Source organism: Tenacibaculum aquaeponti, assembly GCF_057221555.1.
Genome location: NZ_CM170147.1, coordinates 1,689,899 through 1,805,241, shown reverse-complemented (window position 1 = coordinate 1,805,241; position 115,343 = coordinate 1,689,899). Strand labels below are relative to the sequence as shown.

98 protein-coding genes and 2 tRNA genes (2 of these 100 running past the window's edge) are annotated in these 115,343 nt (G+C 30.2%); 67 read left to right on the top strand and 33 right to left on the bottom strand.

Annotated features, from left to right (window positions below):
- The 9 genes in view from AC2TEO_RS07975 to AC2TEO_RS07935 are tightly spaced (at most 20 nt apart) and all read left to right on the top strand, a layout consistent with a single transcriptional unit that may run on beyond the window.
- Nucleotides 1–1,164, top strand: partial view of an MFS transporter gene (locus AC2TEO_RS07975; RefSeq protein ID WP_442267597.1) — the 3' portion only. 12 nt of this gene lie to the left of the window's left edge; only the last 1,164 of its 1,176 coding nucleotides appear in the window; its start codon lies off the left edge, out of view; it ends in the stop codon at nt 1,162–1,164.
- 3 nt (nt 1,165–1,167) lie between these two features.
- Nucleotides 1,168–3,582: a GNAT family N-acetyltransferase gene (locus AC2TEO_RS07970; protein ID WP_442267596.1), complete on the top strand. Its 2,415-nt coding sequence runs from the start codon at nt 1,168–1,170 to the stop codon at nt 3,580–3,582.
- A gap of 2 nt (nt 3,583–3,584) precedes the next feature.
- Nucleotides 3,585–4,160: a GNAT family N-acetyltransferase gene (locus AC2TEO_RS07965; protein WP_442267595.1), complete on the top strand. Its 576-nt coding sequence runs from the start codon at nt 3,585–3,587 to the stop codon at nt 4,158–4,160.
- Between the two features lies 1 nt (nt 4,161).
- A complete protein-coding gene (locus tag AC2TEO_RS07960; protein WP_442267594.1) occupies nt 4,162–5,979 on the top strand; it encodes an IucA/IucC family protein in 1,818 nt (605 codons plus the stop codon).
- Between the two features lies 1 nt (nt 5,980).
- Nucleotides 5,981–6,562: a nitroreductase family protein gene (locus tag AC2TEO_RS07955; protein WP_442267593.1), complete on the top strand. Its 582-nt coding sequence runs from the start codon at nt 5,981–5,983 to the stop codon at nt 6,560–6,562.
- 10 nt (nt 6,563–6,572) lie between these two features.
- A complete protein-coding gene (locus tag AC2TEO_RS07950; RefSeq protein WP_442267592.1) occupies nt 6,573–7,673 on the top strand; it encodes a heparan-alpha-glucosaminide N-acetyltransferase domain-containing protein in 1,101 nt (366 codons plus the stop codon).
- Between the two features lie 2 nt (nt 7,674–7,675).
- Nucleotides 7,676–8,710, top strand: coding sequence for an alpha/beta hydrolase (locus AC2TEO_RS07945; RefSeq protein ID WP_442267591.1), 1,035 nt, complete (start codon nt 7,676–7,678; stop codon nt 8,708–8,710).
- On the top strand, nt 8,703–9,530 hold the full coding sequence (locus AC2TEO_RS07940; RefSeq protein ID WP_442267590.1) for a crotonase/enoyl-CoA hydratase family protein: 828 nt from the start codon (nt 8,703–8,705) through the stop codon (nt 9,528–9,530). The genes AC2TEO_RS07945 and AC2TEO_RS07940 overlap by 8 nt, the downstream gene beginning before the upstream one ends.
- 20 nt (nt 9,531–9,550) lie before the next feature.
- Nucleotides 9,551–10,462, top strand: coding sequence for a sterol desaturase family protein (locus AC2TEO_RS07935; protein ID WP_442267589.1), 912 nt, complete (start codon nt 9,551–9,553; stop codon nt 10,460–10,462).
- Between the two features lies 1 nt (nt 10,463).
- On the opposite strand, the gene AC2TEO_RS07930 is transcribed toward AC2TEO_RS07935, so the two are convergent.
- Nucleotides 10,464–11,429 carry a helix-turn-helix domain-containing protein gene (locus AC2TEO_RS07930; protein ID WP_442267588.1) on the bottom strand — a complete coding sequence of 322 codons (966 nt, stop codon included), beginning with the start codon at nt 11,427–11,429 and terminating at the stop codon, nt 10,464–10,466.
- Between the two features lie 176 nt (nt 11,430–11,605).
- Between AC2TEO_RS07930 and AC2TEO_RS07925 the strand changes: the two genes are divergently transcribed.
- The 3 genes from AC2TEO_RS07925 to AC2TEO_RS07915 all read left to right on the top strand — a co-directional run bounded on the left by AC2TEO_RS07925 (nt 11,606) and on the right by AC2TEO_RS07915 (nt 16,766).
- Entirely contained in the window at nt 11,606–13,996 is a 2,391-nt protein-coding gene (locus AC2TEO_RS07925; protein ID WP_442267587.1) for a TonB-dependent receptor domain-containing protein, read from the top strand.
- A gap of 413 nt (nt 13,997–14,409) precedes the next feature.
- Nucleotides 14,410–14,715 carry a hypothetical protein gene (locus AC2TEO_RS07920; protein ID WP_442267586.1) on the top strand — a complete coding sequence of 102 codons (306 nt, stop codon included), beginning with the start codon at nt 14,410–14,412 and terminating at the stop codon, nt 14,713–14,715.
- Nucleotides 14,712–16,766 carry a PepSY-associated TM helix domain-containing protein gene (locus AC2TEO_RS07915; protein WP_442267585.1) on the top strand — a complete coding sequence of 685 codons (2,055 nt, stop codon included), beginning with the start codon at nt 14,712–14,714 and terminating at the stop codon, nt 16,764–16,766. The genes AC2TEO_RS07920 and AC2TEO_RS07915 overlap by 4 nt, the downstream gene beginning before the upstream one ends.
- Before the next feature lie 79 nt (nt 16,767–16,845).
- On the opposite strand, the gene AC2TEO_RS07910 is transcribed toward AC2TEO_RS07915, so the two are convergent.
- Nucleotides 16,846–17,244: a hypothetical protein gene (locus AC2TEO_RS07910; RefSeq protein ID WP_442267584.1), complete on the bottom strand. Its 399-nt coding sequence runs from the start codon at nt 17,242–17,244 to the stop codon at nt 16,846–16,848.
- 110 nt (nt 17,245–17,354) lie between these two features.
- On the opposite strand from AC2TEO_RS07910, the gene AC2TEO_RS07905 reads away from it, so the two are divergent.
- The 19 genes from AC2TEO_RS07905 to AC2TEO_RS07815 all read left to right on the top strand — a co-directional run bounded on the left by AC2TEO_RS07905 (nt 17,355) and on the right by AC2TEO_RS07815 (nt 42,452).
- On the top strand, nt 17,355–18,602 hold the full coding sequence (locus AC2TEO_RS07905) for a PAS domain-containing sensor histidine kinase (protein ID WP_442267583.1): 1,248 nt from the start codon (nt 17,355–17,357) through the stop codon (nt 18,600–18,602).
- Nucleotides 18,599–19,648: a response regulator gene (locus AC2TEO_RS07900; RefSeq protein ID WP_442267582.1), complete on the top strand. Its 1,050-nt coding sequence runs from the start codon at nt 18,599–18,601 to the stop codon at nt 19,646–19,648. The genes AC2TEO_RS07905 and AC2TEO_RS07900 overlap by 4 nt, the downstream gene beginning before the upstream one ends.
- Nucleotides 19,649–19,709: 61 nt before the next feature.
- On the top strand, nt 19,710–20,582 hold the full coding sequence (locus AC2TEO_RS07895; protein ID WP_442267581.1) for an RsiV family protein: 873 nt from the start codon (nt 19,710–19,712) through the stop codon (nt 20,580–20,582).
- A 96-nt stretch (nt 20,583–20,678) separates the two neighbouring features.
- The gene (locus tag AC2TEO_RS07890) at nt 20,679–23,048 is read left to right on the top strand and encodes a heavy metal translocating P-type ATPase (RefSeq protein WP_442267580.1); all 2,370 of its coding nucleotides are present in this window, start codon (nt 20,679–20,681) and stop codon (nt 23,046–23,048) included.
- A gap of 1 nt (nt 23,049) precedes the next feature.
- A complete protein-coding gene (gene hemN / locus AC2TEO_RS07885) occupies nt 23,050–24,411 on the top strand; it encodes an oxygen-independent coproporphyrinogen III oxidase (protein ID WP_442267579.1) in 1,362 nt (453 codons plus the stop codon).
- Between the two features lie 172 nt (nt 24,412–24,583).
- Nucleotides 24,584–24,751, top strand: coding sequence for a cbb3-type cytochrome oxidase assembly protein CcoS (ccoS, locus tag AC2TEO_RS07880; RefSeq protein ID WP_095069516.1), 168 nt, complete (start codon nt 24,584–24,586; stop codon nt 24,749–24,751).
- Nucleotides 24,752–24,772: 21 nt separating this feature from the next.
- A complete protein-coding gene (gene ccoN / locus AC2TEO_RS07875) occupies nt 24,773–26,971 on the top strand; it encodes a cytochrome-c oxidase, cbb3-type subunit I (protein WP_442267578.1) in 2,199 nt (732 codons plus the stop codon).
- A gap of 4 nt (nt 26,972–26,975) precedes the next feature.
- Nucleotides 26,976–27,143 (top strand): cytochrome C oxidase subunit IV, encoded by a 168-nt coding sequence (locus tag AC2TEO_RS07870; protein ID WP_075340982.1) that lies wholly within the window; start codon nt 26,976–26,978, stop codon nt 27,141–27,143.
- Between the two features lie 11 nt (nt 27,144–27,154).
- Nucleotides 27,155–28,024: a cbb3-type cytochrome c oxidase N-terminal domain-containing protein gene (locus tag AC2TEO_RS07865; RefSeq protein ID WP_442267577.1), complete on the top strand. Its 870-nt coding sequence runs from the start codon at nt 27,155–27,157 to the stop codon at nt 28,022–28,024.
- 26 nt (nt 28,025–28,050) lie between these two features.
- A complete protein-coding gene (ccoG, locus tag AC2TEO_RS07860) occupies nt 28,051–29,472 on the top strand; it encodes a cytochrome c oxidase accessory protein CcoG (RefSeq protein WP_442267576.1) in 1,422 nt (473 codons plus the stop codon).
- 20 nt (nt 29,473–29,492) lie between these two features.
- Entirely contained in the window at nt 29,493–29,939 is a 447-nt protein-coding gene (locus tag AC2TEO_RS07855; protein ID WP_442267575.1) for a FixH family protein, read from the top strand.
- On the top strand, nt 29,939–30,640 hold the full coding sequence (locus AC2TEO_RS07850) for a sulfite exporter TauE/SafE family protein (protein ID WP_442267574.1): 702 nt from the start codon (nt 29,939–29,941) through the stop codon (nt 30,638–30,640). The genes AC2TEO_RS07855 and AC2TEO_RS07850 overlap by 1 nt, the downstream gene beginning before the upstream one ends.
- A 114-nt stretch (nt 30,641–30,754) precedes the next feature.
- Nucleotides 30,755–31,588 (top strand): universal stress protein, encoded by an 834-nt coding sequence (locus tag AC2TEO_RS07845; protein ID WP_442267573.1) that lies wholly within the window; start codon nt 30,755–30,757, stop codon nt 31,586–31,588.
- A gap of 22 nt (nt 31,589–31,610) precedes the next feature.
- Complete coding sequence (locus tag AC2TEO_RS07840) at nt 31,611–32,030, top strand: CBS domain-containing protein (protein WP_442267572.1); 420 nt, start codon at nt 31,611–31,613, stop codon at nt 32,028–32,030.
- Nucleotides 32,031–32,239: 209 nt separating this feature from the next.
- Nucleotides 32,240–35,185 (top strand): sensor histidine kinase, encoded by a 2,946-nt coding sequence (locus tag AC2TEO_RS07835; protein WP_442267571.1) that lies wholly within the window; start codon nt 32,240–32,242, stop codon nt 35,183–35,185.
- A gap of 23 nt (nt 35,186–35,208) precedes the next feature.
- Nucleotides 35,209–35,955, top strand: coding sequence for a LytR/AlgR family response regulator transcription factor (locus AC2TEO_RS07830; protein WP_442267570.1), 747 nt, complete (start codon nt 35,209–35,211; stop codon nt 35,953–35,955).
- A 192-nt stretch (nt 35,956–36,147) separates the two neighbouring features.
- Nucleotides 36,148–37,209, top strand: coding sequence for a hypothetical protein (locus AC2TEO_RS07825; RefSeq protein WP_442267569.1), 1,062 nt, complete (start codon nt 36,148–36,150; stop codon nt 37,207–37,209).
- Between the two features lie 227 nt (nt 37,210–37,436).
- The gene (locus tag AC2TEO_RS07820; RefSeq protein WP_442267568.1) at nt 37,437–41,261 is read left to right on the top strand and encodes an InlB B-repeat-containing protein; all 3,825 of its coding nucleotides are present in this window, start codon (nt 37,437–37,439) and stop codon (nt 41,259–41,261) included.
- Between the two features lie 213 nt (nt 41,262–41,474).
- Entirely contained in the window at nt 41,475–42,452 is a 978-nt protein-coding gene (locus tag AC2TEO_RS07815; RefSeq protein ID WP_442267567.1) for a PorP/SprF family type IX secretion system membrane protein, read from the top strand.
- On the opposite strand, the gene murI is transcribed toward AC2TEO_RS07815, so the two are convergent.
- The 8 genes from murI to AC2TEO_RS07775 form a co-directional block, all read right to left on the bottom strand.
- The gene (gene murI, locus AC2TEO_RS07810) at nt 42,449–43,243 is read right to left on the bottom strand and encodes a glutamate racemase (protein WP_442267566.1); all 795 of its coding nucleotides are present in this window, start codon (nt 43,241–43,243) and stop codon (nt 42,449–42,451) included. The two genes, AC2TEO_RS07815 and murI, sit on opposite strands and share 4 nt — an antisense overlap.
- 75 nt (nt 43,244–43,318) lie before the next feature.
- Nucleotides 43,319–43,828: an OmpH/Skp family outer membrane protein gene (locus tag AC2TEO_RS07805; RefSeq protein ID WP_442267565.1), complete on the bottom strand. Its 510-nt coding sequence runs from the start codon at nt 43,826–43,828 to the stop codon at nt 43,319–43,321.
- 44 nt (nt 43,829–43,872) lie between these two features.
- Nucleotides 43,873–44,679, bottom strand: a complete 807-nt coding sequence (locus AC2TEO_RS07800; protein ID WP_442267564.1) for an OmpH/Skp family outer membrane protein — start codon at nt 44,677–44,679, stop codon at nt 43,873–43,875.
- Nucleotides 44,680–44,740: 61 nt separating this feature from the next.
- Nucleotides 44,741–47,299: an outer membrane protein assembly factor BamA gene (gene bamA, locus AC2TEO_RS07795; protein WP_442267563.1), complete on the bottom strand. Its 2,559-nt coding sequence runs from the start codon at nt 47,297–47,299 to the stop codon at nt 44,741–44,743.
- Nucleotides 47,292–48,044, bottom strand: coding sequence for an undecaprenyl pyrophosphate synthase (uppS, locus tag AC2TEO_RS07790; RefSeq protein WP_442267562.1), 753 nt, complete (start codon nt 48,042–48,044; stop codon nt 47,292–47,294). The genes bamA and uppS overlap by 8 nt, the downstream gene beginning before the upstream one ends.
- Nucleotides 48,041–48,721, bottom strand: a complete 681-nt coding sequence (porG, locus tag AC2TEO_RS07785) for a type IX secretion system protein PorG (protein ID WP_442267561.1) — start codon at nt 48,719–48,721, stop codon at nt 48,041–48,043. The genes uppS and porG overlap by 4 nt, the downstream gene beginning before the upstream one ends.
- Before the next feature lie 114 nt (nt 48,722–48,835).
- Complete coding sequence (locus AC2TEO_RS07780; protein ID WP_442267560.1) at nt 48,836–49,726, bottom strand: NAD kinase; 891 nt, start codon at nt 49,724–49,726, stop codon at nt 48,836–48,838.
- A gap of 26 nt (nt 49,727–49,752) precedes the next feature.
- Nucleotides 49,753–50,412 (bottom strand): CBS domain-containing protein, encoded by a 660-nt coding sequence (locus AC2TEO_RS07775; RefSeq protein ID WP_442267559.1) that lies wholly within the window; start codon nt 50,410–50,412, stop codon nt 49,753–49,755.
- 60 nt (nt 50,413–50,472) lie between these two features.
- Here AC2TEO_RS07775 and AC2TEO_RS07770 point away from each other — a divergent pair, with 60 nt between their 5' ends.
- Both AC2TEO_RS07770 and AC2TEO_RS07765 read left to right on the top strand, forming a co-directional pair.
- Nucleotides 50,473–51,186 carry a pyridoxine 5'-phosphate synthase gene (locus AC2TEO_RS07770; protein ID WP_442267558.1) on the top strand — a complete coding sequence of 238 codons (714 nt, stop codon included), beginning with the start codon at nt 50,473–50,475 and terminating at the stop codon, nt 51,184–51,186.
- Nucleotides 51,186–51,959, top strand: coding sequence for an alpha/beta fold hydrolase (locus AC2TEO_RS07765; RefSeq protein ID WP_442267557.1), 774 nt, complete (start codon nt 51,186–51,188; stop codon nt 51,957–51,959). The genes AC2TEO_RS07770 and AC2TEO_RS07765 overlap by 1 nt, the downstream gene beginning before the upstream one ends.
- Nucleotides 51,960–52,015: 56 nt before the next feature.
- Here AC2TEO_RS07765 and AC2TEO_RS07760 read toward each other — a convergent pair whose 3' ends face one another.
- The 4 genes from AC2TEO_RS07760 to AC2TEO_RS07745 all read right to left on the bottom strand — a co-directional run bounded on the left by AC2TEO_RS07760 (nt 52,016) and on the right by AC2TEO_RS07745 (nt 54,523).
- On the bottom strand, nt 52,016–52,720 hold the full coding sequence (locus AC2TEO_RS07760) for a hypothetical protein (RefSeq protein WP_442267556.1): 705 nt from the start codon (nt 52,718–52,720) through the stop codon (nt 52,016–52,018).
- 59 nt (nt 52,721–52,779) lie between these two features.
- Complete coding sequence (locus AC2TEO_RS07755) at nt 52,780–53,235, bottom strand: hypothetical protein (protein ID WP_442267555.1); 456 nt, start codon at nt 53,233–53,235, stop codon at nt 52,780–52,782.
- Between the two features lie 82 nt (nt 53,236–53,317).
- Complete coding sequence (locus tag AC2TEO_RS07750) at nt 53,318–54,112, bottom strand: TerC family protein (RefSeq protein WP_442267554.1); 795 nt, start codon at nt 54,110–54,112, stop codon at nt 53,318–53,320.
- A gap of 153 nt (nt 54,113–54,265) precedes the next feature.
- The gene (locus AC2TEO_RS07745; RefSeq protein ID WP_442267553.1) at nt 54,266–54,523 is read right to left on the bottom strand and encodes a hypothetical protein; all 258 of its coding nucleotides are present in this window, start codon (nt 54,521–54,523) and stop codon (nt 54,266–54,268) included.
- A gap of 142 nt (nt 54,524–54,665) precedes the next feature.
- On the opposite strand from AC2TEO_RS07745, the gene AC2TEO_RS07740 reads away from it, so the two are divergent.
- Nucleotides 54,666–55,055 carry a hypothetical protein gene (locus tag AC2TEO_RS07740; protein WP_442267552.1) on the top strand — a complete coding sequence of 130 codons (390 nt, stop codon included), beginning with the start codon at nt 54,666–54,668 and terminating at the stop codon, nt 55,053–55,055.
- 130 nt (nt 55,056–55,185) lie between these two features.
- Entirely contained in the window at nt 55,186–56,508 is a 1,323-nt protein-coding gene (gene tig / locus AC2TEO_RS07735; RefSeq protein ID WP_442267551.1) for a trigger factor, read from the top strand.
- 69 nt (nt 56,509–56,577) lie between these two features.
- On the opposite strand, the gene AC2TEO_RS07730 is transcribed toward tig, so the two are convergent.
- Entirely contained in the window at nt 56,578–57,039 is a 462-nt protein-coding gene (locus tag AC2TEO_RS07730; RefSeq protein ID WP_442267550.1) for a Na(+)-translocating NADH-quinone reductase subunit F, read from the bottom strand.
- 67 nt (nt 57,040–57,106) lie between these two features.
- Between AC2TEO_RS07730 and AC2TEO_RS07725 the strand changes: the two genes are divergently transcribed.
- The 3 genes from AC2TEO_RS07725 to AC2TEO_RS07715 all read left to right on the top strand — a co-directional run bounded on the left by AC2TEO_RS07725 (nt 57,107) and on the right by AC2TEO_RS07715 (nt 59,713).
- Nucleotides 57,107–58,462, top strand: coding sequence for a DEAD/DEAH box helicase (locus tag AC2TEO_RS07725; RefSeq protein ID WP_442267549.1), 1,356 nt, complete (start codon nt 57,107–57,109; stop codon nt 58,460–58,462).
- Nucleotides 58,462–58,821, top strand: a complete 360-nt coding sequence (locus AC2TEO_RS07720) for a DUF8840 domain-containing protein (protein ID WP_442267753.1) — start codon at nt 58,462–58,464, stop codon at nt 58,819–58,821. Before AC2TEO_RS07725 ends, AC2TEO_RS07720 begins: the two co-directional genes overlap by 1 nt.
- A 325-nt stretch (nt 58,822–59,146) precedes the next feature.
- Nucleotides 59,147–59,713, top strand: coding sequence for a uracil-DNA glycosylase family protein (locus tag AC2TEO_RS07715; RefSeq protein WP_442267548.1), 567 nt, complete (start codon nt 59,147–59,149; stop codon nt 59,711–59,713).
- Here the strand turns inward: AC2TEO_RS07715 and AC2TEO_RS07710 are convergent.
- The 3 genes from AC2TEO_RS07710 to polA form a co-directional block, all read right to left on the bottom strand.
- Nucleotides 59,681–61,006 (bottom strand): DUF6734 family protein, encoded by a 1,326-nt coding sequence (locus AC2TEO_RS07710; protein WP_442267547.1) that lies wholly within the window; start codon nt 61,004–61,006, stop codon nt 59,681–59,683. The two genes, AC2TEO_RS07715 and AC2TEO_RS07710, sit on opposite strands and share 33 nt — an antisense overlap.
- Before the next feature lie 71 nt (nt 61,007–61,077).
- Entirely contained in the window at nt 61,078–61,308 is a 231-nt protein-coding gene (locus tag AC2TEO_RS07705) for a hypothetical protein (RefSeq protein WP_442267546.1), read from the bottom strand.
- Nucleotides 61,309–61,749: 441 nt separating this feature from the next.
- On the bottom strand, nt 61,750–64,563 hold the full coding sequence (gene polA / locus AC2TEO_RS07700; RefSeq protein WP_442267545.1) for a DNA polymerase I: 2,814 nt from the start codon (nt 64,561–64,563) through the stop codon (nt 61,750–61,752).
- Nucleotides 64,564–64,778: 215 nt separating this feature from the next.
- On the opposite strand from polA, the gene AC2TEO_RS07695 reads away from it, so the two are divergent.
- The 4 genes from AC2TEO_RS07695 to AC2TEO_RS07680 all read left to right on the top strand — a co-directional run bounded on the left by AC2TEO_RS07695 (nt 64,779) and on the right by AC2TEO_RS07680 (nt 68,183).
- On the top strand, nt 64,779–65,624 hold the full coding sequence (locus tag AC2TEO_RS07695) for a helix-turn-helix domain-containing protein (RefSeq protein ID WP_442267544.1): 846 nt from the start codon (nt 64,779–64,781) through the stop codon (nt 65,622–65,624).
- Nucleotides 65,625–65,707: 83 nt separating this feature from the next.
- Entirely contained in the window at nt 65,708–66,430 is a 723-nt protein-coding gene (locus AC2TEO_RS07690) for a cysteine hydrolase family protein (RefSeq protein ID WP_442267543.1), read from the top strand.
- A 149-nt stretch (nt 66,431–66,579) separates the two neighbouring features.
- On the top strand, nt 66,580–67,803 hold the full coding sequence (locus AC2TEO_RS07685; protein ID WP_442267542.1) for a metallophosphoesterase: 1,224 nt from the start codon (nt 66,580–66,582) through the stop codon (nt 67,801–67,803).
- Nucleotides 67,804–67,889: 86 nt separating this feature from the next.
- On the top strand, nt 67,890–68,183 hold the full coding sequence (locus tag AC2TEO_RS07680; RefSeq protein WP_095069585.1) for a thioredoxin family protein: 294 nt from the start codon (nt 67,890–67,892) through the stop codon (nt 68,181–68,183).
- Nucleotides 68,184–68,230: 47 nt separating this feature from the next.
- Here the strand turns inward: AC2TEO_RS07680 and AC2TEO_RS07675 are convergent, their stop codons facing one another.
- The 3 genes from AC2TEO_RS07675 to AC2TEO_RS07665 all read right to left on the bottom strand — a co-directional run bounded on the left by AC2TEO_RS07675 (nt 68,231) and on the right by AC2TEO_RS07665 (nt 75,061).
- Nucleotides 68,231–69,274: an NAD(P)/FAD-dependent oxidoreductase gene (locus AC2TEO_RS07675; RefSeq protein WP_442267541.1), complete on the bottom strand. Its 1,044-nt coding sequence runs from the start codon at nt 69,272–69,274 to the stop codon at nt 68,231–68,233.
- A 9-nt stretch (nt 69,275–69,283) separates the two neighbouring features.
- Entirely contained in the window at nt 69,284–71,710 is a 2,427-nt protein-coding gene (locus tag AC2TEO_RS07670) for a LodA/GoxA family CTQ-dependent oxidase (RefSeq protein WP_442267540.1), read from the bottom strand.
- Nucleotides 71,711–71,884: 174 nt separating this feature from the next.
- Nucleotides 71,885–75,061: a glycosyltransferase family 117 protein gene (locus AC2TEO_RS07665; protein ID WP_442267539.1), complete on the bottom strand. Its 3,177-nt coding sequence runs from the start codon at nt 75,059–75,061 to the stop codon at nt 71,885–71,887.
- Nucleotides 75,062–75,248: 187 nt separating this feature from the next.
- Here AC2TEO_RS07665 and AC2TEO_RS07660 point away from each other — a divergent pair.
- The 8 genes from AC2TEO_RS07660 to infB all read left to right on the top strand — a co-directional run bounded on the left by AC2TEO_RS07660 (nt 75,249) and on the right by infB (nt 82,193).
- A tRNA-Gln gene (locus tag AC2TEO_RS07660) sits at nt 75,249–75,319 on the top strand.
- A gap of 143 nt (nt 75,320–75,462) precedes the next feature.
- Nucleotides 75,463–75,533: transfer RNA gene (locus tag AC2TEO_RS07655), tRNA-Gln, on the top strand.
- A gap of 240 nt (nt 75,534–75,773) precedes the next feature.
- Nucleotides 75,774–76,406: a response regulator gene (locus AC2TEO_RS07650; RefSeq protein WP_442267538.1), complete on the top strand. Its 633-nt coding sequence runs from the start codon at nt 75,774–75,776 to the stop codon at nt 76,404–76,406.
- Nucleotides 76,407–76,468: 62 nt separating this feature from the next.
- A complete protein-coding gene (locus AC2TEO_RS07645) occupies nt 76,469–76,651 on the top strand; it encodes a hypothetical protein (protein WP_442267537.1) in 183 nt (60 codons plus the stop codon).
- 28 nt (nt 76,652–76,679) lie between these two features.
- Nucleotides 76,680–77,312, top strand: coding sequence for a hypothetical protein (locus AC2TEO_RS07640; protein ID WP_442267536.1), 633 nt, complete (start codon nt 76,680–76,682; stop codon nt 77,310–77,312).
- Between the two features lie 169 nt (nt 77,313–77,481).
- Nucleotides 77,482–77,943 carry a ribosome assembly cofactor RimP gene (gene rimP / locus AC2TEO_RS07635; protein WP_442267535.1) on the top strand — a complete coding sequence of 154 codons (462 nt, stop codon included), beginning with the start codon at nt 77,482–77,484 and terminating at the stop codon, nt 77,941–77,943.
- Between the two features lie 10 nt (nt 77,944–77,953).
- The gene (gene nusA / locus AC2TEO_RS07630) at nt 77,954–79,210 is read left to right on the top strand and encodes a transcription termination factor NusA (RefSeq protein WP_442267534.1); all 1,257 of its coding nucleotides are present in this window, start codon (nt 77,954–77,956) and stop codon (nt 79,208–79,210) included.
- 94 nt (nt 79,211–79,304) lie between these two features.
- A complete protein-coding gene (gene infB, locus AC2TEO_RS07625) occupies nt 79,305–82,193 on the top strand; it encodes a translation initiation factor IF-2 (RefSeq protein WP_442267533.1) in 2,889 nt (962 codons plus the stop codon).
- Between the two features lie 33 nt (nt 82,194–82,226).
- On the opposite strand, the gene AC2TEO_RS07620 is transcribed toward infB, so the two are convergent.
- Entirely contained in the window at nt 82,227–82,628 is a 402-nt protein-coding gene (locus AC2TEO_RS07620; protein ID WP_442267532.1) for a hypothetical protein, read from the bottom strand.
- Between the two features lie 421 nt (nt 82,629–83,049).
- Between AC2TEO_RS07620 and AC2TEO_RS07615 the strand changes: the two genes are divergently transcribed.
- Genes AC2TEO_RS07615 through AC2TEO_RS07605 form a run of 3 tightly spaced genes read left to right on the top strand, consistent with a single transcriptional unit; the run spans nt 83,050 to nt 86,466 of the window.
- Nucleotides 83,050–84,642, top strand: coding sequence for a GMC oxidoreductase (locus AC2TEO_RS07615; RefSeq protein WP_442267531.1), 1,593 nt, complete (start codon nt 83,050–83,052; stop codon nt 84,640–84,642).
- Between the two features lie 6 nt (nt 84,643–84,648).
- Nucleotides 84,649–85,857, top strand: a complete 1,209-nt coding sequence (locus tag AC2TEO_RS07610; RefSeq protein ID WP_442267530.1) for an NADH:flavin oxidoreductase/NADH oxidase family protein — start codon at nt 84,649–84,651, stop codon at nt 85,855–85,857.
- Between the two features lie 3 nt (nt 85,858–85,860).
- Complete coding sequence (locus AC2TEO_RS07605) at nt 85,861–86,466, top strand: TetR/AcrR family transcriptional regulator (protein WP_442267529.1); 606 nt, start codon at nt 85,861–85,863, stop codon at nt 86,464–86,466.
- A 29-nt stretch (nt 86,467–86,495) separates the two neighbouring features.
- Here AC2TEO_RS07605 and AC2TEO_RS07600 read toward each other — a convergent pair.
- Nucleotides 86,496–87,790 (bottom strand): IS3 family transposase gene (locus AC2TEO_RS07600; protein WP_442265835.1). Its coding sequence is split into 2 segments (ribosomal slippage): nt 86,496–87,424 and nt 87,424–87,790, totalling 1,296 coding nucleotides; the frame shifts between segments, so codons are not numbered across the junction.
- Nucleotides 87,791–87,890: 100 nt separating this feature from the next.
- Complete coding sequence (locus AC2TEO_RS07595) at nt 87,891–88,253, bottom strand: SPOR domain-containing protein (RefSeq protein ID WP_299682470.1); 363 nt, start codon at nt 88,251–88,253, stop codon at nt 87,891–87,893.
- A 216-nt stretch (nt 88,254–88,469) separates the two neighbouring features.
- On the opposite strand from AC2TEO_RS07595, the gene AC2TEO_RS07590 reads away from it, so the two are divergent.
- From AC2TEO_RS07590 to AC2TEO_RS07535, 12 genes are all read left to right on the top strand, one after another.
- Nucleotides 88,470–89,768 carry a c-type cytochrome gene (locus tag AC2TEO_RS07590; RefSeq protein WP_442267528.1) on the top strand — a complete coding sequence of 433 codons (1,299 nt, stop codon included), beginning with the start codon at nt 88,470–88,472 and terminating at the stop codon, nt 89,766–89,768.
- Nucleotides 89,769–89,836: 68 nt separating this feature from the next.
- Nucleotides 89,837–93,073 carry a TAT-variant-translocated molybdopterin oxidoreductase gene (locus AC2TEO_RS07585; RefSeq protein ID WP_442267527.1) on the top strand — a complete coding sequence of 1,079 codons (3,237 nt, stop codon included), beginning with the start codon at nt 89,837–89,839 and terminating at the stop codon, nt 93,071–93,073.
- Between the two features lie 23 nt (nt 93,074–93,096).
- Complete coding sequence (gene nrfD / locus AC2TEO_RS07580) at nt 93,097–94,497, top strand: NrfD/PsrC family molybdoenzyme membrane anchor subunit (RefSeq protein ID WP_299682481.1); 1,401 nt, start codon at nt 93,097–93,099, stop codon at nt 94,495–94,497.
- Complete coding sequence (locus tag AC2TEO_RS07575; protein WP_442267526.1) at nt 94,487–95,014, top strand: DUF3341 domain-containing protein; 528 nt, start codon at nt 94,487–94,489, stop codon at nt 95,012–95,014. The genes nrfD and AC2TEO_RS07575 overlap by 11 nt, the downstream gene beginning before the upstream one ends.
- A gap of 9 nt (nt 95,015–95,023) precedes the next feature.
- Nucleotides 95,024–95,572: a c-type cytochrome gene (locus AC2TEO_RS07570; protein ID WP_442267525.1), complete on the top strand. Its 549-nt coding sequence runs from the start codon at nt 95,024–95,026 to the stop codon at nt 95,570–95,572.
- 22 nt (nt 95,573–95,594) lie between these two features.
- Nucleotides 95,595–97,247 (top strand): quinol:cytochrome C oxidoreductase, encoded by a 1,653-nt coding sequence (locus AC2TEO_RS07565; protein WP_442267524.1) that lies wholly within the window; start codon nt 95,595–95,597, stop codon nt 97,245–97,247.
- Nucleotides 97,248–97,278: 31 nt separating this feature from the next.
- Nucleotides 97,279–98,292 (top strand): cytochrome c oxidase subunit II, encoded by a 1,014-nt coding sequence (locus AC2TEO_RS07560; RefSeq protein WP_442267523.1) that lies wholly within the window; start codon nt 97,279–97,281, stop codon nt 98,290–98,292.
- Between the two features lie 36 nt (nt 98,293–98,328).
- Nucleotides 98,329–100,107, top strand: a complete 1,779-nt coding sequence (locus tag AC2TEO_RS07555) for a cytochrome c oxidase subunit I (RefSeq protein WP_442267522.1) — start codon at nt 98,329–98,331, stop codon at nt 100,105–100,107.
- A gap of 107 nt (nt 100,108–100,214) precedes the next feature.
- Nucleotides 100,215–101,237 carry a Holliday junction branch migration DNA helicase RuvB gene (gene ruvB, locus AC2TEO_RS07550; protein ID WP_095069644.1) on the top strand — a complete coding sequence of 341 codons (1,023 nt, stop codon included), beginning with the start codon at nt 100,215–100,217 and terminating at the stop codon, nt 101,235–101,237.
- Nucleotides 101,238–102,965, top strand: coding sequence for a SulP family inorganic anion transporter (locus AC2TEO_RS07545; protein ID WP_442267521.1), 1,728 nt, complete (start codon nt 101,238–101,240; stop codon nt 102,963–102,965).
- Between the two features lie 13 nt (nt 102,966–102,978).
- Complete coding sequence (locus AC2TEO_RS07540) at nt 102,979–104,379, top strand: MBL fold metallo-hydrolase (protein ID WP_442267520.1); 1,401 nt, start codon at nt 102,979–102,981, stop codon at nt 104,377–104,379.
- A gap of 7 nt (nt 104,380–104,386) precedes the next feature.
- Nucleotides 104,387–104,767 (top strand): rhodanese-like domain-containing protein, encoded by a 381-nt coding sequence (locus tag AC2TEO_RS07535; RefSeq protein ID WP_442267519.1) that lies wholly within the window; start codon nt 104,387–104,389, stop codon nt 104,765–104,767.
- A gap of 37 nt (nt 104,768–104,804) precedes the next feature.
- Here the strand turns inward: AC2TEO_RS07535 and AC2TEO_RS07530 are convergent, their stop codons facing one another.
- The 7 genes from AC2TEO_RS07530 to AC2TEO_RS07500 all read right to left on the bottom strand — a co-directional run bounded on the left by AC2TEO_RS07530 (nt 104,805) and on the right by AC2TEO_RS07500 (nt 111,276).
- Nucleotides 104,805–107,219, bottom strand: a complete 2,415-nt coding sequence (locus AC2TEO_RS07530) for a TonB-dependent receptor (protein WP_442267518.1) — start codon at nt 107,217–107,219, stop codon at nt 104,805–104,807.
- 298 nt (nt 107,220–107,517) lie between these two features.
- A complete protein-coding gene (gene arfB / locus AC2TEO_RS07525) occupies nt 107,518–107,922 on the bottom strand; it encodes an alternative ribosome rescue aminoacyl-tRNA hydrolase ArfB (protein ID WP_442267517.1) in 405 nt (134 codons plus the stop codon).
- 3 nt (nt 107,923–107,925) lie between these two features.
- On the bottom strand, nt 107,926–108,579 hold the full coding sequence (locus AC2TEO_RS07520) for an ATP/GTP-binding protein (RefSeq protein WP_442267516.1): 654 nt from the start codon (nt 108,577–108,579) through the stop codon (nt 107,926–107,928).
- Nucleotides 108,543–109,172 (bottom strand): nicotinamide riboside transporter PnuC, encoded by a 630-nt coding sequence (gene pnuC / locus AC2TEO_RS07515; RefSeq protein WP_442267515.1) that lies wholly within the window; start codon nt 109,170–109,172, stop codon nt 108,543–108,545. The genes AC2TEO_RS07520 and pnuC overlap by 37 nt, the downstream gene beginning before the upstream one ends.
- Nucleotides 109,156–109,416 (bottom strand): thiamine-binding protein, encoded by a 261-nt coding sequence (locus tag AC2TEO_RS07510; protein WP_442267514.1) that lies wholly within the window; start codon nt 109,414–109,416, stop codon nt 109,156–109,158. The genes pnuC and AC2TEO_RS07510 overlap by 17 nt, the downstream gene beginning before the upstream one ends.
- Before the next feature lie 32 nt (nt 109,417–109,448).
- On the bottom strand, nt 109,449–110,438 hold the full coding sequence (locus tag AC2TEO_RS07505) for a hypothetical protein (RefSeq protein WP_442267513.1): 990 nt from the start codon (nt 110,436–110,438) through the stop codon (nt 109,449–109,451).
- A gap of 211 nt (nt 110,439–110,649) precedes the next feature.
- Nucleotides 110,650–111,276, bottom strand: a complete 627-nt coding sequence (locus tag AC2TEO_RS07500; RefSeq protein WP_442267512.1) for a 4'-phosphopantetheinyl transferase family protein — start codon at nt 111,274–111,276, stop codon at nt 110,650–110,652.
- Nucleotides 111,277–111,338: 62 nt separating this feature from the next.
- On the opposite strand from AC2TEO_RS07500, the gene ahcY reads away from it, so the two are divergent.
- The gene (gene ahcY / locus AC2TEO_RS07495; protein ID WP_442267511.1) at nt 111,339–112,655 is read left to right on the top strand and encodes an adenosylhomocysteinase; all 1,317 of its coding nucleotides are present in this window, start codon (nt 111,339–111,341) and stop codon (nt 112,653–112,655) included.
- A 57-nt stretch (nt 112,656–112,712) separates the two neighbouring features.
- Here the strand turns inward: ahcY and AC2TEO_RS07490 are convergent, their stop codons facing one another.
- Nucleotides 112,713–113,474 (bottom strand): ABC transporter permease, encoded by a 762-nt coding sequence (locus AC2TEO_RS07490; RefSeq protein WP_442267510.1) that lies wholly within the window; start codon nt 113,472–113,474, stop codon nt 112,713–112,715.
- Complete coding sequence (locus AC2TEO_RS07485; RefSeq protein WP_442267509.1) at nt 113,461–114,390, bottom strand: ABC transporter ATP-binding protein; 930 nt, start codon at nt 114,388–114,390, stop codon at nt 113,461–113,463. The genes AC2TEO_RS07490 and AC2TEO_RS07485 overlap by 14 nt, the downstream gene beginning before the upstream one ends.
- Nucleotides 114,391–114,642: 252 nt before the next feature.
- Between AC2TEO_RS07485 and AC2TEO_RS07480 the strand changes: the two genes are divergently transcribed.
- Nucleotides 114,643–115,343: the 5' portion of a TlpA family protein disulfide reductase gene (locus AC2TEO_RS07480; protein WP_442267508.1), read on the top strand. The gene runs 241 nt beyond the window's last position; only the first 701 of its 942 coding nucleotides appear in the window; its start codon is at nt 114,643–114,645; its stop codon lies off the right edge, out of view.

Genomic DNA, 115,343 nt, shown 5'->3' with positions numbered 1-115,343 from the left:
AACTTTTTGATTTTAATGACTTTAGTTGCTGTCGTCAGTGATTATTTGTTACATCCTTTTTACCCACAATTTTTTGAATTACGTTTTGGTGTAAAAGATCCAGAAATGGTTGGTTATTACTTCGCTGCTATTTGCTTCATGGTAATGATTGCTTTTCCTTTTTGGGCTTATGTGTCTAAGAAAGTTTCAGAGTTAAATATATTGGTTTATACTCAGTTTATAGCTGGGATTTTAGCTTTGTATTGCTTTTATACCAGTTCTTATCTTCTGTTTTGGATTGTCTCATTAATTATGATTTTATTTAAAGGAAGTTATCTTTTAGTATATCCTTATATTTTAAAAATAATTACAAAAGAAGAACATCCAAAAACTATTGGATTATTGTCAGTTGTTGTTCATTTGGGCGGAATTTTAGGCGCAGTAATTGGAGGGTTAACAGTAGATTTAATTGATCCTAGAAATATCTTTTTAATCATGGCCGCTGGAGATTTTATCCAGATGGGAATGAGCGGATATTTATTAAAAAGCGATAAGTATGCAACTGGATTAATCGTTTCAGAAGAAGTTAAGACAGAAAAGAAATTAATTCCTAAAGGTTTCATTTTGAAATTGGGATTAATAACACTGATTTTATATTTCAGTGATTTCTTAATCAGACCGTTTTTTTCACTGTATTGGGAAAGTTTTTCAGCTTATAAAACTAAATTCATATCAGGAACTATCTACGCGATTCCTGGCTTTGTAGCTTTAATTACACTATTGATTAACAACAAAAGAAAAACTCAAAATGGTTATAAAGGAATTGTAAATGCATTAGCTATCGCTTTAATCGGACTCTTTTTACAAGGAATTCCTTCTGATGCTTTTGTAATCATTGGAAGAATAATTTACGGATGGGCAATTTTCCAAGGAGTTGTAAAATTTGATATTCTTTTATTCGAATTAAGTACGCCAGATTCTTATGCATTAGATTACAGTAAAATTCATTTTTTTCAAAATTTAGGAGTATTAATAGCTTCATTAAGTGTAGGTGTTGTTGTAGATAAGTTTAGTTTACAAATTCCATTTACCATTGCCTTAGTTGGGTTTGTTATTACTCTCGTTTTATACTTCTTCGTATTTAAATCAGTAAGAATAACTCATAAAGAACTAGCTAAAACTTAAGTTATGAGTAAGAAAAAAATAATTTTTAAAAAGACATATAATTCAATCGGTCAAATTAACATAAGACCTTTTGATATAAAAATTGATAGTGAGTTTTTACATTCTTGGGTAACAAAAGAGTATGCCTTTTTTTGGGGAATGCAAGATGCTACTTTAAAGGATGTAAAAAGAGAATATAAAAAATTGACAAAACCAGAACATTATGATGTTTTTGTAGGAGAATATAATAATGAGCCTGCTTTTGTACTAGAACGTTACGATCCTAAACAAGATATTGTGGGAGAGTTTTATAACGCTAAACATAATGATTGTGGTGTACATATTATTGTAGCTCCACCAACGAAAAGTAAAACACCAAATTTTACTTGGTTTATGTTTAGAGCAATCATGGATTTCATCTTTTCTAATGATTCTGTTTATCGAATATTAGTAGAGCCAGATATTCGAAATAAAAAGATGTTTGCGCTTTGTGAGCGTATAGGTTTTCAACTTGGTGACATCATCGAATTACCACACAAAACTGCTCAATTAGCTTTTTTAACAAAGCAAAATTATCAGCAAAAAATAAAAACACTTTTACCTTCAAAAAGAAGTAGTATGAATACTATAGATAATGTGGTTTCTCCACAACAATCAACACAACATATACAACCAAAAGTTTGGCAACAAGCCAATCGATTATTAATAAAAAAAGCCTTATGTGAGTTTTCACACGAGTTACTAATACAGCCAGAAATCATTTCTAATTTAGATAAGGGATTTCATCATTATAAAGTTTACGGCGATCAGAAAGAAATTCGATATGAATTTTATGGAAAACCAATGGCTATGAATCATTTTTTAATTGATGAATTTTCAATTAAAAAGTTTGAGAATGATAAAGAAGTATCTTTAGATGCTATTTTTTTCATTAAAGAATTTAGAAAAGCTTTAGGTATTGCAGATGAAAAAATGCCTGTATACTTAGAGGAAATTATTAGTACTTTATACGGAAGTGCTTATAAAATCACTAAAGGAAACCCTACTGCTAAAGAATTGGCTACAGCAGATTTTCAAACCATAGAGCAGTCCATGACTGAAGGTCATCCTGGTTTTGTAGCAAATAATGGAAGGATAGGTTTCGATAGTACAGATTATCGTTCGTATGCGCCAGAAGCAGGAAACTCTTTTTCATTATTATGGTTAGCTGGTCATAAAAGTAAAGCTGTTTATTCTGCGTTAGAAAGTTTGCCTTACGAAAAATTGATTCAGCAAGAATTAGATGCAACGACTATTGTTAAATTTAATAATACAATTTTAGAAAAAGGATATCAACCAGAAGATTATCTATTCATTCCGATTCATCCATGGCAATGGTTTAACAAGCTCGCAAACATTTTTGCACCAGAAGTAGCTAAAGGAGATTTAATTTGCTTAGGATATAGTCCAGATCAATATTTAGCACAGCAATCAATTCGTACATTATTTAATATAACTAATCCCCAAAAATTCTACACCAAATCTGCCTTATCAATCTTAAATATGGGCTTCATGAGAGGTTTACCACTATATTATCTTGGAACAGCTCCTAAGATGGCAGTTTGGTTGGAGAATTTATTGTACAACGATTCTTTTATAAAAGAAAACGGATTCAGAATGTTAAGTGAGATAGGATCCGTAAGTTATGTAAATCCTTATTTTGAAGAGTTTGGACCACATAACGATTATAACAAAATGTTAGCATCATTGTGGAGAGAAAGTCCGTACTCAGTTGTAACAAAAAATCAAAAGCCAATAACTATGGCGGCTTTACTCCACATTGATCATCATGGAAATGCTTTATTACCAGAAATTATAAAAGATTCAGGAATTTCAATCGACGATTGGATTAGAAAATATTTAAAAGCATATTTAAGTCCGATGTTGCATTGTTTCTACTATTATGATTTGGTGTTTATGCCTCATGGAGAAAATATTATTTTAGTTTTAGAACATAATATTCCAGTGTATGTTTTATTAAAAGACATCACAGAAGAGGCTTGTATTTTAAGTGAAGATATAGAATTACCAGAGCACTTAAAACGTATGTATGCTCCTGTACCAGAAGATGTAAAATTACTTTCAATCTTCACAGATATGTTTGATGGATTTTTTAGATTCTTAGCTCCGATTTTATTTGAACATGCACACTATTCAGAAGAACGTTTCTGGGAATTAGTGGCAGAAAATGTAACAGAATATCAATTACATTTTCCAGAATTAGAAGAAAAATTTAAAAAGTACGACATGTTTGCCGATGATTTTAAATTATCATGTTTAAACAGATTACAATTAAATAATCATAAACAAATGATTGATTTAGATGATCCTGTAGCGTTACTTCAATTTGCAGGCGATTTAGAAAATCCAATAGCACAATTCAAAACACAAACTGTATAGAAATGATTTCAACTACTACAGTAATTTTTTCGAAAGATATTCCTGATGTAGGAAAAATGAGCATTCGTCCTATCAATTTGGAAGAGGATATCAATTTTCTTTATGAGTGGGTAACAAAACCATATGCAAAGTATTGGGGAATGTTAGGTCAAACCTTAGCGGAAATAAAACAAGCTTATCAAGAAATAGAAGAGAATAAAAATCACCATACTTTTATTGGTTTATTAAATGAAGTTCCAATCTTTCTTATGGAACGTTACAAAGCTTCGGAAGATGAAATCTCAAATCATTATAATGCTTTGTTAGATGATTATGGAATGCACATTTTGGTAGCTCCAGTTGAGAAAAGAATTCCACAATTTACATGGCATGTGTTTTCTACAGTTATGGAATATTTTTTCAGCTTACCTTTTGTAGAAAGGGTAGTAGTTGAACCGGATAAGAACAATGAAAAAATTCATGTATTAAACAAAAAAGCAGGTTTCATTTATGAAAAGGATATAGAATTATCACATAAAATAGCTTCACTAGCTTTTTGTACAAGAGAATCATTTCAAAAAGCCATAAATAAGATATAAAATGTCACAATATATAGCACATTTACAGCCTCATATTTGGAAGATTGTAAATCGTAACTTAATTAAAAAAGCAATCAGTGAATTTGCTCATGAGCTTATTATAAAGCCAAGTTTTATAAAGGAAAAAGGTGAATATTCAGTTTATGAAATTAAAACTGATTGTGAGAGATTCAAGTATCAATTTGAAGCTAAAAAGAACTTTTTAGATCATTGGAGTATTTATAAAAATAGTATCATAAAAAATGATGCAAAAGGAAATAATTTAGATTTAGATGCAATTCATTTTATCACAGAATTTAAATTTACTTTAGGAATTCCAGATAAGTTTTTAGCCACCTATTTAGAAGAAATAACAAGCACTCTTTTTGGCGCGGCCTACAAACTATCAAACGAAAAATATTCAGCAACAGAACTTGCGACTCAAAATTTTCAAGAAATAGAACATGCAATGACAGAAGGTCATCCTTGTTTTGTAGCAAATAACGGAAGGATAGGTTTTAATACCAACGACTATCATTTATATGCTCCGGAAGCAAACACACCATTTAAAATTTTATGGTTAGCTGTTCATAAAAACTATGCAACTTACACCGCTGTAAAAGGTTTTGAATATGAAAGTTTATTAAATAATGAACTAGGAAAGAAAAAAGTATATGAGTTCAACCAAATTTTAAAAGAAGTTAATGTAAAAACTGAAGACTATCTTTTAATGCCTGTTCATCCTTGGCAATGGACCAACAAAATCACCCATGTTTTTGCAGCTGATATCGCCAAGAAAAACATTGTTTTAGTTGGTGAAAGTGATGATTTTTATTCAGCACAGCAATCCCTCAGAACATTATTTAATAGAACTAATCCAGAAAAGTTGTATACAAAAGGAGCTTTGTCGATTTTAAATATGGGATTTATGCGTGGTTTATCGCCTTATTATATGCAAAGTACGCCACCAATCACAACTTGGATAACCGATTTACTTGCTGAAGATGAATACTTAACTAATAATGGATTTACCATGTTAGGTGAAGTTGCAACTATTGGTTATCAGAATCATTATTATGAAGTTTTAGGAAAAACAAATCCGCATAATAAAATGCTATCTGCATTGTGGAGAGAAAGTCCGTTTACTAAAATTAGTTCCAATCAAAGAGTGTTAACAATGGCTGCACTATTACATATAGATGCAGAAGATAATTCTCTTTTAGCAGGATTAATTGATAAATCTCCGTACGGAACTACAACTTGGATTCAATGTTATTTAAAAGCATATTTAGCACCATTACTCCATTGTTTTTACAAATATGAGTTTGTTTTTATGCCTCACGGAGAAAACTTAATATTAGTTTTAGAAGAAGATACTCCAGTTTATGTTTTGATGAAAGACATCACAGAAGAGGTAATTGTTTTCAATAAAGAAATGAATTTACCAGAGCATGTTGATAGATTGTACACAGAGACTTCAAATAAAATGAAAGTTTTATCAATTTTCACAGATGTATTTGATTGTTTTTTCAGATTCTTAGGAGAACAATTAGAACTTCATGTCAACTTTTCTGAATATAACTTCTGGCAATTGGTAGCAGATTGTATTTATGAATATCAAGAGCAACATCCGGAGTTTATGGATAAGTATGAGTGTTACGATTTATTTGTTGATGAATTTGATCGATGTTGTTTAAATAGACTCCAATTAGGAAATACTAAGCAAATGCTGAATTTAGCTGATCCTATTGAAAGTTTAAAACTCGTAGGAACCCTTGAAAATCCATTGGCGAAATTCAAAAAAGAAACAAAATCAAAACCATCTTTAGAAACGATATAGTATGACTTTTGAAGCGGTTACTAAGCTGATTAAAGATAGAAGATCAACATATGCATACGATTTTTCTGAAGAACAATTGTCTAAAGAAACTATTGAAAATATTGTGTCGAATGGATTATGGGCACCAACTCATAAATTAACGCAACCTTGGCGATTTGTGGTTTTAGAAGGAAATCACAAATTAGCATTAGGTGAGTTTATGGCAAAATATTATCGAGAACTATATACTGAAGAAGAATTTTCTACAGAGCGTTTTCAATCTACAAAGCAATATGCGAAAAATGCTACACTGTTAGGTGTAATTTTTCAACCTACTAAAAGAGCACAACTTCCAGAATGGGAAGAAATTGCAGCAATTTCCTGTGCAGTTCAAAATATGTGGTTAAGTTGTACTGCTGCGAATATCGGTTGTTACTGGGATACAGCTTCAGCAACTATGGAATACGGAAAAAGAATTCCTTTAGAAGAAGGAGAACAGTTTCTAGGAATCTTATTCATGGGAAAATTGAAAGAAAATATTGCATTGGGCAATAGAAGAAGAAAACCATTGTCTAAAAAATTGACTTGGGATTTTAAAAATTAAATCAGATTAAATGAAAAAACAAAATAGAGTAAGAGGAGTTGATTTCGTTAGAGGCTTTAGTGTTTTGATGATGATACCTGTACATGTAATGATGCTTTATTCAAGTATGGAAACTTGGGAAAATACTGTTACTGGTAATTTTGTACAATTACTAGAAAGAGGTTCTCCTATATTTCTTATAGTAATGGGAATTTCTTTTGCCTTTTCTAGAAATGCAAATAGAAATGGTATTTTAAGGAAAGCTTTATTAATTATTGCTTTGGGTTATGTCTTAAATTTTCTAAGATTCATTGTGCCTTTATTACTTTTTGGAGGTTTTCCAGAAAGCTTTGTAGAAGCTAGTGGTTTAGCACTTAATGCTCCAGATAGAATGTGGAATTATTTTTTAAAAGGAGATATGTTTCAATTGGTAGGGATTTCATTATTCTTAATCGGACTTTCTTTTAAATTTCTAATTAAAAATAAATATGTATTAATCATTCTAGCTTTAATAATCATGTGGCTGTCTAAAGTTGTAAGTGGCTTTCAACTTGGAGTTCCTGGAATCGATTACATATTAAATTTACTATGGGGTAATAATTTTGATGTTTATTTTCCATTATTTCCTTGGTTATCTTTCATTTTAGTAGGCTTATATTTTGGTTTAAGCTATCAAGATAAACCAGAAGACGCTAATCAATCTTTATTTAAACCGATGCTATATTTCGGAATAGTTTTTTTAATCATTGGTAAATTACTTTGTGATTATAATTACGAATATCATTTCGGAGATTATTATCATTTAGGTCCTGGAGGAAGTATGGGATTAATGGGGATTTTATTAGTATTATTTTGGGTCTATTATCGAATAGAATTATTACTTCCGAAAGAAAATTATATCAGTAAATTATTATTCTATTGCAGTAAAAATGTCACACCTTTTTATATTCTTCAATGGGTTTTAATTTATTGGTTACTGCCTTTAGCAAATTTTTCTCATTACAATGAACCAATCACACTACTGATCATTTTCGGTATCAATTTAGGAACATTCTTATTGTTGTATATCTATAATTCATATGTTATTCCTAAGAGAAAAAAGAAAGCAAGATTAATTCACCAAACAGTTTAGTAATGAGGTTTATAATTTTCTTATGTGTTGCTTTTTTGCAATACAGTATTCTTGCTCAAGCTAAACTAGCAGGAAGTTATGGATTAGATCCTACGGTTCAACAATTTTTAGAAGTTATTCATTCTTATGATGGTCCGCCAATTCATGAACTGCCTATTAACATTGCCAGAAACGCAATGGAAAATATGCAAAGAGATAGTTCAATTTCTTACAGCAAAGTAACTTTTGAAAAACATTCGTTTGAGCTTCGTAATAAAAACGTTAATGTTATAATTACTAAACCTATAAATAATAAGGAGTTATTACCTGTATTAATGTATTTTCATGGTGGAGGTTGGGCTTATAATAGTTTTGAAACCCATAAGCGTTTAATGTCTGATATTTCAGATAAAGCTAAAGCGGCGGTAGTTTTTGTTGAATATTCTAAAACACCAGAAATAAAGTATCCAGTTGCAAATGAAGAAGCTTATCTAGCAACATTATACATCAGTAAATTTGGAAAAAATTTAGGTTTAAATTCTAATAAAATTATTGTAGGAGGTGATAGTGCTGGCGGAAACATGGCAACTGTAATTGCTTTAATGACAAAGAAAAGAAAAGAATTTAAGTTAAGCGGACAAGTACTATTATATCCGGTTACTGATACTAATTTAAATACAGCATCTTATCATCAATTTTCAAAGGGACATTATTTATCTAGAGAAACAATGCAATGGTTTTTTGAAGTTTATACTCCAGATGTGAAAACTCACAATCTATCAACTGTAGCACCTTTAAAAGCAACTATAGAAGAGTTAAAAGAACTTCCAAAAACATTATTAATAACTGCAGAATACGATGTGTTACGAGACGAAGGAGAAGCTTATGCTAAGAAGTTGCGTATGGCAAATGTTCAAGTAATCTCTACAAGATATGGAGGGACTATTCATGATTTTATTGTGTTAAATGCCCTTAAAGATACACAAGCATCTATGGCTGCTTTAGAACAAATATGTAGTTTTTTAAAGGAAAGTTTTAAAATAAAAAAGAATGATTAAGACTTATAAAAATTTTGAAGTTGCTTATTATCCAGAGTATGAAATGATGTTTTGGAAAATTGCAACCACTGGTATTCCAAACTTTTCAATAGAAGTTTTAAAAGAATTTCAAGATTTATCTAAAGATATTCATATAATGTTTTCAGATAATAAGTATCCATTAAAGTACTTAGTTTCTGCTTCTTCTCATAAAGAAGTATATAATATGGGAGGAGATTTACCTTTTTTCTATAAAAATATTCAAGAAAATAATAGAGACGCACTTACAGAATATGCTAATCTGTGTATTGATGCTGTTTATAATATACAAAATACATTTGGGCTCCCTGTCCTAAGTATAGCCTTGGTGAATGGGAATGCCTATGGAGGTGGTTTTGAATGTGTAATGGCACATGATATTATTGTTGCTAATGAAGAGGCACGGTTTTGTCTACCAGAAAATAAGTTTCATCTCTTTCCAGGAATGGGAGCTTATAGCTTTTTGTGTAGAAAGATTAGCCTTTCATCTGCAATGGAAATTTTATATAGTGGAGATGTATACAAAGCAAAAGAACTAAAACAAAAAGGATTAATAAATATGACTTTTGATGATAATTGTTCAGAAATAGATGCTGTAATCAACTATATCTCTAAAAACAGTTTCAATTTTATTTATAATCATTACAAGTGTATAAAAAAAATATTTCCTCTTCAAAAGAAAGAACTATATGACATAACAAGTATGTGGGTAGAAGCTTGTATGAACATGGAAAAAGAAAGTTTAAGAAGAATGGAATTAATTATTAAAGCGCAACTGCGAAAAGAAAAACAACTTAAATAATACGAAAGGAAACGATAATTATGAATTTATCATCAATAGAGAATATAATGCAACAATTACAGCATATGAGTGTAATTGTTTTAGTGTTGATGTTATTAGAATTAGGAATACTTTTTCTAACTAATTACATTGAAAAGAAAAGGGAAGGTATAGTAAGTATTCTTTCTTATTTAATTCAAAGTATCCCATATTTCTTATTGGCTAAAATTTTTATTGTGGGAAGTATGTTTTGGCTATACGAACATAAATTATTCAATTTAGATTTTAGTTGGTATAATTGGATTTTGGCGTATTTATTATACGATTTCACAGTGTTTTTTATTCATTTTTTAGGCCATAAAGTTAGAGTTTTATGGTGTATTCATGGCGTGCATCATACAGCAGAAGAAATGAATTTAACAGTAGTTGCAAGAGGGTCTATTTTTGATGTATTTTTTACTCCTTTTAATTTTATTTGGTTGCCTATTCTTGGATTTCATCCTTTTATGATTTTTGTTATAGAGCCTGTTGCAAGATTATATGCAACTTTAACGCATATCAATGAAAAATATGTTTGGAAACATAAATGGTTAGAAAAAATTCTTGTAACTCCATCTGTACATCGTGTACATCATGCTAGAAATCATGTGTATTTAGATAGAAATTATGGCGAAACATTTAGTATTTGGGATCGTTTATTTAAAACCTTTCAGAAAGAAATAAAAGAAGAAAAAATAGAGTATGGCGTAATGCATGATACGTTAAATAGTGAGAGTTTTTGGCATGTTCAGTTTTTACTTTGGAAAGAATTATGGATAGACATTAAAAATGCACCTACTCTTCTAGATAAAATAAAATACATTTTTATGCCGCCAGGCTGGAATCATATTGATGGAGGAAAAAAAGCAAGGTATTATAGAGAAAAAGCTAAGAAAGAAAAAAGCATAGCTTAAATTATTGTTCTTTATTTCGAAATTGTTTAGGAGTTATTTTTTCAATTTTTTTAAAAGCCGCAGAGAAATGAGTTGGATTTTTATACCCAACAAGTTCTGCGATTTCATAAATAGGTTTAGTATTATTTATTAATAAATTTTTAGCTTCTTTCATACGTTCTTGAAGAGCAAATTCGAATATGGTAATTCCAAAAGTTTTCTTAAACTCTTTTTTTAAGAGGAACTCATTTAAAAATACCTTCTTAGATAATTCATTAACAGAATACTGCATGTGTAAATTGTTTGTAATTAAATCTCTAACAAGATATATTTTCTTCAAAGTTGTAGAATTATTAATGCCTTTGTTTTGATTATCAAATTGGAGTATTAATAATTCTAAAGCTTTAGATTCTAAAAATAAACGTTTTAATAATCCCGATTTATTATCTGATACGATTTCATATATGATATTTTCTGTCTTATAATCCAATTGATTTGTGAAATTCTCACGAAGATTTTCTACAGCATAGTTTTCATGTATCGGAAAAGAAGATGATAAACTATGCTTCTTTATAAATTCGTGAGACATTTTAATAACAATTTCTTTAATTGTTATATTTTTTGGATAAGCGATATATCCGTTTGTTTTATTAATAAATGAAATACAACTTTCCATTTCTTCTTGAATTAATTCAATCTTAGGATTAGGAACAAAAAGTTTTTTTTCGCCTTTTAATAATACAGAATACACTAAAGAATCTATTTCATAGAAACCTTTAAATTTGATTGGTTTTTTAAATATAAATTCTCTTTTTCGAACCATTAAGCCTTCAAAATTCCATGAGATTACTTCACCTACTCCGAATTCATTTTTAAGACTGTATTTCTTTGTAGTTAAACCACAATGATCATTTATTTCTTTTAATTCAAGAATTTCATCTAAAACATATTCATTAGTCGTATCAACTATTATATTAATAGTATCCATAGTTCGTCATTTTTTATCCCAGTTACGTCATTTTAAAGCCTATTACTGTATATAATTTTGTACTCGAATAATAACTTGCTTTATTATTTAAAATTATTCTAAATAATTTTGCAGTATACGGGGAACAATTTACATTTGCTGCGAAATTAATATTAAATCAGTCTAAATAAAAATAAATGAAAAAAATTATACTTTTTTTTCTACTGTGTTTATACAGCGTAATAAATTATGCTCAAATAAGTGGAAAAGTTGTAGATAACAACAATGTTTCTTTACCGGGGGTTACAATAATAATAAAAGAAACAACAAAACAATTTGAAACTGATATAGAAGGAAAGTTTTCTATTATCGCGAATAAAAACGATTTAATTGTTTTTTCTTACTTAGGATTTAAAACTAAAACGGTTAGTTTTTCAGAATTATCTAAAAACTCTACTATAGTTCTTTATGAAGGGAATGAACTATTGAAAGAAGTGACAATTACAAATCAAAAAAATAAATTTTCGAGAAAAAAAACAGCTTATGTGGCTAAGTTACCTCTTAAAAATATAGAAAACTCTCAAGTTTATAGTACTATTACAGATGAATTATTAGTTTCTCAAAATGTTAATAATTTTGAAGATGCTTTAAAAAATGCTGTAGGAGTTGATAAATTATGGCAATCTACTGGAAGAGCAGGAGATGGAGCAGGATATTACTCTATTCGTGGGTTTGCTACACAGCCACAATTAGTAAATGGTATGCCAGGTATTACCAATGGTTTTATTAATCCGTTTAATGTAGAACGTGTAGAGGTTATTAAAGGACCTTCAGCGACATTGTTTGGTAGTACTGTTACTTCTTATGGAGGTTTAATTAATATTGTAACAAAAAAACCATATAAAGGTACAGGAGGAACAATTTCTGTTGGTGGTGGTTCATTTGGGTTTAAGAAATTAGCATTAGATGTAAATACAACAGATAGTAGTGAAAAATTTTCTATTCGATTTAATGCAGGTTTTCAATCTGAAGATAGCTTTCAAGATGCTGGTTTAAGAGAATCGGTATTTATGGCACCAGCTATTTCATATCAGGTTAATGATCGATTAACATTAAACTTTAATTATGAAGCTTCTGGAAACAAACAAACAAATCCTGTTTTCTTATTCTTAAACAGATTAGGACCTTTAGCATTTAATAATTTAGAAACATTAAATTACGACCCTAACTTATCTTTTACAGATAATAGTCTTCAAATAAGTAATCCGACACAGAATTTTAGAGGTGAGATTGCTTACAAAATTACTGATAATTGGTCTTCACAAACTCTTATTTCTGGAAGTAGTGCAAAATCAAAAGGGTATTATACATTTATAAATAACATTTTTGCAAATCCATTAGATGCTACACAACCAAATCCCTTCTTAGCTACTGTAGGTCAGAAAAGTGATGCAGAGACTAATTCTTTAGATATTCAGCAGAATTTTACAGGAGATCTAAAAATAGGAAGAATTCGTAATAGAGTATTAATTGGAGTAGATTATTTAGAAACTCAAAATATTGATAATAGTTCAGATTTTAGGTTATTAAATATGATCACTCCTCAGGGGCAATTAATTCAAGGATTACCAACTAATAGAAATAATTTAAACTTAGCTCTTAATGGCGCAGCTAATGCAAATACAAATGTGAATCAAAACGTATTAAGTGCTTATGTTTCTGACGTTATAAATATTTTACCAGAGCTATCAATAATGGCTGGAGTTCGATATGATCGTTTCGATTATCAAGGAGATAAAAATACCGTTTCAGACGACGCAACTGAATACACGAAATCTACATTTTCACCAAAAGTGGGAATAGTATATCAACCAATTTTAAATAAGGTTTCTGTATTTGCTAATTACCAAAATGGATTTAATTATGTAAATCCTGTTTTAGTAAACTCAATTCCAGGTGATTTAACTTCACCATTAGTATTACGTTCATTCGACTTAGAAAATGCAGATCAGTTTGAAGGAGGAGTAAAAGCAAACTTATTTGGGAATAAATTAGAAACTACTGTTAGTTATTATAATATTACTATAAATAATAAAATCACAGGGTTTGGTGCTACACAGCAACAAGATGGAAAAATTAAAAGTCAAGGTGTTGAACTAGATTTCAACGCATATCCTGTTGATGGTTTAAATCTTAGAGGAGGTTTTGCTTACAACGATTCAGAAATAGTTGAGTCAACTTCTAATCCATTGTTAATTGGTCAAAGATTTGGTGAAGCAGGAGCAGAGTTTACATATAACTTTTGGGCAGATTACAGATTCCAAGAAGGTAAAATTAAAAACTTAGGAGTTACTGCAGGATTTAATGGATCAAGTGATTATAACACTATGGAAGGATATCCGCATGTAGGTGAGTTTACACTTCCAGCATATACTGTGTTTAATGCAGGTATATATTACAATCATGCCAAATTTAGAGTAAGTTTTAATGTAAATAATTTAACAAATGAAGTGTATTATAAAGGTTGGAGTACACTTACCCCCCAACAACCTAGAGCTTACTTTGGTGCTTTAACATACAAATTTTAAGATTTAAGTAATTTGAACTAAAGCCATGAAAGCAAAACTCTAAATCTTAAGGTTTAGAGTTTTGTGATTAAAAAATTAAATCATGATAACCGTTGAAATTTCAATTTTATTAATAGGTGTTTTTGTAATGTATAGCACTTCAAACAAAGTAGTTTTATTTAACAATTCTTCCTTAGATAGTATCTTAAATAGGTCATTTTATTTCAAGAAAATAATAGGATTAACGATATTATGTTCAGCATTAATTTATGCTATGTTTTCTTACGGATTTACACTTGGTTTTTTATTCTGGTTATTTGCTTTAAGTAGTTTGTTGAGTCTTGTAATATGTATATATCCATTACGGTTATTTAAAACAAACTATACCTTTTTTGTTATGATTTTTTCTATTATAATCGAATTAACCTTGAATTATGCCAGCTAATAGAAAATACTTAACAACGTCGTCTTGGCATAAAGGAACTAAAATTGTTTCTGGTATACTTGGAGGCTATATTATAACAGTTTTATTGCACATGATTGCAGCCTTGGTTTTACCATTTCATAAAGAGATTTTAATCACATCAATTTTTACCATGTTTTTAATTTGGGGAGCATTATTGATAATTCCATTTTTATTTAAAAACGGATTCAAATCACTGCTACTGTATGTATTGATTATTGTGTTACTTTTTATTCTATACACTTTAGTTCAAAAAGAAAATCCATTTGTATCATGAGTAATAGAAATTACAATGTTTTTTTCAATACACATACTGTAAGTGGAATCGTAATTAGTGTAGCATTATATATTATTTTTTTTGCTGGAGCTTTTGCTTTATTCAAAGATGAAATTGGAATTTGGGAAGAAGGAATAAAATCGACCTATACCAATAGAAAGGATATCGATTATGATAAATTATTAGCAACATTAAATAAAGATTATGATTTATCTGGTAGAGATCTACAGATAGATTTAGGTAAGCATGAAGATAAAATTTATGTATATCTTTTAGCTAGTCAAGATTCTACAGCAACAGAAAAGAGCAGAACTGCACAGTTTTTTTCGCTAGACATTCATACTGAAGAGAGAAAAGAGTACCACGAGTATTATGGTATTGGAGAGTTCTTATACAGATTACATTTCTTTCATCAAATTCCTGTTATTGGAATTTATTTGGCAGGTTTTGTAGCCATATTTTTCTTATTTGCAATCATCACAGGAGTGATAGTACATTGGAAAAAAATAGTTTCAAATTTTTATACATTCAATCCTAAGATCGCTTTAAAAAGAGTTTGGACAGATGCACATACTGCTTTAGGAATTATAGGATTACCTTTTCAATTTATTTTTGCAGTAACAGGAGCATACTTTTGTTTATCCATTTTGGTTTTACTTCCAGCTAATTTTCTTTATAATGGAGATCAAACCAAACTTTTAGAAGATATTCGTCCAGAACGAAAAACGTATGTCTGGAAAGAAAAAACAACAGAGAAGCTTCCTCTTTTTAATGACTTTATCCAAAAATCAGATACATTTTGGAATGAGTTTGAATTCACAACTGCATTTATAAGAAATTATAGTGGCACTAATATGAAGTATGTACTTCAGGGTGAGTTGAAAGATTCTGAGAGATTTGTTGGTTTAGGAAGAGTAATTTTTGATATGGAAACTGGATTAATAAAAGCAGATAAAAATCCAGAGAAACTAAACTATATTGAAGATACACAACGAGTCTTAACTCGTTTACATTTTGGTGATTTCGGAGGTGTTTTCATGAAAATCATTTATTTCGTCTTAGCATTAATTACTTGTTTTGTCATACTATCGGGAGTTCTAATTTGGGTTGAAGCTAGAAATAAAAAAAGCATGACTTTGAGTCAGCGTTTATTTACAGCTAACATTGGGCATATTTATTTGTCAATATGTTTATCGATGTTACCAGTAACAGCAATTTCTTTTCTTTTCATAAAGTTATTTGGAACGCGATTCACAAATTCACAATCTGCCATATATTATTTCTACTTCACACTTTGGATTTTGGCAATATTATTCATGAGGTTTAAAAGAGATAATTACAAAATAAATAAGATCAGTTTATTACTTGGTGGAATTACTGGTGTTTTAATTCCAATAGTAAACGGAATTGTTTCTAAACAATGGATATGGACTTCTTTTCAAGAGCATCAGTATGATATTTTAACTGTAGATATGTTATGGTTAAGTATTGGGATTATAAGTTTATTGGCTTACACTAAAATTAATAAAAAAATAAAAACTCAAAGTTCATTTACGAAGAATCCTATCGATTATAAAGCAGTCAAATTACAGTTAATGGAAGAAGAAAAATTAAATCAATTAAAAGAACAAACAATAGATAAAAACTTTATAGCAATGCGAACAAAAATTATCATACTATGGTTAACCATGGTTATCGGATTCATTATACATCATGTTTACGGAATAGCAAATGTGTATTTTCAAGAATCTTTAGTGTTAGAAGGAGCCGATGGAGAAATTCCAGGATGGGCACATCAATGGAGAATTATTTTAGAAGGGATGGCGTTTTTATTTGCAATTTTAACTGTAGAATTTGCTCAAAAATGGTTTAAGTGGATTTCTTTAATTTGGGCAGTTTTATTAGGATTATTTAATATTTATCATTGGATAACGGCTATGATTTACGAAATGAGTAATGTTTCAGAAATTCTAATTTTATTCTTAATGGTAGTAGCAAATATCTTTTTAATTAAAGAAATATTGTATTGGAAATCAGATAGTGTAAAATAGAACTAGTATGTTTGTAAAACAGAAAGCTTTAGATTTTTTCTAAAGCTTTTTTATTATTTATGAAATATAAAGGAATTATTTAGTTCAATTCTATTTCAAGTTTATTAAGAATTAATAATTCAGATTTGTTTTTTCCTTTAAAAGCATTAGCAATAAGGTTAGATGTTTCTAGTATTAAGTGTTTTACATCGTCTGTGAAAAAATATGGATGATTATAATAGTATTCTATAAAATCAGAAAAGCAATCATTAGTGGTAGCATTTTTACTATAAAGCCAATCAAATACAACTTCTATTTGATAAGCAGTATCGGTACCAAATACATCAAAAGTTTCATCAATCATTAACCACTTATCTTTAACAACCTGCTTTAATGCATTTATTTCATGTAAATTAATATGGTTGTCAGATTTAGCGATTGCATAAAAAACTTTAGCAATATTCTGATAAAACTTGATGTTCAGCTTTTTTGTTTTCATTCTAAATACGATTCAAAACAAAAATAAAATGAACAGCTGAGGCAAGAAATGATAAATATCAGCTATAGTCTTTTTAATAAAATATATCTTTATATCAAATTTCTAATTGAATGTTCGACAAGGAAGAAAGAATAATTTTTGATACTCTTTTTGAAGCTGTTTCAGAAGGTATTATTGTGGTAGATAATAATCAAGAAATCATGGTTGTAAACTCATCTGCTGAAGCTATGTTTGGTTACGATAAAGATGAATTGTTAAATCAGCAATTGAAAACATTAATTCCTCAAAAGTATAAAGGAACTCACGATTCGCATTTTAATTCATTTTTAAAAGTACAGCAGAAAAGACAAATGGGGCACGGAAGAGATTTGTATGCCGCACACAAAAACGGAAGTGTATTTCCTATAGAAGTAGGTTTAAATCCGTTTGAAATGCAAGGAGAAATGTATACAATGGCGTTAGTTGTAGATATTTCTTTGAGAAAACATCAAGAACTAGAAATCCTAGAGTTAAATACCAAACTAGAAAATAAAGTAAGAGAAAGAACCAAAAGTTTAAGTGAAACTGTAGATGAATTAGAAAAAATGAATCAGCAGTTAGATGAAGAAAATAAGAAAAGAATTGTTGCAGAGAAAAAGGCGAAAGTAGCATTAAAGAAAGAGCGAGAATTAAATGAATTAAAAACAAAGTTTTTATCATTGGTTTCTCATGAATTTAAAACGCCTTTAAGCGGAATTTTAACGTCTACAATGTTGTTGTCGAAATACAAATTAACCGAACAACAAGAAAAAAGAGAAAAACATTTATCGATTATAAAAAACAAGGTTCATTATTTAAATAATATCCTAAACGATTTTTTATCTGTTGAAAAACTTGAAAAAGGAGAAATTAAATATAATTTAACTTCTTTTCAAATTAAAAAAACAATAAAAGAGGCGATAAATGGAGCAAGTTTGTTATTGAAAAAAGGTCAAGAAATTGTGTGTAATTCAGATATGGAAGACATTACAATTTATCAAGATGAGAAAATAATGGAACTTACTTTTTTAAATTTATTAAGTAATGCTGTAAAATATTCTCCAGAAAATACAACGATAACAATTTCCGTTCGTCAGAATCATTCAGAAACTACAGTTCAGGTAGAAGATCAAGGATTTGGAATTCCTGAGAAAGATCAGAAAAACATATTTCAACGTTATTTTAGAGCAGAGAATGTATTATTAAATGAAGGCACAGGTATAGGTTTAAATATTGTAAAAAATCATTTAGAAAATTTAGGAGGAACTATTACTTTTACGAGTAAAGAGAATGTTGGCTCAACATTTATAATTATGATACCTAATAAAGCCGAATTATGAGAAAAATTCTACTAATTGAAGATGATATTATATTAAGAGAAAATACAGCCGAATTATTAGAGTTAACAGATTACTATGAAGTAATAATGGCCGAAAATGGTAAAGTAGGCATACAAAAAGCTTTAGAAGAGTTACCTGATATTATTATTTGTGATATAATGATGCCAGAAATTGACGGTTACGGAGTTTTAGAAATTTTATCTAAAAACCCAAAAACACAGTTTATCCCTTTTATCTTTTTATCAGCAAAAACTGAACGAAGTGACGTACGAAAAGGAATGAACTTAGGTGCAGACGATTATATTACAAAACCTTTTACTGAAGAAGAGTTAATCAGTGCAATAGAAAGTAGATTGGCTAAATCTGCTATTTTAAAAGAGCAAAAAGTTACTGTAGTAGAAGAAACAAATGAAAATGAACTTAGAGATCTAAATGATTTAAAAAATTTTTTTGATGATAACGGAACTGTTTTTTTATTTCATGTTGAAGATAAAGTATACGAAGAAGGTGATAATTCTAATTATATTTATTTAGTTACTAAAGGAGTCGTAAAATGTTCTAAGCTTAATGAGCAAGGAAAAGTATTAACTACTTCGCTATATAAAGAAGATGATTTATTTGGATATACTTCTTTTTCCCAAAATATTCCTTATCAAGAAACAGCTATAGCCATGGAAACAACAGAACTTGTTGGAATACATAAATCTGAATTAATTTCTATTTTACATAAAAATCATAAAGTTGTATTAGATTTAGTTGATCTTTTAGCAGATAATTTAAAAGATGTAAAAGAACAATTATTAGATATGGCTTATAATTCTGTTCATAAAAAAACAGCAGCAACGCTACTAAAATTTGCAGAACGTATGAATAGAAACCCAGATGATATTATAAGAATAGCTAGACATGATTTGGCTAGTGTTGCGGGTATTGCTACTGAAACTTTAATACGCAGTATATCTAAATTGAAAAAGAAAGGAATTATAGAAATAGAAGGTAGAAATATAAAAATAGTAGATATTGAGGCTTTAAAGTTAGTAGAATGATTTTTATCATTTTATACTTTTTTAAAAACAAATATTTTTCATTTCAAATAAAGTATTTATCATGAAAATTACAACTTATTTAATGTTTGGATTATTGGTTGCATTACTAATAACCAGTTGTGAAATAGATAAAAAACCAACAAATATTTCTGTAGAAAATAAAGTTATAGATTCATTAATTCATAAAGATACGGTTGTAACCAAACTTAATTCTGAAGAGTTAAATCAAAATATAAAAATTGAAGCTATAATATCAGATTTAGATGATAGCAACGAAATAAAAGATCATATTTTACACAAACAATTATATAAGGAAACAGCTAATTATATAATTGATTTTTGTTACCCTCATTTAAATGAAAAATACAATCCTAAATTTGAGGTGTTTAATGAATTTGTAGAGAATGAATTAATTCAACTTTCTAAAATGGAGCAAGATATATTAGAAAGTCAAGAATTACTATGTGATACGCTAAAAACAAAGCCAATACGAGAGCACAGAATTGCAGAGTATAAAATATATCAGCAAAAAGAAACACATATAAGTGTACTTTTTTATTTAGAAAACCACTATGCACAAACTAAAGCGGCTTACTATACTTTCAAAACGGTAAATTTTGACAAAATAAATGGTAAACTATTAAACTTTGAAGATTATTTTTTACAGGGAAGCTTATCAGAAGTTCATAATATTTTAAATTCAGAAATTAAAACTCAAATTGCTAAAGGAGATTTATTTTACGAGTGCTTTGAAGTAAGTTTAGATGACTTTGAAATTGCTAAAAATGATTTTGTAATTAATGATGATCAACTAATTTTTTATTTTAATGATTGTGTAATGTGCCCTTCATTTGTAGGAACATACTGTATTGAGATTCCTTTAGAAAAATTAAAACCAGTACTAAAGCAGAATTGGTCGAATCGCTTTATTTAATAACATCAAAATAACTTACTTAAAAGTTATAAACTGATTAATATCATAGTTTACTGTTCATTTCATACAGAAATTTGCTTTAAGTAAATTCTGTATATGAATACAACATGTTATCACTGTGGAGATGAATGTAAAGATTATCAAAAAATAGATTTTGATAATAAATCTTTTTGTTGCAATGGTTGTAAAACGGTATACGAGATTTTTTCGCTAAATGATTTAACATGCTATTACGATCTGCAAGAAAGTCCGGGAGCAACACCTCAAGATATACAAGGTAAATATGATTATTTAGATGATAAAAGTATTATTGAAAAACTATTATCATTTAATGATGGTAACATACAGATTCTAGATTTATACATACCCTATATTCATTGTAGTTCATGTATTTGGGTATTAGAAAACCTTCAAAAACTTCAAAATGGAATTATAACTACTCAAGTCAATTTCCCTAAGAAAAGTATAACTATTACCTATAAAGTAACTCAGGTTACTTTAAAAGAAGTTGTTGTGTTGTTGAGTTCTATCGGTTATGAGCCTTATATTTCTTTAGAAGATTATGAATCGGGAAGTAAAAATGTAGACCGTAGTTTAATTTATAAGTTAGGTTTGGCAGGTTTTGCTTTCGGAAATGTAATGTTACTTTCTTTTCCAGAGTATTTTGAAGTGAATGAATTTTGGTTAGAAAAGTATAAACATACATTTCGTTGGTTGATGTTTGCATTTTCTATTCCAGTAGTTGTATATGCAGCCCAAGATTATCTGATCTCTGCGTACAAAGGATTACGATCTAAATTATTGAATATAGATGTTCCTATCGCATTGGGAATTCTAGTGCTTTTTATAAGAAGTGCTGTTGAGGTATTATTTGATTTAGGAAGTGGTTTTTTCGATAGCTTAACTGGTTTGGTTTTCTTTTTATTATTAGGAAAGTTCTTTCAACAAAAAACATACAATTATTTATCCTTTGAGCGTGATTATAAATCCTATTTTCCAATTGCTGTCACGAAAGTGAATAAAAACGGAAATGAAGAAACTATTCAGATTTATAAGATTAAAAAAGGAGATCGAATTTTAATTCGAAATCAAGAATTAATCCCAGTAGATGGAATTCTTATTAACGGAAATGCACAAATCGATTATAGTTTTGTAACTGGTGAAGCAAATCCGATTCAGAAAAAATCAGGAGATAAATTATTTGCTGGAGGAAAACAATTGTCTGGTGCTATAGAAATTGAAGCAATCAATTCTGTAGAACAAAGTTATTTAACCCAGTTATGGAGTAATGCTGTTTTCGAAAAAGATAAAACGAGTAAATTTACAACTATAACAAATGAAATAAGTAAACACTTTACTATTGCTATTCTTTCCATAGCCGTTCTAGCAAGTGTGTTTTGGTTTTTTACAGATGCATCTAAAGTTTTAAATGTTTTTACAGCTGTACTTATTATAGCTTGTCCGTGTGCAATTGCGTTAGCAGCTCCATTTACTTTAGGAAATATGTTGCGAATTTTTGGTAAGAAGAAATTCTATTTAAAAAATGCTACAGTTATAGAACAGTTAGCAAAAGTAAACGCGTTGGTTTTCGATAAAACAGGAACCTTAACAACTAGAGCAAATAGTGAAGTAAAGTATATGGGGTCTACTTTAAATTTTAAAGAAAAGAAAGCTTTAAAAGCAACATTACGAGCTTCTAATCATCCTTTAAGTAGAACAATTTATGAAACGATGTCGAACATTCCTTTGGAAAAAGAAAGCCATGTTTTCGAACATACAGGAAAAGGTTTACAAGCTACAGTAGCTAGTGTTGATGTTAAAGTTGGATCTGCTTCTTTTGTGAAAAATGAAAAAGAACAATTTAGTTCAGATACTTCTGTGCATGTAAGTATTCAAAACGATTATAAAGGAAAGTTTACATTAAAAAATACCTACCGTAAACATGTAGATGAAGTATTTCAAACTTTTTCAGAATATGATCTTTCTGTTGTCTCAGGAGACAATGAAGGAGAAAAAGCGTATTTGAAAAAAAGATTACCAGAAAACACTACATTATTATTCAATCAAAAACCAGAAGATAAATTAGACTATGTTTCTCAACTTCAAAAGAGACATAAAAATGTGGCGATGATTGGAGACGGATTAAATGATGCTGGGGCTTTAATGCAAAGTGAAGTTGGTATTGCAGTATCTGAAGATATTAATGTGTTTTCACCAGCATGTGATGCAATTTTAGATGCGAATCAGTTTGAAAAACTCCCAAAATTTATAAAAGCCACACAGCAAACCATGCGTATTATTCAATACTGTTTTATCATTTCTCTGGTATATAATAGTGTCGGATTGTATTTCGCTGTAACCGGGCAATTATCTCCTGTAATTGCTGCGATTCTAATGCCTTTAAGTTCAATAAGTATTGTGGTGTTTACCACTATAGCAACTAATATTTTAGGAAAAAAACTTTAATATGAAATCACTAATTCAAAAATATAATATTCCAGGTCCAAGATATACGAGTTATCCAACTGTTCCATATTGGGATACAACTACTTTTTCAAAAGAAAGATGGCTTAAAAGTTTTAAAAAATCATTTGAGGAGAGTAATCAAGCTGAAGGAATAAGTTTATATATACACTTACCTTTTTGTGAAAGTTTATGCACATTTTGTGCTTGCCATAAACACATTACAAAACGTCATGAAGTTGAAATTCCGTATATCAAAACTCTAATTAAGGAATGGGAATTATATAAAGAAAAAATGACCCAAGTTCCTGTGATTAAAGAAATTCATTTAGGAGGAGGAACACCGACTTTTTTTGCTTCGGAACAGTTAAAAGAATTGATCAATTCAATTTTAGAAGGAAGTGAAAAACATCCTGATTTCGAGTTTAGTTTTGAAGGTCATCCGAATAATACAACAAAAGAACAATTAGAAACTTTATATAATCTCGGATTTACACGTGTAAGTTTTGGTATTCAAGATTATGATAGTACTGTTCAGAAAGCAATTCATAGAATTCAACCTTTCGAAAACGTAAAAAAAGTTACAAAATGGGCTCGTGAAATTGGATATACATCTGTGAGTCATGATTTAATTTTCGGGTTACCGTTTCAAACAAAAGAAAGTATTACCGACACAATTTTAAAGACAAAAGAATTGCTTCCAGATCGAATTTCATTTTATAGTTACGCGCATGTACCTTGGGTAAAAGGAGTTGGTCAGCGAGGTTTTAGTGAAGAAAATTTACCTAAGTCAGATGAGAAAAGAGCTTTGTATGAATTAGGAAAAGAAATGCTAACCAATATTGGATATCATGAAATAGGAATGGATCATTTTGCGTTGTCTTCCGATAGTTTGTTTAAAGCAACAACTTCACAAAGACTCCATAGAAATTTTATGGGATACACATCAAGTAAAACCAAACTTATGATTGGTTTAGGAATGTCAGCAATTAGTGATTCTTGGTACGGATTTGCACAAAATGTAAAAACTGTAAAAGAATATCAAGCATTAGTCAACAATGGTGAAATCCCAGTATTTAGAGGTCATATTTTAACTGAGGAAGATTTGGTAATTAGAAAACATATTTTAAATATTATGTGTCATTTTTCTACCAGTTGGAAAACAAAAGAAATGCATTTTGAAGCTTTATCGAAATCAATAGAGTTATTAGAAGAAATAGCTTCAGATAATTTAATTACAATTGATAGTAATTCATTAAATGTAGCTCAAGAAGCTCGACCATTTATTCGAAATATTTGTATGGCTTTTGATGTTCGATTACAACGAAAGAAACCTGAAACAAAGTTATTCTCAATGACGATATAATCTAATAAAAAGGAAGAAAACCGTTGTTTGACGATCTATTGATAAAAACTTTAATCTTTTTATGGATATCTAACTTATATACATATGAAGAATAAAAGTCAAACATGACCAATGTCATAGTATAAAAACCTTTCCAAAACTACTTTTGAAATATAATTAATAAACTAACAAGATGGGGGTAATTTATGTATTGCTGGCAGTGAGTGTGTCAGTAGCAATAGTGTTTTTTATTGCATTTATAATTTCCGTTAAAAAGGGACAATATGACGATACCTACACTCCTTCAGTTAGAATGTTATTTGACGACGAGTTAGTAACTAAGAATACAAATAAAGAATAGATTTTTAATTCAATTTAAATTATGGAAATGCAACAATTTTATTACGATAATAAAATCGTAAAAAAATTTATTTACGCTACCTTATTATGGGGAATCGTAGGTTTTTCAGTGGGGCTTCTCTTAGCTTTTATGTTTTTATTCCCAAATATAACTGATGGGATTTCATGGCTTAGTTTTGGTCGTTTAAGGCCGTTACATACTAATGCTGTAATTTTTGCATTCGTAGGAAATGCAATTTATGCAGGTGTGTATTATTCTCTCCAACGTTTGTTAAAAACGAGAATGGCAAGTGATCTCTTAAGTAATATAAACTTTTGGGGATGGCAGTTAATTATTGTAGCAGCAGCAATTACACTTCCTTTAGGATATACAACTTCTAAAGAATATGCTGAATTAGAATGGCCAATAGATATAGCAATAGCCTTAGTATGGGTTGTTTTTGGTGTAAATATGATTTGGACGATCTTAAAACGTCGTCAACGTCATTTGTATGTTGCCATTTGGTTTTACCTAGCAACATTTGTTACTGTTGCAGTGCTACACATTTTTAATAGTTTAGAATTACCAGTAAGTGGATTGAAAAGTTATTCTGTTTATGCTGGAGTTCAAGATGCTTTAGTACAATGGTGGTACGGACATAACGCTGTGGCGTTCTTCTTAACAACTCCTTTTTTAGGATTGATGTATTACTTTATTCCTAAAGCGGCAAATAGACCAGTATATTCTTATCGATTGTCGATCATTCACTTTTGGTCTTTAATTTTTATTTATATCTGGGCTGGTCCGCATCACTTATTATATTCTGCTTTACCAAACTGGGCTCAGAATTTAGGCGTAGTTTTTTCAATTATGTTAATTGCTCCATCTTGGGGAGGAATGATCAACGGATTATTAACCCTAAGAGGAAGTTGGGATAAAGTTCGTCAAGATCCAGTTTTAAAATTTATGGTCGTTGCAATTACAGGTTATGGTATGGCAACTTTTGAAGGTCCAATGTTGTCGCTAAAAAATGTAAATGCAATTGCACACTTTACAGATTGGATTATTGCTCATGTTCATGTTGGAGCTTTAGCATGGAACGGGTTTATGACTTTCGGTATGATTTATTGGTTAGTTCCTAAATTATTTAAAACAAAATTATATTCTAGAGCTTTAGCTAATTTCCATTTCTGGATAGGAACTTTAGGAATCATTATCTATACATTACCAATGTATGTTGCAGGTTTTGTTCAAGCTTTTATGTGGAAACAATTCAATCCAGATGGAACATTAACTTATGCAAACTTCTTAGAAACAGTTCAAGAAATTTTACCAATGTATTGGTTACGTGCTATCGGAGGTAGTTTATACATCATCGGAGCAATTGTAATGGTTTATGTTATTGTGCAAACGATTAGACAAGGTGAAAAAGTAACTGATGATTTAGCTGAAGCAGCTCCGTTAACTAAAGTTTCAAAATATAGAACAAAAGGTGAAACATGGCATACTTGGTTAGAGCGTAAGCCAGTGAAATTAACATTGTACGCTACAATAGCAATTTTAATTGGAGGAGTAGTACAAATTGTACCAACACTAATGGTTGAGTCTAACATTCCGTATATCGAAGCTGTAAAACCATACTCTCCGTTAGAATTAGAAGGTAGAGATATTTATATATCGAACGGATGTGTATCATGTCACTCACAAATGATTCGCCCTTTTAGAAGTGAAGTAGAACGTTATGGAGAATACTCAAAGGCAGGAGAATTTGTATACGATCATCCTTTCTTATGGGGAAGCAAACGTACTGGTCCAGATTTGCATCGTGTAGGAGGAAAGTATAACGACAGTTGGCACTTTAATCATATGTACGATCCTCAAAGTACTTCACCAGGATCTATTATGCCAGCTTACCAATGGATTATCAAAAATAAACTGGATAAATCGCAAACTGAAAAGAAAATGCGAGCCATGATCACTTTAGGAGTTCCTTATACAGAAGAAGATGTGAAAAATGCTCAAAAGAGTATGGATGAACAAGGAATGAAAATTCAAGAAAACTTATATGAAGATCCAGATTTTGCAAGCAACTATGATGCAAGTAAAAAGTATGCAAAAGCAAATGATATTCCTTTTGTAGAAATGAAAGACAGAGAAATTGTAGCACTTATAGCTTATTTACAACGATTAGGAGTTGATATTAAAGTAAACGATGTAAAAGACAAATTATCAAAAAAATAGAATCATGTTAAAGTTTGTAAAAAATCATTTAGAGAGTATCACAGGAATTGAAATCTACCCATTGATTTCATTAAGCATATTCTTCACCTTTTTTCTATTGCTTTTTTGGTGGGTCTTTACAGCAAAGAAATCATACATAAAAAAAGTAAGTAACATACCATTAGATAATTAAACAGAAAAATCATGAAAAGAGTTTTTCAATCGATCATATACCTACTATTTGTTTTTGTAAGTTTTTGGGCTTTAATTAAAGCAATTACTTCATATGAAAATCCATTTAGTTTATACGAAAACCCATTAGTTTGGATACTGTTAGTCTTCTTAATATTAGTCATTTTAGTTAAAGAATACTTTAGTTACACAGTATACAAAATGACAGAGGAATTAAAACTAGAAAAAGAAGGTTTTAATCCAGAAGAAATAGAAGATGAATGGGAAGTATGGTTCAAAAAAATCTTCAAAAAATTTACAAGATCTAAGGCAATAGATGAAGAAGAAGAAATTGTTCTAGATCATAACTATGATGGAATTAAAGAATTAGACAATGTACTTCCGCCATGGTGGGTGTATTTATTTTATGCTACAATAGTTTTCGGAGTAATTTACATGATTCGTTTTCATATTGCAGGAGGAGATTCTCAAGAAATGGAGTATGAAAAAGCAATGGCAAAAGCCAAATATGAAATTGAGCAATATAAAGCAAATACACCAAATTTATTTGATATAGAAAAAGTAGAATTACTTACTGATGATGGAGCAATAGCAAGAGGAAAAGCAGTGTTCAATTTGAACTGTGCTTCATGTCATGCAAAAGATGGAGGTGGAGGTGTAGGGCCAAATCTTACAGATGAATATTGGATTTTAGGCGGCGGGTTTAAGAATGTCTTCAATACGGTTTATAATGGAGGTAGAGCAGGAAAAGGAATGGTGCCTTGGAAAGGAGTCTTAAAACCTCAGGATATTCAAAAAGTAGCGAGTTATATTATTTCCATTGAAGGAAATACAACAGCCAAACCAAAGAAACCTCAAGGAGAAATCTGGAAAAAAGAATAGTTAGTAATTAGTTTTGATAGTTGACAATGGAAACACCTAAAAACGAAATATTTAGAGATAGCATTGGTACCATAGACTCCGAAGGAAAACGTGCTTGGGTGTTTCCTAAACAACCTAAAGGAAAACTATATAATTATCGTACTTATGTGAGCTACGCATTATTACTTTTTCTATTGTCAGCGCCATTTATAAAAATCAATGGAAATCAATTTTTATTATTTAATGTTTTAGAACGTAAATTCAATGTATTCGGATTTCCATTCTGGCCGCAAGATTTTCATTTGGTAGTCATATCAATGATTATTGGAGTTGTGTTTGTAACTCTTTTTACGGTTGTTTTTGGAAGAGTTTTCTGTGGATGGATTTGTCCGCAAACTATTTTCCTAGAAATGGTTTTCAGAAAAATAGAATATTGGATTGAAGGAGATCGAGGAAAACAAATCCGTTTAGCTAAACAACCTTGGAATACTGAAAAAATTAAAAAAAAGGTATTAAAATGGTTTATATTCTTTTTGATTTCATTTGGTATTGCAAATGTGTTTTTAGCATACATTATTGGAAGTGATGAACTTTTATTATACATAAGTAACGGACCAGCAAATCATGTTTCAACATTTGTAGCACTGTTAATTTTTACAGGTGTTTTTTATTTTGTTTTTGCTTGGTTTAGAGAGCAAGTATGCATTATCGCTTGTCCGTACGGACGATTACAAGGTGTTTTATTAGATAACCAATCAGTTGTTGTTGCGTACGATTACAAACGAGGAGAAAAAGAGAAAGGAAGAGCAAAATTTAATAAAAAGGAAGATAGAGTAGCATCTGGTAAAGGAGATTGTATCGCTTGTAAGCAATGTGTTCATGTTTGTCCTACAGGAATTGATATTCGTAATGGAACACAACTAGAATGTGTGAATTGTACCGCTTGTATAGATGAGTGTGACACCATGATGGAAAACATTGGGTATCCTAAAGGATTAATTCGTTTTGCTAGTATTGAAAATATAGAAAAAAAGAGTCCGTTTAAGTTTACTGCTAGAATGAAAGGTTATGCAGCAGTGCTTGTCATCTTATTTGGTGTTTTAACAGGAATGTTATTCTTAAGAAATGATGTTGAAGCCAAAGTATTTCGATTACCAGGTCAGTTATATGAACGAAAAGCAGACGGAATTATCAGTAACGTGTATTCTTTTAAAATTGTAAATAAAACTACTGAAGAAATTAACAATATACATTACGAACTACTATCTCATAAAGGGAAAATAGAAATTGTAACACATCAAGATTTTACAATACCTAAACAAGGTATGGCTGAAGGTTCTCTTTTTATTGAGTTACATCAAAGTCAGTTAAAAAAAGATAGAGTGAAACTCAAAATAGGAGTATACAGTAAAGACAAACTTATAGAAACTACCACAACAAATTTTTTAGGACCTAGAAAATTTTGGTAACACTTTAAATTAAAACAAATATGAAACTAAATTGGGGTACAGGTATAGTAATAGCAATCATAGCTTTTATTGGATTTATCATGTTTATGGTTACAACAATGATAACAGATCACAAATACAATCACGATTTGGTAACCGACAGCTATTATCAAAAAGAGTTAAAATATCAAGATAATATTAATGCTGAACAAAATGTATTAGCAATAAAAGATGCCATAGTTATTCAATCGAATCAGAAAGGTTTAGAATTGCTGTTTTCAGAAGAGTTTCAATCAGAATTTATAAAAGGAAAAGTATTCTTATACAGACCTTCAGATAAAACTTTAGATAGTGAGTTCCCTATAGTTTTAAAAAATCAAAAGCTACATATTCCTGAAAAGTTTTTAGTTGGGGGACGTTGGAATATTACAGTTGATTTTACTTATAAGGGAACTCCTTTTTTATATCATAAAGAACTTACACTTTAATGCTGTACACTGCTTTCATATTGGGTTTGTTAGGAAGTCTACACTGTTTAGGTATGTGCGGACCAATAGCTTTTATGTTACCATTAAACAAGCAAAACCAAGCAACACAGTTTTTTCAGTTAATGAGTTATCATTTAGGAAGATTGTCAACTTATGCTTTGTTAGGTTTGGTATTCGGATTATTAGGTAGAGGTTTTGAGTTATTTACATTTCAACAACATTTATCCATCTTCACTGGAGTTTTAATGATTGCAATTATTTTATTTCCAAGAATTGTTCACGGATTAAAAATTACTAATTCATTAAATAGGTTTATCATCAAAGTAAAATCTGAATTAGGTAAAGAACTCAAAGAGAAAAAAAGAAATACTTTTTTCTTTATTGGATTTTTAAATGGTTTTCTTCCTTGCGGTTTAGTTTATATGGCCATTTTAGGAGCCATAGCTACTCATAATGCATTATACGGAAGTTTATATATGTTTTTATTCGGTGTTGGTACAATTCCGTTAATGAGTTCAATTGTATACTTAGGGAAATTTACACATTTTACTTTTTATAATTATTTTAAAAAAATAGTGCCATACGCTGTAATTCTTATTGGTGTATTGTTTATTCTTAGAGGTTTAGCTCTAGACATACCATATATCTCACCAGCAAATTCTGTTAGCAATTTAGTAGAACACCAAACAGTTTGTAAATAATCTTTTCAAAAAATGATTTTCATCATGTTTTAAAAAAGGGTAACTGATTGATATCATAGTTTTTATTTGAGAGTTAAAGTAGTTTTACACTATTAATTATTAAGTCTCTCTATCATGAAAAAAATTATTGTACCAGTAGATTTCTCGTTACATTCTGAGAATGCTTTAAGAACAGCAGCTTCATTTGCAAAGCAATTTAAATCAGAAATAGTTGCAGTTCATATGTTAGAATTATCTAACGCATTAATTTCAGTTTCGTCATCATATATCAACGAGCAGGCAGTATTCCAAATAAAGTTGGCACGACAAAAATTCGATGAGTTTCTAGATAAACCATATTTATCAGATGTAACAGTTTCAACTTTAATTCAACCTTACAAAGACTTTAGCAGCTTTCATGATTTAAAGGGACAAGAAGATGCAGATTTAATTATTATGTCTTCACATGGAGCAAGTGGTTTTAAAGAAATGTTTTTAGGATCGAATTCGGAAGTAGTAGTAAGAAATTCTACAATTCCAGTATTGGTTATTAAAGGACTTCCAATTACAGAACCATTCAAAAAAGTAGTTTTTGCCTGCGATTTTTCAAATGAATTTGTAAATCCGTATAAGCAAGCTAAAGAGTTATTAAAAGCATTTAAGTGTGAATTAGAATTAGTTCATGTAAATACTCCGGGAACTAAGTTTAAAACAACAAAGGAGAAAAAAGAGCGAATAGACAGCTTTTTATATAATGTAGGTGAAGATTTCGATAACAAACCTAAAATAGTAGAGGTTTCTGATTATAAAATTGAAGATGGCATTTTAGAGTATGCACAAACTAATGAAAGTGATCTAATTATTATGCCAACACATGGTAAGCATGGAATAGAACATTTTTTAGATGGAAGTATCGCTGAAGACATTGTAAACCACACTTCATTACCAGTTTTAACAATTAAAATATAAATCCAATATTAATCTATAAATTATGAAAAAAAGAACACCTGTATCAAAAATAATGACAAGTGATTTAGTAACATTAAACTCAATTGATGATTTAACAACAGCAGAAGAGTTATTTAAAACTCATGAAATACGTCATATCCCGGTAGTTCAAGGAGAAGAAATAATAGGAATGTTAAGTCATACAGATTTATTGAGAGTAAGTTATGCAGAAACAGCTCAAGAATATGAAACAGAAGTAGACATTGTACTGAATAGTATTTTTACAATAGAACAAGTAATGACTAAAAATGTTGTAACTGTTAATGCAAATGATACTATTAAAGAAGTGGCAGAAATATTATCAACTAGAGAGTTTCATGCTTTACCAGTGGTAGAAAATAATGTATTAGTAGGAATAGTAACAACAACAGATTTAATTAAATATTTATTAGAGCAGTATTAAAATAATATTGTTTATTTCCCCCGTAATTCAGTATTCTGAATTCCCCTCGAACTAGAAGAGGAAAATCTTAAAAAAGGTTTTCCTCTTTTTCTTTTTAGAAGTTAAAAAGTTTATTTTGGAAACTAATTTGCGATAATTAGATGAACTTCATTTACTTTTATGCATAAAAGCAAATTATAGCTTACATTGTAATGATCACCCTAAATTACATGAGAAATTTAATAATCTTTTTCTATTTTTTATTTACTAAAGTTGTTTTAGCACAACAACCTATGACTATACATTTAACAGAAAGAGAAGGTTTACCAGACAAAGAGTTTTATAGATTACATGAAGATAATAAAGGTTTTATTTGGTTAGCAGCAGATAAAGGATTGTATAGGTATGACGGTTTTGAGTTCAAACAGTTTATGCATCCAAATCAGGTTGGGTTATCTGTGTTTTCTGTGATTAACGATTCTGAAAATGTAATATGGTATACAAATTTATCAAATCAAATATTTTATATTAAAAATGATAAGGTTCATTTATTTAAAGAGTTAAAAGATTTTTTCAGAGGAGCAGTTGTACGAATTTTATTTCACAATGATTTAATAATTCTTTCCGAAGCAAGGAAAGTAATGATTTTTAATAAAGACTCAGGTGAATTATTGTTTAAAAGTAAACAAAATAATACATTGTTTTACAGTGAGGTATTTTTAAAGAATAATGATTTATATGCGTTTAGTACCGAAGGCTCGCTTGGAAAGATTGATAGTACATTTACTTATAGTGATTTAGGAAAAAAAATATCATTTGGAGAAGAAAGAGTAAGAGGAGCTTCAATAGAACAACTAGAAGATTTTTATTTACTTTCAACTTATCATAGAGATAAATCAACAAGATTTTTTATTATAAACACAAATTTTAATGAGAAATTTAACTTTTCTACAGTTGATCTTTCTGAAAAAGATTTGGTTTATACTTTTAGAATTATAGATGGAGAAATCTATTTACTTACAAGTAATGGGTTATGTGTATATAGAATAATTAATAAAAAATTTGTTTTACAACGAAAAATTCTTGTAGGAAAAGCAACAAGTGATGTTATAAAAGATAAAAAAGGCAATTATTGGGTTTCTACATTAAATGATGGAATATTTATAATTCCAAATCTTGATTTAAAATCAAATTTTAAATCTTCAGAAACGAATAGAATTCGAAAAATGTTTCTAGGGAAAGAAAATGAAATTTTTTTAATTGGCACTGGAAAGGAATTCTATAGGTTTAATACAGATACTAAGAAATTAGATACTATTCCTTTTAAAAATTCAGGAGAAATTGAGTATATATTTTATGAAAAGCAAAGAGATTTATATTACTTACAAAATGTAGAATTCTTTAATGCTATTAAGTTTAATGATACTAAAATTAATATAGTTAGAGAGCATCAAAGCCAGTCTATTAAAGATCATTTTTTTGTTAGTAAAGATACTTTGTTATTGGCTACAGGTGCATCTTCACAATTAGCAAACTTAAAAGATGTTTCTAAATTGCGTTTTGCCTTAAAGAAATCTATGAGTAGATCTTATAGTTGTTATAGCGATAATAACAAAAAGTACTTTTATTTTGGAACTATAAAAGGGTTACATGTTTTTAATAGAAATTTTATAAGAAATGAAATAAAGCATAAAGGGAAGTCTATTTATATAAAAGATATTGCATCTTCAAAAAAAACAATATGGGCTTTATCTTTTAAAAATGGATTGTATAAAATTGAAAATAATAAAGTTGTAAAGCATATTAAATGTAAAGATGGATTATTGTCTAACATTAATTCATTTATAGAGTATGATAGTCTTAATAATGCTCTTTGGATTTCAGGAGAGAAAGGAATTCAAAAGCTTGATTTAAAAACTAATAAATTCAGTAATCTCACGAAAAATAAAGGGATTTCTTCTTATGAATTTTTAGGATTAAAAGTTTTAAAAGAAAGAATATATATAGCAACTACAAACGAACTATTTTCCTTTAATACTAAGAAGATTTTTGAGGAAGAAAATAAATACAAACCACTTCCGTATTTTAAAGAAATTAAAATAGGTAATACAAAGAGAGAGTTAACTGATCATTATACAATTTCTAATGATGAAGATAAAATTGAAATTATTTTTAATACTAATGGATTTCTCTCGAAAGAAAATATTACATATCAGTATAGATTACTTCAAAATAAAAATGATACAATACCTTGGCAAGAAGAAACATCTAAAAGTAATACCGTAGTTTATAATAAATTAGGGCAAGGCAATTATATTTTTCAATTAAGAGCAAAGGAAGGAGAGCAATTTTCAGATATTAAAACATTACAATTTAATGTTAAAGGAGTTTTTTACAAACAATGGTGGTTTTTCTTACTGCTCACATTATTAATTTCTTTTTTCTTTTGGTACTATTTTAATAAAAAGAATACTCAATTAAAAGAAAAACAGAAATTAATTCTTGATAAACAAAACAAAGAACTCGAAAACATATTTTTAAAATTAGAGAGCTTAAGAAGTCAAATGAATCCGCATTTTATTTTTAATGCACTAAATTCCATTCAAGATTATATTTTAAATAATGAGAAAAAATTAGCACGTACATATTTAGTGAAGTTTTCCAGATTAATTCGAATGTATTTAGAACATAGCCAGAAGAATAATGTTACTTTACATGAAGAATTAGGAGCGTTAAAATTTTACTTGGAGCTAGAAAAAGATCGATTTGAAGATTCTTTTACCTTTATAATAGATGTGGATGAAAATTTAGATCAAGATACAATTGAAATTCCAACGTTTTTAATACAACCTTATGTTGAAAATGCGATAAAACACGGATTATTACACCGAAAAGAAAATAGAAAGCTAAATCTTAGTTTTAGAATAAATGAAGAGTTAAAAGTTTTAGAATGTTTAATTCAAGATAATGGAGTTGGTCGTGCTTTTTCAAAAGAAATAAATAATAGAAAAGCATTTAAACCAAAATCGTTTTCTTCGGACGCTAATGCTAAAAGGATCAGTTTGTTAAATAAAACAAGAGAAACCCCGATAAAATTAGAAATTATAGACCAATATGATAACGCTAAAAATCCTACAGGAACTCTAGTGAAATTAGAAATACCAATAGATTTTTAGTGCTATTCAAAAAATAAGTAAAAATGAAAGCAATAATAATAGATGACGAAGCTAAAGCAAGAAGTGTTTTAAAAACACTCATAAAAGAAGAGTGTCATAAAATTAAAGAAATAGATGAGGCTGAAGACTTATTAACTGGAATAGAAAAAATAAAACAGAATCAACCAGATATTGTTTTCTTAGATATTGAAATGCCTGAATATTCTGGTTTAGAAATATTAAATTTCTTTTCAGAAGAAGAAATTACATTTCAAATCATATTTACAACAGCGTATAGTCATTATGCGATAGAGGCATTTAAATTAAATGCAATCGACTATTTATTAAAACCAATAGATAGTGAAGAACTTAGAGAATCTGTAGAAAAAGTAATCACATTTATTGGGAACACTCAAATTAATGAGAGGCTAAAAGAATTAAAACAAAGTTTACAAGAATCTGACTTCAAAAAAATAGGATTGCCAAATGGAAATGGAATTAAGTTTGTCAATTTTAATGATATTATTATGTTAGAAGCAGATGGAATGTATACTAAGGTTTCTACTACGAAAGAGAATATTTTAGTAAGCAAACCATTAAAGTTTTTTGTAGAAACACTCCATAAAATAAGTACATTTTATCGTCCTCATAGATCATATTTAATTAATTTAAGATTTTTAAGAGAATATGTTAAAAAAGATGGAGGTTATGTAATCATGGAAAACGATAAAACTGTTTCAATATCTAAAGATAAAAAGGAAGAATTTTTAACCATAGTTCAAAGTATTTAATTTCAACTAACCAAACTTCGAGAAGACTCTTTTTTAGAGTCTTTTTTATTTTAATTGAGTTTTTTATGTGATAATTGAGAAGTTCAAAACGAACTTTTAGAAGTTTTAAAGATTTTAAACCGTGTTAATTAAAGAATTTTAAATCATTAACAGCAAGTAAAAGCAATCGCTTTTCTATCAAAAACAAAATAAATGATTAAAATTAGTAAGAGAGGTTTATTTTCTGTTGCATTATTTAGTGCAATATTTTTTACAGTACCCAATGCAAATGCTCAATTTTTTAAAAAAGTATTAAATAAGAGCAAATCATCTAAGAAAAGTAAATCATCGAGTAAAGCTTCAGCTAGTATTTCTAAAGGAGAAGAACAATTCGTGTCTAAAAATAAAATGAGCTCAAGGTTTGCTAGTGGTTTTACAAACTTAGAAATGCGCACAGCAAAAGAAAAAAGAAAAGGAAACGAATTTAATGTATATCATTTTGGTTCTGGTAATAAATTAGCATTTAAGTTATATCCAAGATTTGCTAAAGACGATTATCAAAGAGATATAGATGGTGTGTATTGTAGTAATTTCGTAAAAGAAGGTGAAGAAGTTTTTCATATAGACGAGTTAAAGGATGTAACAGATACAAATGGAACTAAGCATTCGTTTACTCCAGTTCCTTCTGCATCTAAGCGAGTAATTAAAACTCCAGATAATGTGTACTTAATTTATGCTTTCGATGGAGGAAAAAAAATTGGAGGAAAGTATCCGTATTTTATGTCTTCAAAATCTAAAATCAAAGGACCATTTGTTATTGCGGCACCAAGTGTAGAAAAATTTGATGAATGGAGTGGAGATAAGGCTTTAAATTATGTAAAGGATTTTGAAAAAAGAGTAAAAATCGGATCATTTAAGTTTATGCCTAAGGAGGGGAAATTACATACACCAGAATTAGCTAAGCTATGTGAGCAAGCAATTTATAAAAAATTGAAGCAGTATAGAAATAACGCTAACCTAAAAATAAGAAAATTGGTTGTATATTCAAATGAATGGAAAGAGAAAACAGATCGTGTTACAGATGAGGTAACAGATCGACAATTAATAGCATATTATTTATATGTTAATGGAGATGATACAGATATTCATGCAGCAAAAATAAATCAAAAGAGTACAGAGAATGGTTTTTCTAAAGAATTAGTAATAGAGAAAAATTATTCAGATAAATTTTCAAAAGATATTCCAGTAAGCTTGGTAAATAAATATTTTAAATAGTTTTTATACCCGCTATTTTTATTAAGTATCCTTTATACTTAGCTTTTAAAACCATACAGTTTAACTGTATGGTTTTTTTATAAAATTTGTAAATATTGCTACTGCTTATATAATTTTTTTGCGTTTCTGTTTAGCAACTCAAATCGTGCTTTCAGAAATTTTCTATAGAAACTTTAGTGTTATTCTAACAATTTTGTTTCTATAAATAAGGACTTTAAATCACTATTATGAAATTAAAATTACTTTATCTTTTACTTTTTTTTATAAGTAATATAGCATTTGCTCAATGGCAAATGGAAGGAACAGCAAGATTTACAAACGATGCAACAGATGTAGCTATTGCGTCTGATACTAATGATGTTCCTTACATCGCTTATGCTGATAATACAGACGGACAAGTACATGTTAAAAAGTTTGATGGAACTAATTGGATTGATGTTGGTAGTAACGCAACTGGAGTTGTTATACCTAGTTTAATGGCAATAGCAATTAACCCAGTAACAGATCAACCATGGGTGGTTTATAGAAATAACAGTACAAGTAGATTAGATGTTATTAGATTTGATGGAACGAATTGGGTAACAGAAAGAACGTCGTTAACAAACTTTAACCCACATAGTAAAACTATTCTTAAATTTTCAGTTACAGGTAAAGCTTTTGTAGGTACTTCAAAAGTAGGTTCTTCTATTACTAATTCTTTATTTTACTTGTATTCAAATAGAAGTGGATCTTGGGCTCTTGAATTTAATAGAGATATTTTTGAAAACTGTTATGATTTAATTTCTGAAGATAATTTAGTTGTAGGCTGGGCGTATAGATTTAACAATTGGAGACCAAGAGCTACAAGGTATGGTTATAATGGAAATGCATGGAATATTACTTCGAATACTTCTTACACTCCAGCTGGAGGAGCAAATGCATATATGTTTACAATGGCAGGAACAGATTCTAAAATTGTTCACCATTATAATTACCAAGGAAATGTCCCAACAAATAGAATTGAAATGGTAGGTGGTACAAGGCCATCTGGAGCTGATTCTCCAAAAAAGAGAACTTTATTTATGGAATACAATGATTTAGATAAAAATTCTTATGCTTTGTATTATAATAGTAATGACGATTTAATTATTAATCAATACAATCAATATTTAAATTCTTGGAGTAATTTAAATATAGGATTAAATTTTACAGGAGTAGATCCAAAAGCCAAAATAACGGTTAATCAAACGGGAAGTAAGGTTTATGTAGCTTATATAGATAATAATAAAATTTCGGTTCAATATTACCCTATAAGTGCTCCTGTTAATCAAGTTTATGTTGATATTGATGCAACAGGAAATAACGATGGATCTTCTTGGGCTGATGCATATACTAATTTACAGGATGCGATAGATAATACAAATTTACCAACTCAAATTTGGGTTGCAGAGGGAACATATTTACCAACAAGTGGAACAGGAAATGGAAGAACTTTTAAACTAGAAAATAAAGTAGCTGAAATTTACGGAGGTTTTAATGGAACAGAAACTGCTTTAAACCAAAGAGATTTTAGAAATAATATTACTATATTATCTGGAGATTTAAATGGAGATGATAATACCAATATTAATAATGCAGAACCAACAAGAAGTGATAACTCTTATCATGTTGTATCATTAAAAGGTACTGGTAATGGAACCGTTATTGATGGTTTTACTATTGCAAATGGTAATGCTAATGGAGTTAATAGTACAAGTTGTTCTACTTCACCTACAAATCAAGATGTAGGAGCAAGAGGTGGTGCAATTATAGTTCAACCTTATAATGCTGGTAGAATAAATGCAACAATTCAAAATTGTACATTAGAAAATAACTCAGGATCAGATACAGCAGTTTATGCTCAATTTAATCCTTGCGGTCAAACCAATATAGTTGGAGATATAGATTTTAAAAGCTGTATAATTAGAAACAATTATTCAGATTCTGAATCTGCATTTTTATTTGCAGGTTCACAACAATATACTCAATATAGTAGAGGATCTTTAGTAAATAGTGTTTTTTATAATAATACTTCTTCTTCTGCTGCTTCTTGTGTTCGCTTAGTTACAAGCTCAGGAGGTAATACTACAGGAATAGATGTTGATGTAATCAATTCAACTTTTGCAAACAACACTGGTGTTCTTGGCAACGTATTTAAAATGGAAAGAGCAGCTAATAGTAGAATTAAAAATAGCATTATTTATGGAAATGGTTCTATATCTCCTTTTTCAATTACAACTAGTGGTTCTTCAGTAAGTAACTCTATAGTACAAGGAGGTCAGAGTGGTGGTATGTCTTCAGATCCTTTATATACAGATGCAGCAAATAATGATTTTACTTTACAAGCAGGTTCTAATGCTATAGATGGAGGTTTAAGTTCAGATGTACCTACAGATATTACTGAAGATTTAGCAGGAAATACAAGGATTTCTGGTGGAGCAGTAGATATGGGAGCTTATGAAACTGTAGTTACGCAATATACGTTAACATTAAATGCAACTGATGGAACAATAACACCAAACCCAGCAGGGGGAACTTATGATGATGGTACATCAATTACATTAACAGCTACACCAAATTCTGGTTACGAATTTACAGGATGGAGTGGTGATGCATCAGGAACAACAAACCCATTGGATATTACAATGGACGCAGATAAAACAGTTACAGCGACATTCGCACCAATTCAAAGAACACTAACATTAAATGCAACTAATGGAAGTGTTACTGCAACTCCAAATTCAGGTACAGGGGCTTATGACGATGGTAGTGTTATAACCTTAACAGCTACACCAGATGCTGGTTACGAATTTACGGGTTGGAGTGGTGATGCTTCTGGAACAACAAATCCATTGGATATTACAATGGACGCAGATAAAACAGTTACAGCGACATTTGCACCAATTCAAAGAACACTAACATTAAATGCTACAAACGGTAGTGTTTCAACGAATCCAAATCCAACCAATGGAACTTATGATAATGGAACTTTAGTTACCTTAACAGCTACACCAGATGCTGGTTACGAATTTACGGGTTGGAGTGGTGATGCTTCTGGAACAACAAACCCATTGGATATTACAATGGACGCAGATAAAACAGTTACAGCGACATTTGCACCAATTCAAAGAACACTAACATTAAATGCTACAAACGGTAGTGTTTCAACGAATCCAAATCCAACCAATGGAACTTATGATAATGGAACTTTAGTTACCTTAACAGCTACACCAAATGCTGGTTACGAATTTACGGGTTGGAGTGGTGATGCTTCTGGAACAACAAACCCATTGGATATTACAATGGACGCAGATAAAACAGTTACAGCGACATTCGCACCAATTCAAAGAAAACTAACATTAAATGCTACAAACGGTAGTGTTTCAACGAATCCAAATCCAACCAATGGAACTTATGATAATGGAACTTTAGTTACCTTAACAGCTACACCAGATGCTGGTTACGAATTTACAGGATGGAGTGGTGATGCTTCAGGAACTACAAATCCATTAGTAATTACAATGGATGCAGATAAAACTGTTAGTGCTGTTTTTAGTAGAGTTCAATATACGTTAACAATTAATGCAACTAATGGTAGTGTAACGACAAATCCTAGCCCAGTAAATGGAACATATGATGAAGGAACATTAGTTACTTTAACAGCAACAGCAGATTCAGGGTATCAATTTGATAATTGGAGTGGTGATGAATCAGGAACAACTAATGAAATAACTATAACAATGAATAGTAATAAAACAATTACTGCAAATTTTTCAGTAAACACATTAAGTATAAATGAAGAAGAGTTTCCAGTTCGTTTTAAGTTATATCCAAACCCAGTAAGTAATTATATAAACATTGAAACTAAGGAAGAAATTAAGGATATAAAATTATATTCTATGTTAGGAAAAGAAATTAAAGTAAGAGAATCGTCTTCAGAAGGAATTGAAGTTTCTAACTTAAGTAAAGGTATTTATTTCTTAATGATAAAAACTGATTCAGGAAAAGGAATCAGTAGATTTATCAAGAAGTAATAAATGAAAAGGAGTAAAGATAGATACCGGTTTGAAATAACTTTGATCATACTATATAGTTTTATTCTTTATGTATTGACAAAGTTATAGTCAAAGGGGATTAATTTAAAAGGGCTTATATTTTATAAGCTCTTTTTTTTAAATTGTGTTTAGTGTTAATTTTTAGTATGTTGATTTTAAATCCAATATATTTGCCAACTGTAAATGTTGCAAATGAATATTAAACTACAAATATTAGTTATTTCTCTTCTACTAATGAATCATGTTTCTAATTCTCAAGAAACATTACCAATTTATCAAGATTATCTTTCTGATAATGTGTATTTAGTACATCCAGCCGCTGCTGGAATAGGCGAATGCGGAAAAATTCGTCTAACAGCAAGAGGACAATGGTTAGGTATAAATAATGCACCACAGTTACAAACTTTAAGTTTTCATGCAAAATTTAAAGAAGATTCCAAAGCTGCATTTGGAGCTATTTTGTTCAATGATAGAAACGGATTCCATTCTCAAAAAGCTGTTCAAGGTAGTTATGCATATCATTTGAGTATGAGTAGAGGGGATATATTCAATCAATTATCGTTTGGATTATCTTTATCAATGGTTCAAAATCAAGTCGATCAAAGTACATTTGCTGGTGATCCTGTAGTAAGGCAAATTATTGAAAGTGAATTTTATTTTAATTCAGATTTTGGATTAGCTTATCATTATGGAGGTTTTTCTAGTTATTTAACAATAAAGAATATTTTTTTAACAGCTAAGGATAACTTAAATTCTGAATTTGACGCCTTAAATTTGAGGAATTATATACTAGGTGCTGGATATTATTTTAGTAAAAATGAAAAGTTTCAATTTGAACCTTCATTTATGTTTCAATTTAAAGAACAAACAGGAGAAAAAATTGTTGATTTAAATATGAAATTGTATAAGAAATTAAAAGGTTCTTTACTTTGGGCAGGTATTTCTTACCGATCTTCTTTCGATGGTAATTCTTTCGAAAATGCTCAATATTTTAGTCCTTTATTAGGTGTAAACTTTAAGAGATTTATGTTTTCTTATACATTTACAAAACAATCTGGAAACATTGCTTTTTCAGAGGGAGGATTTCATCAATTATCAGTTGGAATGAACTTATTATGTGCCAAAAGAAGATTAGCTGCCTGTCCTAATATTAACGGGCAATTGTTTTAAAAATCTAATTTTTCTATTAAACTATAATTAACACCATCTAATATGTTTTTTAATACAGTTATATCCTTGTTTGTGTAGAATATATTAGAAACATTATGTTTTATATTATTTAATAGTTTTTTCTGATTTAAGATTCTTTTGGTTTGTCTAGCTACTGCTTCACCTGAATCAATAATATTTATAGAGTTTTTAGTGATTTTTTTTATAGCATTTATTAAATAAGGGTAATGTGTACATCCTAAAACTAAACAATCGATATTTTCTTTAAGCATTGGATGTAAATATGACTCTAAAAGTGAAGTCATTTCTTTCGAATCTACTCTACCTTGCTCAATAAGCTCAACTAAGCCTTCACCAATGCGTTCTATAATCTTAATATCATTATCTATTAAAGACGATGTTTTTTCAAATAATTCACTATTTAAAGTTCCTTTGGTTGCAAGAATACCTATAGTTCTTGTTTTTGTTTGAAGAGAAGCTGGCTTAATGGCTGGTTCTATACCTATAAAAGGAACAGAATAATTAGATCTCAAATATTTTATAGCATTAGTTGTGGCTGTATTACAAGCAACAATAATAAGTTTACATTGTTTATTTATCAGAAATTCTGTGTTTTTTATAGAAAGATGAACAATTTCTTCTTTTGATTTTTGACCATATGGTGCATGTAAACTATCTGCCAAATATATAGTGTCTTCATTTGGCAAAAGTTGTTGAATTTCTTTCCAGATTGATGTTCCTCCAACACCAGAATCGAAAATACCAATAGGTTGATTTGATTTGTTAATCATATTAAAAGCAAAAATAAAAATCCTGCTTAATTTAAGCAGGATTTTTAAATATGGTTTTTAAACTTTAAGTAAGTTTTAGAATCCTAATTTAGCTTTTACAGCATTGTAGATATCTTCTCCTTTATCAAATACGATTAATCCTTTTCCAGGAGCAGAATCTAATACATATACAATACCTTTTTCAGAAGCTACAGCTTTAATTGCATCTTCAGCTTTCTGTAAAATAGGTGCTGTTTTTTCTTTATATTTTTTAGCCATTTCTTGGTTCATAGTTTGCTCTGCTTGAGCAATCTTAGCTCTATCTTGTTGGATTTCTTGAGCTCTTTGAGCATTTACTTCTTTTGTTTGATTTTTCCCCTCAGCATCATATTTTTTAAACTTTGCTTCTAAAGTTTTAAACATTCCTTCAATATCTGCTCTGTATGTTTTTTGTAATTTTTCTAATTCAGCTTTTAACGCCTTAGTTTCTGGCATTTCAGCTAATAATTTATCGGTATTAATATGTGCAGTTTTTTGTGCATTTACCGCTCCACCTAAACCAATCGTAAAAATTGCAACTAATAATAACGTTTTTAAATGTTTCATGTTTGTTTTAATTTAAAATTTTTGTTCTCTTTTCTGTTGTATAATCAGTTTTTATCTTTGCTATTGTTCTCTTCTTGTTTTTTTTTCTCCTCTTTAGCTTTTTTTAAGGCTTCTTTCTTCTCTCTCAATAATCTTCTCTTCTCTTCTCTAGCTTTTAAACGAGCTTCTCTTTTTTCATTAATAGCTTTAAGTTTTGCTTCACGATCAGAAACTTTTTTTTGTTTAATAGCTTCCTTTTTAGCTGCTCTTTGTTTAGCTTCTTCTGATTGACCTTCTTCAGTTAGTAATTTCTTTTTTGCAGCAATTTTGTCTCTTTTGTCTTGTTTTTTTACATCTATTTTAATCAGTTTTAAAACTAGTGAGCTAATATCGTGTTTTTTGTTAGAATATAACATCACTAACTCGCTAGATTTATCAAATACAAAATCATATTTTTTTCTAGAGGCAATAGTTTGTACTGCGTTGTACACTTGATCTTGAATTGGCTGGATTAGTTTTTTTCGTAAAATATACATGTCTCCATCAGGTCCAAAATATAAAGATTCAAGTTTTCTTAATGCTTCTTGTTTTACTTGAATATCCTCTTCTCGTTCTTCAATTAAATCTTGAGTTAAAATAGCCTTTTCATTGGCTAAATCTGTCTTCATCACTTCTATTTGTCTCGCTTCTTTATCAAGATTAGATCTCCATTTAGCTACTTTATCATCTAAAGCATTTTGAGCTTCTATATATTGTGGTATACTCTGTAGAATATAATCCATATCTATATATGCAATTCTCTGATTTTTTTGTGCAACACTTACACCTACTGCAAAAAGTAAAAGAACGAACGTAAAACTTATTTTTTTCATTGTTTATAGTGTATTTAGAAAAAACCGTGCCAAAAAACCGAAACGTTACAAATGTAGTATTTTAGAACTGTCTTCCAATAATAAAATGTGTTTGCCAACCAGATTTTTGAGAGAAACCAGGTAAAGGATCGAACCCGTGAGCAAAATCGATTCCTAGTAATCCAAAAGCAGGCATAAAAATACGCACTCCTAATCCAGCTGAACGCTTTAATTCAAACGGGTTAAATGTACTAAAATTGTCGTAAGCATTACCAGCTTCTAAAAATCCTAATGTGTAAATAGATGCAGAAGGCTTATCTGTAATAGAATATCTTAACTCTAATTGAAATTTATTATATATAGAGCCTCCATCTAAAGAAGATAAACTATTGTTTTCATAACCACGTAAACCTACAATTTCTCTACCATCTAACTGTCCTTGAGCAATTCCATCACCCCCAACGAAATAACGTTCAACAGGAGTTAAGCCAAGTTCATCATTATAAGAACCTAAATAACCAATTTCAAAGTTAGACATCAGGACTAATTTTTTAGCTAAAGCTGTATACCACTTTCCTTTTGCTGATAATTTATAATATTCTAACCATTTAAAACGATCTGCCAAGAAATCTTGTTGTTCAGTAGGAGTTAATCCGTCAGGTTGATCGGATAATTTTTTCCCATTAATTAGAGAGTAAGGTAAGGTAGCTTTTGCTTTTATAGAAAATTCAGAACCGTATGTAGGGAAAATTAAACTTGGTCCAGCTGAATTACGACTTAATACAGCTGTATACGATAGATTATTTAAGTTTCCGTTATTTAGAATAGCGTTAGAAGACCCTACCCTATATGGGAAATCATTTAATCCTATTCTTTGGTAGCTAATGCTCTGTGATAGAGAGAAAAAGTCATCTGGCCATCTTAAACGTTTACCTAAACCTATAGTGGCACCAAAAATATCTAAACTCTGACTTCTATCCACTTCTCTAGTTTGGAAATTAAATCTAAATTGATTTGAGTAAAAAATAGAGAATGATAAAGATTGTGGTTTTTTACCACCTAACCAAGGTTCGGTAAATGAAAAACTATAAGTACTATTTGTTCTACTTGCTTGTAAACGTAAAGATAAGCTTTGTCCGTCTCCCATTGGAAGAGGTTTATAAGCATCTTTGTTTAATATGTTTCTAATAGAGAAGTTATTAAATGATAAACCTAATGTACCAATAAAAGATCCGCCACCAAATCCACCTTGAAGTTCTATTTGACTACCTCCTTTTTCAACAACTGAAAATTCTATATCGGCAGTTTTGTTTGCATAATCTGGTTTTACATCAGGAGTAACATTAGTATCGAAGAATCCTAATTGACCAATTTCACGAATAGATCTAATAATATTTTGTCTGCTAAATAAATCTCCTGGTTTTACTCTTAGCTCTCTATAGATTACATGGTCATTTGTTTTATCATTTCCTACTACAGTAACTTTTCCAATAGTTGCAGGTTCATCTTCTCTAATTCTTATTTCAACTGTAATTGAATCATTTTTAACTTTAGTTTCTACAGCATTTACCGAAGAAAATAAATATCCATTGTTATGATATAATGATTGAATATCTTGAGAATCAGGAGTTCCGTCACCGGAAATTCGTTCTTTTAAAACTTTACCATTATAAACATCTCCTTTTTCTATTCTTAAAAATTGATTTAAAAACTCATCATTATATTTTTTATTACCCACAAAAATGATATCAGAAAATCTATATTGTCTACCTTCTTCAAGTTCTATTTCTAAGTTAATTGTATTATCATCGTTCCAAGTTAAACGATCGTTTAATATTCTAGCATCTCTAAAACCTAATTCACTATAGGTGTCTAAAACAGCTTCTAAATCTTCTTTAAAATCATCTTCAATATATTTTGAAGACTTCCAGAAACGTCCTAAAAACTTTCTTTTTGTATTTTTCATAGCTCCTCTTAACTTTCCATCAGATAAAGCTTTGTTACCTACAAAATCTATATTTTTAATTTTAATGCGATCTCCTTTATCAATATGAATAAACATATCAACAACATTAGTGTCTGTAGTATCTTTTTTAGTAGTTAAAGAAACTTTAGTTTTTAAGAAACCTTTATCGGTATATTTCTTTTTAAAATAATTTCTAGTAGTAACGATTAGGTTATCTGTAACTTGAGTTCCTTTTCGGAGTTCAGCTTCTTTTTGAAGATCTTTAGCTTTAGATTTACTGATTCCAGTAATTTTAATGTTGTTTAATTTAGGTAATTCAACAACATCAAACTGAAGATAAACAGTTTCACCATTAATTTTAGAAAGATATACATCTACTTCACTAAATTGTTTGCTTTCGTAAAGTTTTTTAATTGCACTGGTTAATTTATCTCCTGGTAATTTAATAGGTTGTCCAATTAAAAGTCCTGTGTAAACTTTTACAGTTTCTTCACTAAATTTTTGTAATCCAGTAACTGTAATCCCACCAAGAATATAATCTTTTCCTCTTTCGTAATTTATTTTACTCTTAGTATCCTTTTTTACAGGATTGATTGTATCTTTTGGTGATTCTTGAGCGTTAGCAATTGCTGTTAAAGCAATAAAAAAAACTGTAAAAAATAAATTTTTATACATTGGTATCAATCTGTTCACTTGTCTTTCCAAATCTTCGTTCTCTGTTTTGATAGTCTATTATAGCATCGAATAAATGATCCTTTCTGAAGTCAGGCCAAAGAGTATCAGTAAAGTATAGTTCTGCATAGGCCATTTGCCATAACAAAAAATTACTAATTCTTTGTTCCCCACTTGTGCGTATCATTAAATCAACGTCGGGCAAATTAAATGTATATAAATGACTATTTATAATTTTTTCGTCAATTTTTTTTATATCAATTTCGTTATTAACAACTTTTTTAGATATGTTTTTGATTGCATTAACAATTTCTTCCCTACTACCGTAACTTAGTGCAAACGTTAGTGTTATTTTAGAGTTTTTGCTAGTTTCTCCTATTACTTCTTGAAGCACTTTTTGAGCTTTTTTGGGTAGTTGATCTGTAGCGCCAATACTATTTACTCTAATATTATTTTTATGAAAATCGGGAACTTCTTTTTTTAATGAAGTAATAAGTAAGCTCATTAAAGCATCCACTTCTAATTTAGGTCTGTTCCAATTTTCAGTAGAAAAAGCATATAAAGTGATGTATTTTGTACCAATTTCACTTGCAGCCGCTACGGCTTCTCTAACAGCAGTTAAGGCATTTCGATGTCCAAAAACACGTTGCATTCCCTTTTTTTTAGCCCAACGACCATTACCATCCATAATAATGGCGATATGATTTGGAACTTTATTTAGGTTAATACGTTGTAGTTTTTCACTCATAAATTATTCTGATCGGCATAACATGCAGGTCTTCCAAATGTATATACAATAGAAAAACCTGTAAAGGTGTAAAAATCATTACCATTTCCTCCAAAATCAAGAGATGGTATTGAATTAGTTGTATAATCTATATCATCATCAAATGTTAAACGAACAGCAACTTCTAATCCGTAAGCTAAATGATCTGATATTCTTCCTTTAATTCCAACTCCTAAAGGAATTGCATAAGAAAATTTGTTTGTCAATAATATATTTGTGCCTTCTTGTCTTTTAGGGGTTTGATAATTATTACCAGCAACTTGTGCTAAAATGTAAGGCGTGAATGATTGTTCTCGTATTCTAATGTTATAATCAAAAAAGTTAAACTCAAGACCAATTGCTAGTTCATGTACAGTGTTAGATGTACTATAACCTCTTTGTTGTCTAAACAAGTTATCAGAGTCAGCATCAACGCCAATAACAGGTATGTAATTATAATTACCCCTTAGAGCAATTCTAGGGTTTAAATTATACTTATAAACAAGTCCTCCTGCAAGTTGGTTAGGTAACACGTAATTAGTTGCCCCTACATCTCCAATTAAATTAGAACCACCTAGGAAAAAGCCAATTTCGTGAATTTGCGAAAATGAAATACTTGAAATACAAGTTACTAATAATGTTAAAATATACCTTTTCATCTATTGAAAGCGTGCAAATATATGGAATTGAATTTGCTTTAAAAAGTTAATAATCTGTCTTTTTTGATTAACTTCCTTTTTGAAGAATTATTGTAAAAGTTTATGTTAAACAACTTACTTGTTTCTAGTGTCTTCCCCCCAAAGTAATTTTTGACGAAGAGTTTTTAGATAAGATTGATTTTCTAAAAGAATAGTTTTTACAGTAAAAGGAGCTTTCTGAATTTGAACAATAGTTTCTTGAGGTACTGTTGTTATTCGAGAGTCTAAAGAGATTAAAAAATCTTTTTCTCGTGCACTAATTTCTAATTGAATATTTGTTTTCTCTGGTATTATTATTGGTCTAGCATTTAAATTGTGTGGTGCAATAGGTGTTATAACTAAACTCGATGAGTTAGGTGAGATTACGGGTCCGCCACAGCTTAATGAATATCCTGTAGAGCCAGTAGGGGTAGATATAATTAAACCATCTGCCCAATAATTAGTTAGGTATTCTTCATTTAAATAAGTTTTAATACCTATCATAGAGGTGGTATTTCTTCTAGCTATTGTAACTTCGTTTAAAGCAAAATTTAATTCTGAAAAGGTTGCAGTTTCAGGAGTTGTTTTTATTTCTAATAAAGATCTTTCTTGTAAAGTGTATTTTCCTTCCATTATAGAAGCGACAGCTTCTTTTATTTCTTTTTTTTGTACGGTAGCTAAGAAACCTAATCTTCCTGTGTTAATTCCTAAAATAGGAATGTTTAAACTTCTGATATAAGTAACCGCTCTTAAGATTGTTCCGTCTCCACCTACTGTAAATAGCATGTCGAAAGAATCTGACAAATCATTAAAATGAGAAAAAACAGGATATTTTTTATTTAAAATATTATTCTCAACAAGAAGATTGTAATATTCTTCTTCAATGAAAACTACAATGTTGTTTTTTTCAAGACATTTTATAAGTGTTTTAACTTCTTGTTCTGCATTTAAAGAATACGATTGTGCGTATATAGCTACTTTTTTCAATTGTTCTAATATTATTAGTTAGAGAATTACATATCTAAGTATTTTCTTAAATAATTAGCTCTGTCTTTTAATTCTTCTAAATATGAGTCATCTTCGTGTTGAGAAACTACACTGTAATCATATCTTCTGAAGGTTTGAATAACTTCATTCATTTCTTCTGAAGATAATTTTATTGTAATTTCCACATTATCTACATTTTCTTTAGATACATATAAACCTAATAACTTTGCTTTATTACTTTCAACAATTTGAGAAACCTGACTCATGGAAAAATCTGATTTTGATTTAGCTACAATTAAAGTTTCATTGTCCTGATGCATAAAAGGACTGTCTGTAAAAACATCTAAAATATCACGTAAATCATAATAACCTATGTAGTTTTGGTTTTCATCTAAAACAGGAATGATGTTACAATCATTCTCAGCAAATAAAGTTATTAAATCTAGTAGTGTGGTTTTTGTATTTGTATGAAATTGATGAAGAAGATGTGTGTATTCTGAAAGTTTAACTTCTTTGTTTTCTGTAGTTTGAATATCATCTTCAGCGAAACAACCAATCAACTTATTATTTACAACTATTGGAATATGTGTAATTGGTAAATTTTTGCACAAATCATAAGCTTTAAACACAGAATCGTTTAGTGTTAGTGCCTTAATTTCTTTTAGGATATAATCGGTTATATTCATTATTACGAATATAGTTTAAAAACTTTTAATACATTATTTTTGTACTCTTAAAATACAATAATGACAAAGTTAAGCGTAAATATTAATAAGATTGCTACGTTACGAAATTCTAGAGGTGGTAACATTCCTGATTTGTTAAAAGTAGCATCAGATATTCAAGATTTTGGAGCAGATGGAATAACAATTCATCCAAGGCCAGATGAACGTCATATTCGATATCAAGATGCTTATGATTTAAAACCTGTAGTTGTTACAGAATATAATATTGAAGGAAATCCGATTCAAAAATTTAAAGATTTAGTCCTAAAAATACAACCGACTCAAGTAACATTAGTGCCTGATGGAGAAGATGTGTTAACTTCTAATGCAGGTTGGGATACTATAAAGCATCAATCATATTTGAGAGATATTATTTCAGAATTTAAAGATGCTGGTATACGAACTTCTATTTTTATAGAAACAGATTTAAATTTAATCGAAGCGGCTGCAACAACTGGTACAGACAGAATTGAATTGTATACAGAGAATTTTGCTGCTGAGTTTGCTAAAGGAAATAAAGATGCGGTTAAACCTTATACAGAAGCAGCTAAATTAGCAAGTCAGCTCGGATTAGGAATTAATGCTGGACATGATTTGAATTTAGAAAATATAAAGTTCTTTAAAGAAAACATACCCAATTTAGCAGAAGTTTCTATTGGTCATGCGTTAATCTCTGAAAGCATTTATTTAGGGATTGAAAATGTGGTTAATTTATATTTAGATCGTCTTAAATAATGAGTGAGATCTTACATAGTAAAGTGGTTGGAGAAGGGAAACCTTTATTGATTTTACATGGTTTTTTTGGTATGGGTGATAACTGGAAAAGTCATGCAAATAAGTTTGCGGAAGATGGTTTTCAGGTTCATTTAATTGATCAAAGAAACCATGGTAGAAGTTTTCATTCAGATGATTTTAATTATGAGTTATTGGTAGAAGATTTGTTAACTTATATTGAGAATAACAATTTTACTAAAGTAGATTTAATTGGGCATTCTATGGGAGGAAAAACAGCAATGCTGTTTGCTACAGAATATCCAGAATTGATTAATAAGTTAATTGTTGCCGATATTGCTCCAAAAGAATACCCGCCACATCATCAAGATATTATTAAGGCTTTAGAGTCTGTTGATTTTGAAAAGCATAATTCTAGAAAATTAATTGATGAAAAATTAAGTGAGTTAATTTCAGAAGTTGGTGTACGTCAATTCATTTTAAAAAATACCTACAGAAAAACAAAAGATCAATTAGCGTTTCGTTTTAATTTGAAGTCTTTGTCTGAGAATTATCATGAAATAGTTAAACCGTTACCGTCATTTACAGTTTTTGATGGAGAAACTTTGTTTTTAAGAGGAGGGAATTCTGGTTATGTTTTAGATGAAGATGGTTTTTTAATTAAAGCACATTTTCCTAAAGCTGAAATTAAAACAGTTCCTAATGCAGGACATTGGCTACATGCAGAAAATCCAAAAGATTTTTATAAAGAATCATTTACTTTTTTAAATAAATAACCTTGGCAAAGGCCAAGGTTATTTCTGAAAAGTGCCCAAAGGGCGGGCAAGGAAACTTATCCTCTGAAATTTTCTCTTCTTTCTCTCTTGTCTTCATTCATTTCTTTATAATCTTCCTTTAATTCTTTTTTTGTGGAAGTAATATCTGCTTGCATAGTTTTTGCAAATTCATTTAATAATTTTGAATTTGTCATTAGTTTACGTTTACCAGATGCTCTTTTTGCTAAAAAGTTAAAAGCTTTGATTTTATTATAAATTTCTTTTTGACGTTCAGTTCTAGCAATCTGAGTTTTTAAATCTCTTTTATCGTCAATTAAATCTCTACGATCATCATTTTTGTCTCGTTTTTCGTCACGAAACTCTCTTCTGTTTTTTACTGAGTTTCTTCTTAGGACATCGCGTTTAGATCTATTGAATTCTCTTTTAGAATTTCTTAATTCAGTTTTACTTTGTTTTAATTCAATTCTATCTTGTTCAATTTTACGTTCACTTTGTTTGATTTCTCTTTTCATGTCAGAAAGGATGTCAATTTTCAGTGTTTTAACAAGTTTAGTGTTGTGATTTATAAAAGCATCTTCGAAAGCAATTATCTTTTTTTCAAATGCTTCTAATTGACGAATATCTTTTTGCAACTGTTTCTTCCCTGTGGCAATTGCATATTTATTGTCAAGTTTTTCTTTTTTGTCTTTAAAATTCTGAGCGTTTGTTAAAGAACAGGTAAGACTAAAAAATGCTACCATTATAATTTTCAATGTCTTCATAATTCCTTATTTTGTTACTAAGACAATTAAAAATCAAAAAGGTTTAAAAGAGAAAAAAATTATTCAACAAAAATATTGTAGGTGTTGTTTTTAATTTCAAAATCTGTGTTTTCTATTTTGATATCATTAATCTCTACAGTGGAAGGACAGCAACCGTCTGAATTAATAACTTTTGCGTTTGCAGAAATATGAAAAGAATCTACATCAGATAATTTTACAGCGTATTTTAAAATTTCAGATTTTGAAATAAAATTTTCAATATATAAAGTGTATGTAGTAGTATCTATAAAGGTGTCTATAGCAGTATTGTCATTCTCTCTGATAATATTTATGTCGTCTTTGGAGATTGTGTTATTTTGAATTAAATTTTCGTTTGAATTTTTATCAATTAATTTAAAACTGAAATTAAAAGAATTAGGACAGTAAATGACTGCATCAAAAGTATCATTGCAATCTCCGTTTGAATTGCACGATTGTAAAATTATAATGGTAAATAGTAAAAAAAACTTTTTCATTTTAATAGTGTTTAATATGTATATAAATAGATATTAAACATAAATAAAGGTTGCGTTCTTTTTATTATTAAAAAGTAATTATTTAATGATTATTTTGAGTGAGTTTTTTCTGGTAACGCCCTTGGACAACATCTGATATAATAAGTATTGTAATAACAAAATAAAAAGTTGTTTTACTCATAGGTTCAACTGGGTTTCCAAATAGTTTTATATGAGCTAAATGCCCTCCTTCTGTTACTAGCATTATACCTACAATTAAAAGAATGAAAAGTCCAAGTACTTCATACATTCTGTTTTTTGCTAAGAAATTAGATACTCTATCTGCTAAAACTAACATTAGTAAACCGCTAATAACAATTGCAATAGCCATTACAATAAAAGCAGTAGTAGAATTTTTCATGCTACTTGTTAAACCTATTGCTGCTAAAATAGAGTCAAAAGAAAAAACAAGATTCATGATAACGATGCTAACGATGGCAGCATTAGCTGTTTTTTTTCCGTTTCCTTCTGCTTCAGGATCGTGATTTAAATTTTTAACACCTATCATGTGCCAAATTTCTTTTATAGCTGTATATATGATGAAACCACCACCAACTAAAACAATAATACTATGACCATTAAAAGCAAATTCAACGATGTCTTTTGCTCCTCCACTTAACCAAGAAAAAGGAGTTTGGAAAAAGTCTATAATAGAAATCAAAACAAAAAGAAGCACAATTCTTAAAGCGATTGCAATTAAAACACCTGTTTTACGAACCCTTTTTCTATCAGCTTCTGGGGCTTTTTTAGATTCTAAAGAAATATATAATAAGTTATCGAATCCTAAAACAGCTTGTAAAAAAACTAGCATTAAAAGAGTGAAAATAATTCCAACCATAATAAGAAAATCTTTTTTTAATTTTTTTTGCTAATTTATACTAAATATGCAAGCGATCAAATTTAATGTAGAATTTTGTTAAACAAAAACGAGACTAATAAACATAAGTCTACTGTCTCGTTGCTCCCCCGTCCTTATTAAGTTACGAAAACTTCAAGGGATTTTTTTGTTTATTTTGTTTGTAATTATGTCAATACTGTTGTTAATTGTTTGTTTTTCTTCTAAAAACTTTTCGAAAACTAATAATATTGCTTTAGCAATTATCATGTTTTTTCGTTTCCCTGAATAAACCTTTTGTATCATTTCTAAAGAAAAGTGATAGCCAAGTTCTGATAGATGGCTTTTTACTTTTTCTCGATACTTTGGAGGTTTTATTTTTTCTAATTCTTTTCGTTGCAAATCTGTTATCATAAAAACTTTACATGTTTTTAAATTTTGAAAAGCACTTTGCTCTATATTTGTACGAACTTTGTACTAAATTCCATTACAAAGTTATGAACAAAATTCTAAAAACAAAAACAAAATTCTAATTATTTAGAAAAAAGTTACTTTTATGAGCGATTTTATTGATGAAACATACAAAAGAGTTGAAGAGATAATCGTAAATAAAAACATGAATATTAGATCTTTTGAAGATAAAATTTCAGTATCAAATAACTCAATAGGTACTGCAATTAGGAGAAAAGCTTCTTTTAAAAGTAATGTGTTGAACAAAATTCTAAATTCATTTCCAGATATCAATCCAACTTGGTTGTTAACAGGAAGAGGAAATATGTTTGTTACTGATGTTATAAATACAGAGATTAGTGAACCAAAAGAGAATTATGAAATAAAAAAAACTTCAAAGTTAAAAACAGAATTAATTCAATTACTAATTGAAGATGATGAAGTTAAAAACATTTTATTTCATGAATTAAAACAGTTTTTAAAAGAAAAAAAATAAAAAATGAGATTCTATTAAAATCTTACATGCACTTTATGTGGTTTTTTTCTTTTTCAGTAAATAAAACTCTTGGTTCTCAAGAAGAAAAGTATTAATTTTGCACCCAATTTTTTAAGAAGATAGTCATAACATGAATATTACAAAAGAGAATATAGATGCGTTAAACGCTGTTGTAAAAGTTGATATCGTAGCTGAAGATTACAAAGATAAGGTTGCTGAAGTTCTTAATGATTATAGAAAAAAAGCAAATATTCCTGGGTTTAGAAAAGGTCATGTACCAATGGGAATGGTAAAGAAGCAATACGGTAAATCCGTAATGATTGATGAAGTAAATAAGCTTTTACAAGAGAGTTTAAACAAGTTTTTAGTAGAAGAGAAATTAGATATTCTTGGTAATCCATTACCGATTGTTAAGGATGATTTTTCTTGGGATACAGATCAATTCACTTTTGAATTTGAATTAGGTTTAGCTCCTGAATTTAGTGTTGATTTAGAAGGTAAAAACAAAATCAATGAATATAAGATTGTAGCTACTGATGAATTAATTGATAAAGAGGTTGAAAATATTCAAACTCGTTACGGAAAATTAATCGCTCAAGAAGTTGCTGAAGAGCATTCTAATGTTACTGGAACTTTTGTTAATGAAGAAAAAGGAATTAACAAAAAATCAACTTTCTTAGTAAATGATTTAAAAGGAAAGAAAAACGAGAAGAAATTAATCGGAGCAAAAGCAGGTGATGTAATTGAATTAGAGACTAAGAAACTTTTCGAAGAAGATTTCAAGTTGCAGCAAGTTTTAGGTGTTTCTAACGAAGATGCTAAAGATTTAGATATAAAAGTTACTTTTACAGTAGAAGAAGTTAACAAAACTGAGTTAGCAGAATTAGATCAAGAGTTATTTGATAAGTTATTTGCTGATGGTAGCGTTAAAACTGTTACTGAGTTAAAAGATAAAATTAAGGAAGATGCTGAAAAGCAATTCCAACAACAAGCAGATCAACAATTATTAAATGCAGTTACAGAGCATTTAATCGAGAATACTAAATTTGATTTACCTGAAACGTTCTTACAAAAGTGGTTACAAACTGCTGGAGAGAAAGAATTAACTTTAGAAGAAGCTAAAGAAGAGTATTCAAAATCTGAAAAAGGTTTACGTTACCAATTAATCGAAGGAAAGATTATGAAAGATAACGGAATCAATTTAGATTATGCTGAGTTGTTAGACTACGCAAAAGGATTTATTAAAGCTCAAATGGCTCAATTTGGAAACATGAATCCAGAAGAGGAAGAGTTAAATAACATCGCAGGTAGAGTTTTAGCTAACCAAGAAGAAGCACAACGTTTACAAACGCAATTACTTTCTCAAAAACTTTTAGGTTTCTTTAAAGAGAATATGAAGTTTAAGAGTAAAGAAGTTTCTTACGAAGATTTCATTAAAGAAGTTTATAAGTAAAACTGTAATATAATATATTCAAAATTGAAAGCGAGATAGAAATATCTCGCTTTTTTAATGCTTTAATTTTTAATTATAAATAATATCAAATTTATATACAGGGTCTTCATTATCAAATTCAAATATTTTAGAATAATCCATTACGTTTTCAATATTATCTAACTTACATAAATAAGCAACTACAGCTGATAAACCGTTAAATAAAGTATCTTTATTGGTAGTTTTGTTAGGTTTCTTATTGTAATGACAAAGTGGAACAATAAAACCACATGCTTCTAAAAATATTTTTTCAATATTTAATAATTCCAAGGGAGTATAACCATTAAACTTTCTACCTAATTTTTGATGTATTTGGCCTATGTAGTTTAATTCAGTAGATCCATGATCATCAGATAAATGTTTCCAACTATCATGATTGTCTAATATGTTTCCAACAGCACAAGCTGAACAACACTCTGGGTTTAATTCATTATTATGAAAAGCATTGTATAATTTAATTAAAGCTTGTTCTAAACGTTTAGGTGTTTTCATCTGTATTACTATATGTCTACTTTAAATATACAAAATAATGGTTGTACCTTTGCAGAAATTAAGTTAAATGATAGCTTTCGAAGATTTAGATTTATCAAATCCATTAAGAAATTCAATTGCCGATTTAGGATTTACACATTCAACACCAATTCAGGCTCAAGCATTTCCAGTAGTGCGATCAGGAAAAGATGTGGTTGGAATCGCACAAACAGGTACAGGTAAAACTTTTGCATATATTTTACCAATACTAAGGGATTTAAAGTTTTCTAAACAATTACATCCAAGAGTACTTATTCTTGTGCCTACTAGAGAACTGGTTATACAGGTTGTTGAAGAGATAGAAAAATTAGCAAAGTATATTACGTTAAGAGTTTTAGGAGTTTACGGAGGTGTAAATTTAAATAGACACAAACAAGCTGTTGCAGAAGGTTGTGATATTATTGTAGCAACACCTGGTAGATTGTATGATTTAGCAGTAAGTAGAGTTTTAAAATTGAAATCGATCCAGAAATTAGTAATTGATGAAGTTGATGTGATGTTAGATTTAGGATTTAGATTTCAAATTTTAAATATTTTCGATTTGCTTCCTGAAAGAAGACAAAATATTATGTTTTCTGCAACTATGACTGAAGATGTAGAGGCATTAATCGATGATTTTTTTGTAGCACCTAAAAAGATAGCTATTGCTGTAAGTGGAACACCTTTAGATAATATTGAGCAAACTGCTTATGAAGTTCCTAACTTTTACACCAAGATTAACTTAATTAACTATTTGCTTTTTGATAAAAATGAGTACAATAAGGTTTTAATCTTTGCGCCTAATAAGAGAAATGCAGATCGTATTTTTAATCTTTTAGAAGAAGAGTTTCCAGGGCATAATTGTGTTATTCATTCTAATAAAACTCAGAATTATAGAATTAAATCTATAGAGAATTTTAATGAAGGAAAGCATAGAATTTTAATAGCAACAGATGTTATTGCACGTGGTTTAGATTTACAAGAGATTTCTCATGTCATTAACTTTAATCCAACCCTTTTCCCAGAAAACTACATGCATAGAATAGGTAGAACGGGTAGAGCAGAGCATAAAGGGAAGTCTATTTTATTAAGTACAGCTAAAGAGCAAGAAGCAAAAACTAGAATAGAAGAACTGATGGATTATGTAATTCCAAAGCTCGATATTCCAGAACAAGTGGAAATTTCTAATCAATTAACTGAAGAAGAAAGACCAAAGGAAGATAAATCACAATCAAGGAATAGAAGTTCTCAAGAATATGTTCCTGGTCCAGCTTTCCATGAAAAGAAGGATAAAAATAAAAAGGTGAATTTAGGAGGAAGTTATAGAAGAGAGATTGCGAAGAAATATAAAAAGCCTAAGACTAAGGGAGATAAAAATTTCAATAAAAGAAATAAAAAGAAATGATGCAGGCACTTACAGAACAAGAGTTACACAATTTAGCGATGAATTTTGTAGGGAAAAAAATTCAAAAAATGGGCTATGAATTTGTTGCTGTAAATAGTCAATTAAAAAAACATCCACAATTTGTATTGTTCAAAAAAGGAGAACCAACAATATTTGTTTTAGTTAAAGCAACTAAAAATTTACAGAATCCAAATGAGTATGATACTATTTGGATGGAAACATTTATAGCACATGCAAAGAAGATGAATGCTAAAGTTTGGTATGCTGGAGTTGGTATAGCAAATTCAGAAAGTGTTGATTTACCAGTTTTTAAAGACCAACCGTACTATTTTGCTTTTGATGATATTGTAAAATTATAGTATTGATAATCAGTGTAATGCAGAATATGTGAAATTTATGTCCATTTATAGCTATTTCCAAACATTTAATACAAAAGAGGAAAAAACCTTGAGAAAAACGCAACCTTCTGTGTATCTTTGTGTTGGGATTATTTTAAATTATTAACTATCATGGGGAAATTATTACTTAAGAGAGTTAGTGGTTTTTTTAAAAGTTTATTCGGACTATTAGCAGACTTCGGAAGCGGAGCAAGCTATGCTTTAAGAAATTAAAAGAAAAACCGTTAACGGAGACACTTATTACGGGCTAAGTAATAAGTGTTTTTTTATTCCCCTTAAGATATTAATGAAACAATTACTTCAAGAAATCCATAATTGCACAATTTGTAAAGATTTTTTAGAGCCTAAGCCAGTTGTTGAGGCTAGTGTAGATTCTAAAATTATAATCATTGGACAAGCTCCTGGAACTAGAGTACATGCTACTGGTATTCCTTGGAACGATCCTAGTGGTAAACAATTACGAAAGTGGTTGAATGTTACAGATGAACAATTTTACAATACATCGCTTTTTGGAATAATACCAATGGGATTTTGTTACCCTGGAAAAGGGAAATCAGGAGATCTTCCACCAAGAAAAGAGTGCGCTCCAGAATGGCATCAACAGTTATGGGATAAAATGCCTAATGTAGAGTTAGTATTGTTAATAGGAATGTATGCACAAAACTATTATTTAAAGGATAAAGCAAAACGAACATTAACGGAAACGATAAATAATTATGAAGACTATTTACCAGATTATTTCGTATTGCCTCATCCATCACCAAGAAATAGATTTTGGTTGTCTAAAAATCCTTGGTTTGAAAAATTTGTAGTTCCAGAATTAAGAAACCGAGTTAGCAAGATTTTGAGCTAAAATCAATTTCATGTAGTTAGTGTCATTAAAAATTTCAGGAATAAGTATTTCTTGTAAAATACATTTGTCTAAAATAAAAGAGAATACTTTTTCTTGTAATTGAGATTCTGTATACGTTTGCTTTATATCTTCATCTTCTAGTAATTGCTTACATAATTTGTTAGTTGAGATTGCTTCTTCAAAGTAGAAAACTAAATTTTCCCAGTCCTGTAATTCTAATATTTCAATTTCATTCATCTGTGGACTATTGAATTCTAAAAAAGAGACTTCATCTTTCTCAGAGATTTTAACTGTAGGATTTAATTTGAATTTTGTTTTGTAAAGCGTATTTATATCATGAGATCTGAAATAATCATAAACCGCAAATAAATATTCTTTTCTACGTTCAGAAATCTCAAATCGTTTTTTCCAAAGGGAATTTTCTAGCCCTTTCTTAGTGATGTCTTTATAAACTTCAGGATATTCATACATTAATAAAGCTTCTATTTGTTCACATGCATGTAAAGATCTTTTTGCATATCCAATAGCATGTACATAGTTGGTTTGAAAACCTGCGAGATGAAAGTTTGTTAATTTGGCGAAATTCGGATCAACATTTTCTAGTAAAGGACTTATACCGATGTCATTTTTACTAGCTAAAGCATGACCTAATAACTGTTCAAAAATCATATTAAACATACCAACATCTATTTTAGTGAATAAATGCTCGTTTTTATGGATCATTTCTAATGCTTTTGAATATAAATTCTTGTAAAAGTTTAAATCATTTCCACCAATAACACCAGCATTAAAAGCTAATACTTTTTGATTTTGATACAACGAATTCACAATTTCTGTAGGAACAAAATCAAAAACTTTTAAAATAGCATCTAATGTTTCCTGGTAAATAGGATAGTTGTCTTCTATATTCTGACAGAAAATAGGACTATTTACTTTTGATTCAGGAAACTTTTCCCAAATGAAAACATCAGTATCTACATGAATAAAAGGTTGTTTTTGTAAACTATAGGTGTGAAGTTTTGGAAGCGCCCAAAGATTAGAATCATAAGAATCTAAATCATCTAAAGTGGTGTGGATTTCCGTGTACGGTAGATTTAAAATATCACCCAATACTTTTTTACCATATTGATCTGTATATAGTGTAATTTCTGAATAATACTCTTTAAATTTCAAACAACTCAATGCTATACTATAATAGAAGTATTTTTCATCAAGCCAACCTCCTTTGAATCTTGCATTAGGATGATTGGAGTTTTTTAGAAAAGGTTTAGACCAAAAGCTTTGTATAATCATAATGTAGAGAAAGAATTTATTTTTAAATAAAGAGATGAAACTTTTTGTTTCATCTCTATAATTATATTTTGTTAACTACAATCTACACAATAGTTAGATGCAAATTGAGGTGCATAATATTTATAACGATTATCACCAGTACAACCATTTACATTTGTTCTACCATTAACTAAAGTCATGTTACTTGGACAACATACAAAGAAGCAACTATAGGCGCTTGTGTAACCTCCTGAAATAGTTTTAGACTCTTCTTTAGATAATAGAATAGCACCTTTTACTTTGTTTAAAAAATTATTTTTCATTTTTATTTGATTTAATCTATTATACCTACTCATAAGCTTTTCGGTTTCCGCTATGTAAGACAAAAGTGATCGTTTAAAGACATTAACTTTTATCGGTCTGGATTGCGCAATCTATTTTTGAATTGATGTGATTGAGTTAACAATACATCAATTTTGGAGTGTTAATAAATGAGAGTGAAAATGAAATTCCCTAGCAATTCATATAAAATCAAAACTTCATAAAACTTTCATAACTCTTTTAGGTTTTTCAAAATAAAACCTATGTGTTTTTAAAATTACAAGAAAAAAACACTAGAAAATACAAGGATTTCTTAAAGTTGGGTACTATCACGATTTCGTGTTGATAACTTTTGACTAGTTTGAGTTGATGAAGTGTAATTCCATAAAAAAAAGCTACTCAGAATTTCTGGTAGCTTTAATTTATATTATGTTTTAAGAGTTTTAATGCGCCTCTAACCAATTTTCTCCTAAACCAATTTCAACATCTAAAGGGACAGCTAGTTTAAAAGCATTTTCCATTTCATGTTTAATAATTGGTTTAATCGTTTCTAATTCGTCTTTATGAGCATCGAAAACCAATTCATCATGAACCTGTAATAACATTTTTGATTTAAATCCTTCTTCTTTAAATCGTTCATGAATGTTAATCATGGCTAATTTGATAATGTCTGCTGCACTTCCTTGAATTGGAGCATTTACAGCATTTCGTTCTGCTGCACCTCGAACAATTGCGTTTCTAGAATTAATATCTTTTAAATAACGTTTTCTTCCAAGAACAGTTTCTACATAACCATTATCACGAGCAAAGTCTACTTGTTTTGCCATGTAAGCTTTTAACTTTGGATATGTTTTGTAATAAGCTTCAATTAATTCTTTAGATTCTGAACGAGTTAAATTTGTTTGATTGCTTAATCCGAAAGCAGAAACTCCATAAATAATTCCGAAGTTTACAGTCTTTGCATTACTACGTTGTTCACGAGTAACTTCATCTAGCGCTACATTAAATACTTTTGCAGCTGTAGAAGCATGAATATCTTCACCGTCTTGGAAAGCTTTAATCATAGTTTCTTCTTCACTTAATGCAGCAATAATTCGAAGTTCTATCTGACTGTAATCTGCAGCTAATAAGGTGTAATTTTCGTCTTTTGGAATAAAAGCCTTACGAACTTCTTGTCCGCGTTTTGTACGAATTGGAATATTCTGTAAATTCGGGTTATTAGAACTTAACCTTCCAGTTGCAGCAACAGCTTGTGCGTATACAGTATGAACTCTATTTGTTTTCGGGTTTAATTCATTTGGTAACGCATCAACATAAGTACTTTGTAGTTTTTTACATTGTCTGTACTCTAAAATATCTGCAACAATTTTGTGCTCTTTTAAAGCTGATAAAACATCTTCAGCAGTAGAATATTGTCCTGTTTTTGTTTTCTTAGGTTTGTCTACTAATTTTAATTTTTCAAATAAAATCGGACCTAATTGTTTTGGTGAGGCTATATTAAATTCTTCTCCAGCTTGTTCGTAAACAGCTTTTTCTAAGCTTTCAATATCACTAGAAAGTTCTTTAGAGAATGAACCTAAATATTCAGTGTTTAAGTTAATTCCTTCAATTTCCATAGCGGTAAGTACAGAAACTAAAGGTAATTCTACAGTGTTAAAAAGCTCAGTAAGTTTCCCTTCTTCTAACTCTTTAACAAAATGTTCTTTTAATTGTAGTGTAATATCTGCATCTTCTACAGCGTATTCTGTTTGTTTTTCCAATTCAACAACACGCATAGAAAGCTGATTTTTCCCTTTTTTACCAATTAAATCAGTAATAGGAACAGCTTGATAGTTTAAGTATGTTTCAGCAAGTATATCCATACTGTGACGCATATCTGGATTAATCAGATAATGAGCAATCATAGTGTCAAATAATTTTCCTTCAACAGGAATATTATAATTAGATAAAACTTTAATGTCGTATTTTATATTATGACCAATCTTTTCAATAGTTGTATTTTCAAAGAACGGTAAGAACTCATTTAAAATAGTTTGAGTTTCTTCTTGATCTTCAGGAAAAGCTAGATAATAACCTTTACCAACTTCCCAAGAAAAAGCAATACCAATCAATTCCACTTCTAAGGCTTTTAAGCCTGTAGTTTCTGTATCAAAACAAACCGAAGTTTGCTGTAATAATTTAGAAAGTAATAATTTTCTTGAAAGTGGTGTATTCACCAATTGGTAGAAATGAGGTGTATTGTTTATGGTTTTAAAACCGGTGATTTCTTCAGTTTTATTTCCTCCTCCTGGAGTAGCAAACAAATCAAATTGAGCTGGATTAGACGTTTTTGTCGTAGTCTTTGTAGCTGCAGTATTATCTGTTGCAGGTGTTACTCCAAAAGTTTTTAAGAAGTTGTCAGTTAACCTTCTAAACTCAAGTTCAGTAAAAATCGCTTTTGTTTTTTCAATATCTGGTTGCTCAAAGATTAGTTTATCCTGTTCTAATTCAACAGGAACATCGAGCATTATTGTTGCTAATTTTTTAGAAAGTAATCCTAATTCTTGATTTGACTCTACTTTCTCTTTCATTTTACCTTTCAGTTCATGAATGTTTTCAAATAAACCTTCCATACTTCCATAGGCAGCAAGGAATTTTTTAGCTGTTTTTTCTCCAACTCCAGGTAAACCAGGAATGTTGTCGACAGAATCTCCCATCATTCCTAAAAAGTCAATTACTTGCTCTGGTCGTTCAACTTCAAACTTTTTTTGAACTTCTTCAACTCCCCATTTTTCGTAACCATTACCCATTCTTGGTGGTTTGTACATGAAAATGTTTTCAGAAACTAACTGTGCATAATCTTTATCAGGAGTCACCATATAGGTAACCAAATTTTCCTTTTCGGCTTTTTTAGCAAGTGTTCCAATAATATCATCAGCTTCATAACCTTCCTTTATAATAGAAGGGATGTTCATTGCTTCTAAAATTTGCTCTATATACGGAACTGCAATGCGAATTGCTTCTGGAGTTTCTTGTCGGTTCGCTTTATATTCAGGAAAGATTTCATTACGATCTACACTTCCTCCACGATCGAAACACACCGCTAAATAATCAGGTTTTTCTTTCTTTATAACATCCAATAAAGAATTCATAAATCCTAATATGGCAGAAGTATCGAGTCCTTTAGAATTTATTCTTGGGTTTTTAATAAAAGCATAATATCCTCTAAAAATAAGTGCGTATGCATCTAATAAAAAAAGTCTTTTTTTGGTATCCATATGGTTATAAAATTGAAGAATGTAAAACTACAAAATAGTTAGATGGTCTGCGAGAGAAATACATTAAAATTAGAATTGCATGAAAGATATACTATAGCAGTATGTGTTAATTAACTACTGATATAATGGAATTATCATTTTAAAAGGGAAAAATATTTTTTGAAAGTTTTTTTAAATTATATACACTAAACACAAGTCGTATTAAATAATTAAAAATGATTTTTATAGGTAAAATACATGAATTTATTGAGTTAGAAACATTAGATGAGAATTCTTGCTCAATCTTTTCATCTCCTAAAGAAGGAAGTTTAATAGTACTTTGGTTTTTAACTAATAATAATGAGTTTTTGATAGATGGTAAAACGTATTATTTTAAAAAGAATCAAGTTGTATTTTTAACAGAATTCCATAAAGTTATAGTTGTAAAAAAAGGAAAAGTGAATTTTTTACGATTTAACAGACCGTTCTATTGTGTAGTTGATCATGACAAAGAGGTAAGTTGTAAGGGATTATTATTTTTTGGTGCTTCACAATTACCAATTATTAATGTTTGTCATAAAAATTTAGAGCATTTTAAAACGTTATGGAAAAACTTTGCGATTGAAATTGAATATCAAGATAATCTACAAAAGGAAATGTTACAAATGATGTTAAAAAGATATTTAATTTTATGTGCTCGTTTATATAAAGAGCAGCAAAATCTAACAAAAAATACAGATGAATTAGATGTTATTAGAGAATTTAATTTTTTAGTGGAGCAGTACTTTAAAACAAAACATAAAGTGGTAGATTATGCATCAATGCTTTATAAATCACCAAAAACTATTTCCAATATTTTTGCAAAACAACATTCTAAATCACCACTAAAATATATTCAAGAACGTATTACTTTAGAAGCTATTCGGTTGTTGTGTTACAATGATATTTCAATAAAAGAAGTTGCTTTTGAATTAGGATTTCGAGATGTGCAAACCTTTAGTCGTTTTTTTAAAAAGCAAGAAGGTGTGTCGCCAAGTATTTATCGTGAAAATTGTGGCTCGGGAATAATTGCTAACACTTAGGGAATAGTTACCTATTATTAATGAATGGCTTCTTCTGAAATTTGTAGTGTAAAAAAATAATAATTATTAAAAAAACAATACAAATGAAGAGAGTAACAATTTTAGCCGTTTTGTTAATTACCCAAATATCTAACGTTTTTGCACAATTGCCAGACCCAGGATTTACAGTTGATGAACATACTGCTGTTGTAATTACAGATCCACAAAATGATTTCTTAAGTCCAGACGGAGTAACTTGGGGAGTAGTAGGAAAAAGCGTAATAGAGAATAATACAGTTCAAAATCTTGAGGAACTTTTTAAAGTTGCAAAAGAAAAGAAGATAACAGTTTTTGTATCACCTCATTATTATTATAAACATGATCATAAATGGAAGATTGAAGGAGCTTTAGAAGCATTAATGCATAAAATTGGTATGTTTGATAGAAGCCATACTTTAAATACCAAAGGGTTTAAAAATTCTGGAGCAGATTGGTTAAAACCATATAAAAAATATATCGAAGGAGATAATATAGTAGTAACAAACCCACACAAAGTATATGGTCCAGAATCTAATGATCTGGCATTACAATTAAGAAAAAGAGGATATAATAAAGTAATCTTAGCAGGAATGTCTGCTAACTTATGTACTGAGTCTCATTTAAGAGAATTAGTAGAAAATGGATTTGATGTTTCTGTAGTAAAGGATGCAACTGCAGCAGCAGTATTGCCAGAGTTAAATGGTTATGAGGCAGCCTTAGTGAATTTCAGAATGATTGCTAGTCATGTCTTTACTACAAAAGAAATTGTAGAAGAATTAAAAAAATAAATAGTGTTTTTTCAGTTTGATTTATTACATCTACAAGCCTATGGTTTGTGGGTGTTTTTTTTAAAAGTTTATGTAAATATTCACAAATTCATAAAAAATAAATACGACTATTACGTGTATCTTTGTTAGCTTTTTAAAAACTTTAAATTATGCCGCGTTGGTTAATTTCGTTAATAATTATCACAACTTTAATTATAATTTTAGAAGCATATTCTTTCCAATCAATTAAAATGGTGACTAAAAACACCTACATCAAATATGTTTGGCTTGGATTAAGTTTAATTGCTTATATAAACTTTTTTTACACGATTTTTTCTTCAGATAGAAGTTCTGGTCAAACCAAACAATTTCAATGGGCTGCTGGTTTTATGTTGTTAGCATTGTTGCCAAAAATTGTAATTGTGCTTGTAATGTTTGGTGAAGACGTTGTGCGCCTTTTTCAAAAAGGAATTTCAATGGCTTCTAATGAAACTACACAACCATTTGCAGGAAGAAGAAAATTTATTTCGCAGTTGGCTTTAGGTTTAGCAGCAATTCCTTTCGCAAGTATGTTATATGGAATTTTTAAAGGAAAGTATAATTATAAGGTTTTAAAATATCAATTAGCTTTTAAAGACTTGCCTGAAGCTTTTGATGGTTTTACAATTACACAGATTACCGATATTCATTCTGGAAGTTTCGATAATAAAGAGAAAATTCAATATGGAGTTGATTTAATTAATGAGCAACAATCGGATATGATTTTATTCACTGGTGATATTGTAAATAATTTCGCTCGTGAAATGGATGATTGGATAGATGTGTTTAAGCAATTAGAAGCACCTCGAGGTAAGTTTTCTATTTTAGGAAATCACGATTATGGTGATTATTCTTCGTGGAAAACAAAAGAAGATAAAGAAGCTAATTTTCAAGCAATAAAAGATATTCATCCAAAAATTGGATTTGAACTTTTGTTGAATGAAAATAGATACATAGAGAAAGATGGTGAAAAAATAGCTTTAGTTGGGGTTGAAAACTGGGGTAAAGGATTTAAAAAAGAAGGAGATTTAAAAAAGGCTTCAGAAGGAATACAAAAAGAAGATTTTAAAGTGTTGATGAGTCACGACCCTACACATTGGGAGTTAAAGGTAAAAGAAGATGATTTCAATTATCAATTAACTCTAAGTGGTCATACTCATGGTTTACAATTCGGAATCGAAATACCTGGTTTTTTACGTTGGAGTCCATCTCAATATGTGTATAAACAATGGGCAGGATTGTATGAAGAGTTTGGGCGTTATATTAACGTAAATAGAGGTTTTGGATACCATGCTTTTCCGGGTAGAGTAGGAATTTGGCCAGAAATTACTGTTATAGAGTTAAAAAAAGCTTGATTTCCAGCATTTTTATAGTGTTTTTATGGCTCCCTAATAAAAAAATAGTAATTTTAAGCACTATATAGTTAAAATTTGTTAACACAATGACAAAGTTTGGAGAAATCATTAATATTCAAAAACCAGTATTGATCGATTTTTATTTTGACTGGGATGATACCGAAAATAATCTTGATACTCTTCGAGATGTAGCTGCTGCTTTAGGAGATAAAGCTAAAGTGATTAAAATTGACATTAAGAAAAATGAAATCTTAGCATCTGCGTTAAAAGTAAAAGGAAATCCGACTTTTATGATATATAAAAATGGAGAGATGATGTGGAGAAAAACAGGAGAACAAGATGCTAATACCTTAATAGGTTTAGTTCAACAATATGTATAAATTTAAATAAAAATAAAATGAAGTCACCAAAAGGTGGCTTTTTTACTTTAATATAGTTCGAATAACTTTTCTTTCTGTTTTATATACTCATTAAAAATAGTATACATTTTATTTTGGTATTCTTTAAGGCTTTGATGGTTACCGTTTAAATACTTTTCAATTGTAATAGCTGCTTCTTTAGCTGTATAAATTGCATTTGAAATTCCATGAGAAGAAATAGGATTGAAAGCCATAGCTGCATCACCGATACTTAATATATTCTGAAATGAAATTTTTGATGGTATTGAAGAATTTGCTTGTTTTCCAAAAACTTTAAAATTCCCTTTTGCAGGAATACAGTATTTTAAAAAAGATGTTTCGTTAAGTAAAGTGTTCCAGTTTTTATAGTCTTTAAACTCTTTATAGAGTCTGTTTTCTTTTGTTGTGTATAAAGAAACAATTCTTGTAGTTTCATTTAAATCAGAAATTGTTCCCCAAGCATTATTAAAAGATTCAGTAAAAAATCCGTATTTCAAATTAGGTCCCGTTTTGGGTAAATAGCATAAATAGGCCAAGTTGTTATCATATTCAATACTACTAATGTTAGCTTGTTTTAAAACATATCTTTTTCTTCCTGTGGCGTCTACGATTAAATCACTATTAATAGTTGTGGTTTTATTATTAAGTTCTCTAATTGATATACTATTTGTCTTGTTATTTACAGTTACTTCAGTAATATCTTTAGCATGAACGATATGTTTGCTTTTTTCTTCTAAAGCAGTAATGATTTTCTGTTTGTTGATTTTTAAACCATTATTGTATTTACCTTTTAAGAAGAAGTTTTTATCACTAATTTGTGAATTGTTCCATTTTGATTGATAACCATATGTTTTTGTTGAAAAAGCCTCAAAAACTGATAAAAGATCAATTTCATGTAAAAGCTCTAAAGTACTGGGAGGAATAGTTTCAGCTAAAGGTAAAATTTGTTTTGAATTTACTTTATCAACAAGAATACTATTGATTCCCTTTCTTTCTAACAGTAATTGTAAAATGAGTCCTGAAACTCCTTTTCCAATAATTAGAACATCGGTTTTTAATTGTTCAGGACTCATTATAGTATATTATTTAAAGATTAAAAAGAATTCTGAAGAACCTTCAGATCCTCCGCATTTATCAATGTAATTCACTTCTATAGTCACAAATGAATTTGCAAATTCTTGTAAGTTTGATGTGATGTCAATTGGAGCTTCAGGAGTAATTCTTCCGCTACAATTATTACTGAAATCGTGAGTAAAAACAATGTTACCGTTAATTTTCATTTCAAAAACATCGTCAACATAAACATTACCTGTTCCTTCAAGATTAGATGATAAGAATGTAGATGCATTTTCTGGAATCCAAACCATTTCTCTTGTGTTTGTGTAGAATACATTTGGAGGAGCTAATCTTACAGGTTTAGCAGGAATAGCTTTTCCTAAAAATACAGAAGTTATATTTTTTACATTTTTACTTTCTGAAGCTACATAAACCAATTCTGGAATTCCGTTTACATTAGATTTTCTACCAGCAACCACACCAACATTTTTCCATTTGTACACCATATTAATTAGGCCGTTCATGTATCCGCCTTCTGCATGATAACCAACATAACCAGTATCTGTAGTCATCAGCCAAGGAAGTCTGTTTGCATAAACATATTGAATAGTTTCAGGTTTTAATTCAGAATTACGCATAGCAACTAAACTTTCTTCAGTAAGCACATCTACAGGTAAATTTGCAGCCCACCAAGCAGGAATTGGATATTGACTATCTAAGAATACTTTCTGGCAACTACCTGCATCCGATTGCCAAGGAATTCCCATCCATTTTGTTAAATCACCTGGTGTACTTTTCCATAACCAACCTTTATTGCTATTTCCACTGATAGATTCTTTAACATCATCAGAATTCATTTGAAATCCAAAATCGTTGTAAAATATTTGACTTTGTTCTTCTGGAGTAGCTGCGCCAATTCTTACTTCACGTAATCCGAAGAAAGAATTCCCAGGAGTAACGTTTGCATACGCTAAAGAGTTTTCAGCATACATTTGTGCATGTCGCATTGGCCATGTTAATTCTACACCTGGATGGAATCCTCCACCATATAACGTTTCTAAAACGGCGCGAGTCATTAATAAAGCTGTTTTAGCTGGATCTTTAGCTGCTTCTAAATATTGATTTTGATAATGCTTTCCAAGATCGTCCATGGTAGTGTAATCTCCTTCTAATGAAGTAAAGTTACCATCTCTCCATTTTCTCAATTCATCGTATAAAACTGGAGGAATAGCAAACCATTGCGCTGGACTTCCAGGGTAATTAATTCCATCTCCAGGATAAAACGGATATTGTAATTCTTGAGTTCCGCTACCAATATTTGTAATGTCTGTTTTACTCTTGCTAGGAATTATTGGTTCGTTGTTATAGTTGTATAATGGATCTCTAAACAATTGGAAGATCTTATTACGAACAGGTTGTGCAGCTTCAGAATTACTGTATAAAGCTTTAAATTCTTCAGTCGTTAATTCGTCTATAGTTTCTCTAAAAGAAGGAGCAAGGAAATCACTTAAATTAACCCATTGCATTCTGTATAATCTGTAAAGTACAGGGAATATTAAACTGAAATCTGTAGTAAAACTTTCGTTAGCGATACCACAAATAAGATCGTACATTGTTGCTAAAGGTTGAATTTGCGGAGCATAATCTGGTGGAGCAGAAGCAACCCAAGCAGCAGAATCAGCATCATTAAGTTCGTATATTTTTCCATTCATCGTTACTTTAGCAGTTACCTTACCGTCGCAAATATCATCGTACCAGTTTGAGTTATCAGCAAAATCTGTGTTTAAATCAGAAGGATTTAATGCTGCTGAAATTCCATCACCCGGATAAAAAATAAGCGATCCTTCATCGTATTCAATAGCTCCTAAGTTTACATCTCTAGCATTTAAGTTCATTGCGTTTGCAATAAAGCTATTGTTTTGTCCTTCTAAAGGAAAAGGAAATTTACCGCCTAATGCTACTGGTGATGTATTTTTAGAAGTAATAGTTGTAGGAGCTGGACTGTTTACCAATTCCTTTCTATAATCATAATCTTTACCATTGATTAATTGTTCGTTAAGAACATTTGGATTTCTTCTAGAAGTACTTATTCCTGGAGCGATTTTTTCAGTGAAAAAATTAGGACTTAAATTATGATTATCTGTATTTACAGACAAATCTAAACTATTATTAAAATCGTACCAGAAAGGTTTTTTGTTGGCAACTTCAACAGTCCATTCGATATCGCAAGAAGCAGGATCTATTTTTCGAATTGGTTTTCCGTTATCGTCACATTCATAAATATAAAAACGTTGTGCTTGTTTTTTTAAGGCTCCGTCTTTTGTGTGAAATTCTAAGTTTTCTTCATATAAGTTTGCCCAAGGAATTTCTGGTGTAAAAACAACATCTTTTTTATTAGTAGGACCGTTTCCGAGTCTAGCAATTCCTATAGATGGATAGATTCGTAGTTTCATTTTTATCTGATTTAAAGTTCATAATCAAATTTAGTTTTAGAAACTACTGAAATTGAAATAAATGTATTAAGGTGCTAAAAATAAGGAATAAAAATAGTTTTTTTTGGGATAAATGTTTGTAATAAGTGCTGTATAAAAAAGAGTGTCTGTTTTAACAGACACTCTTATATGATTTTATTTTGCTGGTGTAGAGTCTAAGAGTTGTTTTTGAAGCATTTCTATAGAGTCTAGCAATTGAAGTTCTTGTTTATTTAATTCGGGTAAGTTAGATTCTTCTTCAGGTATTTGTATTAAATGGTTTAGTAAGAAAAGTTTATTATTAAACATTTCTTCAATTGTTTTCTTGTAGGTCATATCGCTGTCAAAACGTCTAATTTGAGCCATGATATTTTGATACATAAATATTGTTGTTTCTAAATCATCTGCGATATAAGCAATGTCATCATAAGTACTATAATGCTCTAGTTGTTGATTGAAAATATCTAAAAGAGTTTCAGCAGTTTGTCTAGCTTTGTCTTTATCACCAATTCTGTAATATAGTTCTGGATATCCTAAAGAGATACTGTAGTGACCAAAATCTTTAATAGGCATTTTATGAAGAGATAAATCTAAAACTTCTTTAGCTGTCGCTGTATCTTCTTTTATTAAAAATTCTTCAGATAAACGCATTAAGTTGTTTCGTAAAGAAATTGCATTACGTTTTGCTTGTTCGTCTAAGTAAATTTCTCCGTTATTTATAGTTTTCCAGTCCCATTTTTTAACATTATTATACATTTTTTCAGGGTCAATTCGTCCCATATCAAACATCGATTTACCAGCAATAGGAGTTCTAATAGGAACCAACTTGTATGCCATTCCATCTAATTGTAAATAATCTTTTAGCCAGATGTATTCTTCGTCTGCTCCAGCACCGCCAGTAAAGTAAATTGGTCGTTTCCAGTCGAAGTTATTTAAAATATCTAACATTAAAATTCTATTTTTAGTGATAGCTTCATCAATATTTATATCAATATAATCTACCATTTTATCCGCATCTTTAGGAGCTACAATTCCATATTTTAATGCATTTTCTTTATTAACAGGAATACGAATTCTTGTTGTAGGGAATAATTTTTCTTTCAATCCGCTAGGAGATTCGAAATATGTAGCTTCATGATCAGTAGTAATCCAGTCCATAAAAGATTTGATAGGAATTACCGAATCTTTTAATTTAGGATGTGGGAAATGATAAGCGATATCTAAAGTCCCGTATTTATACTGATGATGTTGTAATTTAGATGGAATAGGATCTGCATCGTATGTTTTTTTCTTCATCTGATCGATGTACCAGTCTGTAGCAAATAAACTCGTATTAATGATTTTAATATCTCTACGAACTCCTTCAATTTGTTGCATGTACCATAGAGGGAAAGTATCATTATCTCCAATGGTAAATATTATAGCATTAGGATCACAGCTTTCTAAATAGGTTTGAGCGTTTAATTGAGCTATATAACGATCAGCTCTATCGTGATCATCCCAGTTTTGGAATCCCATTAGTGTAGGAACACTTAGTAAAGATACTATAGAAATAGCTAAAGCTATTATTGGTTTTTTGCCGTAAGTTTTTAAAGCTTCGTATAAAGCTAAAACTCCAAAACCAATCCAAATAGCAAACACATAAAATGATCCTACAACAGCATAATCTCGCTCCCTTGGTTCAAAAGGTTTAGGATTTGTGTAAAAAATAATAGCGAAACCTGTAAAAACAAAAAATAATCCTAAAGTATACCATCTTTTCTTGTCTTCTTTTACATGATATAATAAACCTATGATTCCTAAAATTAAAGGTAAGAAGAAATAAGTATTTCTACCTTTATTTTTTTTTACGTCATCTGGTAATTTTTCTTGAGGAATTCCAAAGAATTCATCTATAGGTTTTATTCCACTTAACCAATTTCCATTATTGTCTAAATGTCCTTGAATATCATTTTGTCTACCTACGAAATTCCACATGAAATATCGACCATACATATATCCGAATTGATAGTTAAACATAAATTTTAAGTTTTCAACGAAAGTCGGTCTACGTTGACTTCTTAATGGGATTCCTGCAATTTGCTTATAATATTGCTCGGCTCCTGGATCAACCATTCTTGGTATAAATCCTTTATGTTTGCTAGACCATTTAGGGATAACATTCTCGTAGTGATTTACGATTTCGTATTTACCATTTATTTTTTCATATTTAGGTTTATCATTTATGTAGATATCATCTCCATTTGAATCTTTCTCTAATTCTTTTTGGAAAGCAAATGAATAATATTTGTCATAAAAAACATTAGCATCTCCATATTGTTCACGATTATAATAGGCTAATAATTCTCTAGCACTAGAAGGATTGTTTTCGTTAATAATTGTATCGGCATTGGCTCTAATAGGTAACATTAACCAAGTAGAAAAGCCAATCATTATAAATAAAATAGATAATATGGCAGTATTAACCCAAACTAAATTTTTCTGACGTGTGTATTTTAAACCATAAACAAATAAACCAACTAAAAGAAGTGCAGCTATAATTGTTCCTGAGTTATATGGAAGTCCAATTGAATTGATAAAGAATAATTCAGATGCACTAAAGAATTTTAGTGTAAAAGGAAATAAAAATTTAAAAACAAAAGCTAATACCAGTATAGAAATTACTGTAGCTATACTTGTAGTTTTAATATTAATATCCTTGTAATTCTTAAAGAAATATAACATTACTATTGATGGGATAACCAAAAGCGATAGAATGTGAACACCAAAAGATAAACCAACAACATAACTAATCACAATTAGCCATTTATTACCTCTTGCCAGGTGCATTTCACTTTCCCATTTTAATCCTAACCAAAATAAAATAGCCATTAAAAATGAAGACATAGCGTATACTTCACCTTCTACAGCACTAAACCAAAAACTATCAGAAAATGTATATGCTAAAGATCCAACAAGACCACTTCCTAATACAGCGATTTTTTCTCCAAGAGTAAAATTATTGTTTTTATTTACTAATCTTTTTGCAAGATTAGTAATAGTCCAAAACATAAAAAGAATTGTAAAAGCACTTGCTAATCCAGACATAAAGTTTACCAAATAAGCCCAATTACTAGGATTGCTACTAAACATAGCAAAAAATGCACCTAACATTTGAAATAAAGGAGCCCCAGGTGGATGGCCAACTTCTAAGTTAACAGCTGTAGATATATATTCTCCACAATCCCAAAAACTAACGGTAGGTTCTAGTGTTAAAGTATAAGTAATAAGTGCAATACTAAATGAAACCCATCCTAATATTACGTTCCATTTTTTGAAACTAAAGTCTTTCATAATTTGAATAAAAAATCAATGCGAATGTACTAAATATTTTATGTTAAAAGTTATAGTAGTTATCTCTTGCAATCAATAACAAACAAAAATAAGAGAAAGCCTACATTTTGGTAATAAAGTTGTGTTAAAAGAAAAAAAAATTTGCAAAATTGAAAAATAGTTATAAATTTGCAGCCGCAATAATAATTGGCCTATGGTGTAATGGCAACACACCGGTTTTTGGTACCGATATTCTAGGTTCGAGTCCTAGTAGGCCAACTTCAAAGTTTCTACAAATAGTAGAAACTTTTTTTTTGAATAAAGTTGTTTTTAAAAAAAAGTAAATATTTAAATTGAGTATAAAAAAATAACTTTAGTGTTTTTTTTAATGAATTTTGTTTGTATATTTGCACCCACAAAATTGGCCTATGGTGTAATGGTAACACACCGGTTTTTGGTGCCGTTATTCTAGGTTCGAGTCCTAGTAGGCCAACTTTTAAACCTTCAAGTTTTCTTGAAGGTTTTTTGTTTTTTATTAGTTGTGTTATGTGGTTTCTTGTTTTTTTCTTAAAAATTGTGTTTTTTGTGTAAGTAAATTGAGTTTTTTTGTAATTATTTAAAACATTAGGGTTTTGACTGTCGATTAATTTAAGTCGGCTTGTTATATTTGTTACATATTTAAATTAATTAACCTCCGACTGTATTTCTTGCAGTAATAAATTTAAAGAGAAAAATGAAAGTATTTATAGCTGATGATCATGAGTTGATCATTGATGGTATAAAGGCCGTTTTAAAAACTTCTGTGCATAAAGTAGTGGGTTCAGCTAAAACAGGGGCTGAGCTAATCCAATGGTTAGATACTAATGAATGTGATGTGGTTATTTTAGATTTAAAATTGCCAGACATGAATGGGATCGAAATATTAAAAACCTTTTTTGGAAAAGAAAATGTTCCGAAATTCTTAATTGTATCTGGATCTTATGATGTCAGGCAAATTCAAGAGACAATATTATTAGGTGCTTTGGGTTATGTGTCTAAAGTTGAGTTGTGTAAAGAATTGGAAGAAGCTTTGCATAAGTTAAGTCAGGGCAGAAGGTTTTATACAGATTCTGTTATAGATATCATTATCTCTAAACAATTAGAACAAGATAGTATGGTGACATTACAAAGTGTGATGATGCCAAGAGAAGCGCAAGCACTTCAGGTTTTAACTGAGAACATGGAAGCTTGTGATATATGTGATGAAATGCGAATGGCAAAAAGTTCGTTTAATACTATAATTTCCCGAATGGTAAAGGGGTTAAAGTTAAAGAGAAGAATAGGATTAGCTGTATTAACAATTAAGCATAAATTCAATGTAGGGTAAGTAGGGTTATAAAAGTATAAATTTTTTAATTTTAGTGGTTTGTAAACTCAAATCACATAATCATGAAAAATTTATTTAAAATTATAGTATTAGTAATTATGGTAAGTTTTGTTTCTTGTACAGAAAACGAAGAAATAGTAACAAGTAATGGGCAAATCATTGAAGCAGAACAATTCGGTATAGACAAAGAAGATGCAAATGCACCTGATTCAGAAACAGAGGATCCAGACATGGAAGAAGACTAAAGCTATATTGTTTTATATAGTTTTTGGAGTGATAGTGGCGTTTTTGTTTTTTGCTTTCGAGTTTTTAGAGAAAGAAGGAAAAGCTACTATAGTCACAAGAGAGAGGGTAATTCTAGAGAGGAAAGCAAATTCTAAAGAGTTAAATGAATTAAAGAGTTATGTAAGGCAAAACAATCCTGATTTATATGCTAGGTATATACATGTGAATAAACAATTTAAAAAATCTAAAGCCGATTATAATCAGGCGATTGAAGATGATAAATTTTTAGGGTTTAAAAGTTTTAAAATTTTTTCATATCAATTTTTTCCAACATTACTTTTCTTTTTATATGTGGTTTATCATCTATACATCAGTGTAAAAGAAAGAAAAAAGAATATTGGAATTAAAATTATACACTTGGTTTTTCTTTTGTTTTCAATAGTGAAGATTTATTGGGTTTTTCAATCATCTGCGGATTTAAGTAGGGGAGAATATTATATTTTGGCTGTAATTACAACTATTTTGGTTTCTTTTTCGGTATGGTTGTTTCATAAAAAAGAACTTACTTGGAACAGGAAGGTGAAGAAGAAACTAATGAAAGTATCTTATTACGCTATGGTAAATTGTGATGAAGATAAAACAGAGGATATGGCTAAAATAATTGAACAACCCATAAAATAACTTTATAAGAAGAGTCGAATTTAAATTCGACTCTTCTTATAAAGTATTAATAACTCTGTTTATGGCCTTAACTTTACTTGTTTAGTATATTATAAGTTATTATATTTGCACAGAAATTCTCGATAAGATAATTGCAGGGGACAAACAGTCCCCTCTTTTTATACCTAAAATGAATCAAGACAAAGTAAAAGAATTATTACAAGAAGCTCTAGATGAGAACCCCGCATTGTTCCTTATCGATTTGCAATTTCTTGCTAATAATAAGATTAAGGTGATAGTTGATGGAGATACAGGATTGCCTTTGAATGAATGTATTAGAATTAGTAGAAATATTGAGCATAATTTAGATAGAGAAGAAGAGGATTTTTCGTTAGAAGTAACCTCGCCGGATATTTCTCATCCTTTAAAAGTAAAAAGGCAGTACAATAAAAACCTAAATAGAACTTTAAAGGTTAAAACGGAAGATGAAGAATTTGAAGGAATATTGTCTGAAGTAAATAAAGATAATATTGTTTTAAAATGGAAAACAAGAGAGCCGAAACCAGTAGGTAAAGGTAAACATACAGTAGAGAAGGTAGTAGAAGTACTGTATAAAGATATTAAAGAAGCAAAAGTGAAAATTATATTTTAACAGCAAGAAAATGGAGAATATTGCATTAATTGAGTCATTTTCAGATTTTAAAGACAACAAAAGTATAGACAGAGTTACTCTTATGTCTATCTTAGAAGAAGTGTTTCGTTCAGCATTGAAACGTAAATATGGTTCTGATGATAATTTCGATATAATTATTAACCCAGATAAGGGAGATTTAGAGATTTGGAGAAATAGAGTTGTTGTTGCAGATGGAATGTCTGAAGATGATAATGAAGAGATAGAACTTTCTGAAGCAAGAAAAATTGAGCCTGATTTCGAAATTGGAGAAGATGTTTCTGAAGAGGTTAAATTAATTGATTTAGGGAGAAGAGCGATTCTTGCATTACGTCAAAATTTAATTTCAAAAATACATGAACACGATAGTACAAATGTATTTAAGCAATTTAAAGATTTAGAAGGTGAAATTTACAGCGCGGAAGTACATCATATTCGTCATAATGCTGTAATCTTACTTGATGATGAAGGAAATGAGATTGTATTACCAAAGACAGAACAGATACGTTCAGACTTTTTTAGAAAGGGTGATGCTGTTAGAGGTGTAATTAAGAAAGTAGAACTTAAAGGAAATAAACCAGCAATAATTTTATCAAGAACATCACCAAATTTCTTAGTAAAATTATTTGAACAAGAGATTCCTGAAGTTTTTGATGGTTTAATTACAATAGAAGGTGTGGCAAGAATTCCTGGAGATAAAGCTAAAATAGCTGTAGATTCATATGATGATAGAATTGATCCAGTTGGAGCTTGTGTTGGAGTTAAAGGTTCTCGTATTCACGGTATAGTGAGAGAATTAGGGAACGAAAATATTGATGTAATTAATTACACAAAAAACGAACAATTATATATCTCAAGAGCATTAAGTCCTGCTAAAGTGACATCTGTAGAAATTATAAAGTTCGAGGAAGAAAAGAATGGTAAAAAAGGACGTGTAAATGTACTTTTAAAACCAGAAGAAGTCTCTAAAGCAATTGGTAGATCAGGTGTTAATATTCGTTTAGCAAGTCAGTTAACAGGATATGAAATCGATGTGCAAAGAGAAGGTATTGAAGAGGAAGATGTTGAATTAACAGAATTCTCTGACGAAATAGAAGCATGGGTAATTGAAGAATTCAAGAAAATTGGTCTTGACACAGCAAAAAGCGTATTAGAAAAAGATGTAGTTGAGCTTGTGAAAATGACTGATCTAGAGGAGGAAACAATTGTTGATGTTCAAAGAATTCTAAGAGAAGAATTCGAAGAATAGATTAATAATAGGTTTGTTGATACCTTAAAAATTAACAGCATGTTTTCTTTAAAGAATTAGAAAACATGATCAATATAAAGTATAATAACTATTTATGGCTGAAGCTAAAAAATTAAGACTAAACAGAGTTTTAAGAGAATTAAATATCTCTTTAGATAGAGCGGTGGAGCACTTGTCAAAAAATGGACATGAGATAGAAGCACGCCCTACTACTAAGATTTCTGATGCTGAATACCAGATTTTATTAGATGGTTTTCAGACTGATAAATCTAAAAGAGTGGCTTCTCAAGAAGTAAGCGAAGAAAAGCGAAAAGAAAAAGAAGAAATTCGTAAAAGACTTGAAGCAGAGCAAGAAGCTAAGCGCATACAAGAAGAAGCAAAAAAACAAGAAGTTTTAAAAGCTAAAGCAGAAAAACCTCAACTCAAAACAGTTGGGAAAATAGATATAGAAAAACCAAAAGCTAAACCAGAAGAACAGGTTAAAGAGGAATCTAAGAAAGTAGTTGAGGTTAAAGAAGAACCTATAAAGGTTGAAAAGAAGGAAACTCCTAAGGTAGTAGTTGAAGAGAAAAAGCCTGTCGAAATGAAAAAAGAGGCAACTGTGAAACCAATACCTCAAAAACCAATAGATAAAGCTTCTAACGCTGCAAATGCTGCTAATAAAAAGAATGATGGGAGGAAAGATTTAGCAAAAAAGCAAGAGCCGAAAAAAGAGGTTGCTAAAGAAGTAACTCCTGAGAATGCTGAAAAAATAAAGACAAAGTATCAGAAGTTAGATGGTCCTAAAATGACAGGTCAGAAAATTGATTTAAAGCAATTTGAAAGACCTAAAAAGAAAAAACCAGAAAACAAAGACGGTAATAATTCTAATAATAACGATAAGAGAAAACGTAGAAGAATTACAAAGCCAGGTACTGGAAATAATAACCAACAAGGAAACAATACTAATAACCGAGGAGGAGGTCAAGGAAATAACCGAGGCGGACAAGGAAATAACCGAGGAGGTCAAGCAGCGGGTGGAAACAGAAGAGGTGGAAACCAAAGAGGTAGAGGAAGAAGACCTGAGGTTAAAAAAGAAGAGCTAACCGAAGCTGAAATCCAAAAACAAGTAAGAGAAACTCTAGAAAAACTTCAAGGGAAATCTAGTAAAGGTAAAGGAGCTAAATATCGTAGAGAAAAAAGAGATCAACATCGTCAGCAAGCTGAAGCAGAAATGCAAGCAGCACAAGAAAAAGTACTTAAAGTTACCGAATTCGTAACTGTAAGTGAAGTTGCTACGATGATGGATAAGCCAGTTACTGATATTATTTCTGCATGTATGATGTTAGGAATGATGGTAACAATGAATCAGCGTTTAGATGCTGAAACACTTAAGATAGTTGCAGAAGAGTTTAATTATACAGTTGAATTCGTAGGTGCTGAAGTTGAAGAGTCAATCGAAGAGGTTGAAGATAGAGATGAAGATTTATTACCAAGAGCTCCGATTATTACGGTAATGGGACACGTAGATCATGGTAAAACATCTTTACTAGATTACGTCCGTAAGGCAAACGTAATAGCAGGAGAAAGTGGGGGGATTACTCAGCATATTGGAGCCTATGGGGTTACTCTAGAAGATGGTCAAAAGATTGCATTCTTAGATACACCAGGTCACGAGGCCTTTACAGCAATGCGTGCTCGTGGTGCTCAAGTAACAGATTTAGTAATTATTGTAATTGCTGCTGATGATGACGTAATGCCACAAACTAAAGAAGCAATTTCTCATGCTCAGGCAGCTAATGTACCAATCGTTTTTGCAATCAATAAAATTGATAAGCCAAACGCAAATCCAGATAATATTAAAACGCAACTTTCTACTATGAATTTATTAGTAGAAGATTGGGGTGGAAATATACAATCACAAGAAATATCTGCAAAAACAGGTCAAGGTGTTGATGAATTATTAGAAAAAGTATTATTAGAAGCTGAAGTGCTAGAACTTAAAGCAAATCCAAATAAGAATGCAGTTGGTACTGTAGTGGAAGCGCAGTTAGATAAAGGTAGAGGGTATGTTTCTACAATTTTAGTGCAAGCTGGGACTTTAAAAATTGGTGATTACTTACTAGCTGGTAAACACAGTGGTAAGGTAAGAGCAATGTTTGATGAGCGCGGTAAAAAAGTGAAAGTTGCTGGTCCTTCTACACCAGTTTCTATCTTAGGTTTAGACGGAGCACCACAAGCAGGTGATAAGTTTAATGTATTTGAAGATGAAAGAGAAGCAAAACAAATTGCAGCTAAGCGTTCTCAATTACAGCGTGAGCAATCTGTTAGAACTCAGAAAACATTAACATTAGACGAAATTGGACGTCGTATTGCTTTAGGAGATTTCAAAGAGTTAAATATCATCTTAAAAGGAGATGTAGATGGTTCTGTAGAAGCATTAACAGATTCTTTCCAGAAATTATCTACTGAAGAAATCCAAGTAAATATCTTACATAAAGGTGTAGGAGCAATTACAGAATCTGATGTCTTATTAGCTTCTGCTTCTGATGCGATCATTATCGGATTTAATGTACGTCCTCAATCTAATGCTAGAGTTGTTGCAGATAGAGAAGAAGTAGATATCAGAACTTATTCTATTATCTATGACGCTATCAACGATCTTAAAGATGCAATGGAAGGTATGTTATCTCCTGAAATGAAAGAAGAGGTAATTGGTAATGTGGAAATCAGAGAAGTTTATAAGATTTCTAAAGTTGGAAACATTGCAGGATGTATGGTAATGAGTGGTAAGATCACAAGAGATGCTAATGTTCGAATTATTCGTGAAGGAATTGTAGTGCATGATGGAGAGTTAACTTCGTTAAAACGTTTCAAAGACGATGTTAAAGAAGTTACCAAAGGTTACGATTGTGGATTGCAAATAAAGAATTTCAATGATATTAAAGTTGACGATGTAGTTGAAGTTTATATCGAAGTAGCAGTTAAAAAGAAATTGAAGTAATCAATTAAATAATTATATAAAATTCAAAAGGCCTTATGTTTTCATAAGGTCTTTTTCTATATCCCTAATATGTAATATTTTCAAAAATATTAAACTAAATAATAAACCTACAGCATAATAACATTTAGGTGTCCCTTTTATAAAAGTTCGTGGACAAACAAAATCTCCTTTCATATGTAGTATGGATACTATTGTAGCAATTATAAATGCAATTCCTATAGATGTAAAATATATAAATTTCATTTTGTTTGTAATGTGTGAAATCAAAGCAATTAAAAACAATATTAAAATAATATAACAGAGTGGAAAGTTGCTAATCTTAGGGCATGCATTTCCATTTTTCATTTCTTCTATAGCTACATTTATAATAGGTAATACTCCTACGGTAAAGAATAAATATATTGTTATTGAAATTAAACTTTTAAATGCTTTCATTTGTAACCTTCTATCTTTATTATTTCTTTAGCATATCTGCCATTTTTATTTCTCATAAGGTTATGCAATAATTGTTTAATATTTAATTTTAATTACGAAATAAATAGAGGGGGGTGTGATTTATTGTTTAACACTATTTGTTAATGAATATAATAAAATATCTTTTTTTAGACTCAAATTACACTTGATATATTATTTCTAGATAAATCTACATAATTGTTTTTTAAGAATCAAATCCAGTAAAAAGATCATAAAACTTTCATTTTTAGTTGTAAATATATTTAATAATTTAATTTAAATCGAACTATATTTGTGTTAATAGTTTTGTTTTAAGTAAAGGTAAATTGAAAAGTACTTAGAATATTATAAGGAGATTTAAACGCTTTTTAATACTGTAGTTGAATAAACTTAAATCATAAATATGCTAAAAGATAAATACGATTATGTAATCATAGGAAGTGGTTTTGGAGGTTCGGTGAGTGCCTTACGATTAGCTCAAAAAGGTTATTCTGTTTTGGTAATCGAAAAAGGAAAATGGTTTAAATCAAAAGATTTTCCGAAAACAAACTGGAATCTAAAAAAGTGGCTTTGGGAACCTCGATTAAGGTTGTTTGGTTTTTTTAAAATGACGTATTTAAATCATGTAAGTATACTTTCTGGAGTTGGGGTTGGTGGTGGTTCTTTAACTTATGCTAATACGTTGCCTATTCCTAAAAAGGAGTTTTTTACCTCAGGAAGTTGGAATGGACTTAAAGATTGGGAAACAGAACTTGCACCGCATTATAAAGAAGCGTATCGAATGTTAGGTGCAGAAGAGAATCCATATTTCGGTCCAGCTGATCATTTAATCAAAGATTTGTCGAAAGATTTAGATAGAGAAGAACATTTTTCAACAACTAAAGTTGCAGTCCATTTTGGCAAACCTGGAGAAAAAGTAAAAGATCCATATTTTAACGGCGAAGGTCCAGATCGAGCTGCATGTAATTATTGCGGAGCTTGCATGACAGGTTGTAGATTCAATGCTAAAAATACGTTGGATAAAAACTATCTCTATTTTGCTCAAAAGCTAGGTGTAGAAATTATAGCGGAACATGAAGTGTTAGATGTGTTGCCTAAAAATAATGTGAATGGAAAATCTGGGTATGAAATTCATTTCAATAAAAGTACATCGAAATTTTCTAAAACAAAGAAAGTTGAAGCAAATGGAGTTGTATTTTCTGGTGGAGTTTTAGGAACAGTACCTTTACTGTTAAAATTGAAACAAAAGAAATCACTACCGAATCTATCTGAAATGGTTGGTGGAAATATTAGAACAAATAATGAGTCGTTATTATTACTAACATCAACAGAGAAGAAATCTAAAGATTATTCAAAAGGAATAGCAATAGGTTCGATTCTACATATCGATAAAAATAGTCATCTAGAACCTGTTCGTTATGGAAAAGGTTCTGGGTTTTTTAGAACACTAACAATTCCTTCAGTACAACATAAATATGCAATAGTTCGAATTTTAGGAGTTTTTGGAGTGTTGTTTAAATCACCTGTTCAGTTATTTCAAACAATATTTACAAAAGCCTACAGTAAACGAACAACAGTATTACTTTTTATGCAGACTTTAGATAGTACATTACGATTAAAATTAGGAAAAGTAACACAGTTGAAAACTGAAAAAGAATCTAACGAAGCACCAAGTGGTTTTATACCTGAAGCATCTAAATTGGCAAAAATATTAGGAGAAAAAGTTAAAGCGATTCCATTTTCGAATTTTGCAGATGTATTATTAGGAACTCCAACTACAGCTCATATTTTGGGTGGAGCAGTAATGGGGAAAACCCAACAAGAAGGAGTTATTGATAAAAACAATAAAGTCTTTGGTTACGAGAATATGTTTGTATGTGATGGATCGATGATTTCTGCAAATCCTGGAGTAAATCCTTCGTTGTCAATTACAGCTATTTCAGAATTAGCTATGTCTAAAATTCCAAATAAAATTGAAACTCAACTAACAAAATAAATAGTATTGAAAGCAAAACCGATTTTAGAAGAGTTTGAACTTCCTTGTGGAGTTATAATTAAAAATAGAATTGCAAAAGCAGCTATGACCGAGCGTTTAGCAAATAAAAAACAACACGCCACTAAAGCGATTGCTGATTTATATCAACATTGGTCTTCTAATGGAGCAGGATTATTAATTTCAGGAAATATTTTGGTAGATAAACGTTACAAAGAAGCTTCTGCAAATATTGTTCTAGAAGATGAAAGTGGTATTGCAGCTTTACAAGAAGTAACAAAAGTAGCAACGCAAAATAATACACATTTTTGGGCTCAAATTAATCATGCAGGTCGTCAATCGTCTATCTTTTCAACTTTCAAACCGATAGCTCCTTCTGCGATTCAGCTTAAAAAATTAATGCTGTTTGCTAAACCTAAAGCGATGTCTTTAGATGAAATTAAAGATGTTGAAAATCGTTTTGTAACCACTGCTGCTTTAGCAAAAAAATCAGGTTTTACAGGAGTGCAAATTCATGCTGCTCATGGGTATTTATTGAGTCAGTTTTTATCTCCAAAAACAAATAAAAGACAAGATGATTATGGAGGAGATATCGAAAATAGAGCAAGACTACTTTTTAATATTGTTAAACGAGTTCGTCAAACTTTAGGAGGTGATTTCCCCATCTCAGTTAAATTAAATAGCGCCGATTTTCAACGAGGTGGATTTAACGAAGAAGACGCAATGTTTGTAATTAAAAAGTTAGAGTATTTAAAGATAGATTTACTTGAAATATCTGGTGGAACTTATGAAAATATTGTCTTTCTAACAGAACGATACGAACGTGAATCAACATGTAAGAGAGAGGCTTATTTTCTTGATTTTGCAAAAAAAATCAAATCAGAAACAACACTACCAATAATGGTTACAGGTGGATTTCGATCTCAAAAGTTCTGTAATGATGTTTTAGCCAATAAAGAATTAAAAATGATCGGGTTTGCACGTCCATTTATTACTGATCTAAATTTTCCAAAGGCATTTCTAGAGGATGAGAATTATAGAGTAAGCGATGCTATTTTTGAGTTTAAAATTAAGAAAATGAAAGATTTTGCTGAAGCTGGTTTTTACGATTATCAAATACATCAATTAGCGAAAGGAAAATCATTAAAGCCAAACTATAATCCATATCTTGCCGTGTTAAGATTAACTAAGAATGAAATGGTAAAAGGTTGGTTTTAAGTTATGGGTAGAAAAGCAATAGATAGAGAAAGAAAACAACTGTCTAAAAAAGCAGAAGTTTGGGTTAAAGAGTTGTTTTACAAAGTGCAATATGAAAAACTTAATAAATTAACTTTAGATGATTTAGCAGCACTTATTCAAAAAAGTAAAAGTACAATCTATACTTATTTTAAAACTAAAGATGAGATCTATCAAACTATGGTAACTATGGTTTTGAATGATATTCAAGAAGTAGTTTTTGATGAGTTACCTAATGATTCCGACTTAGTCGTTTTGTATGAATCTATTTTATTAAAAATAAGTGATGCAATAGAAGGTATTTCAATTCATTTTTTAGATGAAATTCAAACTAATTTTCCGCAAATTTGGACTGAAATTAAAAGCATAACAGATAAAGTTTTAATTACTTTTTCTTTGATTTATGAAGAAGGTATGAAAACTGATGTTTTTACGAATTTGAATATTACTCTATTGTTAGCTATGGATAACGCTTTTATTATGAATATAATGACAGATCATGAGCGTTTTAAAGATGAAAACTTAAGCTTAAAAGATATTGTTTCACAATATTTACAGTTGAGAATTAAAGCTTTGACTAGTCCTAAATAACCGTTACAGTTATTTATTGATTAAATATATTAAACATCATCTAAATCTATAGCTTTAGATGATGTTTTTTTTCGATATGATTTTATCTTCATTTTATTTTGTTGATGTGCCTGGTTAGGAGTTTTAAAATGACATGACCAATGCGGTCTTTTAGAGTTATAAATAGTTATTGATTGCTTTACTATTTTCTTCATTATCTTAATATCTAGATTTGTGGTAGCAATAAAGAACTCTTGTTTTAAGATTCCATTAACCCGTTCAGCTATCGCATTTTGATATGGATCGTATGATTCTGTCATACTACATTTAATATTATGTTTTGATAAAATATTTTGATAGATGTTACTACAGTACTGCAATCCTCTATCTGAATGATGGATAAGTTCCTTCTCTGGATATACTCTATTTTTCATAGCTATCTCCAAGGCTTTTACCGTTGAGCTTACTTCTAAAGTTTTATCCAAATGATATCCTATGATTTTCTTAGAATATGCATCTGTAATTAATGATAAATACATAGGGTTCTTACGATTGCCTAAATATGTAATATCTGCTACCCATACTTGTTCTGGTCTATTTATTTCCAGATTTTCAATAAGATTAGTATGTTTTCTAAAACGATGATGAGAGTTGGTTGTAATGTGATAACTCTTTTGTCGTTTTATCAATAGTTTATTAGCTCGTAAAATATCAAATAATCGATCTCTTCCAACAGCTAAACTGCTTAATTCCTCCGAAAGAAGATAATACAGTTTTCTTGTCCCAATACTTGGTTGTTCCATTCTTACACGCTTAACCAATTCAACAACCTTATTGGCTATTGATTGAGATTTCTTAACTCTATAGTTAGCTCGATAATAGACCTGTCTGCTAAACCCAAGTAATTTACAGGTAGAAGAAATACTTTCTTTCTTTTGTAAAACAAACATATCAATTACTCGGTTTTGGAGTTTTTTCTAATAGGAATATTATACTCTTTCTCAGCTAAATCAATCATCATATCAAACAGTATCGCTTTCTTCTCTGATGCTGCTGCTTGAGCTTTTAAACGATTGTTTTGCTTTTCTAATTGACGTAATTTTTGCTCTAACTCTAATAATTTTTGTTCTGGTGATTTTGGCATATTAGATGGTGTTTGATCAGTCCAATCAAAGTTACCATATTTTCTCAACCATACTAAAACAGTACTTCTTCCTTGAATCCCATATTTAAGTTGAGCTTGTTTGTAGGTTAATTCGCCTTTTTCTACTTCCGATACAACCGAAAGTTTAAAACTCATCGTATAATCTTTCTGAGTACGTTTGCGGTAAATGTTGTCGTTCATAAGGTTACAAATTTGTGTAACGCTATTTCAGGACGAGACACTTTAACAAAATAAAAAAGGATCAAACGGCGTTTGATCCTTTTTTATATAATTGAAGTTTTTAATATGGGATAACAATTGCTCCCGAAAACTTTTCTTTAATTTTATTTAAAGCTCTATCAGCTTCTAATTTGGTGTTAAAACGACCAACTTTTACTTTCCATTCAGGCAATTCATAACTCATTTTTGGTTTTCCAAACTCAGAAAACTTCAACATAAAGTTATGTTTAATGTTTTTTGCACGTTGTTCGTTACCATTATACAACTGAATTCTATATCCAGTTCCATTCTTTTTATTGTACTTTCTTTTTTTAGCTAAGAGTGAATTAATACTTTGATCACTAGTGTAATTAGATTGTGAATGACCAATGCAAAATCCTAAAATTAAAAACAATATAAATGCTAAAATTTTACCGTTTATCATATTTCGTTTATAGTTTTTACAAAAGTAACGACTTGTCATCTAATAGATTGCTAAAATTATTTATTTAGAATCGATATAAATTGCAAATTAGGAATCTCTTAACATTTCACATTTTAAAGAGAAGTAGTAATTTTGTCCGAGTTTAAGCACCTGGTAATTTTTTACCACAAGTGTAAACGTTATACAAAATAGATACGAAATATATATTTTTATAGTATGAAAAGTGTGAATTATCACAGTAAACTTAGTCGAGTACTACTTAATAGCCTTACTTTCTTATTCGTTTTTTTAGTAAGTATTTCTATAAATGCTCAAGATGTCGATAAGGATCGACAAAAAGCTGGTAGAAAATTATTTAATGCAAATTGTGCTTCTTGTCACAAACTTAATAAGGATGCAACAGGTCCTGCTTTAGGAGGTGTTGAGAGTCGATTGGAGAATGCATGGTTAAAGAAGTGGATCCGTAACAATGCTCAGTTGAGAGCTTCAGGAGATGCTTATGCAAACGAGATTTATAACAAATGGAAGCAGTCAAATATGACAGCTTTTCCTCAGTTTAGTGATGAGCAAATTGATAATATTTTATATTATACGACTGTTGGTGACCCAATAAAGGATAAAGTTGTTATAGATAACAATGGAGGCGGTGATCAAGGAGGTTCTGCGCCAACATGGGTGCTGTGGATATTAGCTGCGGCTATTATCGTTGCTTTCTTAATTATTGCAAACTTACTTAAAACTGTAAGTGAATTAAAAGGTGCGCCTAAGACTCCAGGTTTAATGGGGCAAGCTGCAGAATTATGGGAAGGGATTAAAAAGAATACATTTTTACACGTGTTGTTTGTAATCTTCGGAGCATTAATTACTGCTTATGTGTTATTTGGTACTTTATTTAAAGTTGGTGTAGATCAAGGTTATCAGCCAGTACAGCCAATTTTATTCTCGCATAAAATTCACGCAGGAGATAATAAAATCGAATGTCAATACTGTCACTCTGCTGCTAAGCATAGTAAGCATTCAGGTATTCCTTCTTTAAATGTTTGTATGAACTGTCATAAAAACATTTCTGAAGTAGCTGAAGATACTAAAGTAGTATTAGAAGATGGAGGAAGAGTAGTTGGTAAAGCAGAATTAGATAAAGAAATCGCTAAAATCTACGAACATGTAGGTTGGGATGCAGAAAAATTAGAATATACTGGTGAGCAAAAGCCAATTGATTGGGTTAGAATTCACAACTTGCCAGATTTTGCATATTTTAACCACTCACAACACGTTACTGTTGCAGGTGTTAAATGTCAGAAATGTCACGGTCCAGTAGAAGAAATGGAAGAGTTGTATCAACATTCTCCATTAACTATGGGATGGTGTATCGATTGTCACAAGGAAACAAATGTTGACTTGAAGGGTAATGAATACTATGCTAAAATCCATAAGGAGTTAGCTGAGAAGTATGGTGTAGATAAAGTTACCATCGCTCAATTAGGTGGTAAAGAATGTGGTAAGTGTCATTACTAAAAATAATTAATTAAGAATTCTATAATTGAGAGTGTAAAAGCTCTCAATCATTTAATAAAAACAAATAAATGGCTTCAAACAAAAAATACTGGCAAAGTGTTGAAGAACTTAATGAAAGTTCAGTTGTTGAAACGTTACGTGGTAAAGAGTTTGTTCAAGAGCTTCCTACAGACGAGTTCTTAGGAGACAAAGAAACTCTTGAAAATTCTTCAACTTCTCGTAGAGATTTCTTGAAATATGTAGGTTTCACAACAGCAGCAGCTTCTTTAGCAGCATGTGAAGGTCCAGTAAGACAATCGATTCCTTATGTAGTTCAACCTAATGATATTGTAGTTGGTGTAGCAGACTGGTATGCAACAACAATTTCTGATGGTTTCGATTTTGCCAACGTATTAGTTAAAACTCGTGAAGGTCGTCCAATCCAAATTATGCCAAATAAAGAGGCAGGAGGAACTACTACAGCGAGAGTTCAGGCATCAGTTTTATCATTATATGATGAGAAATTAAGAGTTAAAGAACCTAGAAAAGGGGAAACTCAAGTTTCTTGGGCAGATGCAGACAAAGAAATTATAGCTAAGTTAGAAAGTTTAAAAGCTTCTAACGGATTAGTATATTTAATGACAGGTACTTTAGCAAGTCCGTCTACTGAAAAAGTGGTTGCAGATTTTATTGCTAAATATCCTAATGTAAAGCATGTTGTTTACGACGCAGTTTCAGAAAGTGGTACTGCTGATGCTTTCGAAGCAATGTATGGTAAACGTGCTTTACCGAATTACGATTTAAGTAAGGCAGAAGTAATCGCGTCTTTTGGAGCAGATTTCTTAGGTGACTGGCAAGGTGGTTACGAGAAGTCTTATATTGAAGGAAGACAAGTAGATTCTGGTAAGATGTCTTACCACGTGCAAATTGAAGCAAATATGTCTTTAGCTGGTGCAAATGCGGATAAGCGTTTAGTAGCTAAGCCATCAACTCAAATGCACGCTTTAGTTAATTTATATAATGCAATTACAGGTGGAAGTTTACCTTCTAAAGAAACTCCAATTGATGCAGAAATTAAAAAATTAGCTAAAGATTTAAAGAAGGCTGGTAAAAAAGCAGTTGTTCTTGCAGGTATTAATGATAAAAATGCACAAACTATTGCTTTAGCTATAAACAAAGCTTTAGGAAGTGTTGTAATTGATACTGAAAATGTAAATTTATTACGCCAAGGTAGCGATACTAAAGTTGCTGAGTTAATTAAAGATGTAACTTCTGGTAAAGCTAAAGGTTTAATTACTTATAATGTAAATCCAGCGTATTCTGTAGCTGGTTTTGGTGATGCAGTTAAAAAGTTAGGTTTCTCAGTTGCATTATCTACTCAAGATGATGAAACAGCAGCAACTACTCAATTTACTTTACCTACTCCTCACAACTTAGAAAGTTGGGGAGATGTTATGGCAACAGTAGGAAAGTATAGTTTAATGCAGCCAACAATTGCTCCATTATTCAATACGCGTCAAGTACAAGATGTTTTATTGAAGTGGACTGGAGCTACTAAAAATTATTATGATACTCTTAAAGAATTTTGGAGTACTAACATATTAAATGGTGCTTCTTGGAATCAAGCGTTACACGATGGATTCTTTGCAGCATCAGTACCAGTTGTAGATGCTGTTGAAGCTGTTATAGAAACTTCATCTACTGAAGAAGGAGATGAGACTAGCGTAGCAACTTCAGGTGTTTCTGTTTTAGAAGCAGCTAAAGCAATTGCTAAAGTTCAAGGTTCAGAATTCGAATTAAACTTATATACTTCAGTTGCTTTAGGAGATGGTAACCAAGCAAACAACCCTTGGTTACAAGAATTCCCAGATCCAATTACTCGTGCTTCTTGGGATAACTACTTAACAGTGTCTCCAGTAGATGCAAAAGCATTAGGGTTTAAGAATCCAGTAAAAGATAATGGAGCTATCGACGGTAATTTTGCAGAAGTTACTTTAGGAGGTCAAACATTAAAAGTTCCAGTAATTATTCAGCCAGGACAAGCAAAAGGTTCTGTAGGTTTAGCTTTAGGTTACGGTAGAACTCAAAACTTAAAAGAAGAAATGCAAGTTGGGGTAAATGCTTACCCATTATATCAAAACAGAAATAACGTTCAGTTAGGAGTATCTATTAAAAACGTTGGTGGATGGTATAAGTTTGCTTGCTTACAAGTTCAAAGTACTTTAGCTGGACGTCATGATATTTTAAGAGAAGCATCTTTAAAAGATGTTAATAATAAGTCTTTAGATCCTAAGCATACTTGGAATAAGCCTTTCATGGTTTCTTATGATCACCAAGAAACTGAAGGAAGTAAAATAGATTTATGGGATGAACATGATAGAAGTTTAGGTCATCACTTTAACTTATCTATCGATTTATCTTCATGTACAGGTTGTGGAGCATGTGTTATTGCATGTCATGCAGAAAACAACGTTCCAGTTGTAGGTAAAGATGAAGTACGTGTAGGTAGAGATATGCACTGGTTACGCATCGATCGTTATTATTCTTCAAAAGTTCAAGGAGATATGACTATCGACGAATTCAAAGCTGAATTCAAAGCTGAATTAGTTAAGAAATACGAAGGTCTTGGAAATAATCCAGAAGAGGCTAAAAAGAATGCTGAAACTGAATTTAAGAAGTTTGCAGATCAAGAGTTAGAAAGAAGATATGCTACAGAAGTTTTAGGATTAAGTAAAGGTAAGTTATTTGATGCTTTAGAAAATCCAGCAGATAACCCTCAGGTTACTTTCCAACCAATGATGTGTCAGCACTGTAATCACGCGCCTTGTGAAACAGTATGTCCAGTAGCAGCAACTTCTCACGGTCGTCAAGGTCAAAACCAAATGGCTTATAACCGTTGTGTAGGTACTCGTTATTGTGCAAACAACTGTCCTTACCGTGTACGTCGTTTCAACTGGTTCAACTATGCTGAGAACGAAGAATTCGACTTCAACATGAATAACGAATACGGAAAAATGGTGTTAAATCCAGATGTAGTTGTTCGTTCTCGTGGGGTTATGGAGAAATGTTCTATGTGTATCCAAATGACTCAAGCTACTATATTAAAAGCTAAGAGAGAAGGAAGAGCAGTGAAGAAAGATGAATTTCAAACTGCATGTTCTCAAGCTTGTTCTACAGGAGCAATGACTTTCGGAGATTTAAATAACTCTGAGGATACAGTGAGTAAATTAAAAGAAGATAGAAGAGCTTTCTACGTGTTAGATTACATTGGTACAAAACCAAACGTAGTGTATCAAGTGAAAGTAAGAAATACAAACGAAGCTTAACAATTAATATAAGTAAATAGATTATGTCGGGTCATTACGAATCGTCTTATAGAGAACCTTTAATATTAGGAGATAAAAGCTATCACGATATTACTGAGGATATAGCAAGACCAATTGAAGGTAAAGCCAACAAAAATTGGTACATCGCATTCTACATTTCTTTAGCAGCAATGTTATGGGGATTTGGATGTATTTTCTACACAGTAGGAACAGGTATTGGAGTATGGGGGCTTAGCAAGAATATTGGTTGGGCATGGGATATTACCAACTTTGTATGGTGGGTAGGTATCGGACACGCCGGAACATTAATTTCTGCGGTACTATTATTATTCCGTCAGAAATGGAGAATGGCAATTAACCGTTCTGCAGAGGCAATGACAATTTTTGCCGTATTCCAAGCAGGTTTATTCCCAATTATTCACATGGGGCGTCCATGGAATGGTTACTGGGTTTTACCTATTCCAAACCAATTTGGTTCTTTATGGGTAAACTTTAATTCACCACTTTTATGGGACGTATTTGCGATTTCTACATATTTATCGGTTTCATTAGTTTTCTGGTGGACTGGTTTATTACCTGATTTTGCCACTATACGTGATAGAGCTGTAAAACCTTTCCAAAAGAAGATTTATGCTTTATTATCTTTCGGATGGTCAGGTAGAGCAAAAGATTGGCAACGTTTTGAGGAAGTGTCTTTAGTATTAGCTGGTTTAGCTACTCCTTTAGTACTTTCGGTACATACGATTGTATCTTTTGACTTCGCAACTTCTGTAAACCCAGGTTGGCACTCAACAATCTTCCCTCCTTATTTCGTAGCAGGAGCAATCTTCTCTGGATTCGCTATGGTACAGACTTTATTAGGGGTTATGCGTAAAGTAACTAACTTAGAAGCATACATTACTCGTTTACATATCGAGTATATGAATATCGTAATTATTTTAACTGGTGGTATTGTAGCTGTAGCTTATGCAACAGAATTTTTCATTGCTTGGTATACAGGTTCACCTTATGAAAACTATACATATTTATCTTTTGGAGCAGAAGCTGGTGCTTATGGATGGGCTTTCTGGTCATTAATGATCTTCAATATCATTATACCTCAGATTTTATGGATAAAGAAATTAAGAAGAAGTTTCTTAGTATCTTTCCTAGTTTCTATCGCAATTAATATTGGAATGTGGTTCGAACGTTTTGATATTATTGCAATTGTATTAAGTAAAGGTCAGTTACCATCAACATGGTGGCGTTTTGAACCAACATTCGTTGACGTTGGTATATTTATTGGAACAATCGGATTCTTCTTTGTATTATTCTTATTATATGCAAGAACTTTCCCAGTAATTCCAACGGCTGAGGTTAAAACGATATTAAAGTCATCTGGAGAGAATTTCAAAAAACAAAGAGAGGAGAACAATGAGCACTAATAAAGTAATTCACGCATTATATAATGATGATGATATCTTAATGGATGCCGTTAAGAAAGTAAAAGGAGAACATCATCATATTGAAGAGGTTTATACACCTTTCCCAGTTCACGGACTAGATAAAGCATTAGGGTTAGCTCCTACTCGTTTAGCTATAACTGCATTTTTATATGGTATCACTGGTACTTCAGTTGCAGCTTGGTTAACTTGGTATACAATGATTGCAGATTGGCCTCAAGATATTGGAGGTAAACCAAGTTTTTCTTGGGCAGAGAACATGCCAGCTTTCGTGCCAATTTTATTTGAGTTAACAGTGTTTTTTGCAGCTCACTTAATGGTGATTACTTTCTACATGCGAAGTAGAATTTGGCCATTCAAAGAAGCTGAAAATCCAGATCCAAGAACTACTGATGACCATTTCTTAATGGAAATTCCAGTTCATAATAACGAAGAAGAGTTAACAGCATTATTAGAAACTACTGGTGCTGTAGAAATAAAAGTTGTAGATAAGCATTAATATAAGATTATGAAGAGTTTAAAAATAGTTATTACTTTATTAGTAGTTGCAGTATTTGCCTCTTGTAACAACAAGCGCAAGCCACAAGTACAGTATATGCCAGATATGTATGTTTCTGTACCTTATGATGCGAATGGTGCTTCATCTGCAGGTAAAGTTCCAGTAAATAGATTACCTGTTGCTGGTACAGTTAGTAGAAATGGTGTTGTAGCTTATGATATTCCAAATTCTAATGAAGGATATGAAAAAGCTAAAGCAGAATTAAAAAGTCCATTAAAGAAAGATGATGAGAACTTAGCTAATGGTAAAAAAATGTACGGTATCTACTGTGCAGTTTGTCATGGTACTAAAGGAGACGGAAATGGAATTTTAATGCAGAGAGAAAAATTCTTAGGTATTCCAAACTACAAGGATAGAGATATCACTGAAGGAAGTATTTATCATGTTTTAATGTATGGTAAAGGAGTAATGGGATCTCATTCTTCACAACTTACTTACAAAGAACGTTGGCAAGTTGTACAGTATGTTCAGAAATTAAGAAGCGAATTAAAAAAATAAGTCTATAATAGATAGTTAAGATATGTACCAGTTTTCAGGAAAATTAAAAATGCTTGCTATTGGTTTAATGGTATTAGGACTAATTGGAACTGCTATTAGTTTCATGAATACTCCTAAAACATTACAAGAAGCAAAAGACATTTTAGCGGAACAAGAAGTATCTCATCATGGAGGACATGGTGGAGGTCATGGTGAAGCAACAAAAGAGCACCATGTAGATGCAGATCATAAAACTGTAGAGCATAAAGAAGATGCTCATAAAGATGATCATAAAGAAGTAAAAGCTGATTCTACAGCACATACTAACAATCATAAAGAAACTAAATCTGATTCTACAGCACATAATGAAGAAGTAGCTCATTCTACAGATCATCATGAAGAAGCTGCTAATCATGCGGAAGATACACGTTTAACTGATAGTTTAAACGGACACGTTGCTGAAAAAGCACATGTTAATACATCTTCTCATGCAGGAGGCGAACATCATGCAGAAGCAGGTCATCATGGAGATGATCATGAAAAACATGCAGAGCATGCGTTTCACCAAATGCGAAACAAGCCATGGTCTGCTATTTACGTTTCTTTAATCTTCTTTTTAGGTATTTCTCTTTTAGTAATGGCTTTCTATGCAGCACAAAGAGTTGCTCATGCAGGTTGGTCTGTTGTATTATTTAGAGTAATGGAGGCTATTACAGCTAACTTACATTATGTAAGTGTTATCATGTTAATTTTTATCATTGTAACCGCAATGCACATGAACCACTTATTCCCATGGATGGCAGAAGGAGTTTTCGATCCTTTAAGTGAAAATTATGATCCAATCGTAGATGGGAAAAAATGGTTCATGAATTTACCAGGATGGGTAATGAGAAGTATTTTCTATTTACTAGTATGGAATGGATTCCGTTACTTCATTAGAAAGAAATCAATCGAGCAAGATAATGGAGATTTAGCTTTACACAAGAAAATTTATAATACATCTGTAGTTTTCATTTTATTATTTATGATTACTGAAAGTATGATGTCTTGGGATTGGATTATGGGAATAGACCCACACTGGTTCTCTACATTATTTGGATGGTATGTATTAGCTACATTATTAGTGTCTGCTTTAACAGTTATTTGTTTAGTTACGTTATATTTAAGATCTAAAGGTCATTTACCATTTGTTAATGATAGTCACATACACGATTTAGCTAAGTTTATGTTTGGTTTCTCTGTATTCTGGACTTACCTATGGTTTGCTCAGTTTATGTTAATATGGTATGCTGATATGCCAGAAGAAACAACATATTTTGCTTTACGTTTTAAAGAATATGTAGTTCCTTTCATTGGAATGATTGCATTAAACTTCATTTTCCCAATTTTATTATTAATCAATAGTGATTTTAAAACTGTGCCTTGGGTTATAGTTATTGCTGGAGTATTCATATTAGTAGGACACTATGTTGATTTATTTGTAATGATTATGCCAGGTACTGTTGGTGCTCAATGGGGATTCGGAATTGGTGAAATAAGTGCTTTCTTATTCTTCCTTGGATTATTCATCTTTGCTACATTTAACGCATTCGCTAAGGCTAATCCAGTAGTTAAAGGAAATCCATTTTTACATGAAAGTGAAATTCATCACTATTATATTATAGAACATAGAGGAGAAGATAACGCTCATCATTAATAACAAGAATTAAAAAAATAAGTATATAACTATGCTAGCTTTATTTTATATTTTCATTGCAGTAGCAGTAGGAGTAAGTTTTTGGCAAATCACCCGCGTAATGAATTTACGCAGTGTAATTGCTAATGATGACGATAATAATAAACAAGGAAAGATCGCTCTAGGGTTTATGGTGTTTTTGTACGCTATGATGATCTATTGCTTATTGGCAATGAATGTAATCATGTTACCTGAAAGTGCTTCGATTGAAGGAGAACACGATGATAGACTTTTCAATATCACTTTTATATTAATAGGAGTTGTTCAGTTTATCATGCAATTCTTAATTTTCTTCTTTACTTATAAGTACAGAGGAAATAAAGACAAGAAAGCTTTATTCTTTGCTGATAGTCACAAGTTAGAGTTAATTTGGACAGTGATTCCAGCAGTAACAATTGTATTATTAATTGGATACGGTTTATGGCAATGGAATAACATCATGTATGTTGGAGATGACGAGAATCCTATTGTTATTGAGGTGTATTCTCAACAATTCCGTTGGGATGCTCGTTACGCAGGAGCTGACAACGAGTTAGGTTTAGGTAACGTTAACTTTATCGATATCAACAAGACAAATACGATGGGAGTTGATATGTCTGATCCTAAAGCTCAAGACGATAAACAAGTAACAGAATTATATCTTCCAAAAGGAAAAAAGATATTATTTAAGTTCCGTTCACAAGATGTTTTACACTCGGCTTATATGCCTCACTTTAGAGCTCAAATGAACTGTGTACCTGGTATGGTAACTCAATTCTCTTTTACGCCTAAATTTACTACTGAGGAAATGCGTAAAAATCCAGAGGTTATCGCAAAGGCTAAAGGAATTAATAAGATCAGACAGGCGAAAGGTGAAGATCCTTATGTGTTTGATTATTTATTATTATGTAACAAGATTTGCGGAGCTTCACACTACAACATGCAAATGAAAATTACAGTTGTAGAAGAAGAAGACTACAAAAAGTGGTTAGGAGAGCAAAAAACATTAGCTCAAAGAATTCAATAAGATTTTAAGTAAAAATTTATTAAGAAAAAATAAATTATGTCAGGAGAACATCACCATCACAAAGAAACATTTGTAACAAAGTACATTTTTAGTACTGATCACAAGATGATTTCGAAGCAATTTCTGATCACAGGGATGTTTATGGGTATCATTGGAGTATTTATGTCAATGTTATTCCGTTTGCAAATTGCATGGCCAGAAAAATCGTTTTCTATAATTACAGCATTTTTAGGAGATCACCAACAAACTGACGGTGTAATGAATGCAGATACTTATCTAGCATTAGTTACAATACATGGTACTATTATGGTATTCTTTGTATTAACTGCAGGTTTAAGTGGAACGTTCTCTAATTTATTAATTCCATTACAGATTGGAGCAAGAGATATGGCATCAGGTTTTTTAAACATGGTATCATATTGGTTATTCTTTTTGTCTTCTGTAGTAATGGTTGTGTCTTTATTTGTTGAAGCTGGACCAGCATCAGCAGGTTGGACTATTTATCCGCCGTTATCAGCTTTAAAACAAGCGATTCCAGGTTCAGGTTTAGGTATGACTTTATGGTTAGTATCTATGGCGATATTCATTGCATCATCGTTAATAGGATCTCTTAACTATATTGTTACTGTATTAAACTTAAGAACAAAAGGAATGAAGATGACAAGATTACCATTAACAATGTGGGCGTTCTTTGTAACAGCTATTATTGGTGTAATCTCTTTCCCAGTTCTTTTATCTGCGGCATTATTATTAATATTCGATAGAAGTTTCGGAACTTCTTTCTACTTATCAGATATATTTATTTCAGGTGAAGTATTACATTATCAAGGAGGTTCTCCAGTATTATTTGAGCACTTATTCTGGTTCTTAGGTCACCCTGAAGTATATATCATTTTATTACCAGCATTAGGTATTTCATCAGAAGTAATTTCTACAAATGCTAGAAAGCCTATCTTCGGATACCGCGCAATGATTGGTTCTATTTTAGGTATTGCATTCTTATCAACAATCGTATGGGGTCACCATATGTTTATCTCAGGAATGAATCCATTCTTAGGATCTGTATTTACATTCACAACGGTATTAATTGCAATTCCATCAGCAGTAAAAGCATTTAACTATGTAACTACTTTATGGAAAGGTAACTTACAATTAAATCCTGCAATGTTATTCTCTATCGGATTAGTTTCTACATTCGTTACAGGAGGTTTAACAGGATTAGTATTAGGAGATTCTGCTTTAGATATTAACGTACACGATACATATTTCGTAGTAGCTCACTTCCACTTAGTAATGGGTGTATCTGCTTTATTCGGAATGTTTGCTGGTGTTTACCACTGGTATCCAAAAATGTATGGTAGAATGATGAATAAAGTAATGGGATATTGGCATTTCTGGTTAACTATTATATCTGCATATGGAGTATTTTTCCCAATGCACTTTATAGGGTTAGCTGGTTTACCAAGACGTTATTATACAAATACAAACTTCCCAATGTTCGACGATTTAACAGACATAAACGTATTTATGACTGTTATGGCAATCATTGGAGGTGTGGCTCAGTTAATTTTCTTAGCAAACTTCTTTATTTCTATGTATAGAGGTCAAAAAGCTACACAAAATCCATGGAAATCTAATACTTTAGAATGGACTACTCCAGTAGAACATATTCATGGAAACTGGCCAGGGAAAATTCCAGAAGTTCATAGATGGGCTTACGACTATAGTAAAGTTGATGATAACGGAAACTATATTCATGGAGAAGATTTCGTTTTACAAACAGTACCTTTAAAAGACGGTGAAGAACCATCTTAAAAAGTGTGAAATATAAAAACCAAAAGCCTTTCAATTATGAAAGGCTTTTTTGTTATCCATATTAATACTAATAAGTATATTAGCAGTACTGAATTTGATTTTAATGTATGAATGAGCATTTAAACCCTGAAAACACTAATTATTCTCATGAAGAAATGGACGTAGAAAAGAAACTACGCCCACTCTCTTTTGATGATTTTACAGGTCAAGATCAAGCCTTAGAAAATCTTAGAATTTTCGTTGAAGCAGCTAATCAAAGAGATGAAGCTTTAGATCACACCTTATTTCATGGTCCTCCTGGTTTAGGAAAAACTACTTTAGCACACATCCTAGCTAATGAACTTGGAGTTGGAATTAAAGTTACTTCAGGTCCTGTTTTAGATAAACCTGGTGATTTAGCTGGTTTACTTACAAATTTAGATGAACGAGATGTGCTATTTATTGATGAAATCCATCGATTAAGTCCGATTGTAGAAGAGTATTTATATTCTGCAATGGAAGACTATAAAATAGATATAATGATTGAATCTGGGCCAAATGCAAGAACAGTTCAGATTAATTTAGAACCATTTACTTTAGTTGGCGCAACAACTAGATCAGGATTACTAACAGCTCCAATGAGAGCTCGTTTTGGAATTAGTAGTCGTTTGCATTATTATTCTACGGAATTATTAACTACTATTATCCAAAGAAGTTCAGCAATTTTAGGCGTACCAATTTCAATGGAAGCTGCAATAGAAATTGCTGGTAGAAGTAGAGGAACACCTCGTATTGCAAATGCACTATTGAGAAGAGTACGTGATTTTGCACAAATTAAAGGAGATGGTAATATCACAATAGAGATAGCAAAATATGCATTAAAGGCATTAAATGTTGATGCGCATGGTTTAGATGAAATGGATAATAAAATTTTGTCTACTATTATTGATAAGTTTAAAGGCGGACCTGTAGGTATTACTACATTAGCAACTGCAGTTGCAGAAAATGCAGAAACTATTGAAGAAGTTTATGAACCTTTTTTAATTCAACAAGGTTTTATTATGCGAACTCCTAGAGGTAGAGAAGTGACAGATTTAGCTTATAAACATCTAGGAAGAATAAAAGGAACTAGTCAAGGAGAATTATTTTAAGTGAAAATACAAAAAATCATCCCTCTTTTAGAGTGGTTACCAAAGTACAAGAAATCTCAGTTTAAAGGAGATGTTGTTGCTGGTTTAACAGTAGCAACAGTTTTAATACCACAAGGTATTGCTTATGCTCTGATTGCAGGTTTACCACCAATTTACGGATTGTATTCAGCTTTAATTCCTCAAGTGATTTATGCGATATTCGGTTCTTCAAGGCAAGTAGCCATTGGTCCAGTTGCGACTGATTCATTAATAGTTGCTGCTAGTATATCTACAATAGCACTTATGGGATCTGAAAGTTATATTGCTATAGCAATTTTTTTAGCCTTATTAGTAGGTAGTATCCAGTTCTTAATGGGAGTTTTTCGCTTAGGTTTTATTGTTAATTTTTTATCAAGACCAGTAATTACAGGGTTTACTTCAGCAGTTGCCATAACAATAGGTTTAAATCAATTCAAAAATTTCTTTGGTGTAGATTTTCTACAAAGTGATCAAATTCATGTTTTACTTGAAGATATATTAAGTAGAATTACTGAACTCGAAACAAAAACAACTACTATTGGAATTGTCACAAGTATTATTATCATTGTATTAAGAAGAATTAATAAAAAAATACCAAACGCTTTAATAGTAGTCGTTTTAGGAATTGTTTTAATGTATGCTTTTAAAACTTTTTTCTTTGGAGTTGCTATTGTTGAGAGTATTCCTTCAGGTTTACCAAGTTTTGCAGTACCTGAGTTAAATTTTGGCTTAGTAAGAGAGTTATTACCAATGGCGTTTACTTTAGTAATGGTAGGTTATTTGGAAACAATTTCTATTGGTAAATATTTAGAAGCTCAACAAGATGAATATAAAATAGATCCTAACCAAGAATTAATAGCATTAGGATTAAGTAATATTTTTGGTTCATTCTTTAAATCGTATCCATCAACATCTAGCTTTTCTAGATCGGCAATTAATTTTGATGCTGGAGCAAGAACAGGAATAGCTGCATTTATTTCAGCAGGTTTAGTTGTACTTACTCTTTTATACCTAACACCAGTATTTTATTATTTACCCAAAACAGTTTTAGCTGCTATTATAATTGTAGCAGTTTTTAGATTGGTAAATGTTAAGGAAGCTCGATTTTTATGGAAGGCAAATATTCTTGATTTTTGGTTACTCATTGCTACCTTTTTTGCTACATTATTTTTCGGTATAGACTATGGTATTTTAATTGGAGTAAGTTTATCTTTAATTGTTTTGATTTTTAGAACATCTAGACCTAATGTAGTGGAATTAGGAAAAGTACCAGATTCCGATTTTTATAGAAACAAAAACAGATTTAAGGAAGTTATTTTAGATAATGAAGTTCTTGTGTTTCGTTTCGATGCTCAAATTTTTTATGCTAATGCAAGTTATTTTAGAGAACGATTAGAGTATATGGTAAAAGAAAAAGGAGAAGAATTGAAATTAATTGTTCTAGATGCGGAGAGTATTAATAGAGTAGATAGTACAGGAATTGAAATGTTAAAACAACAAATTCAATTCTATATGAAAAAAGAAATAACATTTTATCTTGCAGGTGTAAAAGGACCGGTAAGAGATGATTTATTTAGAGGCGGTTTATTAGAAATTATAAATTTAGATCACTTTTTTATGCGTGTTAATGGCGCAGTAACATTTTTTAAAACAGGAGACAATACAAATCAAAAAAAATACGCTCAGTACATTCATCAAGCGTACAAATAAAAGACATTGAATTATGAAGATTGAACAAATTTATACGAACTGTTTATCACAAGGAACATATTATATTGAAAGTAATGGAGAAGTCGCTATTATAGATCCATTACGAGAAGTACAACAGTATATCGATAAAGCAGAAAAGAATGGAGCTGTTATTAAGTATATTTTCGAAACACATTTTCATGCCGACTTTGTTAGTGGACATATAACACTTGCTGAAAAAACGGGAGCAACAATTGTATATGGTCCAACAGCAATCACTAATTTTGAAGCACATATAGCTAAAGATTCTGAGGTGTTTAAAGTAGGGGATATTAAAATTATAGCATTGCATACTCCAGGTCATACAATGGAGAGTACTACTTATTTACTAAAAGATGAAAATGATAATGATTATGCGATTTTTAGTGGAGATACATTATTTATTGGAGATGTAGGAAGACCAGATTTAGCTCAGAAAGGTGATATAACAAAAGAAGATTTAGCAGGTTATCTTTATGACAGTTTACGAACTAAAATAATGCCATTACACGACAATGTAATTGTTTATCCAGCACATGGAGCTGGTTCTGCATGTGGAAAGCATTTAAGTAAGGAAACTGTTAGTACTATAGGAAATCAAAAGAAAACAAATTATGCTTTAAGAGCAGATATGACTAAACAAGAATTTGTAAAAGAAGTTACTGATGGTTTATTACCTCCACCAGAATATTTTCCTTTAAATGTTAAACTTAATAAAGAAGGTTACGATTCTATTGATGATATTATAGAAAAAGGAACAAAAGCCCTTTCGATAGAAAAGTTTGAGTATATAGCAAATAAATATGAAGCTTTAATTTTAGATGTAAGACATCAATCTGATTTTATAAAAGGATTTATACCTCAATCAATTTTTATTGGTTTAAATGGATCTTTTGCGCCTTGGGTTGGAGCATTAATACGTGATACCGAACAACCAATTGTTTTAGTTACACCAGAAGGTAAAGAAGAAGAAACAATTACAAGACTAGCCAGAGTAGGTTTTGATAATGTTTTAGGATATCTGGAAGGAAGTTTTAATAGCTGGAAGAAAGCTAATAAAGATTTCGACACGTTACGTTCTGTTTCTGCAAGTTATTTAGAGAAAAAAATTCAAGAGAATGTAACTGTTTTTGATGTTAGAAAACCAGGTGAATATAATTCAGATCATATAAAAGATGTCGAAAACACACCATTAGATTATTTAAATGATTATATTAGTGTGTTTCCAAACGCTAACGATTTTTATATTCATTGTGCAGGTGGATATCGTTCAGTTATAGCTGCTTCAATATTAAAATCTAGAGGATTTCATAATGTGATAGATGTAGCAGGAGGTTATAAAGCGATTAAAGAAACCAATATTCAAAGAGAGCAATCGTTATGTGTTTCAAAGTAATTGAAACATGAGAAAATTCATTTTAGGGTTAATCGGGATTTGCATTTTATTTTCTTGCGCGAATAGTAATGAAAATGTAAAGACTATTACCGTAGATGATTTAAAACTCAAAATACGAGAAGATAAAAACATCCAGATTTTAGATGTACGAACTTCTTCAGAAACTTCCGACGGTGTTATTTTTAATGCTATTCAAGTAAATTTAATTTTTAATAGTTTTGAAACTAGGAGTATAGATGTTCTTAATAAAGATAAACCAGTGTATGTATATTGTCGATCTGGTAGGAGAAGTAAAATTGCTGCTGGTATTTTAGCAGACAATGGTTACGATGTATATAATGTTAAAGGTGGTTATGTTGCTTGGGAAAAAGCATTAAAAAATAATTAAGAAAAAACCGAGTGAATTCACTCGGTTTTTTTATTGTTTAGAACTTTAATGTTGCTCCAATTAAAAAGTTTCTAGTTGCTTGTGGATAAAACCCTGCGCCGTCAACTGTAGTTGTAACTCCTGGATTTGACCATGTATCATCAAAGAAGAAATAATATCCTCTATCGACATATTCTCTATCAAAAATATTATTTACTAATCCTGTTAAAACTATAGAATCAAAAATCTTATTAGTTTTTATTTCATAAACAACGTTTAAATCACTCGTAAAATAACTATCTAGTCTTTCATTATCAGAAATTCTTCCGCTTAAATTTCCCATGAATTGTTCTCCTACAAATTTTGATAAAAATGAAATCTGTAAATTTTCAATAGGTTTATAGTTTAAAGCGTTACCAACAATTACATTTGGAGAAAAAGAAATATCTGTGTTTCCTAAGTTTTCTATAGAACCATCGATAGGAACTCTAAAATCACGATTCTTATTAGCACTAAAAGCTACATTTGGTTGTATCGATAAAAAGTCAGTTAAAATTACACTAGCATCTATTTCTAAACCTAATCTATAGCTACTTCCACTAGTTTCTCTAAGTGGCTCACCAACATTGTTAATTGCTCCCGATAATACCAATTGATTTTTATAATCCATGTAGTATACATTTGTATTAACTTTAATACTACCTGTATTTAATCTCCAACCTAATTCGAAATCATCTAAAGTTTCATGTTGTGAATTACCTCCTTCAAAATCGTTTCTATTTGGTTCTCTGTTAGCTCTTGCATAAGATGCATAAAGACTATTATTATCGTTTACTTGATATGTTAAACCTAATTTCGGATTGAAAAAATTAAAATCTTTGTTAACATCTAATGGATCACGATCAGAAGTTAATCCGTTTGTTCTGTAGCTAACAAATCTTCCTTGTAAATCAACATAAGCATTAAATTTATCATTTATATTAATGTTAGCTTTTACAAAAGAACTTAAGTCGTGCTTTTTAGCATTACTAAAATAATAACGATCACGAATATTAGTATCTGGAGCTAAATCACTTCCCCAGATTATTTCTCCATAATGATCGTTGCTATAATTACTATAAGATCCTCCAGCAATAATTTCTAATCCTTTTAATGTATAAGTTGCAGAAGCATTAACTACATAAAAATGATTATCTAACCATCTACGAACAATTACATCACTATTGTCAGCAATAAGATTATTAAAATCAGCAGCATCCTCATCTTCTTTAAACTGCTCAAAATATCCTTTACCACGTGTGTAGTTTAAACCAATATTTGTTGAAATTTTATCGCTAAATTTTTCATTCCAATGTAGCTGATAATGATCTTGCCAATAATTATCAGTTTCGTTATCGTATAAGTAATGATTATACCTTCTGTCAGAATTTCTAATGTTTTCTGTTTGTTCAGGAGTTAATTCATTATTTATAATAAAATCTTCAATTCCTTGTTGATCTCCAGTTAATCTTACTTCTGGTGTTCCATACCAAGCCTGATAAGTTTTTTCATTTCCACCAAAAACAATAGCTTTTATTAAAGTATTATTATCAATATAACTTCCTTGTAAAAAGTAAGATTTTAAATCTGTAGAAGCTCTATCGATATAACCATCTGAATATATGTTAGATAATCGTCCAGATAACTCAAAGTGATCATTTAATAAACCAGTAGTAAACTTTACAGTATGTTTTCTAGTACCAAAAGATCCAAATGAATTTGATACTTCACCACCAGCTTCTTCAGAAATAGCGTCAGTTAAAATATTTAAGCTAGCTCCGAATGCTCCAGAACCATTTGTAGATGTTCCAACACCTCTTTGTAATTGTAAACTTTGTGTTGAAGAAGCAAAATCACCTAAGTTTACCCAAAATGTACCTTGACTTTCAGCATCATTATACGGAATTCCGTTAATTGTTACATTAATTCTAGAAGCATCAGAACCACGAACTCTCATATATGTATATCCAACTCCAGCTCCAGCATCAGAGGAAGAAATTACAGAAGGCAAATAGTTTAACAAAACTGGAATATCCTGACCTAAATTACGTTTTTCTATTTCTTTTTTACTTACATTAGAATAAGTCATAGGAGTTTCTTCTTTAGCTCTAATGGAAGAAACTAAAACTTCATCTAAAACATTTTCTTCTGAAGTAAGTTGAATAACTAAATCTTTTGAGTTAGTAGAGATTTTCTTTTTAATAGTTCTGTATCCTAAATAAGAAACTTCAAATAAATACTTTCCTTCAGGTAATTTAATTTTAAAATTTCCATCAGCATCTGTTGTAGATCCTTTCTTAAGTTCACGAATAATTACTGTGGCACCAATTAATGGTTTTTTTGAATCGTCTACTACTTTACCTGATAACACTACAGATTGAGCTTGAACTGATAATGAGATTGAAAAAAATAAAAGAGGTACTAATATCTTCACTCTTTTACAAATGGTTAAAAATTTCATTTTAAATGAAGAATAAAAAGAGGTAATTATTCTATTGTATAATTTTGAATAATTAATTCATAAACACCGTTGTAAAAAGGCATAATTTATTAGCCTTAATTCTCTAGTGTGTTTTTCCCTAAACAGCATTACCTGTTCTAGGTTCAATGGGTATGATCTCAGCCTGAATTTAATTATGATTTTTATAATTCGTAATTAAAAACATGGCACCCCTTTGTGAGAACGCAACAAAGGTAAGTTGGTTTTTTAAATTATGACCTAATAATTAGAACTAATCTAACTTAGGTTTTTTTCTAAGTTGCTTTTTTAGAGATTGATTTTGTTTGTTTTTTGCCTTTTTAATTTTTGAATTTCTAGTAGGTTTCGTAGGTTTTCTCTTTTTTGTTCTTTTTAAACTACTGATAAGTAAATCAAAAAAATGAAGTGTTACGGTTTCTTTGTTTTTATGTTGAGATCTACTTTCTTGACAAGAAAGATATAAAACACCATTTTTAGAAATTCTATTCTCTAACTTGCTTAAAATTAATTCTTTTTCATTTACATTTAAACCTTCAGAGAGTTTGATATCGAAGTATAACTCAATTTTTGTAGCAACTTTATTTACATGTTGACCACCTGCTCCTGAGCTTTTAAGTGCTTTGAATTTAATTTCTTTTTGAATTATATTTTTATCCAAAGGCTAATACATTAATGTGTTTGGATCGATATTTTGATGTAGGAAATGTAAATCTAAATCGATTAGAGATTCAGAATAAGAATAGAGATTATCTTTGTTAAAAATTAATTCATCAATTATTTTTATAGCTTTTTTTAATCGAGTTTCTTTATTTCCTTTTAATACAACATATGGTCGGTTATATTTTTCCAGTGTATTTTTGAAGGCATTAAACATTTCTTCTCTTTGTTCTGGTCGATCACGTAAATCATCTTCTTCCCAAGGAGTATCAATATAAGTTAAGAAATAAATATCATAAGTATTTTTAATAGCATATTTATCAAGTAAAGAATCTACAAAGCCTCCATAATATTCTTCAGAGTAAACTTTAGTTTCTAATAAATCTGTATCACAAATCAATAATTTATCTGCTTTTTTAGCCAAAGAATTTTCTAAATTCATTTGCCCAATTGCAATAGGGATTATATCTTTTTTTTCGCAAGTTTTTCGTTCATTATTCCATTTGTTCTGTAAATATTCTCTTGCATATTCTGGTGCCCAAACTGTGTTATAGTGTCGGGCGAGCTGACGAGAAAGTGTTGTTTTACCTGTGCTTTCTGGGCCAAATAAAACTACTTTTACTAAATTAATTTCGGATTGTCTAAGCTTTTCTTCCATGCTAAATACCCTAATATTGCGATAAATGTAAATATTAAATATTGAAAACTCGTAAATGTAAAACCTTTATAAAGATACAAAGGAACAGAGATGATATCACCAATAATCCAATAAATCCAATTTTCTATTTTTCTTCTTGCCATTAACCACATACCTACAAAAAATACGGCAGTTGTAACTGTATCTACATAAGCTGTCCAATTATTCCATTTGTCGAAACTTATATAAACAACATACACAAAAATTAATGTAGCAATGAAAATAAGAACACTAAGTTTTTTTTCTTGTAAAGTAGTTCTTGAGATAGGATGTATTACATGTCCTTCTTTAGTTTGAGTCCAGATATACCAACCATAAATGCTCATAATAAAATAATAACCATTAATCATCATATCTCCTAAAAGCTCCCATTTTAATAAAAGATACACGAAAATGGCAGTGCTAATCATTCCAGTAGGAAACACCCAAATTTTATTTTGTTTAGAATACCAAACAGATAAAAAACCGAATATTACAGCAATAATTTCTAACCAAATATCTAAAGTGTCATAGGTTTTGTATTGGTTAAAGAAGAAATTAAAAATTTGGTTCATAGTCGCTTCTATCGGTTTTTACAATTTTCATTTGAAGCAACCCATTGTTTATGGATTCAAAAGCTTCTTTTACTTCTGAAGTTAATAGTTGCATCACTTTATCGTAATCTCCATAGACTTGAGTACTTAAAGGATTTTCTAGAACTGTGATTCCAGAAGCTCTTAATTTTTTAATGAAATTAATAATTGGCTCTTCAAAATTATCTTGAAGTGGAGTAAGTGTTAGCTCTACTGATATTTTCATTAGAATATTATTTCCGACAAAAATAAAGACTATTATTCAAATAGTCTTTTTAGATCTTCTTTAGTAGTTTTTTTCATGTTAATATTCAATGTAGCGTTATTCGTAGCTTCTTTCAATTCAATTTTATCATAGTAAATCTGATTTTTATACGAACCAACCACTAGAATATAAGTTTTTCCACTAATTGGGATTTGTTGAAATTTCAAATTATTATTTGCTCTAGGTTCATATATGAAAGAATTAAGATTATCATAGAAGAAATAAATGTCAAAGCCAGAAAAACGTTCTGTTTTTTCAACTAGTGAGAAATTAAGTTTCGATACATTTTTGACAAAACGATCTATATTAATCCATTGTTTATTTACATTACCAAGAATAAAAAAATCTTTAACAACAAGACCTTCTTTAATATACTCTTGGTAAGTTTCAAAACCTAATAGTTCCTTATTTTGCTTTTTATAATAAGGAATAGAATCTTTATTAACATAATCAGTCACCCAAATTCCACCACCAACAGGATAAGTGAATAGTTCATAATTCTGGTCGGTAATTTTCCAAGTAATGTTACTTGAGTAATCTGTTTCAGAAAGGAAAATATCATTACCCTTTAGCTTTCCTTTTGGAGGATATACTGCTATTCTTTCACCTTTTTTTAATTGTAGTTCTTTTCCGTTAGAAGTAAACTTAATTTTTAAAACTCCTGAAGATTCTAAAAGTTGATTATCGGTAGTCAAGGTTTGAATATTACGATATAAAATTTCTTTAAAATCGTATAACTCTATTAACTCTAATTGTACTTTATCAGTTTCTTGTAAATCAAATAAATCTCTTCTGAAGTAAAATTTGGTTCCATGTTTTCCTTCAATAAACTTATCATAGATTGTATCTAAATCAAAGAATTGTGATTTTTCTTTTTGAAAACTTGCGAAGTGATTTTTAGGAGTAAATGGTTCAAGTTTTTCTCGTTTACAACTAGCAATAAGTAAAATTATCCCGATAAATAATGTGTAATGTAGTTTCATAGTAATTCAGTTTTTAATAATGAGTAACGTGTAAACAAAACGCATACCAAACTTCAATAGAATTCAGTTTAGTTTAATTTTTGCCAAGTCACCAGAATATTAATTTTGATTACTGATTACTGATTACTGATTACTGATTACTGATTACTGATTACTGATTACTGATTACATTACTGATTACTGATTACTGATTACTGATTACATTACTGAATCAAAGCGCATATACACAGGTAAAATCTTCAATCTCTAAGAAACTAATATCAAAGTTAGAAGTTGTTCCTTCGTACAGAATTTTTCCAGTAGTAGTATCATTTTCGAAAGAGAAATCTTCTACATAAATATGATCTAGAAAAAGTAATTTTTTCTTTCCATAAATTTTATACAAACTCTCTTTTGCTCCCCAAACAATGGTTAATTTGCTAACCAAAGCATCGTGATTTGCTATAGATTTATATTCTTCTATTGGAGTAAATTTATGCGCAATTTTCACAATTTTATCACGTCTTTTTTCTATATCGATCCCTACTTTTTTTTCTTTAGAAATAATTAAAGCAGAAAAAGTAAAAGAATGAGTAATAGAAATATGAGTTCCATCTTTTAAATGGGGTTTGCCAAATTCATCATAAAATAAATCATGATCTTCATAACCTACTTCTCTTAATAAATGACGTACACTTAAGAAACCTCTCTGATGTAAATCAGATTTCATATTAGAAACGCGTTCCAAGCTCTGAGGAGTTAGATTGGTGTCTCGAAATAAGTCATCATAAGATTCTTCAATCTTCCAAATCAAAACTTTAGCAGTATTGTTAACAGTTATTGTTTTATATAGAGGCATGTTTTAGAAAGTTATTTTGTAATTTTGCAACTCAAATTCAAGTAAAATAAAGATACAAAAATATGAGCACAAAAACCGCTGCGTATGTTCCTTACAAAGTTAAAGATATTTCTTTAGCAGATTGGGGAAGAAAAGAAATCGAATTAGCTGAAGCAGAAATGCCAGGTTTAATGAGTTTACGTGAGGAGTATAAAGATGAGCAACCTTTAAAAGGAGCAAGAATTGCAGGATGTTTACACATGACGATTCAAACTGCGGTTTTAATTGAAACTTTACAAGCTTTAGGAGCTGAAGTTACTTGGAGTTCTTGTAATATTTTCTCTACTCAAGATCAAGCTGCTGCTGCAATCGCTGCTGCTGGTACTCCAGTTTATGCTTGGAAAGGAATGAACGAAGAGGAATTCGATTGGTGTATCGAACAAACTTTATTCTTTGGAGAAGATAAGAAACCATTAAACATGATCTTAGATGATGGTGGTGATTTAACAAATATGGTATTAGATAAATATCCAGAATTAGCTGAAGGAATCAATGGATTATCTGAAGAAACTACAACTGGAGTTCATCGTTTATATGAAAGAGTAAAGAACGGAACTTTACCAATGCCAGCTATCAACGTAAACGATTCTGTAACTAAATCTAAGTTTGATAACAAATACGGATGTAAAGAATCTGCTGTTGATGCAATTCGTCGTGCTACAGATGTAATGTTAGCAGGAAAAAGAGTTGTTGTTTGTGGATATGGAGATGTTGGTAAAGGAACAGCTGCTTCTTTCCGTGGAGCTGGTTCTATCGTAACTGTTACTGAAATTGATCCAATTTGTGCGTTACAAGCGGCAATGGATGGTTTTGAAGTAAAAAAATTAGAAACTGTTGTTGGAAATGCAGATATCGTTATTACAACTACAGGAAATAAAGATATCGTTCAAGGTCAACATTTCGAAGCAATGAAAGACAAAACTATCGTTTGTAATATTGGACACTTCGATAATGAAATAGACATGGCTTGGTTAAATGGTACTTATGGAGATACTAAAATTGAAATTAAGCCTCAAGTAGATAAATATACAGTTAAAGGAAATGATATTATCATTTTAGCTGAAGGACGTTTAGTGAATTTAGGATGTGCCACAGGTCATCCAAGTTTCGTTATGTCGAATTCATTCACAAACCAAACATTAGCTCAAATTGAGTTATGGAATAATATTGATGCTTATAAGAATGAGGTATATATGTTACCAAAACACTTAGATGAAAAAGTAGCAAAATTACATTTAGCAAAAATTGGTGTTGAATTAACAGAATTACGTCAAGATCAAGCAGAGTATATTGGTGTAACTGTTGAAGGACCATTTAAACCAGAACATTACAGATACTAAAAAATTAGTAGCTCGTTATATATCTAAAACCTCGCCATTGGCGAGGTTTTTTTATAATTATTTAATATTGAGTCTTCTTATATCGATATAACCAAGTGTACTAAATAATATAAGGTATAATAAACTGTATAAACTAATATTATTATAATTAGGATTTTGCCCGATAATATTATAAGCATAAGCGTAATATTGAGTAAAACTTACTTTTTGTGTTATTAAAACAATACCCACAACTAAAAGTAGTAAACCAATACTAATAGGTATAATAAAATTTTTAATTCTAAATGATAACCAGTATTGAATTCCAACTAAACCTAAAAATGGGATAAAACTTTTCGAAATGTTTTTAAAAATCAAAGAGTAATCAGGACTAAAAGAATTAAAATTTAAATCAGAATAAATTAAACCTAAAAGGTTCCCAGATATAATAATAGAAATATAAAATAAAAGATATATAGCTAATAAAAGTAAAATTATTAAAAGTAGTTTTCCAAAATAAATACTCCATTTTGGAATTGGTAGCGTAAATAAATATTTAAAAGTTGAAGATTTATGTTCTATTTGTACTATTAAGCTGATAATGACTATTGTGTAAATAGAAGTTAATAATGATAAACTATCTTCTTGATTTTTTATAAATTCTAACCAAGGATTAATTTCATCTCCTACAATAAATTTTTCATGCTTTAAAAGGTATAAAATAAAAAATACTAAAGGAAGTAGCAAAGCACATATTAACGATAACCAAAAACCCGAAGTGTTTTTTAGTTTTATTAGTTCGTTTTTTACTCCAGATATAAAATAGTTAATTGATTTCATTGATTTTGTTTTCAGTTAGTGATAAGAAAAAGTCTTCTAAATTATTTTTTATTTGAGATTGATAAACTTCAATGTTTTCATTTCTAAGAATGTCCAAAAGATTTGGGATCTCTTTTTTTGAATCTAGATTAATGCATAAGTTTTCATTATTAATTTTAAAGTTGAAAGATTTCTCGCTTAAAATTATTTTCGCCTGATTTAAATTATCTACTTCAATTTCAAGAATAATTTTATCATTTGTAGAATTTTTAAAAGAAGCAATTGTATCTTGAAATAGCATTTCCCCATTTCTAATAATACCAACATGCGTACATGTTTTTTCTATTTCGCTGAGTAAATGACTTGAAATAAAAAAGGTAGTACCATAATTTTGATTTAAATCTTTTATGAGTTCTCTCATTTCAATAATTCCTTTAGGATCTAATCCATTGGTAGGTTCGTCTAAAATGATTAACTCAGGTTTACTTAATAACGTAATGGCTAAACCTAAACGTTGTTTCATACCTAAAGAATAGGTCTTTACTTTTTTAGTTTTAGCATGGTTTAATTTTACAAGTTCTAAAACTTCATCAATTCTATTAGAAGAAATATTTTCACGATAATTTGCGGCTATTTTTAAATTATCTATTCCGCTAAGATGGTTATATAATGATGGATTTTCGATTAATACACCAATTTTTTCTAATATTTCAATTCGTGTTTTTGAATTAAAAGATTTACCAAAAAGCTCTACATTCCCACTATCCTTTTTTAGTAAGCCTAGAATTAATCGAATTGTAGTGCTTTTTCCAGAACCGTTAGGTCCTAGAAAACCATAAATACTTCCTTTAAAGATGTTTAGGTTTAAGTTTTTGATGTCGTTACCCTTCCGTGTGTAAGAAAAAGTAAGGTTTTCTGTTTTAATAACTTGTAACATAATACTTGGTTTATTTGTTATATATGAAAACGATCAACTTAAAAAACTGTTACAGAGTTTTTTTGAAGTATTAAAAACCACTGTAACAAAATTATTTTATACTCGTCTGTACTTTATAAATGGGTTAATTCTCTATCACTGAAGAAGAAATTGGGAGAATTAATATCAAATTTGTGTAGTAGAGCACATACTTCAGTCTTTAAGACGAAGTGTGTGCTCTTTTTTTTAATAATAAAAGTAAATTAAGTAATCATGAAAAAAGTAATCACATTTTTAATCGTGCTAGCATCGATTTTTACAATTCAAGCACAAGAGTATTCTTTTATACCTAAAGGACTTAAAGAATTGTCTTTTGAAAAATTGATGGAGAAAGGACCTCCTAGTAACTTAGAGTTAGTATTTTATGAGGATGGAACAAAAACGACTCTAGATGAAGTAATTCCTCTTATAATGAGCGGAGCTGTCTATCCAAGGATGTTTGTAGATAAAAAAGGGAAGTACAAAGCTTTAGTAATTATTGGAGGAAGATATTCTTTTTTACCAACAGGTTTAAAACCTATATCTATGGATGAGCTAAAAAGAAGAGGTGTTCCTAAATATCTAGAATTAGTATATTTAGAAGATGGAACAAAAGTGCCTTTTGAGGAAGGCGTAAATCTTATAAAAGAAGGAAAGGCAATGCCGCAGATGTTTGTAGATAAAAATGAAGTTTATAAAGCATTAGTTGTTTTAAAGTATAAAAACGATATAGATCCATACGCAGATATTAAAAACCCAACTGGAGAACAAGCAAAACCTTTTACTATTAAGAGTATAAATGGAGAAAAATATTCGTTACAAAATTTAAAAGGAAAAGTTATTGTTTTAAATTTTTGGTTTATAGATTGTATGCCATGTAGAGAAGAAATGCCAGATTTAAATAAATTAGAAAAAAAATATAGAAATAATAAAAA

What these genes read in the sequence shown, in the direction of transcription:
- AC2TEO_RS07970 (WP_442267596.1), top strand. Translation starts at nt 1,168, where the DNA reads ATGAGTAAGAAAAAAATAATTTTTAAAAAGACATATAATTCAATCGGT.
- AC2TEO_RS07965 (WP_442267595.1), top strand. Translation starts at nt 3,585, where the DNA reads ATGATTTCAACTACTACAGTAATTTTTTCGAAAGATATTCCTGATGTA.
- AC2TEO_RS07960 (WP_442267594.1), top strand. Translation starts at nt 4,162, where the DNA reads ATGTCACAATATATAGCACATTTACAGCCTCATATTTGGAAGATTGTA.
- AC2TEO_RS07955 (WP_442267593.1), top strand. Translation starts at nt 5,981, where the DNA reads ATGACTTTTGAAGCGGTTACTAAGCTGATTAAAGATAGAAGATCAACA.
- AC2TEO_RS07950 (WP_442267592.1), top strand. Translation starts at nt 6,573, where the DNA reads ATGAAAAAACAAAATAGAGTAAGAGGAGTTGATTTCGTTAGAGGCTTT.
- AC2TEO_RS07945 (WP_442267591.1), top strand. Translation starts at nt 7,676, where the DNA reads ATGAGGTTTATAATTTTCTTATGTGTTGCTTTTTTGCAATACAGTATT.
- AC2TEO_RS07940 (WP_442267590.1), top strand. Translation starts at nt 8,703, where the DNA reads ATGATTAAGACTTATAAAAATTTTGAAGTTGCTTATTATCCAGAGTAT.
- AC2TEO_RS07935 (WP_442267589.1), top strand. Translation starts at nt 9,551, where the DNA reads ATGAATTTATCATCAATAGAGAATATAATGCAACAATTACAGCATATG.
- AC2TEO_RS07930 (WP_442267588.1), bottom strand. Translation starts at nt 11,429, where the DNA reads ATGGATACTATTAATATAATAGTTGATACGACTAATGAATATGTTTTA.
- AC2TEO_RS07925 (WP_442267587.1), top strand. Translation starts at nt 11,606, where the DNA reads ATGAAAAAAATTATACTTTTTTTTCTACTGTGTTTATACAGCGTAATA.
- AC2TEO_RS07920 (WP_442267586.1), top strand. Translation starts at nt 14,410, where the DNA reads ATGCCAGCTAATAGAAAATACTTAACAACGTCGTCTTGGCATAAAGGA.
- AC2TEO_RS07915 (WP_442267585.1), top strand. Translation starts at nt 14,712, where the DNA reads ATGAGTAATAGAAATTACAATGTTTTTTTCAATACACATACTGTAAGT.
- AC2TEO_RS07910 (WP_442267584.1), bottom strand. Translation starts at nt 17,244, where the DNA reads ATGAAAACAAAAAAGCTGAACATCAAGTTTTATCAGAATATTGCTAAA.
- AC2TEO_RS07905 (WP_442267583.1), top strand. Translation starts at nt 17,355, where the DNA reads ATGTTCGACAAGGAAGAAAGAATAATTTTTGATACTCTTTTTGAAGCT.
- AC2TEO_RS07900 (WP_442267582.1), top strand. Translation starts at nt 18,599, where the DNA reads ATGAGAAAAATTCTACTAATTGAAGATGATATTATATTAAGAGAAAAT.
- AC2TEO_RS07895 (WP_442267581.1), top strand. Translation starts at nt 19,710, where the DNA reads ATGAAAATTACAACTTATTTAATGTTTGGATTATTGGTTGCATTACTA.
- AC2TEO_RS07890 (WP_442267580.1), top strand. Translation starts at nt 20,679, where the DNA reads ATGAATACAACATGTTATCACTGTGGAGATGAATGTAAAGATTATCAA.
- hemN (WP_442267579.1), top strand. Translation starts at nt 23,050, where the DNA reads ATGAAATCACTAATTCAAAAATATAATATTCCAGGTCCAAGATATACG.
- ccoS (WP_095069516.1), top strand. Translation starts at nt 24,584, where the DNA reads ATGGGGGTAATTTATGTATTGCTGGCAGTGAGTGTGTCAGTAGCAATA.
- ccoN (WP_442267578.1), top strand. Translation starts at nt 24,773, where the DNA reads ATGGAAATGCAACAATTTTATTACGATAATAAAATCGTAAAAAAATTT.
- AC2TEO_RS07870 (WP_075340982.1), top strand. Translation starts at nt 26,976, where the DNA reads ATGTTAAAGTTTGTAAAAAATCATTTAGAGAGTATCACAGGAATTGAA.
- AC2TEO_RS07865 (WP_442267577.1), top strand. Translation starts at nt 27,155, where the DNA reads ATGAAAAGAGTTTTTCAATCGATCATATACCTACTATTTGTTTTTGTA.
- ccoG (WP_442267576.1), top strand. Translation starts at nt 28,051, where the DNA reads ATGGAAACACCTAAAAACGAAATATTTAGAGATAGCATTGGTACCATA.
- AC2TEO_RS07855 (WP_442267575.1), top strand. Translation starts at nt 29,493, where the DNA reads ATGAAACTAAATTGGGGTACAGGTATAGTAATAGCAATCATAGCTTTT.
- AC2TEO_RS07850 (WP_442267574.1), top strand. Translation starts at nt 29,939, where the DNA reads ATGCTGTACACTGCTTTCATATTGGGTTTGTTAGGAAGTCTACACTGT.
- AC2TEO_RS07845 (WP_442267573.1), top strand. Translation starts at nt 30,755, where the DNA reads ATGAAAAAAATTATTGTACCAGTAGATTTCTCGTTACATTCTGAGAAT.
- AC2TEO_RS07840 (WP_442267572.1), top strand. Translation starts at nt 31,611, where the DNA reads ATGAAAAAAAGAACACCTGTATCAAAAATAATGACAAGTGATTTAGTA.
- AC2TEO_RS07835 (WP_442267571.1), top strand. Translation starts at nt 32,240, where the DNA reads ATGAGAAATTTAATAATCTTTTTCTATTTTTTATTTACTAAAGTTGTT.
- AC2TEO_RS07830 (WP_442267570.1), top strand. Translation starts at nt 35,209, where the DNA reads ATGAAAGCAATAATAATAGATGACGAAGCTAAAGCAAGAAGTGTTTTA.
- AC2TEO_RS07825 (WP_442267569.1), top strand. Translation starts at nt 36,148, where the DNA reads ATGATTAAAATTAGTAAGAGAGGTTTATTTTCTGTTGCATTATTTAGT.
- AC2TEO_RS07820 (WP_442267568.1), top strand. Translation starts at nt 37,437, where the DNA reads ATGAAATTAAAATTACTTTATCTTTTACTTTTTTTTATAAGTAATATA.
- AC2TEO_RS07815 (WP_442267567.1), top strand. Translation starts at nt 41,475, where the DNA reads ATGAATATTAAACTACAAATATTAGTTATTTCTCTTCTACTAATGAAT.
- murI (WP_442267566.1), bottom strand. Translation starts at nt 43,243, where the DNA reads ATGATTAACAAATCAAATCAACCTATTGGTATTTTCGATTCTGGTGTT.
- AC2TEO_RS07805 (WP_442267565.1), bottom strand. Translation starts at nt 43,828, where the DNA reads ATGAAACATTTAAAAACGTTATTATTAGTTGCAATTTTTACGATTGGT.
- AC2TEO_RS07800 (WP_442267564.1), bottom strand. Translation starts at nt 44,679, where the DNA reads ATGAAAAAAATAAGTTTTACGTTCGTTCTTTTACTTTTTGCAGTAGGT.
- bamA (WP_442267563.1), bottom strand. Translation starts at nt 47,299, where the DNA reads ATGTATAAAAATTTATTTTTTACAGTTTTTTTTATTGCTTTAACAGCA.
- uppS (WP_442267562.1), bottom strand. Translation starts at nt 48,044, where the DNA reads ATGAGTGAAAAACTACAACGTATTAACCTAAATAAAGTTCCAAATCAT.
- porG (WP_442267561.1), bottom strand. Translation starts at nt 48,721, where the DNA reads ATGAAAAGGTATATTTTAACATTATTAGTAACTTGTATTTCAAGTATT.
- AC2TEO_RS07775 (WP_442267559.1), bottom strand. Translation starts at nt 50,412, where the DNA reads ATGAATATAACCGATTATATCCTAAAAGAAATTAAGGCACTAACACTA.
- AC2TEO_RS07770 (WP_442267558.1), top strand. Translation starts at nt 50,473, where the DNA reads ATGACAAAGTTAAGCGTAAATATTAATAAGATTGCTACGTTACGAAAT.
- AC2TEO_RS07765 (WP_442267557.1), top strand. Translation starts at nt 51,186, where the DNA reads ATGAGTGAGATCTTACATAGTAAAGTGGTTGGAGAAGGGAAACCTTTA.
- AC2TEO_RS07760 (WP_442267556.1), bottom strand. Translation starts at nt 52,720, where the DNA reads ATGAAGACATTGAAAATTATAATGGTAGCATTTTTTAGTCTTACCTGT.
- AC2TEO_RS07755 (WP_442267555.1), bottom strand. Translation starts at nt 53,235, where the DNA reads ATGAAAAAGTTTTTTTTACTATTTACCATTATAATTTTACAATCGTGC.
- AC2TEO_RS07750 (WP_442267554.1), bottom strand. Translation starts at nt 54,112, where the DNA reads ATGGTTGGAATTATTTTCACTCTTTTAATGCTAGTTTTTTTACAAGCT.
- AC2TEO_RS07745 (WP_442267553.1), bottom strand. Translation starts at nt 54,523, where the DNA reads ATGATAACAGATTTGCAACGAAAAGAATTAGAAAAAATAAAACCTCCA.
- AC2TEO_RS07740 (WP_442267552.1), top strand. Translation starts at nt 54,666, where the DNA reads ATGAGCGATTTTATTGATGAAACATACAAAAGAGTTGAAGAGATAATC.
- tig (WP_442267551.1), top strand. Translation starts at nt 55,186, where the DNA reads ATGAATATTACAAAAGAGAATATAGATGCGTTAAACGCTGTTGTAAAA.
- AC2TEO_RS07730 (WP_442267550.1), bottom strand. Translation starts at nt 57,039, where the DNA reads ATGAAAACACCTAAACGTTTAGAACAAGCTTTAATTAAATTATACAAT.
- AC2TEO_RS07725 (WP_442267549.1), top strand. Translation starts at nt 57,107, where the DNA reads ATGATAGCTTTCGAAGATTTAGATTTATCAAATCCATTAAGAAATTCA.
- AC2TEO_RS07720 (WP_442267753.1), top strand. Translation starts at nt 58,462, where the DNA reads ATGCAGGCACTTACAGAACAAGAGTTACACAATTTAGCGATGAATTTT.
- AC2TEO_RS07715 (WP_442267548.1), top strand. Translation starts at nt 59,147, where the DNA reads ATGAAACAATTACTTCAAGAAATCCATAATTGCACAATTTGTAAAGAT.
- AC2TEO_RS07710 (WP_442267547.1), bottom strand. Translation starts at nt 61,006, where the DNA reads ATGATTATACAAAGCTTTTGGTCTAAACCTTTTCTAAAAAACTCCAAT.
- AC2TEO_RS07705 (WP_442267546.1), bottom strand. Translation starts at nt 61,308, where the DNA reads ATGAAAAATAATTTTTTAAACAAAGTAAAAGGTGCTATTCTATTATCT.
- polA (WP_442267545.1), bottom strand. Translation starts at nt 64,563, where the DNA reads ATGGATACCAAAAAAAGACTTTTTTTATTAGATGCATACGCACTTATT.
- AC2TEO_RS07695 (WP_442267544.1), top strand. Translation starts at nt 64,779, where the DNA reads ATGATTTTTATAGGTAAAATACATGAATTTATTGAGTTAGAAACATTA.
- AC2TEO_RS07690 (WP_442267543.1), top strand. Translation starts at nt 65,708, where the DNA reads ATGAAGAGAGTAACAATTTTAGCCGTTTTGTTAATTACCCAAATATCT.
- AC2TEO_RS07685 (WP_442267542.1), top strand. Translation starts at nt 66,580, where the DNA reads ATGCCGCGTTGGTTAATTTCGTTAATAATTATCACAACTTTAATTATA.
- AC2TEO_RS07680 (WP_095069585.1), top strand. Translation starts at nt 67,890, where the DNA reads ATGACAAAGTTTGGAGAAATCATTAATATTCAAAAACCAGTATTGATC.
- AC2TEO_RS07675 (WP_442267541.1), bottom strand. Translation starts at nt 69,274, where the DNA reads ATGAGTCCTGAACAATTAAAAACCGATGTTCTAATTATTGGAAAAGGA.
- AC2TEO_RS07670 (WP_442267540.1), bottom strand. Translation starts at nt 71,710, where the DNA reads ATGAAACTACGAATCTATCCATCTATAGGAATTGCTAGACTCGGAAAC.
- AC2TEO_RS07665 (WP_442267539.1), bottom strand. Translation starts at nt 75,061, where the DNA reads ATGAAAGACTTTAGTTTCAAAAAATGGAACGTAATATTAGGATGGGTT.
- AC2TEO_RS07650 (WP_442267538.1), top strand. Translation starts at nt 75,774, where the DNA reads ATGAAAGTATTTATAGCTGATGATCATGAGTTGATCATTGATGGTATA.
- AC2TEO_RS07645 (WP_442267537.1), top strand. Translation starts at nt 76,469, where the DNA reads ATGAAAAATTTATTTAAAATTATAGTATTAGTAATTATGGTAAGTTTT.
- rimP (WP_442267535.1), top strand. Translation starts at nt 77,482, where the DNA reads ATGAATCAAGACAAAGTAAAAGAATTATTACAAGAAGCTCTAGATGAG.
- nusA (WP_442267534.1), top strand. Translation starts at nt 77,954, where the DNA reads ATGGAGAATATTGCATTAATTGAGTCATTTTCAGATTTTAAAGACAAC.
- infB (WP_442267533.1), top strand. Translation starts at nt 79,305, where the DNA reads ATGGCTGAAGCTAAAAAATTAAGACTAAACAGAGTTTTAAGAGAATTA.
- AC2TEO_RS07620 (WP_442267532.1), bottom strand. Translation starts at nt 82,628, where the DNA reads ATGAAAGCATTTAAAAGTTTAATTTCAATAACAATATATTTATTCTTT.
- AC2TEO_RS07615 (WP_442267531.1), top strand. Translation starts at nt 83,050, where the DNA reads ATGCTAAAAGATAAATACGATTATGTAATCATAGGAAGTGGTTTTGGA.
- AC2TEO_RS07605 (WP_442267529.1), top strand. Translation starts at nt 85,861, where the DNA reads ATGGGTAGAAAAGCAATAGATAGAGAAAGAAAACAACTGTCTAAAAAA.
- AC2TEO_RS07595 (WP_299682470.1), bottom strand. Translation starts at nt 88,253, where the DNA reads ATGATAAACGGTAAAATTTTAGCATTTATATTGTTTTTAATTTTAGGA.
- AC2TEO_RS07590 (WP_442267528.1), top strand. Translation starts at nt 88,470, where the DNA reads ATGAAAAGTGTGAATTATCACAGTAAACTTAGTCGAGTACTACTTAAT.
- AC2TEO_RS07585 (WP_442267527.1), top strand. Translation starts at nt 89,837, where the DNA reads ATGGCTTCAAACAAAAAATACTGGCAAAGTGTTGAAGAACTTAATGAA.
- nrfD (WP_299682481.1), top strand. Translation starts at nt 93,097, where the DNA reads ATGTCGGGTCATTACGAATCGTCTTATAGAGAACCTTTAATATTAGGA.
- AC2TEO_RS07575 (WP_442267526.1), top strand. Translation starts at nt 94,487, where the DNA reads ATGAGCACTAATAAAGTAATTCACGCATTATATAATGATGATGATATC.
- AC2TEO_RS07570 (WP_442267525.1), top strand. Translation starts at nt 95,024, where the DNA reads ATGAAGAGTTTAAAAATAGTTATTACTTTATTAGTAGTTGCAGTATTT.
- AC2TEO_RS07565 (WP_442267524.1), top strand. Translation starts at nt 95,595, where the DNA reads ATGTACCAGTTTTCAGGAAAATTAAAAATGCTTGCTATTGGTTTAATG.
- AC2TEO_RS07560 (WP_442267523.1), top strand. Translation starts at nt 97,279, where the DNA reads ATGCTAGCTTTATTTTATATTTTCATTGCAGTAGCAGTAGGAGTAAGT.
- AC2TEO_RS07555 (WP_442267522.1), top strand. Translation starts at nt 98,329, where the DNA reads ATGTCAGGAGAACATCACCATCACAAAGAAACATTTGTAACAAAGTAC.
- ruvB (WP_095069644.1), top strand. Translation starts at nt 100,215, where the DNA reads ATGAATGAGCATTTAAACCCTGAAAACACTAATTATTCTCATGAAGAA.
- AC2TEO_RS07540 (WP_442267520.1), top strand. Translation starts at nt 102,979, where the DNA reads ATGAAGATTGAACAAATTTATACGAACTGTTTATCACAAGGAACATAT.
- AC2TEO_RS07535 (WP_442267519.1), top strand. Translation starts at nt 104,387, where the DNA reads ATGAGAAAATTCATTTTAGGGTTAATCGGGATTTGCATTTTATTTTCT.
- AC2TEO_RS07520 (WP_442267516.1), bottom strand. Translation starts at nt 108,579, where the DNA reads ATGGAAGAAAAGCTTAGACAATCCGAAATTAATTTAGTAAAAGTAGTT.
- pnuC (WP_442267515.1), bottom strand. Translation starts at nt 109,172, where the DNA reads ATGAACCAAATTTTTAATTTCTTCTTTAACCAATACAAAACCTATGAC.
- AC2TEO_RS07510 (WP_442267514.1), bottom strand. Translation starts at nt 109,416, where the DNA reads ATGAAAATATCAGTAGAGCTAACACTTACTCCACTTCAAGATAATTTT.
- AC2TEO_RS07505 (WP_442267513.1), bottom strand. Translation starts at nt 110,438, where the DNA reads ATGAAACTACATTACACATTATTTATCGGGATAATTTTACTTATTGCT.
- AC2TEO_RS07500 (WP_442267512.1), bottom strand. Translation starts at nt 111,276, where the DNA reads ATGCCTCTATATAAAACAATAACTGTTAACAATACTGCTAAAGTTTTG.
- ahcY (WP_442267511.1), top strand. Translation starts at nt 111,339, where the DNA reads ATGAGCACAAAAACCGCTGCGTATGTTCCTTACAAAGTTAAAGATATT.
- AC2TEO_RS07490 (WP_442267510.1), bottom strand. Translation starts at nt 113,474, where the DNA reads ATGAAATCAATTAACTATTTTATATCTGGAGTAAAAAACGAACTAATA.
- AC2TEO_RS07485 (WP_442267509.1), bottom strand. Translation starts at nt 114,390, where the DNA reads ATGTTACAAGTTATTAAAACAGAAAACCTTACTTTTTCTTACACACGG.